The sequence below is a fragment of the Candidatus Hartigia pinicola genome (assembly GCA_020541205.1).
Classification (GTDB): domain Bacteria; phylum Pseudomonadota; class Gammaproteobacteria; order Enterobacterales; family Enterobacteriaceae; genus Hartigia; species Hartigia pinicola.
Genome location: CP048208.1, coordinates 634,385 through 749,727, shown reverse-complemented (window position 1 = coordinate 749,727; position 115,343 = coordinate 634,385). Strand labels below are relative to the sequence as shown.

Genomic DNA, 115,343 nt, shown 5'->3' with positions numbered 1-115,343 from the left:
GAGTGATAATATATATTCAATTAAATTATTTTAGAATGTTCCTTTTAATACTGTATTTCTCAAAAAGTATTTTCATATGATGCTTTAATGAAATCAAATTTTATTTTAAACTGATAATACTTCCATATTTGTTTAGCATATCTTAAGAACTATTAATTTTTTTCTTATAAAAAATAAAAGAACAAAAAACTCAATTGACACTTTGAAAGTGATATTTAAATTTTATTCACTATCCGCCATATTTAGTGAAATTTATCTCAATAAACCTATAAATAATCCAAAGATAAATTAATTTAAAATTCTATAAAAGTATAGAATTATGACTTTTCACTATATTAACTTGTGTACCAAATACATATACATAGTATTCAACATCCAAAAAAATTTATTAATAAAATTCATGAAGACATTTTCCGTCTGTCATGTTTGATTATCTTAATTATAATCGCAGAAAATAAACTTTAACAATTTACTAAAATATATTCTTTGATATTAGATATTTTATCTATATCACAGTTTTTAAGAATAGTATCTATTTTCTAAACTCATTGCACATAAATAATTACAAAAGTGATATCAGGAAATTTAAATAGTTTTTGATGTGAACATTAAAACCATATTGTAATGTCTTTCCCAGTAGATTGATGATATTTTCCACTATTATTTCTTTCTAAATATTGGTATCATAATACATCATTCTCTTTCTATAAATATCAGTGAGAGACATATCTGACTATTTATGATTTTTTTAAATATGTAGATATAACAAAATGCACAAAAACTTAAATATATTTAATAGCAACAGTACATTCATTGCAGTTATTAAAACAAAAATATAACATATAAAAACATTTATACATTAATCTCACGATTGTAATATTTTTATTCTGATAAAATACATAAAATAACAATGTGTAAAAAAAATTATATATAGAATTAAAGCAACGTTCACTTTAAGTAAAAGAAATATAGAGTTATAACAACCCACAATCACACCTTGAAAATTTTTACTTTTTATCTCTTTTTTCAATTGTAAAAGAAAGTAACTTTCGCTTTATTAGATAATGTTATTGTATAGTAAAGAATTCAGGTAATATACAATAATAAAGTATAATTCTATGAATTATCCATAAGTATTTATATAAATAAATAGATAAATAAGAAGTTACATTATTTATTATAATATTATTAAAATCTTTTTACTACTTACCGTCTTAATCAAATGTATATCAGAAACAATAATTTAGAATTTAACTATAATGACTATTGACGTAATATCTAGTATATTTTATTTATTAAAATTTTAACAAATATTACTGTCTCAGTTTACCTTAAAGTATACACTCTATGCAAGATGATCTATTTAAAATGCGCCGAAAAATTCGTCAATCTATTCGTAAAATACGTCAAAAAATGACTACTGATCAACAAAAATTTGCCGCACACAAAATTATACATAATGTATTACTACATCCTAAAATTACCCAAGCACAACATATCTCCTTATTTTTTTCTATTGATGGTGAAATTAATACTCAGCCACTTATAAATACGTTATGGAAAAAGAATATTAACGTTTATCTCCCTGTCTTAGATCCATCAAATCAACATAAGTTACTTTTTGTAAGTTACACTTCTGACACTCAATTAGTGAAAAACCGCTTTGATATTAATGAACCAATCTTAGATATTACTCAAGCTATACCATCTTGTGAACTAGATATTATGATGATTCCACTTGTGGCATTTGATAGTATAGGACAACGGTTAGGAATGGGAGGAGGTTTTTATGATAGAGTATTAGTTAATTGGAAAAAAAAAGATTTTTATCCAATAGGATTAGCTCATGATTGCCAATATTTTAAGTCACTACTACCTGTAGAAAATTGGGATATTTCTTTACCTGAAGTTATTACGCCACAAAAAATATGGCGTTGGTAGTTCTATAGTAATTTCTCATACACTACATACAAATTTTACATCATACTGTATCAAAGATACATCATTGATCTCCTAAGATTTTACATCATAAAATAATAAATATATAACAACATTTATTATATTTTACAGATAAATATCTAACTACATCACTGTTTTGTTTAGTAAAGATTGGATATTATACTATTTTAATACTTAAACAATTTTATGAAGATATTATAAGCAATGAGTATTTATATATACTACTAAAATTTCTTAACAGTTAACAAAAAATAATATTTAACTATCATTAAACATGAATAACTTATCTTACCACTTCTCAGTGTTGATTTTTATGAAAAAAATATCAATGTCACATTCATTGATATAAAATGATTAGAAAATTTTATCATTATATATCTTTTTTTAATTTTATGTGTATAGTATTGTAAGAAAAATGATTTTAGTCAAAATTCAGTTCAGTAATTCACTATTGCGCCTATATCTTTGAAAATATAATTGGATTATTGTTCTTAAATATTAAGTCTTAATATTAGAATAGCTAATGAAATGAAATTTTAGTGATATAAATAATATAGCTTTACAGTAGATGAAGCTTATTTATACTTTTCTATTTCTAAATAAACAATAGTTAAGTTAAAACCTATAACTTTTAAAAAAGAATTGTAATTTTTCCTGAAACTGATTTTAGAATATTAATTACACTTCACTAACTATATGTATCTTAATATAAAAAAGACATAGCTTGTGTTCTGTTTTAGCAAAACATACCAATGGGTAAGAAAAGAATTTTAGAGAAAGAATGATCCATACTTCATGTTTTAAAACATACTATTTTAAAAAACTATAATAAACCCTATTTTTTTTAAAAATGAACGTTGTTGTTTTTATCACGAATAATAGATAGATATTAACTAATATATAATGTTAAACCTAAAAACAGTTACAGTTAACTAACTTTATTAGTATTATTAAAAAATGTACTAAGTACTAATATTATTTATTAGATATCATAATAACTCCGAATAAAAGAAACATCATCCTCATCAGCAACTCAATTATTAAGTGAGATAATTAAGTAATGATATATTGATTTTTAAGTAAATAAACATAAATTCTCAACTAAAAATTATTAAATACAATGAACAGATTAGCTTTACCAATACGAATAAATGACACTAGAATGAAATCAAACTTCCTTAAATGATATTTTATTTACTACACACTATTCCTCAATATAGTTATTAGCTGTACATAAAAATTAGCAAATACATTTGTAAGATTGCGTATGGTATTAGAACGCTTTTAACATAATCTTAACGTAGCGAAACAGCTGTAGTATATTTATACATTACTTGATAACTACCTCTATACTTATAATAACAATAGACGTATTTTAAACTCATAATTTATCATACTCATTGTCTTGATAAATTAATACTTTTCGATAATCTGCATTAGACTAATTTAATTTTCTACCTTACAGTCATGATAATGTATATTAAAATCAATATTTCATTTAAGATTCAAATTACTCAAGAAAAATGTTACAAAATTTTTGTTATGCTAAGCAAAAAATGTTAGATCATCTCTTGGTTTATGCAATTTTATTATAGATGAATTCTAAGAAAAGTACACTTTTCTCAGGGAAACACTGAGTGTCATTAAGCTTATATCCAGAATCTTTTCAAATATTATTATTTATCTCTCTTTGTAAAATTAGAAAATTATAATACTGAATCAATTCAGAAACATCTTAATAAATGAAATTATTATTGAATAATAACGACGAACGAACACATCATTCTTTTATATCTTCCATAATTTTCCAAGAAAGAACATTATGTATAACGCTTTAAAATTTTTCAAAGAAAATGATTATAACAATAGCTAAAATTTTAGGTATATGCTTAAAATAAAGTTATAATGCCCGCCTCAACAGTATTTAAGATACTAATACCACTGCACTGATCATAGATGCGTAAATAATATTCAAGATACTAATCTTTATCGTAAAAATCGTAATATAGATAAAAATTGTGATATTTAACGGATATATTGCACTAGATACTTAATAACTTTTACCTAAGATTATTCTAATAACTAGAATGACAACATAACTTAGACACGTGAAATATATTTAAACGGATAGAAATTATATTGATAAATAATTTCGAATACTAGATATTAGTGTACTAAGAACAATCATTAAGATAGCAGAATAAAATTAACTATATATTTTGATCTATTTTTTAAAAAATATTCTCGATCATAATAATATATTGGTCTAGAAAATATTGCCAAATATGGAATAATAGTCATGAAGATTTCAAGACCACTCGATTTTTATTTTATAATTATTATTTACTTATTATGCAAGAAATTAAATATTTCTCTTAATAATCGAAAAGTAAATACATTCATTAAAAAGTTTGAAATATTTAAAATAAGACCTTTATAATTAAAAACTGCAATAACAAACATAGCTCACATGCTAACAGTGAGAATCCTAATTTATATTTAACCTATCAATCAAAAATTTTTAACGAGCTACCAAAAAATTTTTCAGATTAAGATGTTAACTATTTATGCAATAAGGAAATATATAATGTCAAGTAAAATATTTATAGCATTTGATTTTGGTATGAAAAATATTGGTGTTGCTGTTGGTCAAGAAATTACAGGAACAGCCAGCTCACTTTCTTCACTAAAAGCAAATATTGGATTACCAGACTGGAAAAAAATAGAAAAAATACTCAAAGAATGGCAACCTATATTAGTAATTGTTGGGCTTCCTCTCAACATGAATGGCAGTGAACAACTGGTCACTATCCAAGCGCGTAACTTTTCTAATTGTATTCATCAACGATTTGGTGTAAAAGTCAAACTGCATGATGAACGTCTATCAACTGTGACAGCAAAATCCGAATTATTTAAAATTGGAGGGTATAGAGCCTTACGAAAAGACAAAATTGACTCTACTTCTGCTGTTCTAATTCTTGAAAGTTGGTTTAAAAAAAGCGATTAAATCTCATAGTTTCATTGCTTAATATTATTTTATAAATCTCTACACAGAGAGCACACTCTCATTATACGCTATATTTATACTATGAATGTTATTTCTTGTTAACTTAATATAATAAAATATAATAATTTAACTATTTATGTTAACGCATCCAATGTATATACACATATTGCACAATGTAACTACTTAATATTATCGTTTTTAACAATTTTTAAATCTTTAATATTCTTGAATATAAAAAAATAAGAAAAGTAGTATGAATATTATAAATTATGTTTATTAGTAGTAATAATATAATTTTTCATATAGTATTACAAGGCTGTACCAATCAAATCACTATATGTTTTAATAAAAATTTTCTGATAATCTTCAAGTGTTCTAAAACAACACCATGTAGATAATAGGTTGATTTTTAGCATAATGACATTAACCTAGTTAATGAACCATATTTTGTACGTTACTATTGAAAACATATTAGCATAATCATATACAACTCATCCTTGATTATACAACACCTTATCTTTTTATAATAACATTTGAATTTTTGATTTCATCAAAATAATATTTCTTTAAAATATCAGAACTTTATCAAGTAATGTATTTCAAATATTAAATAGATAATTTACTGTTAAAAGAGCTTAAGATTAAGAGTATTATTTTAATTACGAATATTTTAATCTGTATATTTTATACTATAAATGTAAGGAAAAGTAAAGAAAATAGTTTAACTCTACAAAAAAATAAACTAACATGCAATATCAAAGAAGACACTGGTTTTCATCAAAATTATTAAAAAAATATTTAATGTGTAACAATGAATGCAGCTAAAATTTATAACACATTATATTAGCAGTGATATAATGAAATTTCATGGTTTAATTGTCTTTTTAAAAAAAGCAAGTTCTATACAAAATTACGATTTTTAGAAAACAAAATGAAAACTTTTAATTAACAGCATAAAAAATTCACACCTTATATTTTGGTATTATAATAATTATTCAGTTTCAGTTTTTCATTTTCTGCTATATATGTGAATATAGTATATATAAGAAGATTCTATAACATATTTTACAATTTATAGTGAAGTTAACTAAACGTATTATAGGTATACTGCTTCATATAATTCTTAATATGTACTCTGTAGATACTGTACAATAGCTTGCTATTATTCTTCGTCATTACGAATATTGTTTTTATCCTTTAAGTAAACGAAGTAGATTGCTAATTTTAATCGTAAGCATTGTTCTTATAGAAATGTTTTCTGTTAATTTTATCAGTAATTTTTTAATTACTCTAAAAAAATACTTAATAAAATAAAATTATATTTGTATAACTATCTATATCTATTAAAAAACTATTAATGTCATTCATTCGTCATCTTTAAAATTCATGAATAAATTCAATATATCTACACTAGGTGTGTATAGTGATTGTAATTAATCTATAGACTCATAATTAGGTGTGTTCATAATTAAAAAAATCTTATTATTGCTTTTTCTAAGGAAACTAGTTTAATATCTATTAACAATATCATTGTTAAAACTCAGCAGCTCTCTATTTAAACAAATTAAGCTGATTTTACTGATAATTGTGATATTTTCGTCGATACTTATTCTTCATATTCAAGCAATATGTTCAGTTCACTATGCAGTTTAAAACTCGAAGAATTAGAAAAATATTGATGTACATATCATTTACTATAAAATTTATTTCTCATAGATAAAAATATGATTTAGTTATACTCTAACATGCTAACATCATATGCACTTAGTATATTTCTTTACTTTTCTATAGTCTTTTAGACATCAGTATCTTATTCATTAACCTCCTACACAAAGATAGTTTTAGTTATGCACTGATATTGATTATATGTTTAAACTCATTTAAAGATTACCAAATTTAAAAAAAATTAAAAATAAGCGCTTTGTATTTTAGTAAAAATTTGGTAATGCTATTTATTGGACGTACTCAAGAATGCTGCAAATCCCCCCTTTAAGTCTGTATATTCATATTCCTTGGTGTGAAAAAATGTGTCCATATTGTGATTTTAACTCATATTCTATTCAAGAAGACATACCACAGCATGAATATGTAAAACATCTACTATCTGATTTAGAGAATGACGTGAAATTCATCAATCAGCGTCAAGTTAAAACTATTTTTATTGGTGGTGGTACACCTAGTTTATTCAGTGCTGAGTCTATTCAAGCGCTGATCGGTGGTATTCGTCAACGTGTTAACCTTGATCCTCAGGCTGAGATTACCATAGAAGCTAACCCAGGTACAATAGAAGAAGATCGGTTTTATGGTTACAAAAAAGCAGGTATCAATCGTATTTCTATTGGCGTGCAAAGTTTTGATAGTAATAAACTTATTATTCTTGGCCGAATTCACGGCCCGGAAGCAGTTAAACAGACAGTAAGCTTAACTGCTAATCTTAATCTATATAATTTTAATTTAGATTTAATGCATGGATTACCATTACAAACTTGCGCTGAAAGTTTATCAGATTTAAATCAAGCTATTCAATTAGCACCAAAACACCTTTCTTGGTATCAACTCACAATTGAACCTCATACACAATATGGTACACGCCCACCAATACTTCCTGATGATGATATTTTATGGAAAATTTATTCAGAAGGACACCAGTTGATAACTGAATCAGGTTATCAACAATATGAAACTTCTACTTACGCTAAACCGGGTTATCAGTGTCAACATAATCTTAATTATTGGCGTTTTGGTGATTATCTTGGAATTGGATGTGGTGCTCATGGAAAAGTTTCATTTCTTGATGGACGAATTCTTCGCACAATTAAAACAAAACACCCACGTGGGTATATGTCATGCAATTACTTACAAAAATTGTATGATGTTAATATGCAAGACAGACCTTTTGAATACTTTATGAATCGCTTTCGTTTATTAGAAACTATGCCAAGATATGAATTTAGTCAATACACTGGATTACCCGAATCTGTAATACGAACATCTTTAGATGCAGCACTAGCCAAGGGCTATATCACACAAACTAAACATGAGTGGCAAATTACTGAACAAGGTAAATTATTTTTAAACTTATTATTAGAATTCTTTTTAGTCAAAAAAAACAATTAAAATTATCTTTTATTTGTTAAAAATAAATTACTAATGACGAAAATATACATATATCGTTCTATACATAAATTACAAATAACATCATGATTATTTACTCCTGACTAGTATATAAGGATTAGTTTTATTCTTTTAATAGCTAATTTAAAAAAACCAGCAATTTTAATGAAGGTTTATTACTGCAAAAGAACTTTTCTGTTTATGATGAACACTGCTCAAAATTAGTAGTACTAAAAACCTTTTTCTAACGTTATAGCTTAGCATGGAAGATCTATTGCGATATTTTAAGTTTTTTAGTATATATCTACAATAATAAAAAGTATTCTCAAATTTTTTTCTTAACTAAACTACAGATATTATTTATGAGTAATTTATTTGTATGACATAATTATAATATACTATACTAGTAATGTAGTAATATGAAAGTATGAAGAAAGTGTAGCTATCATTGATAGAGTATACAAAATATAAAAAGAAATGAGAGTTATTTTTAAGAAAAAAATTTAACAGAGATATTGTATTCATTACAGAGTTTTTTATTTGTGAATATGTTCTACTTAACATTTTTTAATCATTCAATAATTGCATTCAGTCTAAAAATTTATTTTTCTATTAATAATATTAAATTATCAAGTTTAATATCATAATGTATTGCGGTATACTGCGCATTATTTTTTCTTTAATCCAGATTATTATTAATAATAATGCATTATCGATTATTATTAATAATAGTACTGTATTTAAACTTAAGCTAGCACTTGCTGGTTTTATTTACACTAATCTCTATTAGATTCTATATTCGTTAAAATCTTTTCAGATTTATTATTATTGAGTTAATAAAGTTTTTATTAATTTATATCAAAAAACATATTTTTTTAGTAAGTTTCAAAACTGTTTTATTTTTTCAATCTCACTGGATTCATATGTTATATTAAAATAAACAAATTTTAGTCAGTAAATTTTAATAATTTTAACAAAAGCTTAATACAGTTAATTAACTAAAAATATGTTTCCTGTATTTTTAGGAATTAAACATTTCTCATATTACGTTATTAAGTTGTTAAATAATATTTAATTTTTACAAAGTTTACTAAGTGTCCTGAAAATTGTTTACCATAAAAACTGCAAACTAGCTAAATCTAACTTTATTATATATTAATAGCTAACTTAACGATTTATTTATTTTAAAATCATGCTGATATACAAAAATTTATTAATTACCTGTCCTTGATTGTTTTACGTCATAATTAATATAGATTGACTTAGTAACACTTCATCTATCTTTTGAAATCAAGGCAGCGATCAAATAAACGTTTTTGTCTTAAACTATTAATAGATTTTAATTATAGTATCATGAATCGAGAGAAAGTAATTTTAGCACCCTGATACTACTAAAACAGGATATTAATATTACTCACTCTTAATCCTATTAGTCATTATTAGATCTCAATATTTATAATCTATCAGCTAATAAACCTTAAAAATCTAAAAATTCATAGTTGATTCTAAGCTATAATTTTAACTTAAATATTTTTTTTATTATATTATCGTCATGATATTAATAAATAACAATATACATTCTTAATAATATTTAATAATTTAAAATAATATTGTTTTAAATTTATTAAGAAAATAGTTTTTATAATAGTAATACAGTATTTCAATACAAAAGATAGCAACATAAAAATTAATATTAAATTATAATTAAAAAATGAATCACAGTAGATGAAATTCTTTTTTAAAAAAATAAACAAATTTCGAAAGACACCTTTAAAAAACCAGAATAAAAATAATCTTTCTAAATTTTCAACTAAAAACAGACAGTACACAATCACTTTTTAATGCCTTTAAAGACCGGTTTCCAACAAAACTTGTTTAAATTTATTGTATCTTTATTCTCTACGTATAAACTATATAAACATACATGAACACTTTACGAAAACTAAAAATAACCTTTAAAAACAAAGTGATACTTTATAAAAGTATATAAAATATATTTATGCTCATTTTGATTATAAATGACTTCATAAAAAATTTTACTATACTCAAACTATAAAATACAATCACTCAACTCTGAGTACTTAACACTCTTGAAAAATTACTCAACACAAAATATCTAGATTTTAGCGTTTCTATCACGAAGCTATATTGTACAACTTATTAATATTTTAGTGTATCACAATACATTAAATAACAGGTAAATATACTTAAGTGAAAGTAGAGATAATTTTATAATACAAAACATGACCTAAAGAGTATAAACTACAGTATTAAACTACATAAAATATATTAAATAACATTTAATAAATCTTATAAATTGATTACATCACTACGATAAATTTTAAATGTATCTTATCTTTTTTTTAATTATTACTAACTCACTCTGTAACTATTTCAGCTACTCATTATAGGTAAAATTGTCATAGTTATTAACTGATTAATAGTTACACCCGTTATAATTTCCTTGTGCAATAATGTGACAAGACATTGATCTATATTTATGTCAGAATTTATTGAATCCCAACAATCTCAGATTAATATAAAATAGAGCGCGAAAAAACAATAAATTATATTAAAATATTGAAAAAAAATTCAAAAAACAGATAGGGATTTTAATGCGAAAGAATCAATAACAATTACGTTAATATAATTTCACCCATGACTCAATAAGTAACATAAATCTTTATTGAAAACTAAATATTATCGGTACTAAAACTATATTAAATAAGATTGTTAGCTCTTCCCTTAATTAATAGTAAAAACTAGTGAGCTATGTTAGTGATCCTTAGCTCAATATCAATAACCATTTCATTGAAAAGAAGTATCAATGTTTACTATAAATTATACACGTTAGATCTATTCTTAATTAATTGGAAAATACATCGCTAGAAACATCTTTAGACTCTCTATAGTGTTCTTTCACATAAATAGTTTTAATTTCTACTATGATTTTATTGTACATTTAAAAAAGAAAAAATAATAAGTAATAATATCAATTCTATGCTTTTAAAATCATAGTATATGATATTATATTAAGTAATACTTTACTGAATAATCAAGTATTTTATTAAAAAATTTTTTTAAATAAAATTTAATGTATTAGTTTTTCTCTCGAAAAGAAGAGTCTTATATTCAATCAAATATATAATGGTTATTCCAAGAGCATTTATTACAAGATACACAATTTTTTTCTTCTACGTAAATTATTACATCCAATTTTATCTGAATACCTGACACTATGGTCCATAATATACATAATTGTGATAAATATTGATGAAGGGAGCTACTTTTAAATATCACAATCATTCATTTGAATAAAATAAAAAACACATTTTAATGCATAAGATAGAATAATTCGCATTGCTTGTATTTTAAACATATCTAATACTTGTCAACCTTACCATTACTTTGGTTAGATAGCTTTTTACTGTATTATGGAAAAGTCATGCTAAGTACATTGTACCATTAAAAAGAAATGTTCTAATAACAGATTTTTACGATGTGAAAATGCCATAACACAGAGTAGAGCTATTGTGCAGCGATTTAAATTGATTTCAGTCATGAGAAATTAAAAACTGTACTAGTAATAAAGTCTTTATATATCACCTAATATAAACATTAACCGTTTGACAAACATAAGAATTGTAAGAGATACACTTAAAATAAATAATACAACAATAAATGCAATAAACAATTCGTTCAAAATTAAGAATGAATTCATTGATAACTTAAGTTTATCAAAAATTATATCGTTCATTACAATAAACCTTGCTTAAACCATATTATATTTAATTGTAATTCCTTTTAGAATAACCTGGCTTAACAAGGTAATTATACGATAGATTCACGCAATAATAATATATCAACTACCAGATTCATCTATTTGATTACCAATCATTAAAGTATGTAATTTGTAATCAGTAATTCTCATTAAAAAACTCATGCAACACCTTGAAGTAATACTAATTATTAGTTAACCAATACTGATCATGTATGACAAAATATTTATGCATAATAAAGCAAAAAATAATCCGTTTATTAAGTTCAGAAAACATACTTTCGTTTCATGATTTACAAGACAAGAATTGAATATATCTCTTAAAAAAAAGTTACGAAGAATAAGCAGCATATATCAGTACTAAAATAGTTACACCATAAAAAAAATCACAAATCAAATCCTTAGTATCAAAAAAAATACTAAGTTCAATTTTTAATTTCATTTTCAGAAAGCTAAGATTAATAGAGATCATGTCACTAAAAATATTTACAAGGTACATGATGTTAAAATGAATCAATAGCAGCATTATAATTCAAATAAACCACGAACTAGTGTTACCTACAATACCCTAAATTTTATAGATGTAAAGAAAACAGACTCCACAACAGTAAATAGGATGGAGAAGATGAAAGACAGTATTAAAATAGAAACAATAATACTAACAGCTCAACTTATAACGATTGTAAAAAAAAGAAAGTCATTCATTAACAATATCAATTGATATTTAAATCATTTTTGTAAGTAACGTTATAAATACCACAAACTTTTATTTTTTAAGTCTGTATTTATTTTATTTAATAACTCTTTAGTATCTTTTCGAACAGTAATATTTAGACAAATACCAAAATACTCTAGATCTGTTATTTTCTCACTTATTTATGATAAATTTTTATTAATTATAATATTAAACCAATTATTAGTAACTGCTATATAAAATATAGCAATATGAGCGCTTTGTAAATCAAGAATTTCTGATTAATAATCTGCATAAAAACAGTTATCATTTTTCTAGTATATATTTCTAATGATTAATATTGTTTTGTACGCGAATCTTTTAGAGTTAATGTCTATACCTGACATCAATGCGTTAAAACGATAAAATTTTAGACTAAGAATGAATATATCAAAAAATTAGTGAGTAAATCTACAAGTTGCATGCATTTTTTATAAACAGCATTGAAAGATGAATATTAAAAACTAACAATTTTATTATTTTATCAAACTATTTGAATAGTGCATAAATTGCTTCTATACAAAAACGAAGGGTTTCTTTTTTCATACAGTGGCAAATAAGGCGCGGTGCTGGGAAATAATAATAAAAATAAGTAACGTAGAGAATATTCTCATTACTAATATCCTATTAATGAAAGACATAGTTTAAAAATTATTTAACTTAAAGTTCTAAAAATAATTTGAATCTGCTCACTAAATAATATAACTATTTTCTACGTATACTATACGGTAATGAAAACTGACACACTACTTCAACTGTTTGAATAATAGTAATTTTTATAGCTTCTTCTCTTGATAATTCAAGAATAACATCAATAACTTGTTCAGTAATTTAAGAGTCAAACACAGGAGTGAGTTTATTATATAATAAAACCTATGGTTTCATCATATAGAAAAACGACCAGAAAACTAAATTAAAAAGTAAAAGTTTTAATAAATTTTACTTTTTAACTTAGTTTTTTTGTACGACAGTTTTAATACATAACCAAACTTTGCAATAAAAGTATTTATAATAGTTAAATAAGACCATAAATTATCCTGTTAAAAACCACGCTAACATTTTAGAGAATGATGTGAATATCTTACTCATTAAAAGAATGAAAGAAATTTAATTCTTAATTTACTATATTAAACTGGACTGAAACGTGGTACTGCTAATAAACTTAATACACATACTCAAAAACTCTTACTTGAATCGCATACCCCAAAATAAGATAATGCTTTCTTTAAGCTCATAATTTAAGTAAATATTAAACAGCGCTTGATTAATTCGATAGAAATAATTTTAACTTTTAATTGAATACTGATACTTACAAATAATATATTGATTTAATCAGTAAAGACATAAATCTTTCAAGAATATTAATTGAATAAATAATTCATAAAATTTATTTCTTTTCAAAATCTTCTATTGTATTTAAAATACATACTTTTATACATTTATTTAGTATGTTTTAAAAATATTACAATACATTCTGACATTCTCGTAATCTAATATAAAAACTGTAGTATTTAGTACTACACACACTTAAAAAATAATAAAACACTGAAAATAACACTATTCATAAATAGTATAAACTAAGTAGCAAAATCTCGTTATGATCTATACAAATAATGCACTTATTTTCCTAGATTAACGCAAATTATGAAAATGCATTTATTTAATACACAAGTATCAACACATAAGCACATAAGTTATCTAATCTAATCATAAATATTTTCTCAGAAAATATAGTTTTGTTACTTAGCAGTAGCATTATAATATTTAATAAAAAACATTAATACTTGACAAAATTTTTCACAACACTCACGGAGCAGATAAACCAGTAGTTATTTAAAATTCATCATCATATTATACTCAGTCATTATGATTAATAATAAAATATTAATAATGCTCCATTACTGAGGAAAATATTTCTTTAGTTACTCTTCGTGATTAAGTATATTATATTTTACTTTGTTTAATATTATATCATTATTGATGATTTATCTCGACCACAAAACTCGTATCAAATATATTATATTCTAATACTTTATTCTATAAATTGCAATATAAACTCCACTTTTATTTCGTTTCAGTACGTAAAATAAACCTTATTTATTTTAAATAACAAATATACCTAGACAACTAGAATGTTAAAACTTCAGTGTAGAAAAATCAATGCATATCTCTATAACATCTTATTCTTGTGAGTAAGTTTTTTGCTAAATTAAAAGTACAAAATAATTTAGCATACTATTCATATAATACTTTATCATCAGAAAAAAGAAGATATTATTATTTTAGATGTTGTATTATTAACATAAAATTCAGGTAATTAAACTAATAAAATTTCTATAATTCTTCTTTTTTCTTCAAAAAAGATTTTCTTATAACATAGAAAAAATAATTACGATATAACAAGATAGCTATCTTGTAGTATAACTAATTGAAGATAAAACAGATTTAACACTAGAGCATCAAGAGCTAATTAAATATAATGTGTAATAATTCTTGTACGTTTTATTAAATTACTCTAAATTTAGCTCTGCTATAAAAAAAGATAAATACATAACCTACAGTTGCCATAGTGACTATTAACTTATCAGTTTTTTATAAAAGCAGTATCAATATATTTTAGTAGTGTTAATCAAAGCTATGACATTGATTAAATTTTAAAATAAATCCAAGAGCTAAATTGATATTGATCTTAATAAAAACCTTTGACATTATTGTTCATACTGTTTTCTGTTTTACAACTACCTATAACTACAGTGACTTATATTCTACTAATATAAATACTCATAAACATTACTATATTAAAAATCCAGCTTGTAAATCATAAACAGTATATTAAAATAAATATTTATTAAATGAAAATATTGTTATGATAAGTTCAATGAAATTTAAAAAATAAACTTATCAATGCTTATGCTAAAAATAAGAGACAACTTACCAATCATTGATTAAATAGTGTAAGTAAAATTTTATAGCTATAAAACCGAAATTAATACAGGCGTTAAATTATAAAAATAATAATTCTTATGATGGTTCTGAAACATTTATCATAATAATACATATTAAAAATTATTAATTTGAATAAAAAAGAATAAATTTCATGTTCACCACTATACTACATAATATTAAACATAGCACTATTTTAATAAAATTTTAATTAAAATACTTCAAACGATAACTGCTTATCAATAATTAAAAATATTTTATTTAAAGTTTATATAACTATAACGTAAAATACTCGACGAATAAAAGAACTGATATTCATGTAATTTAATTACATTTATTTTGTGTATATAACTCAAAAAATCAGATCTCTTAAACAAAAAGTCCAATTAGTAATATATAAAATTATTATGTTAATTAAAATAATTTTGAAAAGTAAAAAATCTTTCTTGATTTATAACAATCCATTTTTTAAATAGCTATACAATGCACCTAAATAAAATATATAATTCATATCTTCAAATTACTTAAAACTGATACTTAAATTTTAAGTAATGCGAACATTATTCAGATTAAAAAATAAAATTTTATATAACATTAAATTTAATTAACTACGTTACTATACTGTAGAAATTTTATTTTTATAAGATATACATAATAAATTTTTTAAAAAATTAATAGTCATAAAACATTATGTATTTTAAAATTATAATATTAATAATGAATTATACAGTATCTGTTATAGCTATCGTATTGTAGCTTAAAATAATTTTCCTTAATCTAAAATTATTTTAATAATATTATTTTATTAGATTACTGCTAATAAATATAATAAATAAAATAAAAATAATTTCAAAAAATTTTATATAACACTATATATATTAATATAATATACTTTATCTTTTTGCAGATATATTTAATATATCTTCATAATATATAATGATTGTACAACTTAATTAAGTTATCTCTATAAATAAATCATTACTAAAAGTAGTAAAATCAATCTTATTTCATCTTGAAATATAAAGTTTTACATACTATTAAAAACTTTCAAACATTATTATTTTCATATATCTTTTCAAGATAACTCAGTCTTACAGTAGTGATATTCGTTAAAAGTATTTTAATAAATTTTAATTTTATTACTCAAGATAAATCAAGCGCACATTGCAAAAATGTAATATATATAAATCGTTGCGTTTACTATCGTATATTCCAAAAATCAATTGATCGTAAAGAATAATTTCCTAGTAATTATCTGAAAAAGTACCTTAAATTAATATTGTACACTTTAAATGAAAAACTGTTAAAAATAAAATCACATCTACTAAAATAATCATCAAATATAGTCGGAAAGACCAGCGTTAATAATACTAAATACTAGAATCGTTGTTATAAGCAGCAAGATAAAATATCAAGAAAACGGATCATAATTTTTAAAAACTATAATAAAAAATTAAAAACAGTTGCTGTAAAATAATATATCGCGATAAAAAGCAAATTATCTTATACAATTACAGTAATCAAAATAATCTTGCACGCAAAAACCACCAGAATGGCTTTTAGAATATATACCACCACATATATGCATGCTAAATATATTCACAAGTAATAATTATAAAATACAACACTTAAATAAAAGTATCCAATATATAATATACTAGAGAGTATTATTAATATAGCACAATACAATACACTATATACTTTTAATATAAAATTTCCAAACGTTAAAACAATTCTTACTTATATTAGATTAACAGCAAGTATCATAAAATAAAAAATCAGTAAATAACATTTACATATTTATTTTCAGATTGTATGTTTAAAATTATTATTTAGCTATTTTATACAAATACTAAATAAATTTTCCCCTGAGCTTTCTTATGTAAAATGAGTAATGACAATGCGTTCCATTAAACTCAATTATCACTGATTAGATTATTTTTCATACTTTCTAATACCTATGCATGTGATAATAATATCGCAATAATTTATTTTCTTAAAATCCTCTAAATCAATATTTATTGATAAAATTAGTATTTTAACATATTAACTATCATTCAAGTTGCATGTATTTTATAAGTAAAATTATGCCAGTAATTAAATGCTATGAAACGTCAAGTATTATAACTGAATTTCTAAATGTTCACCTTTATATCTAAAAATTTCTAAATTCAATAATAGATCGTCTATTAAATTTAGCTCTTTCAGAATAGCATATAATCTTAAAGATGTGATTTATATTTAAGCTTTTCATAAATAACATAAACAGAAACACAAGCATTATCATTACTTTAATGCAGCTTGTATAACTTTTTGAAAATCTTTCCAAGCACAATAGCCATTTGTATTAATTGGACAGTTTTTCATCTCTAATGTAATATGTTTTGGTGGTTTTTGTAAAGATAAATAGCTATTGTTTCTTAACTGATCAGCCGTTTGATAAACATATTCTACTTTTACATATTCTTTTTTATCTTTTTTATTATACCAACGTTGGAAAAGCAATTTTCCACCAATAGGTGTATTCTCATATTGCCCTGGCAGCTTATATGGATTGAAATTCATAGCTGACATAATTGATGCTATATTTGAGTCATGACCCACTAACATAATAAACTTCGCAGTATTACCTATGTTGACAGAGGTGAAATTTTTTTCAAAGTAACTTAATAAAGGATGAGCAACATTCTTTGCAATAATTTTAGGAGAGAATAATATTTTTTGATAACTATTTTTCAATATATTTAATTTTTTCCATTTATTTGCAGTATCAACTCTTCCCCACCCAACATGATCAAGAGGAAATCCTTCATAATATTGCAAGTTAATTGCATCTATAGAAAAATTAGCTATTTGCAATGATCCTAAAATTTTTGGTTCTTGATTCTTTTTAATAATAAAGTTGTTATCTTTTAATGATAGGTTACATAACTGATCAATATGACATTTTTTCGAATTTTTAATATTAAGAATCGGGTTTAGTTCATCATAACTAGACTGCAAATGAAGTGCTTGAAAATGTTTCTTCATCGCTAATAATGCTTTTCTCTTAAATTCTACACTGTCATCTGTAACGATCATATTAAAAAGAGGATCTATTGTATCTATCTTAGACCGATGATGAATTTTTATCGAACATCCTGGAAATGCACCTGCTATAAAAAATTGCGCTGTTGCAATAGTTCTTTGTAAGCTATTAGTATATACAAAAAAATCTTTATTTTTTATTGGGCAGATCTCATCAGAAAATAATTTATTTTGATTAATCCATTCTCTAAAATAGTGCCCCATGTACACTTCAAGCACACCCCCTTTCGTTGTAAGATGACCACATTTAGCATCCCAAACTGGCCATTTCTTATCGGTGATTTCATTATAAACAGACGTACTTACAATAGGAGTACGTAAATTATGACGACTAAAGAGTAAAATTTGTTTAAGTTGCATGTCTTCTACATTATCTGTACTAGCAAGTACTGATGATGTCGGTGTTAACATAAAAATAAACAACCATAAAGCCACGATCTTAGCTTTCATATATATCTTCTTAGTTTTATTGTTAATATAACAAACATCATTTAAGATATCGTATACATTAGATATCATAAACTTATATGAAAAACACAAAAATATAATTCCTACAACCATGAGGAAACTTGAAGTATTACAAATATATTTAAATCATTCATTTTAGGATATATATTGATCTATTCTTATTAAAATACTCTTCATATAACTCAGTCTTTATAAAAAAATCTATATTTTTACAAAAAATATAAATTTTCTGAAACAGTATTTCAAAAATAGATTGTTTTAAAATTTTATTTAATTTCTACATTTCACTCATACTAATCACACAATGCAAGCTCATTAATCATTGACAAAAATTAAATAACTATCTCAAAACAAGTGAGAATTATACATAAATATTAAAAAAATACTTATAATAAACTATAAACCTGAACCATTATTCGTACGCCACTACATCTTGCAACTGATAACAATGTGAAATATCTTATATTATTAAAATAATAATATCCTTTAATCTAGAAAATTTAACTAATTATTTTAGCACGATTAAATGCAATAATTAATTTTTTAGTGTAAAATCTGTTAAACTAACGTGTTGCTTTTTATCTAGAATACACTATAAAAACTTGACAAGTGCATTGTTTGAATGACGTGTTAACAACAATACTTTTACTGTCATATAAATCAATGAATCTATTAATAGTTGTCTAAATATTGATGCAACTAGGCTTTAAGTATCTTATTTTTAGAAGACTTACAGGAAAATTATTATTATGAACAACTTTAATTTTAAAATCAAGCCATCATAGTTTAATAAATTGAATATATATTAAAAATCTATAAGTGTTGACTCGATTAAGACCAAACCCTTGATCATGTACTTTACTGTGCAAGCTTAATTACAATTATCGCTTTTCAAACTTTCTAATATATTACGTCACATAATAGCAGCAATGATACTCCGTACAGTTAAGTTGTTTATGTGTAAACTCACCTAACATAGGCAAGACACTTTCTTTTCATACACAACTTTTTACAAGATATACGATATTAAACATTATTTTTATATCAAACGCATTACGCGATAAAACATGGCAATTATTATAACTCAATTTCTATCCAAATACTTCATTCATTATGATTTACTAATTAAATGTAGTTCAGAAATATAATTTTATTATTCAGATAATATAACAAAATTTCATATTAAAACCAACTTCGAGTTGTGTATTAGTAAATAATACAATAAAAAAATCAATACCATTAAATAAACTTAAAAACTTTCTGAATTTATATAAAACGCACTTTCATTTTTACACTATCAATTTTTACATGTCATTTAATACTCTAGAATAATTTTCTCACGAGAATGCATATCCTACATTAAAAAACTGAGTGAATGCGCTTTAATATTCATTTAAAATTCTTTGAGATGGTATGTCTTTAGTTGTACTTACATAAAATCTCTCAATCAATTTTCATTCATTTTCTTAAATACACTTGAAAGAACTACTTTTAATTAAGCTTAATGTATTTATTACAGTTAGTCTTATAATACAATAAAAACCTCCTTTATAATAATAAAATTATATCTTCACTATTAAGTAAATAAAAATAATTTAACAAACTACAGACATTAAAATTAAAGGATGTATATTATTAAATTTCAAATCTATTTTTGTTATTAGTACTTAAAGTTAAACATAAGCCTTTGTTGGTATTTAAAATATAGTCGTTTTTACTATCTTATATTTTTTGATTTACATAATCTTTTCTTTAGAACGCTGTTATTATAAAACCAATTATAAAAGTAAATGATCATAGATTATCTTAATGACACTAAAAAACTACATATTATATTATGATAATTTAATTAAAATATTGCATTAAAAGACACCGCAAATAGTCAAATAAAAATAATTACACTAAAGTTCATAACAGTGTTTAGTTAGACACTGAAGCTCAGTAAATTAAAAAATTTTTTACACAAAAATCAATCAATCTAAAGCTATATATTTAAACATGTTGAACAATAATATATCTACTCTACATTTTCTAATATAAACGCAAAAAATTTAGACACTTTTTCTTAAGTACTTTTTTTTGAACACACAGTTCAGCGCATAATTGAATTGATTTATACTATTTAGTATAGTCATAATTTCATAAATATCACCAGAAACCCTGAACATGGTTACACATTATCAAAAAATTAGTATAATGTGTCATGAATATATAATATCATACTTGTTATCACTGTAAGTATAGTAAAATTAAAGAAACCCGGTTATAGGAATAGGACAATCTCCAAATCTATTTTTTAGTCAGAAAAATATATAAATATATACTTACCTTCTGCAGAAGAATTTAATACAGTTAAAAGAAAATAATATTGAACTCAGCTATGATATATAGATTAACTTATACATACATCGAAGCAATACATTAGTATTTTTTGAAAACAACAAAATAATATTTAATTTTTAAAACAATGACTTACAAATATAAACAACATTATTAACTCTCAATAAAATAAGTAAAAAAAGGAAAAAAGGTAAGTCTTTATATACTTCTATATTTTATGAATGAGCGTGCAATGCATTGATCATGATTTATGATTATCTAATAGAAATTGTAATGCATTCAATTTATTCATTATTAAAATAATTACAACAACTATTTAGTGAGTAATAGTTAAGCAATGAAGATATTATAACCATAAAATAAGCGTTGAACACATATATACTTAAATTTTCTTAAATCTTAAAAAAATAAAATAAAATATATAAATTTTCAAATTATACAAAATCATATATTTTAAGTAAAATAAATAAAATTTTAAACAGACGTTCAACCACTATTATAATAACAAAAACTTTATCTTGTGCTCATGGGCTAGATAAATATCTATTAAAAAATAAATCGTAGAATTCTACCGACAGTTTTAAAATAAACAAGCAACTATTTTTTTAATCAATACCTGAAATTAATTATTTATATCAGTTATAATCACGAAGTATTATAAACAATTTCGTTGAACAGTAATACATTTCTATTTACAAAAAGTAAAAATCACTGTCTTTCTAGTTTAGTTGAACAGAGAAGCCGTTCAAGTAATCATGTGTATAATTTCTAACCATCTATTGTATAAGTAATAATCATCACTAGTGTCTACTTTTATCTCGTTTAAGAATTGCAAAATTAATATCAATAATCATTTGAATAATCTCTACTCTAAAAGAGTATACACAATGTATGAAAACATAGCATTACTGAATAATTAAGTGCTAACATCTACAGCTTGCAGTTGTTATTAAGTTCAAACTATAGAGACTGTTTTCTAAATTTACGATAATAAAATCAAAACTTATTGGTATTCTAAAAATTTTCATTATGAGGTTTGATTACAGCACAATAAACTTAAGCTTAAACTCAAATAAGTTAATATATTTATGCAAACTAAAATCAATCAATAAAGAGAAATCAATGAATAGTCATCTTGAAAAAATCTAAGGAAAATTTATATCAACGATGTTTAATATTAACATCAGAGCACATACAGTCAGTTTTTAGCAACACAATCTGTAGTCAGCTAAAAAACACTATAAAGATTAATAGAATTTAACATATGCACAATGTAAATATTAAATATCGTTTTAAAAACGAAAAACTTTCTTTATTAAAAATAATTAACATTATTAATATTTTATCAAAAGTAATAAAAAGTTACTAAGTGCAACAGAATTTATAAATAAAATAACTATTATTAAGTAAATTTATTAATTTTACAAAACATACTTCTATATTCATACTTTTTGATGCGAGAGTGTAATAAATAAGTCAAGTTAATATAATATTTATATATATTTTTTACCTCATGATATAAATACTTATTTAAAAGATATAAATACTTATTTAAAAGATATAAATACTTATTTAAAAGATATAAATACTTATAAATTTTTTATATTTCTTTATATACAATACAACATGTTCTAAAAAATATGCTACTAGTAATATTCAAAGTATGAATATAAAATAATATTACTCTTTCAAAACGTAGAATTAAAAATATAGCACAGTACGCTAAAACTAGAATGAAAATATATTTAGCAACGTCCATTATTAACAAGAACTCAAGTGCTCATACAACTTTTTTAATTAATCAGTATATATAACTTTACGAATATAAATGTAGCTCTTAAAAAAATTACAATTACAGTAAAAATTTTCCAATATTAAATGATATAGTGTAGTAAACAACTATAAGTGTAACCAACAAAATATCAGTAGCAATAAATAATCTTACATGTAAAAAGATCTCTAGATAAATATTATTTTATATACAATTATTTATATATATGAAATACGTGAAAAATTATAGTAATACAAGTGCAACTTTATGGATAGTCTATATCTATGTGCTAAACGAAATCGTTGATATCACCAAATATAAAAATTTAGAACAGTACAAAAATACAAACTTTTAGTTTTCAATTTAATATGTATTATTTTACTATTATATAAAAATACTATTTTTACTCTTCACGATCTGTTTTGTCATAAGTTAGCATCTTTAAACTCACTTGCCATAAAAATATATATTTATAATAAAATAAGGAATAAAGATGTATCAAGTTATTTATATCGCAAGCTCTTGGAATTATAAAATCCATGTTTGGTCGATGAATCAATCCGGTGAGCTCACGTTATTACAAACTGTAACAACACCCGATCAAGTACAAACAATGGTATTAAGCCATGATAAAAAATACCTTTATGTTGGTGTTCGATTGAATGTTCGAATTATAACTTATCAAGTTGAAAAAACAGGTATACTCTATTTAAAATCTGAAATACCCATTCCGAGTATACCAGTACATTTATCATTAGATCGTAATGGAAAATATTTATTTATCCCATCTTATCATCAAAATAATTTAACCGTTCTACCGATTAATAGCAATGGTATACCACAAAGTGCAATTCATGTAGTTGAAGGGTTAGGTAACCCACATTCTTCATATATTGATATAGATAACAAACAGTTATGGGTACCATGTTTAGGGGAAGATAATATCCGTTTATTTAAATTAAACAAAGATGGTCGCTTAACTGAATCTTCAGAAGATAAAATTAGCACAGAAAAAGGCTCTGGACCTCGTCACATTGCATTCCATCCAAAAGAAAAAATAATTTATTGTCTTAACGAACTCCATTCAACCATTAATGTATATTACAAATATACATGTTATCGTCAAATACAACATATTAATATATATCCGGAAGAAAAGAAAATTTTTTGCTGGGCTGCAGATATTCATATAACACCCGATGGTAGGCATCTTTATGCTAGTGAACGTTCAGATAGCTATATTAGCCATTTCTTAATTTCTAACAATGGAAAAACATTAACTTTAGAAAATATTTACCCAACAGTAAAGCAACCTCGGAGTTTTAATATTGATACTACAGGACGTTTTTTAATTTCAAGTGGTCAAAAAACAAATAATATTGCAGTATCTGCAATTGATTCTATCACAGGAAAACTGACACAAATTAACTGCTACCCAGTGGGAAACAATCCAATATGGGTTACAGTATTAGCTTTTTAAAATGATTGACTAATAAATGTTAATCTCTAAAAATTTTTTAATATAATTACTTTAACATATTCTATCAGAATAATACAAGAATTAAGAATTAATAATAAGTCAAAAATATTTTAAACAATAAAATCATTATAACTAGCTCAGCAAATTTATATACTATAAAAAAGGAAGATCCTTGGAAATAGAAGTCATTTTAATCTATTGAAGAAAAAATTTTAAGAATATAGTTAGAGATTCTATTTTAGCATTATTCAAGATGGATAAGATAAATTTTATGACAATTTATATCAAAAATTTTAAAAAATAGATATACAGGTCATAAAAATTTTACAATGCAGCTAGAGAAGAAAATATAAAATTAAACAGCCCTTGTAGTCAACGCATAAGTTTTACTCTATATCATAGTAGTCACTACATATCATCTCGTATCATCTCGTATCATCTCGTATCATACAAAGTAATTGAAATATATTTTAGTGCGCATCAGATTATTTATATACGTAAAATATCTAAGATAATATCTGTAATATCATTAAAAACTTACTAACTTGAATAACGAGTATTATAATACTCAGCGCGTTTATTACGATAGAGAAACATAATAAATTATATCTTTTCAATTGTTTAAAATATTAAACAATTGAATTTACATTAAATTATAGAGAAAATGTTATTAAATATAAGAAATCATAAAAAATATTTACACATTCTTTTATTATATTAATTTAGTTTTTATTATCTCTTATTACATAAAAACACTTAATAATTTCTAAAACTACAATAACCAAAATATATTCAATCATACTTAATGGAATAATCGTCTTTATAAGAACTAAATATTGTCGTAATAAAAAACATCATAATAGTATTGCATAACATTATATCATTAGTTCTAACATGTATTTAATAAAAATTGTATATTTTTAATCTAAAATCACTTAAAAAAATAAAAAAATTATTCAGAAAGAAGAATAAGAAATAACATTTATAACTAATTAAGTTAGACAAATTAGAATATGAATTCACTAAAAATATTCTATGATGTACTATTTTAATGTGGCATCCATCTTTTTTTTAAGATGGACATTAAACTTCAATATCAAGATCAGCATAGAAGAGTAAAAACGATACGATATTAATCCTACTATGTAGCGTTAATCATCATACTATTTACAACATTACTCGAGAAGTTTTAAAGATCATGAATCACTGAAGATAATTCTCAATTTTCAGTTCTAACCATATAAAATATATGATAAATTATAAACTTTTCTAAAGCAATATCAAAAACAATATTTTAAAAAAATGATGAGTCTTATTCTACACAAAATACAACAATCAATTCTAAAATAATACACGACGATAAATCTTGAAATATTTCTCACAGCTTTTTGTGATTTAGAAAAATTTTTTTGCTAATTTTATATATTTTAATAGTTACATTTTCAAGATTAGAGTAAATATAGCATTTACCATACTTTTCCTATCTCAACTCCATGCATTTAGTATATAGTACACACTACCTTATGAGTAAATATTGAATAAATATCACAACTAACTACTGAAGTAGTTTTGCAGATGTAAAAAATTTTGTGTAAATTACAAACCATTATAAAATTTTTCTATTTATAATTTTATTCATAACGTTTTATTATAATAGGGAAAATCTTTAGTATTTACCTTAATAGTGTAATATCATGACCATTATTCTAGAATAATATCATTTAACACATTTTATTTAATAAATTTTATCCGTATGCTGAACGTTTTTCATATCAATAATCAGAAAAATTATCTTGATATTCCAAACATTTATAACTAATTTCACTCCCATTACTTTAATAAAAATTTTATCTTTACACCTATCGAAAGAATTTCTTTTTCTACAGTTGAGAATATCAATATATAATATTCTTTCTAAAAAATTATGAGGGAGTACTTGAACCAGAAATTGCTTTTTAGAGAGCGTAATAAAACATTAAATACTTGTATATCTTAATTTTTTATTTGCAATTTAATATTCTCATTTTTGATTTAAAAGCATTTAATTTACTGAACTTTTTCTATTGATATTAATAACATTAATTGTTTATTTTAATAAACTTCACATAATAATTATGTTTAAAACACATAATGAATAAATTTTAAAAAAGTATTATTTTATTACCGTAAAATTTATCTAAATAATGTATTATATTTAAAATATGCATTAAGCTACATAATTAAAACACAAGAATCTAATATCATTCTATCCATTAACTATCTGAGTTATATGGTAAATCTAGACAAATAAAATATTAAAATTTCTTAAATTAATTCAAAAAAAATGTATGATTTAGTGCATAATATTCAGATAAATAATACAAATATTTAAATACACGTATAGAAAAATTTTTATATTTTTAACATATAAAGTGATTTTATATCTTTTTATTATTTAATATTTAATTATTATTTATATGACAATGCTTCATAGAAAAACAATAAGAGAACTAAATAAACAGTCCAAATAATGTAAATGTTCGTCAATGCTCTAGTGATGCAAATAAATTCTCTGACCAGTGTTTAAGTAGCAAGACATGCCCGCGTTACTACTTGTAGTGTTTTACATAAATTTAATTACTATGCTACTAAATTGACTAAAAACTTTCCCGAACTTTGCAATAATTACCAAAATATTTGATGTTACCCTTAAATAAAAAAATAAAAAAATGTTTTAGTAACTTTAATCACCTGTAAATAAATTTTTCCAATAAAAATAGAAAATGAAAAGTTATTATTAAAACAGAAGCTCCAAGTAAAAATATTCAAGACAAAAAATAATATATTACTTCTCTTCGTTTATTAAAATATCAGATTATAGATCAACATATCTATAACAGTATTATTACAAACAACTTTTTTAATAACATTAGATATGAATTGATAAATTAAACTATCCAAAAAAATAACGCAATCAAAATTGAGATAGTAAGGCATCTTTCGATGTTATTATACAAATTTTTATAATTCTTAAATGTCAGTTAAATTATTAAGTCTTAAAGTAAGACTTTTGTATTTTTTAAAAAATACTATCCCGTTTTTCGTTACAGGGTTAACTAATTTACTATCGTGATTTTCGATTATAATATTCCATATTCTTTAAAAATAAATTAAAATAAGATATTCAATTTACTAATAGTCCTTTGTAATCTATAAGATTACCACTACTATGTACAATAGTAGTATCTGATAAGTGATATACAATCGAAAGTACTACAAATATAGCTAAAATAAAAAGACGTTTTACAAATTATAAAATAAAATAGAATAACAGCATTACCACTGACTATCTATGTATCATTATCTTCTGGACGAATATATATAAAATATACGTATTACTTACATAACTAATGATGTTATATCTCAAAAATTAGTATATATATAAAAAAATATACTACAAACTATTAGTTAAAAAGTCTTTTTATTAATTTATTGATGACTCGAGTCGTGCAACTCAGCCTTGTACGAGCCTAATGACTATTATTATAAGTAATAATTATTCACTAACTGATAATAAAAAAACTAGAAATATCAAATATAACAGTAAACTAGTACCAGCATGATTTAAAAACACTCAAAACACATCAATCATCTATAGTTACTAATGACAGCGTAATACGCCCGTTAAAAAAGCTTCAGTAGTGCATTAAAACTATAGTTTATACATAAACAATACTGAACAACCTTAATCATATCTAAAATTCCTTCAAAAACTTAAAATAATATAATACAATAAGATAAGTTGATCAGAATTTACTAAATCAACCTTGAGTGTTATTAGAAACAATAAAATTCACTATTTCCGTCACTTCCGACTGTACTATCTTAATCTTTCTGATAATAAAACTAATATTTCAATTTTAATAAACTAAGTTTTTATCACAAAATTCTACTATAAAAATAGTAAATCTGGAAGTCAAAAATAAATTAAAAAAACATAACAAAGATCTATTTATTACTCATAAATAAATTTAAAATTACTTAATTACATGAGAGGCTATATATTGTTAATAAAATATCTTACTTGCGGAATTTCTTTTCTTCTTACGATCAACGAAACTTAGAATGCATACATAAGATCATCTGCTATTAAAGTAATGATAATAAATACTATAGATCATTAATCTGACATTGCAGCAATAATAATTGAAAACATTCATAGTCATCTAAGAAAGATCAAGCAGATTAAATAACATTTTAGATCTTATAAAATATCTAAAATTACTAGCAATAACCTAAAATCAAGATAGAATTAACAATTGTTTAAGTAACGAAACTTTTTTATCCATGTTATTTGAATTTGATACTTGTAATTAAAACATATAAAATATAGCACTTTATTGATAGTTTTAAAAATAAACTTTTTATTATTTTGTTGAATAATATTAAAGTGAACAACATACTTAAGCTAAATAAAGCTAATGCCAAATAAATAAATATCATTAATTACTAACTTGATTTTTTTAAAAAATATACCTTTATAAAGTATTTATAGCACTACGCATATTATATTTTCTTATAATACTATAAAGCATATGAAATCTTAAGTTCATTAACTAATCATTATTTATTTAATTAATATATTAATGATCTTGTATGCGAGTATCATAGACTTTATATGTGTCCGTTTTCTTCGTTTATTTATGCGTAATATAACATGAATGAGTTGTAATAAGTAGTTGAATATATTTATTACATTAATCGAATCATACTTGCAGTATGCCTTTATAACTCTCTATTAAAGAGAGAAGCAATATTTTTTGATTTGTTAGCAGAGATGTTAGTGTAAAATATTATAAAAATTATATTGTTACACACATTCATTCTAAAAATTAATTTGTATTTTCATAAACATCTTTACATTGACAATAACGGTATTTATTTTCAATTAATAACTTTAAAATACTAGTGAAATATTGTACGATGATTTATAATTATACTAAATTCTAGCTATAGAATGGCAAACAGTTTATGATTAAAAGAGTCAACTACTTTATTTTTACTTGAGTAACACATTACAAAACATATTGTAAATTCTCTTCTATCAAAAATTATGCAAATTTAAAATATTATTTTATTCACTAGTGAATAAAATAATTTATATCGTAATTTCTATAAATTAATGATGCAAGTCATTGACCATTTTATTTTTCACCATATTTTATATATGGTATTTTTTATAAAGAAAATCAATACAATTAATGCATGTACTCACAAAACTGAACAACAATATACTTTTATACAATAATTACTTTAAGTCATCACTCTAATTCTCTTATTAATTATTTCTTGTACATACTTAAAAATATATGATACATTACAAAAGCATATTAATTTATTAAATATTTATTTGTAAATAAAAATAATAATTAATAAAAATGCATTTTATTTAATTTAATCATAAAATAAATTTTATAAATCATAGTACTAGCTAATGCAAATTAGATATTTTACTTAATATAATATATACAATATAAGGCTAAAAATTCCTAGAAGGCATAATATTTATAAAGTAACATATATTATTTGTAAATTTTTAAATTTAATAATTTGGTTACTTAACCTGTTAAGTACTACTTACACTAAATGCTTTATTTGTTTGTAAAAAATAATATAGATTCCTGATGCATTGAAAATATTATCATTACGTTTAAAGTCGTCTTATAATGCATCCCTCGGAACCACTAAACAGTAACTTAAACTAAGTACTGTTTAGTATAATAGAATTGAAAATACAAAGTTAACATTCTAATTTTAAAATAAGAAAATATAGAAACTATATCTATTTATTAAATGGTATAACATTTAAAAAAAGCTACCTTTTGTTCTTAATACAAAATTCTTGATGCTAAAATTGTATTTTCTTCACAAAAAAAGCAAGTGAAACGTATCTTCTTCTATCATTCATTAATAATAAAAAAATGCAAAAAAATGAGTTAGCTCAACAAAAATTTTCTAAAAAAACAGATCGCATCTTAGTTCACAAAAGACTAATTATTCTTAATACTGATCTTAAAAAAGAAAATATAGAAAAAATCATCTTTTATATGCAGTCATAATGATTTGCTTATACCCTGAACAACTAGCCTCTCAGTTGCAAGACTCTCTAAAAAACCGTTATCTAATATGGGGGAATGAGCCGCTTTTAATTCAAGAAAGTGAAGATGCGATCCGTAAAACCGCAAAATCTCAAGGATTTAAAGAACATTTCACTTTTTCTCTTGAGCAACATACTGATTGGAACGAAATCTTTCATCTCTGCAAAACTTTTAGTTTATTTTCTACACGACAATTACTAAAATTAATTTTACCAGAAAATGGCCCAAATATTTCTATGGCGGGAAAACTAACTCAATTATCTCAGTTACTTCACTCCAATTTACTATTATTGCTGTGCGGAAAAAAAATAACAAAAATACAAGAAAAGAGTGATTGGTTTAAAGCTCTTAGTTTCGAAGGTGTATATATCAGTTGTTCAATCCCTGAATATCAACAGCTCCCAAAATGGGTAACCAAACGTGCGCATGGTATGAAGCTTATTTTAGACGCAGAAGCGAATCAATTACTTTGTCACTGCTATGAAGGAAACTTGCTTGCATTATCTCAGGTGTTAACACATCTATCACTACTTTTCCCCGATGGAAAATTAACGCTTTCACGTGTTGAAAGCGTAGTTAATGACTCACCTTATTTCATGCCACATCTATGGATAGATGCAATGTTAGAGGGAAAATTGCAGCGTGCATGGCATATTCTCAAACATCTCGAACAAGAAAACATCGAAACAATTATCTTATTAAGATCTATTCAGCGTACATTGATGCTTTTACTAACGTTAAAGCGTCAATCTAAAACTATATCATTAAAATTATTACTCGATCAATATAAAATCTGGAAAAATCGCCGGTTTTTGCTCATCAGTGCTTTTCAACGTCTTAGTCTATACCAATTACAATCTGCATTTCGTTTATTAATGCAAATAGAGCTAAATCTTAAAAAAGATTTTAGCTATTCTGTATGGCTTAATTTACAATCTTTAACTACGTTAATATGTGCTAATTCTTTACCAAGGAATTTTATTTATACACTTTAAACGTAAAAATATGTAAATTTAGTTTAGTTAAGATATTAAAGACATCTATTCACTATGAATATTTTACTCTGTCTTAGTATTAAAAAAATTAAATTCAGTTATAAAATGATTCTCGATACTAAATTATAGCGTGTAATATTCCTTATAACTAAAATTAATTCTTAAATAACAATTTAATATCTTAAAGCTTAGCTACACAACGTTCTGCTTACTATTAATATTACAGGCATTATGATAGCCCTTTATTTTTAGTACAGCTTATATAGTATCATTTCTATTCAACAATAATAATATTGCTATCAGATGCATAAATTTAAACCTGCACAGAAATGTTTAAATATTTTTATCATTTTTTTAAGTCTTAATTAATATTTTGAGACAAAATACCCTTAAGATTCAATAATCTAAGGCTAAGAATAACGTTACAATATAAAATATATCATTTTTATCTCAACGATTGAAAGTACAATATTACAAACATGTTACATATACTTTTCTATATAAACCTTATCTATTCATGCTGTTTTATGAATTGCATCAATTGTTACATAAGCTAAATCTATCAAAACATTTTCTATCTATAATATTACAAATTATTACCAAATATTTTATAAGAAAACATTGTATTTTAGCATAATATTTTATTTTATGTTAAATGCTTTTATCAGAATCATCACTTTTCAGAAGAATATTTCTATTCTTAACACTTTAAATAAATAAGTGTTCACAAAGCGCAGTTGAGTTTTAAATACTACGAATACTTATTTAACCACCTACGCTTACAGTTTTCTACAGTAAGTTTAGTTTTATGTCTGACGTTTTTTGTTCTCACATTTTTAATAATATAATTACTGGCACTATAAAATATCTCATAAGAAGATTGTATGTATATCTGATTTTTTAGCAGACATTAAAGTACATAAAATACTTGTATAAATTGATTTCTAAAGTTATTGTTCATTATAAAATAATCAGCAATGAGAGTTGAATTATTTTAAATATTTTAACTAATACTTCTACTTTTGAATATTCTCATTATAAAAAATACGTAAAATAAATACGTTTAAAAAATTCTAAATATATTTTTATGTATATCACAATGTTATCATCTTTACGATAACATAATATTAATAAACAAATCATTATTTTGTAACTTTAATCAAAGATTTGTTTTATTAATTAAAGGACACAATCACTTAAATAATTACTTAATGATTTTCACTTACTCATCTATACATACTTAAATGATATTAAACTTTTAGAAAAAATATAAATTTAACTAAAGAAATATACAATAGATAACTAAAATAAATTGAATTTATATCAAATAACTATACTTTATTTCTGATCCTTTAACAATAATCACTCTCTGAAAAATTAAAATCTGTTAACTATTTAAGTTTTATTAACAAATAAGATAGCCTATTCAATAATTACAATAATGTATATTTAATAAAAAGATATATACTAAATCTAAAGAGCTTCTTTATTGTCAGATTTAGGATAAAGGAATCAACAAAATTACTTACTATAAATAATTTTGATGTATTAAAAAATAATATTAAATCTTTAAACAGTTCATTGAAATTATGTATCTACTTTATATAATCATAAGTAAATCACTCCAAACGTATTTTATTTATTACCTCTGAATATCTTAAATATTTTATCTATAATATACAGAAAATAAAATGAATATGTAAATTTTATTTAAAAATTTCGTAAAAATAAATATACCTTTCTTTCTAACCTCACAAACAATGAATTATAAATAAATATTTCTGTCTACTATAAATACAGAACTTTGATAGTTAGTATGTTCTCTTATACAGATCAATCAAAAAAAACGGATACGAAGTTTAACTTCATGCTATACACTTCGCATGAATATTCATTGATTTTAAGTGATTAAACAGATATACACTCTTATAAGCTATCATTACACATACGATTTTATAACATTTACATCTTATCTTGATGTTTGCTCTTTAAGAAAAATAAAATAAGTATAAAAGTGCATGAGTTAAGAGTTATTTTGTCCCTTGCATATATTGTTATATCAATTTACAATATTAAATTATATTTATTTTATTATTAGAAGTTAAAATTATTAAATTACGTTTTAATTAATAAACTAAGATAAACATGCCATTAGTCTCACACAATCATTCTAATTATTAATCTTAAAAATAATTTAAATGCTATATAGGTAAAAATATTTTTATAACATACTTTCAAAATAAGATCATTACATAGTTAAAATAGCATAATCTTCACCTATGTATGCTGTCATTAGCAAGATAGATTATTGCTAATATAAGTAAACAATTATTTCTTAATGTATAGTAAAATTAGTATAAATTACTTACCATAATGAAAATTTTTCATATAAATTACAATCGTTGCAATATACATCATCTAACAGATGATTTTTAAAAATGAAAATAAAATAAATTTTATCTAAATAAATAATATATTATTAACACTATTAAACATCATACCCATTATACCTTATGTTTATATCTGGGTTTACATAACCAATCTAACTGAATAAGATATTATTGATACTACTCATGAATAGATTGAGTAATTATATAGAGATAACTTGAATAATTTTATCTATAACTCTATATCATTTAAAGAAAAGGTGCGCTTCTTGCAAGGAATTCAACTCCAACAATTTATTATCAACCAACTTGATTATGGAAAAGCTAAAGAGATTATTTCTATTAATGTCCATGGAAAATCAAGCATTACCGACAAAATGATTATTTGTACAGGAACATCAAACCGTCACTTAATATCTATAGCAAACCGATTAACTGATGCATGCCGTAAAAATAATTTACAATTTCTTGGTATTGAAGGTCAAGGTGTTTCAGACTGGATCGTTGTCGATCTTGGTGAAGCAATTGTTCATATCATGCAGGATGAAAGCCGTCGCATGTATGAACTAGAAAAACTTTGGAGCTAAATATGAAGTTACAATTACTTTCTGCAGGAACTAAAAGACTACAAGAGATTCTAATCCAGATTTATGAATGATCTTTAACGTTTTCAAAAAAATACTATTTTACTACTTAACATTTCAGAAAAAATAAAAATGTAGATTTTAAAAGTGCTTTAAAATACGAAGATAAAACACAACTAAAATGAGCTATGTTCATTCTGAATATTAAGATGTAGTGCTGAAAAACATATAACGTTTTCTGACACATCTAATAAAACAGATAAATATAGCTTATTTAGTACACACCTAATAAATTTTTATTATCTTAATGTTCTGCAGATATTTAGTTATGAAATCTCTAACATCAAGAATGTTCCTACGTATCAACGACAGTGTCAAATAACACTTATTTACCCGGTTGACAATAAACTCATCATTGTTGTTATCGTAAAAATATGTACACGGGTTCATGTGTTAATATTCTAGTCAGGCATATATTCAATCATAATTTATTAGGTAACAATAAATTAAAACTCAACAAAAAATATACAAGATTATATAAAATATAACAATTATAAAAATAAGAAACATATCACACTCAGTATATCTATATATAAATATGATTATGCTTTAAATATTTCTCTTTTCTGTCTCTACATAGAATAAAATAAGATAAATCACTACAAAATTTATAATTATAATTATGATAATACCAATATCATTTACAATTCTATGAGAACATTACGCTTATACCAGCATTTTCTATGTTATCTTATTAATCGTTATTTATCTTTATAGATAAATAACTAAAATACATAAAACGCTAAATTTAGCGATAATATGATTTACTTTGAATCTACTGGAGTTGGTAAAATAGCAGTACTAATAACAGTTTAATCGATTAACTAATTCTAACAGCTATACCTATTATGCAAATATAATCATTAATCTTATGGTCTTTATTTCTACTTATATTACTTATTGTCTTAGTATTCAACCTTGAAAGTTGCATGTGAGTGGTTACATCTCATTTTTAATCTATTGTTAACTAAAAAGAGTCAGAAACTCAGTACTTTGTTGTTATTGTCATTTATTACATATTTTTTTCTTCTGCTTCTTTCATTTTTTTTCTTAAAATATACTTATCATATAGAGCAGATAATAGTATTACTTAACCAAATAAGAAATTTATTAAAACACTGATTATGTAATTCAATTTATAGTTCCTATTAATTTAAGAAAATTAATAGAAAAAGTGTATTAATGATTCTAAGTATTATCTTTTCTCTTGATCATGCGAGATAATATGTTATAGACAATACGTAAAATACGTTTAGTAATACAATATTTTATTTTTTATGTCTTTATTTTAAAATATAGATATAAACAATAATATATATACTTTTTTGGTATATTTTACTTCTCGTTAATTATAATGATTCAACACTTATTGTTTGATGACTAGATTTAATATTGCAATATTTTTACAGATCCAAAAGATGACTTTTAAAAAATTCATAGAAGCAATGTAGTGATTATACGTTGCAACACAAACTAATGAAAATTTTATTATTGTAATCTTCAGTGTCTTCTTTTCTAAGAAATAATCAATAGCTTATCAATATATTAGCTATATAAACCCCTACGTAGGTATACATTAAGTGCTGAGCATTATTACTTTTATTACCTCAGATTACATAGTAAGTATACTTATTAAAAAAAATAAAAACACTAAATGATGTATGAAACATTACACTCATAACAATTAAATGATGATTCAATCTATAGATTTAAATCCACAGAGAAAATTAACTAATTTTACTACTAACAGTATATCTAAAATTCTTGTAACCGCAATTTATGTTAATATAACTAAAAGTACCACATATTCATCTAATTGTTTCTAGTTAATAATAAAATCCGTATTTATAAGATAGAAATGCACCGAGTTTTACAGGTAGTTAAGAAATAATTAAATATTATTACCAATAATGTAAATTAAAATAGATGCCATGTAAGTATCCTAAAATAATTCAATAATAAACTATGCTAATATTAGATCTACTGATTTATAAATAAAATTATTGACTTCAATATTTTACTTATTAATATTAAGATTCAAGAGAAATATTTACGATAAAACAAGTTACCTATGTTAAAAAAGAGCTTTAAACTAAAAATTTTTAACATGAATAAAACTTAGTTATTGCAATCTAAATGAAAAACACTTCAAATTCATTTAGTTATTAAAAGAAGTAATTTATTATAATTTAATACAGTTAGTTATCACAATAATTCTCAATCTATACACGATTTATACACTACAGTTAACAGTCAAGTACTGTAAATACTTTTTGTTATTTTTCACATTTAGTGATATTTTCCTACACAATTTAATATACATTAAACAATTTAGAGTTATAGAACAAATGAAACTATAGAATGATATTTAGTTTCACTATCTTAAAGATATTCGTAGAATATATTATAAACACCATTTATAAATTTTTATACTTGTTATTTTGATGTATTAACAAATTTTTATTCATGAAAGCACATTTAATACACTAAAAATTTTTAAAATCTCATTTTTTATTCGTGCAATTTTCCATTGTCAGTTGAAGATTATAAAATAAAATAAGAGTGGATACCTTAAAATTTTCTTTAATACCAGAAAAATGTCTCTATGTTACGTTATTTATATAACGCTATATCTATGATCTGAACGTTTTTCGTATTAATAATTATAAAGTTATATTAACATTTCTTAATGACTTCCAATACAAAACTAGTCAAATATATTTTGTTAATACCTCATATAACAGGTTAAGCTTTATTCCTGATAATTTTCAAAGTTTGAATATACGATATTCATACTATGAAATATTTTTAGATCCAGTCCTATTAACAAATGCTTTTAAAGAAAAATAATAATAAAAATACTGTATACACATCAATTATTTAAATTTTAAGTTATTGAAAAACTGAATTTATTGAAATATTTTTTCAACTAATTTTTATTATGTAAGTTATCATTCATCACAATATAATATATAAATATAATTATTTTTGAAATATTTCGAATGAACTCTCTCAGAGTATTAATAAGTAAACAATACTTAAACATATATATATTTTATACTTGTAATAAAATTAGATTTAAAATATATTTTTAAAATTAATCATTACTTAATATTTATTTCTATACCAAGATTATAGTAGAAGATTTTATTTATAGAAAACTATTTAGTACATAAATAAAGATTAATTATTGCCATATATTATAGTCATGTTTTTATAAAAATGACATAATTGCATTGTAGTTTACTATCTATACGAAATCACATAAAACAACTGATTTTCTAGATAAAATCAAATACTAGTTATTTCCCAGTAAAATCAACTACTATAAAATCAACTACTAATAAAGTCAATCTTTTAGCATCATAAGACATACTGTCAACACATACACTGAAACAATAAAATAATACATTATAGACTTTATGCATTCAATTTCACACAGCGCAATCAACATGAAGTGTAGCAAGTTTATACAGAATGTTACTATTTAATAGTATGTTTTCCTGACCACAGAATTTCACAATTTTATACTATCATTAATTGAATTGCAATCTTGCGCGGTCTATGATTATTTAAAATTATACTATACAAAACATAATCAGCATATACATAACGACCTAAGTAATAGCTTGACTACTAGTCACAAGGCTATCTTTTTGAGATAAACCTAAAGTTTTACGTACAGAATTAGCGACATACTGTGTAATAGCTTTAAAATAATGGTTATTATTTATAGCTACTATAATCGCAGAAGTTGTATTTTGTACTGATAATAAACTATTGGTGTTATTTTTAGTAGAATCAATAAATAACATCTTTCTTTTCTAATATTATAACGCGTGCTATTTCACTTATTAAAGGCGTTACGATCGATACCCAATTAATTACATTTTGTTTAGATGTTATCGGAACTTTATCTATTGTCGAAAGCTTTGATAATTTTTTCATTGAATTTGTCGATCAGACAGAAGAATGAGTTTTAATACCTAGAATACCGAAAGAGTAGCATTCTGCTAAAGCTATAGCAAATATCGCTATTAATAGCGATTCACTTTACGATAATTTTCTAAAATTGTTATATTAAAATATAGAAATATAATTATTTCTGTGCTATTGATCACTCATTTTTAATAACATTAATGATGTGAGTGTTACAGTAATTTTTGATCAATTACATACGCTAGAAATTTTTACGTTTTAATTATTATTAATAATTGATCACTTAAAAATTTTTACTTGCAAAAGAAAACGCTATTTGATAATAAAATTTTATTAGACGCAAATTACTTTTGCATCCTTAAAAAAATAACTGCATTGAATTTATGTAAATGTGTTACTAAAAAATATTTACTATGTAACTTTTACTTTGTTAATAATGGTCCGAGAGGACGTCCACCAACAAGATGCATGTGAATATGAAGTATTTCTTGTCCTGCATGCTCATTACAATTCACAATTAAACGGTAACCGCTTTTAGCAATCCCTTCCTGTTGAGCAATTTTTGCTGCTACTATAAATAAGCGACCCAGCATTTTCTCATCATCAGAATTGATATCATTTAATGTTGGTATGAGTTTATTTAAAACAACAAGAACGTGAGATGGGGCTTGAGGAGAAACATCACGAAATGCAGTAACATATTCATCCTGATAAAGTATATCAGAAGGTACTTCACGTCGAATAATCTGACTAAACACAGTTTCTTTTGCCATGTGAACTTCCTTTAATTATACATTTCATTTAAACAAACCAGTCTAATAAGTTAGAAAAAATAAAAACTAAATAATTATATTAGCTAATAAAATTGATTCTATTTATAATATACAACATGAAGATTTGAGTTTTATAAGTTTAGACGATAGAATCTAATAATGATAATTTAGTACTGCCAATATTTAAATGAAATAAATCATTAAAATTTTTAGTTGTAATTTGCGCTACATCTTCCGTGCTCACACCCTTCAAAATACCTATACACTCAACAATATCTCTAGCATAAGCAGGTTGGTTTTCTTTTCCGCGATGTGGGGTTGGAGATAAATAAGGCGAATCAGTTTCAACTAAAATTCTATCAAAAGGAACAAACTTTACCACTTCACGAATTTTTTCTGCATTACGGAATGTTATAATGCCTGAAAAAGAAATATACATTCCTAGATCAAGTAACGTACTTGCTGTCTCTTTGTCTTCTGTAAAACAGTGTAAAACACCACCACAATCATAAACATGCTCTTCACGCAAGATAGATAGAGTATCTTTTTTAGCATGACGGGTATGTACGATAATAGGCTTATTCACCTGACGAGCAATTCGAATATGTTGACGGAAAGCTTCTTTCTGAAACAGAAAATTTTCTTTTTGAGAAAAATAATCTAGCCCTGTTTCACCTAAAGCAATAGATGTTTCACAAACAGCCATCGACTCTAAACGAGAAAAATCATCTAGCTCATTTAAATTTAATGGATGAATGCCACAAGACAATACAATATTATCGAATTTCTTAATTAAGACTTTTAAACTATCAAAACCGTTCAATGTAGTAGAAACAGCTAATATACACTTAACATCTCGTAAGGATGCCTTGTTAATAACATCATCGATGTTAATATGTAATACTTCATAATCAAGACAATCAAGGTGGCAATGTGAATCAACTATAAACATATTTCGCTCTTTTTATCATTTCAAAACGTTAGTAAAGCTTCCCATGGTAATAACTGATTTATTAAAAGTAATTCTTGATTAAGTCCAGGAATCGACATTAATTGTTGACGACAATGCCTCCATGATTTATAAACATAAAATAGTTGTGAAGTTGTCATTTTTGAAGCTAAAACATATAAAAGTGGAAATTGATCTTGATTTACACAAAACTTTACCGCTTCTTGTTTTAATTTTATGCTATCCACAAATAATTCAAGCAACCAATTAATACAAGTAACAGCGTTAGTATTATTCATAATATTCAATAATAATAGCATATCGTTGTTATTTAATGCGTTTAAAAGCCCATGACATAATTCACTTCGTTTTTGCCAATGTTCAGGTTTCAATAACAACATAGCAGTAACAGGAGCACCTTGACACAATTTTAATGCCGTTACTGCATCATCGTCATTTACACTAGGGATTTGTTTTTTTAGCCAGTGCAATGCTATTTGTAATGTAGGTGGGTGTAAAAAACGATAAAGACAACGACTTCGTAATGTAATAAATAAATTATTCCAATTTTCACAACACAGTAAAAAATAGGTTCTCTTTGTCGGTTCCTCTAATATTTTTAATAATGCGTTAGTAGCTGCATTAGTTAACACTTCAGTTTTCCGAATATAAACGACTTTTGCTCCATTTTGTTGAGCATGATTGTTCAAAACTTCTATTAGTTTACGTACTTCATCAACACCAATAGTAATTGTGTTTTTATTTAATTCTAAGATATGATAATCTGGATGAGTCCCTGCTAACATTAGTCGGCAGCTGTGGCACACACCACAACTTTGAAAATCGTTCGTATTTTGACAGATTAACCAACGACTCAAACCATAACATAAAATACTTTTACCATTTCCTGAAGGAGAATGCAATAATAAAGCATGATGTCCAGCATTTTTCTGATAAGACATGATCAATTGACGATAAGTTTGATTTAACCAAGGATACCAGTTCATTTTTTTACTTACCTACCCAACCATTTTTTAAGGATTTTACACATATCCTCTTGTACTTTTTCAATATTTTTAGTAGCATCAATAATAAAAACAGTCTCATCATCAGCAGTCAACTTAAGATAACTATCTCGTATACGTTCAAAAAACTCTAGAGATTCTTGTTCAATTTTATCTAATTTACCCCGAGCACAAACACGCTGTAAACCAAGGTAAGGGGGTAAATCAAGATAAAATGTTAATGCTGGTTTAAACTCACCTAAAACTAAATCACGAAGAAATTTAAGTAATTTACCATCAATACCACGCCCACCCCCTTGATAAGCTTGAGAAGACAAATCATGCCTATCCCCGACTACCCATTTCCCAGCTTCCAACGCTGGTTTAATAATAGTCTCGACTAATTGAACACGCGCAGCATAAAGCATTAATACTTCCGCTTTATGCGTTACTCTTTCACCCAAAACACCCTTCTTGATCAGTTCTCTTAATTTTTCTGCTAAGGGCGTACTACCTGGTTCGCGAGTAAAAATGATATCTTTTATACCTGCCTGAGTTAACATTTCAACAATGACATTAACTGCAGATGTTTTACCAGCTCCCTCCAATCCTTCAATAACTATATATTCGTTTTTCATTTAATTTATCAAATTTATTTTTTCAATTTTCCTATGTACTTTTACAGAACAATTTATAATCATAAAAGCTATAACGAAATATGTGCCATTAGCTCCATTACCAACAAAATATAAATAATCTGTTTTAGCTGGATGCGTTACAGATTATCTCGAAGATAAGGTTGAGGGTAAAAATAGACGTAGGAGGTCATCTGTTAATACAATATTTATTGTATGGAGTATAACTATTTAAATTACTCTGATAAATTTTAACACGATATTATTTTCCTAAAACCATACATCACAGTTAAATTAACTTGCAACCGATTTTTTTCTTTAATTAATTAATAAAAAGAAAAACTATAGTTAATTCACTTTCAACATTAGTTTTTCAATAATTGAGGGAAGATTAGTATTTCATAAATATTTTATATTGAAGCTTTTCACCACCCAAAAGTGTCATCAATATTTTTCATTCGTTGATATGTGATTTTAAAAATACTAATACCACTGATATTTACAGTATATCAGTCAGTATCTTGATACAAATCTTTCAAGTAGATTATAATTGCTAAATCTAATAAATATACAAAGTTCTTTTAAAAGTTTATCTGTTAATTAATCTTTAAACAAATCGTGTTTTGTAAGACACTCATCCAGTTAGATAAACGATTAGCTTAAAAAACGAATTAAAATTGAGCTTTTTTATTACTAAAAATCAACGATAGAATCTGTTCAGACATTTATGTATGATTGTAAAAGATCGTGCTTATTTTGATGTTTCTAAACTAAAATACAAGTGAAATAACTATTGAAATTTATTATTTTTATTAAAAATTTTTATTTCAAACAATATTTTAAGAGTACATTTCAACAGTTACGACTAGAATTTGAAAAATTTTTCTTGTGTTGTATTTAGAATAGCTATCACATAATTTAACACTTTCTAATATATATAATAAAAAAGCGCATAAGAGTTCATTCTACACTATACTTACGATAAAATTTTCGTTACTTATGCCATGCAGCAATTAATAAAATTATTTTTTTAGAAACATAAACGATTTTAAAAATACTTATAACTAATATTATTTAATATGATTCATGTTTTTCATGTGTAATTTTAAATATCGATAACATGCACATTAACCTGTGAGCAAAAAGTATCATATTCTCACATAATAGTAAATTTTTAAAATATTTAGCTTCTGAAAAATTACAGACTCGTTATAGCATGAATGATAATTTTTTTAATTCATTATCTAATAAGATAAAATATTAAATTTATTGCAATTACAATTAAGTTTTTCATTAACAGCATAAAATGCTCATCATAGTATTTAATTAAATTATTTTTAATATAAATTTCCAAAACCTCATTAATTGTTTCTTTATTGATTTCTTAGTAAATAAAATTACTTTATACTGATTAAAATCTATATTATACGCTAAATAAAAACTATTTCTCATTTAAATAGAACTAAAAGAAGAGGCAAGCCTCAAATCTTAAAGACTTGGGAAAATTCAGGTAATAGCACAAATCAATATAACCAATCTAGTATGGCTACAGCTGATGGAACTATAAAAAAATTTTAATTATAGCATATTAGAAAACAATTAACTATATAACATACACATTATTAATATTTCTATGAAGAAATATATTAATTTATTTCTCAATTTCTTCTTAATCAAAGTATGATAAATCGAGTCACATTTTTGTATTATATAAAATATATAATATAAGTAATCAATGGTATTGACATTATTTTATACTGCTCGTAATTTTTACTTCACTCTAGAGAAAACCGTATACACTGGTAGTGTTAGTCCAACAATAGCGACCGCATTATTATTGACAATAACGACGAAAAATCAATGAACCATTCGTACCACCAAAACCAAATGAATTACATAAAGCATACTCTATATTCTCTACTTTTCTAGCTTTATTAGGAACAAAGTCAAGTTTACAGGTTTCGTCTGGATTATCTAGATTAATCGTTGGGGGTACCACTTGATCACATAACGCTAAAATAGTAAAGATAGATTCAATCGCACCCGCCGCCCCTAACAAATGGCCAGTCATCGACTTAGTAGAACTAACTAATACATCTGTATTTTGACCAAAAACAGAAATAACTGCTTCTGCTTCCGCACAATCCCCAGTTAATGTTGATGTTCCATGAGCATTAATATAACCTACATCACTCGCTAAAATACCTGCATCATTTAAAGCATTCATCATAGAAAGTGCTGCACCTTTACCATTTTCAGGCGGAGATGTCATATGATAAGCATCGCTACTCATACCAAAGCCTACAAGTTCCGCATAAATTTTTGCGCCACGTAACTTTGCATGTTCATGTTCTTCAAGAATGATAATACCGGCACCGTCACCTAAAACAAAACCGTCACGATCTTTATCCCAAGGACGACTTGCAGCTTGCGGATTATCATTACGAGTAGAAAGAGCGCGTGCCGCGCAAAAACCTGCCACCCCCAAAGGGGTAGTTGCTTTTTCAGTACCACCTGCAAGCATCACATCTGCATCACCATAAGCGATTATTCGAGCTGCATGACCAATATTATGTACACCTGACGTACACGCTGTAGCAATAGAAATGCAAGGACCACGAAAACCATACATTATACTCAGCTGACCTGCAACCATATTAATAATCGTAGAAGGGACAAAAAATGGACTAATTCTACGAGGACCAAAATATTCTAATATTTTACAGTTTTCTTGTATTAAGACTATACCACCAATACCAGAACCGATAGCTGCACCAATACGAGCCGAATTCAATTCAGTTATTTCCAATTTAGAATCTTTCATGGCTTGTGAGCCAGCAGCAATACCATACTGAATAAATGGATCCATTTTTCGAGCTTTTTTACAAGAAATCCCATAATCTTCATGATTAAACTTCTTAACTAGACCAGCAAACTTTGTTGCGTAATTAGTAGTATCAAAATGTTCTATAAAAATGATACCACTCTCTCCGTTACAAACAGCTTTCCATGATGTTTTCACTGTGTTTCCGACAGGAGATAACATGCCCAGTCCAGTGACTACTATACGACGCTTAGACAAGTCAACCCTCCAAGGAGAGATAAGTTAAAAAAAGAACATAGGCGGTCAAGTGACCGCCTATGTATATTTTAAAACAATTACTTAGATGCGTTTTTGACGTAATCAATTGCAGCCTGCACTGTTGTAATCTTTTCAGCTTCTTCGTCAGGGATTTCGATATCGAACTCTTCTTCCAGAGCCATAACAAGCTCGACTGTGTCAAGAGAATCAGCACCCAAGTCCTCAACAAACGAAGCAGTTGTTACAACTTCTTCTTCTTTAACACCTAGTTGCTCAAAAATGATTTTCTTAACGCGTTTTTCGATAGTGCTCATACTATTAAAATTCCTATCAAAACTCGCTTTCGCGATGGTTTTTGTAGTTTATAAAAAACAGGAAAATACAACCTCATTCCAAATTTTCAAACTATAACTTTGCATTAATTTAAATTAATTAACGCTAATAATGTAAATAATTCCATCATTTATTTAGATCATGTACATACCACCATTGATATGTAATGTTTCGCCTGTAATATAACCAGCTTCACTAGAAGCTAAAAAAGCTACAGCACTGGCAATTTCTTGTGCATTACCAAATCTATCAGCAGGCACTTGGGATAAAATGCCTGCACGTTGTTCATCTGTCAATGCTTTAGTCATATCCGTTTCAATAAAACCTGGTGCAACAACATTAACGGTAATGCCTCGGGAAGCAACTTCACGTGCTAGCGATTTACTAAAACCAATTAGCCCCGCTTTCGCTGCTGCATAGTTCGTTTGACCAGCATTACCCATAACACCTACAACAGATGCAATAGAAATAATACGTCCACAACGTTTTTTTACCATAGCTCGCAATACTGATTTAGATAAACGGTAAACTGATGAAAGGTTAGTGTCAATAATTTCTTGCCACTCATCCTCTTTCATACGCATTAAAAAATTATCACGAGCAATACCTACGTTGTTAACCAGTATATCAATACTGCCAAACTGTTGATGAATATTATTTATAGTTTCATCAACTAATTCCGAATTTCTTACATTTAGCTCAAAACCTTTGACTTTTCGATCTAAATAAGAAGAAATTATTTCTGCACCTATTGCACGTGTTGCTGTCCCAATAACAATAGCACCGCGCTCAGCAAATGTTAAAGCAATTGCTTTACCAATTCCGCGACTTGCGCCAGTTACAAGTGCAATTTTTCCTTCAAAGCTCATTATTATCCTCAGGTTTTTTTAATGCAGCACATAATGCTAAAGGATTGTTAGTTGAAACTGCAGTTAAATTCTTAACAATGCGCCTACTTAGACCAGTTAATACTGTACCTGGACCAATTTCAACAATATATTCTATACCTTGAGATGCTATCAATTTTATTATTTCAGTCCAACGAACAGGATTATATAATTGACGGACTAAAGCATCACGAATATTTTCAGCAGCTTCTTCGATCTGCACATCTACATTGTTAATTACTGGGAAATTTGGCTTATTAAAAGTAATTGCTTTTAAAATAATTGCTAATTTTTCTGCAGCAGGTTTCATTAATGCGCAATGTGATGCTATATTAACGGATAATGGCAATACACGTTTCGCTCCAGCGTTTTTACAAATAATACCAGCTCGTTCAACGGCAGTTTTTTCACCTGTAATCACTATTTGTTCTGGAGCATTAAAGTTTCCAGAAGAAACAACTTCCCCTTGCGAAGCTTCATTACATGCTTGTTCAACAGATTTATTATCTAAACCAATAATCACATACATAGCGCCAGTTCCGTCCGGAATAGCTTCTTGCATTAATTTACCACGCAATTCTACTAATTTAATAGCGGCTTTAAAATCGATAACACCTGCACACACTAATGCAGAGTATTCACCAAGACTATGCCCAGACATCAATCTTGGTGTTGCACCATTTTTTTGGTTCCAAACATGAAAAATAGCCACTGATGCCGCCAACACTGCCGGCTGAGTTTGCCAGGTCTTTATTAATTCTTCTGCTGGTCCACTCTGAACTAACGCCCAGAGGTCATAACCTAATACTTCAGATGCCTCACAAAAAGTTTTTTCTACCAACGAATACTTGATAGCTAATGTAGATAACATTCCAAGAGACTGAGACCCCTGACCGGGAAATACCATAGCAAATTGCTTCATATCTATTTTTTAGTACATTAAAAACGAACAAGTGCAGAACCCCAAGTAAACCCACCGCCAAAAGCCTCTAAGAGTACTAATTGTCCACGTTGAATACGTCCATCAAGTACCGCTTCATCGAATGCTGTCGGAACAGAAGCTGCAGAAGTATTTCCATGGCGATCTAGAGTGACAACCACTTTTTCCATGGTCATATCAAGCTTCTTGGCAGTTGCTGCAATAATTCTAAAGTTCGCTTGATGCGGAACTAACCAATCCAGATCTTCTTTCGCAATACCACTATTTTCGAGTGTTTCATCAACAATATGCGCAAGCTCACGTACCGCAATTTTAAACACTGCATTTCCAGTCATTGTTAAACAGGCCTGATCTTTTGAGTTACGATCACGATTTTTCAGCACTAATAACTCACCATATCGACCATCAGAATGAAGATGCGTTGATAAAATCCCTGGCTCTTCAGAAGTACCAATTACCATTGCCCCTGCAGCATCACCAAAAAGAATAATTGTTCCTCGGTCGTTAGGATCTAAAGTTTTCGATAATGCATCAGCACCAATTACTAATGCTCTTTTTGCCATACCCGTTTTTACAAATTGATCGACAATGCTAATAGCATAAGTAAAACCAGCACAAGCAGCTGCAACATCAAATGCAGCACAATCATTAATACCTAACTTTTGTTGGATTTGACAGGCAGCACTTGGAAATGCGTGGGTTGAGGATGTTGTCGCAACAACGATTAATTCAATCTCACTGCTATCAATTTTCGCCATTTCTAATGCTTTTTGTGCAGCATAAAACCCCATCGTTACTACACACTCATCTTCACTTGCAATTCTTCTTTCATGAATGCCAGTGCGAATCACAATCCATTCGTCAGAAGTATCAACCATTTTTTCCAAATCAGCATTAGTTCTGATTTGTGCTGGCAAATAACTGCCTGTGCCTAATATTTTACTATACATAGGTTATTGATCACTCCCGAGTAATACAATATTCAAGCGAACTGTGATTTTATTAAGAACTTGTTTTTACTACTTATAGCGCATAATCAATAGCAGATTTAGATCCCCACATGCATTTTTATACAATCATTCTTAGTAAAAAACCTTAGTCCTAATAAAATACATCATTATATTGTTCGATGTTTAACTCCCTACAACATTTTATTAAACTTTTTTATATTTTTAGCTATTTAAAAACTTACTTTAGTTTATTCTTTTATTCTTTTATTCATTTTAATAATAAAAAAATCACAACAATTGCTTCTTCTATACTTTTCAATATAATATTGATGTAAAATTTATCACAGAAATACATTTTTTTATCTATTATACAATTATTGCCTATAATATAACCGATATTATTTATTATCACAATTTATTTCAGTGCTACGGTAAATACACTAATTTTATCAAATCCTTCACTTTCTTTTGTGTCAATATTTAAAAAACGATTTTCATTGATTAAATGTTAGCTACCACTTTAGCGATTATCAAACCCCATGGTAGTGAATCTAACTAAAATAATCACATAATTAAAAACATTTATATTTAATATAAATGTTTGAAAATATTATTAATTAATTAATTAATTAATTAATTAATTAATTAGAGTTATTATTAATTCAATATACAATACCTTCAATAAATTTTGAATATAAATTTCTCTTATTAAATAATGTTCACATATTACTTACGATTTGATAGTTCTCCGATCCTAATTCAAAACTTTACTCAGCCTTAAAGTTATTATATTACTACATTATTTACTTTAGTTAATTGCAATGAACAACTTTATATCGTCAACGATTACGTTTCAGAGAAAAATTTAGACATGAAATTAACTTTTATGTTGTAGTATAAAAAAATTACATGACATTAAGTTGACTAACCAACAGTAATGTGAATGATAAATTATATGCGAAAATCTATAATGTAACTCCGCTTTCTTACTCAAAAACAATAGCACAGATTGTACTATCTAAAAAATAGAAAGACCTTACTAAGGCATTAACTGATAAATTAAACTTTCTTGTTAATCACCTTATAACCACGGTAATAACCATCTTCAGTTATATGGTGACGCAAATGAGTTTTACCTGAAGTTTTATCTAAAGACACTAAAGTAGCAGTTAGTGCATCATGTGAACGACGCATACCTCGTTTTGAGCGAGTTGGTTTATTTTTTTGTACAGCCATTATTCTGACTCCTGAAGTGCTAATATTTAAACTAGATAATATAGTAAATAAATTTCATTTTTCATTTGCGCGCATAAATTAATAAAATATGTTTTCTCTAGATATTTTATAATTTTTAAAATCATGAGTTAGTATCACTAATTAAAAAAATAATTACTTTCTCTTGGATTACTTTGAACAAATTTATTTCACTAAATTTATCAATGATAACTAATTTATAGCATTGTAATTACGCTTGAGATTTTCACTGCTTGACAAAAATAAAATTATATAACATTTAACCCTAGGACTGAAAATTTTTTTTGAAATGTTGATACGATAACGTGACATCTAAATGAACACACATTTGTTATTATCATCAAATACTGACTATTACTTTAAATACTATTTTGTGTACACTATTGTAATCTGCACTAACTACTCATTCAGTAATATATATTATCTACGAAGCATTGTAACGCTTAATCATAAGTCAGTGTATGTTTCAATCTCACTTTAGCCATCACACTCATTCAGGATTAATATTTATTTTATATATAAATTTGCATCATTTACTATGCAATGCATGATAATCACATATAAATACGAAGTACACTTACCTTGCCACTAGTAATAACCGATTAAGCAACAGATAATGTAAAATGAATTAATATATTTTCTATCATATAGAGAAAAATATAAAATTAATTATTTGAATATCTGTCTTCAAATATCTAAAAACTATTTAAACACTAAATAGATTTTACTAATTACCTTAGATATCAATAAGAACAATATACAAAATAAATCTCATAAAATTTACTTAAACGTGTAGAACTTGTAAAACTAATTCTATAAGAGAATTCTAAAATCAACATTTAATAATTAACTTCAATAAATTTATCGTTAAAAATAATGATATCATATCTCAATTTCTAACTTTTAAAAAATGCTTTCAAGTAATTACAAGTCTCGTCTATCTATAAAATTATTTTATATTATACTATATAAATTGTACCGATTAATCTATCGACACTAAAAAACACTAATATAATATAATAAACGATTTATAGTCTATTAATCGCTAATTACACAATCAAGAGATATGGAAATATATTTTCATTATTCATTAAAAAACTTAATCAATATCTTCTACATCTTCATCAGAATATGTTTATATATCTTGTTACTTAACATACTTAAAATCTGCAACTCAAAATACGCTCATTATGTTATTTTACCTTACTTAAGTAGAAATACTAATCTAGTATCGTATTATTCTATCACATTAAGTAAATTTATTCTAAATTAGATAACAGGCATACAATTAATGAAAAATAATGAAGAAAGATACTAACTTATAATATTTGAATTTCTTATAGAATAAAATGTGAAATATGTAATACAATTAAATAACAAAATATATTATTGTTGAATTTTATATATACGTAAATATTTTAAACATTGCACAAGTCTATGAGATAACGGCGCTTCTAGTCTAATCTGAGCCCCTGTTTTAGGATGAATAAATTTTAAGACACTTGCGTGCAAGAATAGTCTGTTTAAACCAGTGCGTACTAATTGACTATCAAATTGTTGATCACCATAACGATTATCAAAAGCAATTGGATGACCTATATGAAGCGTATGAACACGAATTTGATGGAGCCGCCCTGTTACAGGACTAGCTTTAACCAATGTTGCGCTATTAAATCTCTCTTCTATTTGAAAACGCGTTTCGGATATTTTACCTTCTGGATTCACACAAACATATCGTTTACCACTTTGTGGAATGTTTTTCAGAAGTGGTGCTTGAACAACTTTAATATATGATGGCCAATCGCCACGAACAAGCGCTATATAATCCTTTTTTATTTTCTTAAGACGCCATTGTTCATGTAATCTTCTAAGTACAACGCGTTTTTTAGCAACTAATAAAATGCCAGAAGTATCTCTATCTAAGCGATGAACCAATTCTAAGAAACTCGCTTCTGGTCGTAAGGAGCGTAATCCTTCAATAACACCAAAACTCAAGCCACTTCCTCCATGTACAGCCATTCCTGATGGTTTATTAATGACCAATATTGAATCGTCTTCATACAAGATGCAGGCATTAAGCACTGACACCTTATTTAATTTAGGCGAAATATGTATAGGTTCACGTGTTGCTACTGTTATAGGTGGTATACGCACCCGATCACCTACTACAAGCTTATATTCTGGCGATATACGCCTTTTATTTATTCTTACTTCACCTTTTCGGATACTTCGGTAAATCCTGCTATTAGGAACACCTTTTAATTTTGCCAGTAAGAAGTTGTCTATACGTTGTCTAGAGTTGTCATCATTAATATCAATAAACTGAATTTGATTTTTTCTTTTCATTCGGGAATATACTAACTCTCTTTAATTAAATTATGAGTATTTTTGCAAGGAATATCATACCGATTCCAAAAATTTTTATCTTTTTTAATTTAATTAAACAATAGCTTATTAGTGATAAATCTAAATAAAATTTTAATATAACTAACGTATCAACATTGCTATAATATTGTCATCAGTAAAATAACAAGGCATACCTTTATGTTTGATAAGTTAATGCTTAGTATTCATACATACCTAAAAGCATTTAAGTTACATATTTCACAATAAAAATTCTTTTTAATACAAGACACACCGTTGAATATAAATAACTATATGATTTTAGTATCTTAAATATAATAAATTCCATACAAAGTCAAATATAAAAAGTATAATAAATTTATTATTCAATTGAAAATTATGAAAATACGTAATATATTTAATTAAATCAAATAATTAGCGAGCAACGGATATTAAATTTTTGGGTTAGGAGTTTCCGTTTATTACATTATAACGGCTTCCTGATTAAGAACACTGCATTTTAAATCTAAAATTAGGTTCACCGAATATGAAGCGTCTCTATACAAACGACTGCCGGTAGGCAAGCGATTTACAATAGGCTCCCTTTTTCGTTGCTCTATTATTTAAAAAATAAATAATAATGAGTAAGTAACAATATGAAAAGAATGCTAATAAACGCAACTCAACAAGAAGAGTTACGTGTTGCCCTTGTTGATGGGCAACGTCTTTATGACTTAGATATTGAAAGTCCAGGTCATGAGCAAAAAAAAGCAAATATCTACAAAGGTAAAATTACTCGGATTGAACCCAGTCTTGAAGCTGCTTTTGTAGATTATGGTGCCGAAAGACATGGTTTCCTGCCTATTAAAGAGATTGCCCGCGAATACTTCCCAAACAATTATCACTCTCAAGGCCGACCAAATATTAAAGATATCCTTAAGGAAGGTCAGAGCATTATCGTTCAAGTTGATAAAGAAGAGCGAAGTAATAAAGGTGCAGCACTTACCACTTTTATTAGTTTAGCCGGAAGCTATTTAGTTTTAATGCCAAATAATCCGCGAGCAGGGGGTATTTCTCGTCGCATCGAAGGTGAAGATCGTACTGAACTAAAAGAGGCTCTCTCTTCACTGGAAATTCCTAATGGTATGGGTCTAATTGTCCGCACAGCTGGAGTGGGTAAATCTGCTGAATCTTTACAACAAGATTTATTATATCGCCTACGCCATTGGGAAGCAATCAAAAAAGCCGCAGAAAATCGCTCTGTACCTTTTTTAATACACCAAGAAAGCAACGTCATTGTTCGAGCATTCCGTGATTATTTACGTCCAGATATTGGTGAAATTCTAGTCGATAATCCTAAGATTGTTGAGATGGCAAGAACTCATATCGAAGCTATTGGTCGTGCTGATTTTTCTAGTAAAATTAAACACTATATTGGTGATGTACCTCTATTTAGTCATTATCAAATCGAATCACAAATCGAATCTGCATTTCAACGTGAAGTTCGACTTCCATCCGGCGGTGTACTTGTTATTGATACCACAGAAGCATTGACTGCTATTGATATTAACTCTTCTCGATCGACTCGTGGAGGCGATATTGAAGAAACAGCATTTAATACAAATCTTGAAGCTACTGAGGAGATTGCACGTCAATTGCGCCTTCGTGATCTAGGTGGTCTGATTGTTATTGACTTTATTGACATGACTCCATTAAAACATCATCGTGAAGTAGAAAATCGTCTACGCGAAGCCGTTCGCGAAGATCGAGCACGTATTCAAATCGCACGTATCTCTCGTTTCGGTTTATTAGAAATGTCACGTCAACGTTTAAGTCCATCTTTAGGTGAATCCAGTCATCATGTATGCCCTCGTTGTTCAGGAACAGGAACTATTCGCGACAATGAATCTTTATCGCTTTCTATTCTTCGTCTTATTGAAGAGGAAGCATTAAAGGAAAATACACATGAAGTACATGCAATAGTACCTGTACAAATCGCTTCTTATCTTCTCAATGAAAAACGTAAAGCTGTAAGTGTAATTGAAACACGTCAACATCATGTCAGTGTTGTAATTGTTCCTAACGAACAAATGCAAACACCTCATTTCCATGTCATTCGTATTCGTAACGGTGAAGAAGTAAACACTCTAAGTTATAACTTAGCGCAATATCACGAAAGTGAAATACTTAACGGTATTGATGAATCTGTATCAGAACGTAAAGCACCTGAGAAGCCAGCACTTTCTGCTTCTGCTCTACAAGAATCCGAAGAAACTATTAATGACACTGCACAACTAAAAGAAAATAAAATTTGTACTAAAACTGCCAAGCTTAACTCTCAAACTACACAATCTGAACTAGATTTATTTGGTAAAATCGCAGTCTTTTTTAAAAAATTATTTAGTGAAGAAGACATTGTTGAAGCAATAGTCGAAAAGAATCATAAAAATAATAGTAATAATAAACGTTGCAGTAATGATCGTCGCAATAATAATAACAACTTTGACTACGATCATCATCACGAAAGTCATGAAAACCATGCTAATGATAATATACAATCTAATGATACAAAGACTTACAAAGTAATCAATAATAACAACAAAAATAAGCGTGATGAGAAAATAATAGATCATTTTCATCAAAATACACAGCAACAAAAACACTGTAATCAACGCTCTGAGTATCGTCAACGTCAAGAAGAAAAACGCCAAAAACATCAGGAAATAGCCCCGCAGTATTCAGCTCAAAATACAAATCATACCCAGCCTGACATAGATAATCTACAAACACGTCCGATTAGACAAGACCGTCAATTAGCACAAAAAGTTCGTGTTACTGCTTCTCTTGAAGCTATAAAAAAAAATACCACTGTTGCTATCTTTAGAGAAAGATTTCAAAAACTAGTGACACCTATTACTACATTACCAGAAGTAACTCAAATCAATTCACAAGAAAATATACTAAAAACTCCTAATATTAATAATTTACAAGATCTATCTACATGTGATAAAAATCAGAAAGAGATAATCACACCACGTCGCTCTCGCCGTTCACCACGTCATTTGCGTGTCAGTGGTCAACGTCGTCGTTATAGCAATGTTCGATCTTTAACTAAATCACCAGTATCTTTATTTTTAGCAGTCGTCTCACCGGAGCTTGCTTTTGGTAAAGTATTAATTAATTATCCAATTATTCAACCAAAAAAAACTACCGTTGTTATTATTACTAATGAAGAAATGCTCGAACAACAAAAAAATTCTAGAATATCTAATACTGAAGTAATGAATATGACAGCATCACAGTATGTTGCATTCACGCCTACAGAAAAAACTACCAAAAACGTTATTATTGAAGACATTGTTATTACTCAAGGAATGGAAGTAGATACACTTTCTGAAACATTTAATAAAAAAGCTATCAATATTGCACAGGGCATTAAACCGCGAGAAAAACGTATTATTACCCCACTACCAAAACAGCATACACAAGAAATAATCGTTCAAAAAGATATTCAATCAGAATACATTATTGACACTTTCCCTATAACTAAAGTTATGTTACAAACTAATACTAGTATTAAACAAACTATTTATAAACATTCTGTTAAAGATATAAAAAAAACACAACATCTTGATTTTAAGGCTAAACCTAAAATAAAAACAGCTATAGTTGTCCCTGTTAAAAACATGATCAAAACAATTCAACCTACAAATTCTACGAGTAAAACTACTTGTCATGCGTACTCTCCAAGGACAAAAGCGCAAGCGTACAACGATATCGAATCAATATTGGACATTAAAGTTTACAAACGTGAAATCTCGAAGTTTGTTGGTAAAGGTGGCGCTGGAGGACACGTTGCCACAAACCGATCAAAATCGAAAATGACAAAACCAACTAATATTGATTACTGAGTGACAGTATAGATTATAGCCCATTCTTAATGTGGGCTAACTGCATCTTATTAGCTAGAATAGCTAATACACATTTTAAATATATAACACAAAAATCTTTAATCTAACTTTAGGAGATAAAAAAGAAATGTTAGTGATAAGTGAATGTTACTTATTTAGTAACTTTTTGAAGGTCTAATGCTACTTTTCTTTAGAGAACTTACATATTAATACAAGCAGTACAAGTCAAAGTCTATTTTTAAACTATTTCAATGACTCTAGTTAAAAAATCACTATATTTTCAGAGAATTACAAAACTCAATAATGCTAAATATTTTCTAAATCAAGTCAAATATCGTTTTATAAACGATATTTGACTTTATATATTGTAGTAGTTTAAATTTAATGTTCGCCTTAACATAAAATCTCCTACTCTTAATCTCCTAAAGATTTACTGTTAAAAAATTAACACTGTTTAGATATACTTTGATATTAGTACACAAGTTAGTGCTTTATCTTATTTTTATTTATATTAAGATATGAAAATTACTTTGTAATGATTGATGATGCAACTGAGATAACTAGTACGCAAATCATTTTTCTAAAATTAGTATTATAATAAAATTACAATCCTGTTTTACAAGATTAACTATAGTCAATTATTATTATGATTAGAAATAAATGACTTATACCAACCTGCAAAAACAGTATTAAGATTATCAAATCTTAACTCTATTTAACCTATTATCAGGATTAAATTTTAACATAACTACACCGATCATACATTAACAATACACATAACATGAACGTCGCATGCCCTTCAAATAATATTCATTGGAAATTTGATGTTAAATAAAATAAATAATAACAGATTTTCATATTATATTAAAAAGTTTTCAGTAATCTTATTAAGATTGCATTAAAAGATTGCCTGCAATAAGATATTTTTACTCTCACAAAATGATAGCGCTAAAGTTAACAGTGATTTAGTGAAAAATATAATTTTAATAAAAATAAATCCTTTCCGTATAAATTTTTTAAATCTTTATAAGACAGCCTTAACAAGTTAGAAGAATAAAATAACTGTTTAAAACTTTTGATTTACTGTAATAATAGTACAACCTTGACAATGTTTTAACATAAAATTTAAATACATATGTTAAGTATACATAACTGTTATTTTTTAATCATAAACCATACTAATATAAAACATGAACCTTTAAAAGTGAAAATCATCTTTCAACAATGCTCATGCAATACTCATGAATATTACAAAATATATTTAGCTATACTTAGCTAAATTTTTTTAGTTTATTGTATTATTTTTATGTCATTAATTAAGCCGTAAAAACGTTATATCTATTAATGGTTTCGTAATTATTACATTTATTTATTTACTGTTATTTAAGTAAATGATAATACCTTAAAATTCATAATACAATCAAAACATAAAAGACATGTAAATCAAAATACATTCAAGCCGAATAAGAAAATATAAAAACGCAGTTAAAGAAAATATCTACGCTATATTCAAAATATTCTGCGGCATAAAGAAAGCCACTGAATATACATGCATGAAATCAAAAATTACTATAAGTACACTAGATAAAAAAGTAATAAACTCTTTTTAAACAATACTTAAAATTAAGAATTGATATTGCTATATTAGTAATACTCTATTACGCATTTACAACAATATCATAAAGCGTAATATTTTTTTATTTACATGTTAAAATTCAATATTTTCATAATTTTTATGTAAACTATTCACAGTATAACTCACGAAACTTTTATAATAAACTAGATCGTAATCATACCCAACTCTACTCTACTAATACCTATCATCTGCTCCACAGATCATCAAAGAAAGTGCTCCATCATGATTTAAACGACTTACTACTATGAAATTATAGTATTAGAGTGATTAAATATAATACTTTATTAGATAATTAAGCGCTTATAAAACTTTTATTATTTAAGCTAATTAAAGAATACTTACAAATATTTAAGATCAATAAGTAAATTTTTCTCTGCAAAAATATAAGATAATAGACTAACAAAAATCTCTTCAGAAAAACGAATCAGAATACATAAAAGTTCTTATATTACAATCCTGATTCTATACAATCGAAAATTATTAATACATCAAAACAATCACTTGAGAAAAATGAAAATTATTATTAATTTTATCTAATTATTAAAAATAAAATAATTTATTAGAGATATTCCAACTATTAATTAACATTGTAAATTTACTGCAGATTAAGCACTATAATTATTAAAATTAACTAAATGCTAATATCATTATTTGACTTCTTGCATATATTAATTACATATCTCTTGAATGAATTAAATATATCACAACGTTTTTGAAACGCTCTAAGGTATTGATGATGTACTTGTAATCAAGTATAAGCATTGTAATCATGAAATATAATCATAAATATTTTCATTTTTAATAATTTTATTATATATTTTATTTTAGAGTTAAACACATAAATCTATTTCAGGAAATTATACACTGAATTTTCTATACTTAAAAACTATCTCTTAAAAATAGATTGATATCATATGTCTTAAAATAATTAAAATACATAAAATATTATACACAGCTATTATTTATAATATCTGATTAGAATAAACAATGATATAATTTAAATAACTACGTACAGCATTTATTTACAACATAATCTACTGAATATTAAAGGATTCAAATGTGATGTAATATATTTTAATATCAATATATTATAAAAAATTTTATATATTTATTGATTGAACAAAAAAGAATTTTATTTAGTATTTTCAATAATCATAATAAAAGATTACTTTCTATTTTCACTTGTCGTTATTTCTAATTTTATATATGATTATATATGATAGATTGTCCTATATTATATTTTTTCCAAGAAAGATTATTTTATTTACTTAAAAAGTAAAATATAAATAATAATATTCATCAAAATTAAAAAAGTTTTATCATAATGAATATTAGAAAACTAGTTTTTATATATCTTATATATTAATAGTTATCAGATACTAGATGATCTTATGTATTTTATGTATCTTATTACTTAATATTTTCTTTTAAAATTAATGACAATATAAAATGTTTTTCTTTATAGAACGAAGTCAATATATTTTTTTAAACTATACACAATTAAATTCTAAAAACGCTTTAATATAAAAAAATTTAATGCATAGCTTAATAATGTTTTCTAAAAAGATATTACGCTCTCACTTGCAACACATATTATTTTAAAGTTTTAGTGATAGTAAAATAAATCAAAGATTATAACCTGTAAAAACTATAATTATTTTATAGTTAAGATTAATATTAATTATTCAGCACTAAAAAGATTTCTATAATTTAACTTAATAAATCCCTATATTATTAATTTATTATACTTAATAATACTATAACCAACTCACATAAAACTAATTATAAAATTAAAGAATTTTATTTTCTAAACAAGTAACAATACAAACACATTTTTCTATACATTTCCCACTAAAACATTTTATTATAATAGTCCACTTCAAAATCTTTAAAATAACTTTGATAATACCAGTAAAATTTTAGAATATAATAATAATCTTTAACAAAAATCTTTAATTATATTCTAAAAAAACTACAATAAAACTGTCTTATAAAAAGTCTCCACAGAGGAAGAACAACATTTTCTATATTCATTTTCTGACTAAACGTATTTTTTGAGTTAAATAGTAACAATGAAAAATTATTGATAATGAATTAAAATTATACACATAGTAATATTCTTAAAGCATACATAATAATTTTATTACTCAACATTTTTTGTTATACACCGAAATATTACTTCACTATTACTCTATTAGTGATTGATATTATTAATATACTAAAGAATATTATCTTTAATATTCTATATAAAAATAATTACAAACATTAATAACTATTTTAACCAATATTAATTTATCAACCTATAATAATTTTCATTATGCCAATCTTCTTGTGATGCTTATACGACATCACGTTAGAGAACACAGAATAACACTCATGCTATATTATTGCATGAAATAAAATCTTTAGCAAAATATGCATTAAACTTTATTAAAATTAATAACACTTAAAATTAACACATCTACAATGGTTATTCCTAATTACTTCAACTTCTTAATCATATTATTATTTCTGTTTTGATTTATATTAACTCAGTATATAGATATGAAAAATTATCTAATATTTTACAGAACAGAAAAATAAAAGGCTAAATAAAAATGAAAAACAAGTATATTTAGGCATATTGCATAACTCTTCCATGCTCAGAGATTTTATTCTGATCAATAAAATAAATATTTAATTATACAATCTTACACAGAGATATTCTAAATATAGAGTTTATAACGTTTTGATCTTTATAACTACATTTAAAACATAATATGTTCTATCTAAAAATTTTTTTCCTAAATAATTGCTATATCTATAGATTGCTAAATTAAGTAAGTATTTCATAGACAAAAAATCATTCAAGAAATTTTTAATTATAATATTCTTTATTATAAGTTCAATTACATAAAGTTAAGTTGTTATATCTAATTGAATCTATTTTATTATGCAAATTTTACCATCACGATAGTTTTTTAAAAAAATATATCTCTACTCTTAATATTTATACGTCAACGATCATAAAATTATATTAGTATTACAATCACTATTAGTATTTTCTCTTTTTAAAAGAATGCCACATTTATATGTGGCACTCTTTTAAAAAATATTTAGTGAATGAGTTTCACTAATCATCGCTTTGAAAAACACAACAGTATTAGAAGACAATCTAATACAGATTGTTTACACAACGTTAGGTAGATATCCGGGTTGGAATAAAAATTTTTATTAATATTTTTATTGACTCATACTGCTACTTAACTTTTGTGCATTATGAAAGAATGCATAAAGAAAATAATCTTTAAAATACAATCTAAGTAGTATTTTAAAAACATATCGGCTTTTAGTAAACATTATCTAATTAGAATAGAACTTTAAATTTTTAACAAGACTTAAGTTACACAACACAAATGCGTCAGTATTTCTGCTATTTGTAACATTACAAATGATTCATGCTGAAAATCAATAATTCTCTAATTTTTTCTACATACTAAAATTCAAATATGATTTTTTTAAAAGTTATACAAAAAAATTTTTTACAAAATAACACAATTAAAAAATTAGTATAAAATTATTTATACATTTTATCATTGAAAAACTTAAATTATCAATCATATTAATAAGAAATTTATTATATTTATCATAAAATTAGTTTTATAAAAACACGTACATATAACACAGTTTACAAAGTCAATCTAAGAAAAAATCAAATAAAAAAATTTAAAAACTTTGAATGTGCTCCTCCAGCTGGACTCGAACCAGCGACATACGGATTAACAGTCCGCCGTTCTACCAACTGAACTATAGAGGAATTGTGATATTTTTATAACAAAATATATTACCTACTTTATTTGTATATGTAAAGTATAAATGTAAAAAACTAAAAATTATCTTAACTATATAAAAATAAATAAAAGAATATTAAATTCATCAACAAAAGCGAGTATTTAAATACTTAAAACAGTTTTTAGATACGGTTCAATTTTTCAATAACCAAGTTAAAAATTTAACAATTCAACATTTAAATATGCCATAATAGTATAAAGTTCATCACATTTACTCTCTAAAAAATTATTTGTAGATCATAGATTCATCTAAAAATTTTACTCACACTGCATCCGGTCTTGCACATATTTTCAAGCATGTAAGTAAGTTTTTTCTAAAAACTACAAGTTATTACAAGATCTTTTTGTGGCTATAATATTGTCTGTTTTAACTAAAATTAATTATTTACACCTTTAGTATATACTAGAATATATTTCATTAAATTAACAAGATTGTGCTCTCATAATCATTTTTTACAAAATGTACTTAGACTTTAAACTTTTTTGTACATCTATGATCATGAGATTAGTGTTAATATCGCAATTTCAGGTGACATAAATTTTGCTAAATATATTTTTTGATTCTTGCTTTAGTGGGCTCTCATCTATTTGAATAATTTTCTTTCTAAAGTTCTAAATAGTTATATACAACACTCTCCTAAAAAATTTCGGGAACGTATGCAGTAAAAAGCACTTTTAAGAATATACAATATTGCATAAATATATTATCTATATTATATTTCTTATAATATACATTATAGGATACTGAAAATTTTTTATTTTTAAAATATTTCTTGATTGATATCACTCCTGAAAGATTGTCCTATTCAGAATGAAATACATGGAAATAATGACGTTTAAAAAAATCAAATATGTTCTATACTTAATTCATATAAAATAGTTGCTATTATCTTCAACTCATGAGTTAATAAGAAGTGGTCTGTATTAAAGTTCTATTTAATATATAATTACTAAGTTAACGTACTCTAAAGAAGAAAGTTATCCCAGATAGTTTTTGACACTGATATTTTATCTTGGTTTTTTAATTAAATAGTTGACTCCAGCCAATATATGCCGAAAAGGCAAGTTTTTTTGATGTTATATAGGAAAAGTTAAATGTCTGACAAAATGAAAGGTCAAGTTAAGTGGTTCAATGAGTCTAAAGGCTTCGGTTTCATCACTCCATCTGATGGTAGCAAAGACGTTTTCGTCCACTTCTCTGCCATTCAAGGCGCTGGTTTCAAAACTCTGGCAGAAGGCCAACAAGTTGAATTTACAATTGAAAACGGTGCAAAAGGCCCAGCAGCTGCTAATGTAACTGCAATTTAAGTTAATTTACTTAACTAATTTTAAAAAGCTCGTTATTTTTCATGACGAGCTTTTTAATTCTAAATACACTGTCTGCAGCTAATAAGATATTATCAGATGAGTAATTGAAAAAACACTTTTGAGATTGCATATACATTTAAAATAACACAAAATAATCTCATAAAAAATAATAATAATTATTAAAATATCCTATTAAATATATCATATATTTAATATTTTTATACCTTTCTACTCTAGCGAATCAGATGTATAATAAAAACATAGAAAAAAATGATTTTTTACTCAAAAACCTATTTTATACAATTATTATATAAATATTTTATTCTGCTTTATACACTCTATATGACTTCTTATATTTTTTTGAACAAATCATAATTTGAATAATTAAAATTATCATAAGCAATTTAATTATTAGCTAATAATTAATTATCTATTTTCTTTAATGAATTTTGGTCATTAATAGTCAGTTCTTGTTGTAATTTATATTAATTTAAAATACAGAAAAATCTTTAATTCTAATCAAACAGTATGTGATAGCGGGTCTTGCTATCAAAATATTTTTTCTACTCACTAAAAACTTAAATTATTTAAAATATATATAAATATTTATAATAAAAAATTTTTATGATTTTAAACTTAATTCTTATTCACACAAGAATTAACTAATAATTTTTCAAAAAGTTACTCACTAAGAATTCAGTGAATGTATATTCTATTATACACATAATCAGTACACTTAAATTATAAAATTGCACACATATTTACTAAGAATTAAAATGATTCTATAAAATATACGAAAAAATAGTATTAATAAACAATAAATTACAAATTAATAAGTTTATGCTAAAAATGCACTACAGTATTTATTTGAATTTTATAATATGTATCATAATTGTCCTAGTCACATTTCTAGATTAATTACATAGATAATCAATTTTACAATCTCATATAATTCATCGTGGTAGTGGTGAAGATCGGAGTCTTAGTTCTTATTTAGCACATCTACATACTAATAATTGTATTTTGAGTAATGTTCATTTTTTTTAAAATTAACGAGATATTATCTAAAATATTAGATATATAACATATATCACAAAATATTTTTCTCTCAGACTATATTACCTATCACAGTCAAACTGTTAAATACCATTTGAACGAATATCAGTATAAAAATTATTTAAAACTTTTTTAATGTTATTATTTCATACATCTTCTCTGAACAAGAAAATTACATGATAATAATGTCAATTAATAAAATATTTTAACACATTAACCCTTGATTATTAAATAACTACACACACAAAAACGTTAGGCTTGGATACGTAGAAAATATTTATGTACTTACTATATATTCTACAAATAATAATTTATCGTACATACTCTTAAGTAATTTTATAGAAAATTTTAGATAAAACTATTGTTAAATTAAATAATCAAGACTATTAGAAATATAAAAACCTAATAAAAATGTTAAATAATTTGATTAGTAAGGCTTTTATTTTAGAGTTGGTAATAACATGAACAATGCATTCGTAAAGATTAGTGAAAATAACATGAATACCTATTGATAGTTAATGCAAAAAAGATAAAAAATTTGCAAAATTAAGTGATATATTAAGATCAATACTTAAAATTGACTTTCATTAATTTATAATGAGGAATATTAATATTACGTAAAAAATAATTTAATAAATTTTAATTTGCAAACAAATCGTTCATATACTAAAAAATATATAAATAGACACCCAGTAGTGCTACAGAAGTAAAATTTTCATGAATGGAATATATCACACATTTTAAATGCAACAGTTAAGACTGCAAAAAGATCGTAGATTCTATACTTTGAAACTAATCTCTGAATATTAGATTATTAAAAAATGTCACTACATATTAACAATTCTAAGAGGTATTTAAGAAATTATTTTCAGTTTATTAAACACATTTTTATTTTCTTTCTAGGATATAAAAAATTTCAATAGAGCATAAGAAAATGTATACACATAAGGGTATAATGAAAATTTAGAAAATGCCTAAATAATGTTTTATAGTCATTTACATAATACAAAAAACATAAATTTATTAGTAATATTAAAAAATAATAAGTCTATTACCTCTAACTCAAATTTTATTATAGAAAATTAGCTAATAGTTTCTTGATTATTAGTAATTATAGTATCTAACGTATTATCTTTAAAAACTAAATATTAAACGATAGACAGTATCTTGATACACATACAAAGTCAGGAGTCTCATGAATCAGCAATATGCCGCAATGCACAGTAATGTTAATATGCTAGGTAAGCTACTTGATGATACAATCAAAGAAGCTTTAGGTAAAAATATTCTCGATAAAGTTGACTCGATTCGTAAGTTATCAAAATCATCTCGGACGGGCAATGAAGTGCAACGTCAAAAATTACTTATGACATTACAAAATCTTTCTAATGATGAATTACTACCTGTTGCAAGAGCATTTAACCAATTTTTAAATCTAACTAACGTCGCGGAACAATATCATAGTATTTCACCACATAGTGAAGAAAAAAGTAATCCTGTTTCATTAAAAAAATTATTTAACCGTTTAAAAGATAAAAATATTACAAAAAGTGATATTGGAAAAGCCGTTAAACAATTATCACTTGAGCTTGTTTTAACTGCTCATCCGACAGAGATTGCACGCCGTACTTTAATCCATAAACTAGTTGAAGTGAATACTTGCTTATCGCAACTCGACTCTCATGATCTTGATAATTATAAACGTAATAATATCATGCGTCGTTTGCGTCAATTAATTGCTCAATCATGGCATACTAATGAAATCCGTAAAATCCGTCCGACTCCTATTGATGAAGCTAAATGGGGCTTTGCTGTAATTGAAAATTCTTTATGGGAAGGAGTTCCTGCTTTCTTTCGTGAATTTAACGAACAGCTAAAAGAGTCTATTGGTACAGTTTTGCCTCTTGAAGCAAATTCAATTCGCTTTACTTCTTGGATGGGTGGAGATCGTGATGGTAATCCAAATGTTACTGCAGAAGTTACACGTCATGTCCTCTTACTAAGTCGCTGGAAAGCAGCGTATCTTTTTTTAAAAGATATTCAGATACTTGTTTCTGAACTTTCCATGACTGAAGCAACACCAGAACTACGTATACTAGCTGGTGAAAATATTGTTGATGAGCCTTACCGAAAAATAGCTAAAACCCTTCGTACTCAGCTATTTTCTACTCTAAAATATTTAGAAGACAGGATTAAAGGAAAACAAATATTACCTCCAACTAATATTCTTACTGAAAATACACAACTCTGGGAACCGCTATATGCATGCTACAAGTCATTGATATCTTGTGGTATGAGCATTATCGCAAATGGCTCATTATTAGATACATTACGTCGTATACGTAGCTTTGGTCTGCAATTGATACGCATTGATATACGGCAAGAAAGTTCTCGTCATACAGAAGCGCTATCTGAATTGACAAAATATCTAAGATTAGGTGATTACTCATCTTGGTCGGAAGAAAAAAAACAAGAATTTTTACTCTCTCAACTTCAATCTCAAGACTCATTAATTCCACATAACTGGCAGCCAAGCCCAGAAACAAAAGAAGTTTTTGAGACATGTCGTGTAATTGCAGACGCAAAAAATGACTCTATTTCAGCATATGTGATTTCAATGACAAAAGTACCATCTGATATTTTAGTAGTTAAATTATTGCTAAAAGAAACAGGTGCTTCTATTTTTTTATCTGTTGTACCTCTATTTGAAACTCTTGAAGATTTAAATAATGCTGAGAGCATAATGATACAGCTATTAAATATGAAATGGTATCGCAAGCTAATAGACTCTCGTCAGATGGTGATGATTGGTTACTCTGATTCTGCAAAAGATGCTGGCGTAATGGCAGCATCATGGGCGCAATATCGCGCTCAAGATGCGTTAATTAAACTATGCGATAAAGAAAAAGTCACATTAACCCTATTTCACGGTCGTGGTGGAACGATTGGCCGTGGTGGTACACCAGCATATTCAGCATTATTATCTCAGCCACCAGGAAGCCTTAAAGGTGGTTTGCGTGTCACGGAACAAGGTGAAATGATTCGTTTTAAGTTTGGGTTACCACAGGTTGCAATTAGTAGTCTTGCTATCTATACTAGTGCTATTTTAGAAGCAAACTTACTACCGCCGCCAGAGCCAAAAAAAGAATGGAAAGTAGTGCTAGATTCACTCTCTAATATTTCCTGTGCAATGTATCGCAATTTTGTTCAAGAACAACCTGATTTTTTAGCTTATTTCCGCTCAGCAACACCAGAGAAAGAATTAGAAAAACTACCATTAGGCTCTCGCCCCACAAAACGTCGACAAACGTGTGAATTTAAAACATTGCGTGCTATTCCATGGATTTTTGCATGGACACAAAACCGATTAATGTTACCAGCATGGTTAGGTGCAGGAGCTGCATTAAAATATGTTATTGAAAAAGAAAATAAACAAGAAATCTTAGATGAAATGTGTTTAAAATGGCCCTTTTTTAATACACGTATCGCGATGTTAGAAATGGTGTATGCGAAAGCAGACTTATGGCTAGCAGAATATTATGACCATCGTTTAGTTGAAAAGCGTCTTTGGCCTCTTGGTTTGAAACTACGTAACCAACTATCAGAAGATATCAAGAGCGTCCTTGCAGTCTCTAAAGATGAGGAATTAATGGCAGATTTGCCTTGGATAGCAGAATCAATTACATTACGTAATATTTATACCGATCCACTAAACTTACTACAAGCTGAATTGCTATATCGTTCACGTCAACAGAAACAACCAGATCCACGTGTTGAGCAAGCGCTGATGGTCACAATTGCTGGTATTGCAGCAGGTATGCGAAATACAGGTTAATAATGTTTAGTTAATCCAGTATATTTTATGGATTAACTAATTTAATTTAAAATTACCATATAGTATATAAACGATATATTAAATACCCTAAATAGGAGATATTTTATGCTGTACTACTGTATAACTGTTAGTTAATCAATTTACCATACTAATTTTAGCACAAATAATTAAAAATTTTTTATCAACCGATTAAACTGACCTGTTACGAAAAACTAAGATCTAACACCCAGTACATGACAAATAGCATAAGTCAACTCAGAGCGATTCAGTGTATAAAAATGAAAATCTTTAATACCTTCTCGGCTTAAAATTTTTACCATCTCTATAGCAATCGATACACCGACTAAATTACGACTTTCAGGATCATCATCTAACCCTTCGTACATTTTTCTCATCCATAAAGGAATACGAACATTAGTGAATTTAGCAAAAATTTCAAGTTGACGAAAATTAGAAACAGGTAAAATACCCGGTACGATTTCAACATTAATACCTATTACTGCACAACGATCACGAAATCGAAGATAATTTTCTATATCAAAGAAGAACTGAGTAATCACACAATCAGCACCTGCATCAATTTTTTGTTTCAAATTTATTAAATCAGCCTGTGCACTTTTAGCATCAGGATGAACTTCAGGATAAGCCGCAACTGCAATATAAAAATTAGCTTCTGATTTAAGTAATCTTACTAAGTCTATAGCATACATTTTAGGTTTCCGGCTTTTATCTGTAAAGTCACCACGTAATGCAACAATATGTCGAATACCGTCATTCCAATAATCACGAGCAATTATCTTTAGCTCATCTTTTGAAGTGTCGATACAAGTTAAATGAGGAGCAGCAGTTAAACCGGTATTTTTTTTGATATCTTTAACAATCTTACATGTTGTATTACGTATACTAGCATTTGCACCATAAGTAACAGAAACAAATTTTGGCTTTAAATGTTTTAACTGATCAATAGATTTCCATAATATTTTTTCCATTTCTTTAGTACGAGGAGGAAAAAACTCAAAGGAGACATTAATTTTCCCATTTAACTCTACTAAATTTTGATTTAATACTTCACTCTGATGTGTATAAAAAAAACTCATAATGCATCCTATATGAACTTTAGATTTTTAATAAAAACATGAATATATTTTAATTTATATTTAATAATCTTTGCAGCATTTATAAAAAGATTACTAAATATACATAACATTTAAAGATTAACTTAAAATTATAAAATGAATTCCATTTTATTATCTTAATGACTTCACATAGTATGTGACATCTAACATTCAAATATAATTTACCATATAACAATGATATATTAACATATACCATATAGATTCAAATAATTATATACAGAATATAAAAACATCAAAACATTTCACTATATCCAGAAGGTGCATGATGAGTGAAATTACATCAAGTAAACTTTACTTTTCACCATAACACGTCATTTCATACTGAAAGATGTTACCCTCATGAGATTTTATGAGTCTTTTCCATGTAACTCCCTATTTTTATATTAATACCATAAAATTAGTATTAGTATCTTTCTGATTACTATAAACACTAGTTTCAAAAATCACTATAGTTTAAAACCTACTTTAGTTCAAGTTTGCTTGATTTTCGTAAGTTCTTTTTCCAAAAAAATATAATAATTCTATTAATGATATTTATACGAAATATCTTAAAAAAATCTCCTTTAGGATAAATGTTTTTGAGTATCTATAAGAAATTCAACAAATGTTTTATATAGATTGTTTTTCTAAACACTCTGCATTTTAACTATTTTAAAAATAAAGCTCTATCTATTAAAATATTTTAATCGCTTTCTTTTCTAGACACTTTCTGTCACAATATAATAAGTAAAATAATTACTTTTAAAAAATAATCACTAATAACCTATAAGACTGACTTTATAGCGTGATCTCGTTCATTGCGTAACTGTATGATAATAGCATTTTCGCAGGTAACGTCTTGTATTAAAAAATAAGATTTTATTTTCTCTATTAGATGCAATATGTTTACTTAAATATACACAAGATAATTTTATATATCACGTTTAGATATAACATCACTATATTTTCGTATATCAACTTGGGAATAAAATAGCAGTATATTCATATATTTTACAGAAACTACAACAGTACACATGGCTAAACAATCTAAAATTTTTATAAATTATAAATGATTCATTTTATGTTATAAAAATTTTCTATCCAATTCTATATTCTCTACAGAGGACAACATACATATTTTATAAACTTATACCATATCATATTATTTTTTAAAAATTATTCTCTCCTCTTCTCACGCTTTTATTTCACAATGATATAGCTTAATGACTAAAATATTTACAGCTATTTTCATTAAAATATATACGTTTATGTTTTATATTCACGACCTTTTAAGAAATGCGTACAGATTTTTTAATACGTTAATTGAAGAAACTTTAAAGTTTATTTATTATTTAACTTAATTTTAAGTACTTCTTTGAGAATTATTTATGTTAACTAAACAGTTTAGTTTTACTAAAATGAAATTAATAAATGAAATTCAATAGTCATTTTTGAAAACTATACTCTCTTCTATATACCTACTACAATTTTCTATAAGATATTTTTTCTTAATAAAATTACTACAGAATAATTTTCAGCATTTTCATATACCCAAAACAATCTATGATTCTCTATTTCTTTTATTAATATTATTGCAAGAATGTAGTAGACAAAGTGTCTTTTAAATTAAAAATGAAGATGAGTATTTACTGTTCACTTTTTCATTTTTAAGAGTTAATAGATTTTTTAAAACTTAATATGGAGTTTTAATAATAATCAAGAAATTAAGTAGTAGTAATATAAAGAACATAATTTCAGTGAATTTAAACTATTCAACTATCCTTTTTAAATTAAAAAACATTGAGAAACAGTGAGTACTCAATTAAATTCATTTCATTACTGAGATACGTAGAGGGTATAGCATTTTATCTAGAATTGTTATTGCGTCTGATTGAAAAATGCAAACACTTATTAAATATCAATAATCATATTGTAATAAGTATTTTTTAGTATTAGTATGAAGATCAATTAATGTTCAATCATTCTATAAATTTCTTACTGTATTTTTACAAAAATCATTTTATTTTTATACAATATACATTGTAATACTAATTTGATCCTTTAAAATATTCATTTATTTGCTTGTAGATTGATAACTCAAATAAATTTAAAATAAACTGAATTCTTTCTTAGAGTAATAAATAACTGCATACTTTATCTTTCACTTCTGTTAGCATACATAAGTATATTATTAAAATTATTTCCTTGAATATTTTGAACCTCATTAAAATTAATTAACTTTAGTCAAGTATCATTTATTCTCAGAAATCAATTTCAAAACACCATTGAAATCCTCACAGATATACTATAAGTACTAATGCCCGGTAAACATATAAAAAATACAAAGACAAATTAATATTTATAAATAATTCCGATGATTAGTGAAAAATATATTTTATTATGATGTACAATAACTAACCAAACATACAAATAATTGCATATATTAAATTGTAAGAAATAATTATAATCATTTACTTATAAATAGTTACGTGAATTTAAGATATTTAAATGTCTGTTAATAACAATATTAAACGCATTAACGTGAAAATGCATTGCGCTTCAATTAATAAAACTGAAAATCACTACACAAATACAAATACAAATACAAATACAAATACAAATACAAATACAAATACAAATACTAAATTATATTAAATAATTTTAAAATATTAAAAAAGCTAGAATGTTAATTTGAAAACTATCAAATAATGACATAAAGAAAAAATTAAGCTATTTTTATAACATTGAATTAATAAATCTCTACAATGGCAGTATTAAGATTACCTATAAGTCTGTTAAATAAATTATCAATTATTTCATTAACGACTAGAATTACTCTGACTGATCTAACATAAAGCTCTAAGTATCAAAATAAATATCACTCAATAGATATTCATCAATTTTAAACGAATGGCAACATTTAATATTACTTCAATATATCTAAATAGACATTACGAAAAACTAAACTGTTCAAATTAATAATAAACTGCTACGCAAAGAGATTGATTTCTACTATTTATTTCTACTATAAAAGCAAGCACTGAGTGATATTTTAAGTAATTACCTTCCCTGAAACATAAAACATGATATTCAACAAAATTAAGAAAAACCTAACTAAATTATTAAATACTCACCTGAAGATTGAGTTTTTTTAATAATAAATATTACTAACGATAGGGTCATTTTTATGTATACATGATTACTATTAATCTAATTTGTATAGTGATATTACTTTAAAAAATAAGAGACTAGTCTGAGTATTTTTATTAGATATTATCATTTTAAAGTAATCAAAACTGTTCTATGCACATAAATGAATAACTCAATGAAATACTCACGCTCTTATATATATAATATTCATAAATATTCCTAAATTATAATGATGTAATGTAAGATTACTATAATTTTACTAACATAGAAGTTACAGTGCATTCTAAAGTTATACACCATAGTTCACAATAGAATAAGCACCATATCTCTTTTTAAAAAATATTAATAGCTATAAATTAAGCTTATGAACAAACGACAATACTATAAAGACTTAAGATCATATCATAAATATAATAATTTCATTATGTAAGTCATTGTTATATGGTTAAGATACGTAAAGTTTTTTAGAACAAACAAACTTTATCTTTACTTTTGCTTTTATCTACAAAACCTTATTAGTTTTGACATAATAAGCATTCTCCAGAAACTCTAATGTTGAAAACCTAATGTCTGATAAAAATAATCATAATACACTGGTTAATCGCTTCAGGGGATATTATCCTGTTGTTATTGATGTTGAAACAGGTGGATTTAACACTAAAACAGATGGCCTACTTGAAATTGCTGCCATCACACTAAAAATGGATAAAGATGGCTGGCTATCTTTAAATGAAACACTCCATTTTCATATTGAACCATTTGAAGGAGCAAACTTAGAACCTTCTTCATTATCTTTCACAGGTATTGATCCAAACAATCCTCTACGTGGTGCTATTAGCGAGAATGAAGCATTACGTACAATTTTTAAAATGGTACAAACAGGTATGAAAAGTGCTGATTGTAACCGAGCAATTATTGTCGCACATAATGCGACTTTCGATCATAGTTTTGTAATGAATGCCGCGAAACGCGCTGATTTAAAACGTAACCCCTTCCATCCATTTGTTACTTTTGATACCGCAGCTTTAAGCGGTCTTGTTTTTGGACAAACAACTTTGGCTAAAGCATGTGTAACAGCAGGCATTTCTTTTGATGGTAAAGAGGCACACAGTGCACTATACGACACAAATCGTACCGCTCTTCTATTTTGTGAATTGGTTAATAAATGGAAAAAATTAGGTGGTTGGCCATTATTCTTCACTAACGAAGAGGAAAGCTCTAAATGAATAGAGCTTCAAAAAATCATATTAGCATTAATATTGAAAGTTAATATGATTTTTTATTTTATAAAAATATCAGGATGTTACTACTTTACACTATCCTCATCTGGTGGGCGACATTTATTAACAGCTTTTGTAAGCAGTGATTTTAGCTCACCACGTTGATGCATTTCCATGATAATATCGCATCCACCTATTAACTCACTATTGACCCATAGTTGTGGAAACGTTGGCCAATTAGCGTACTTTGGTAATTCTGCACGGATATCTGGATGTTGAAGAATGTCAACATAAGCGAAACGTTCACCACAATCAGAAAGTGCTTGCACTGCCTTGGCAGAAAAACCGCAATTTGGAAACGTAGGAGAACCCTTCATATAGAGAAGGATTAAGTTTTTTTTAATTTGATTTTCGATTTTTTCAATTGTCTTCATTATAATTCCTTAAAAAATGCACTAGTGTTTCAGTCAACAGAAACTATAGATTATTATTATATTACCTACTATCAATCAAAAATATTAACTGCTATGATAAAACTTTAATTCTTGTATGCAATATTACAATTTTATAATAGAATTAGTATAACATTTTAAGTTATAAAAAAATAAAATTTAAAATTATACTTTAAATTTTTCTGCTTTAATTTATTAACACTCTTTTACTATTTCCATTAATATAACCATTTAAATAAACTTACAATAGATTAATTGACAAAGGTTGTTAAAATAACTTATATTACAAATAATTATTACAGATAATAACTATATTATAGATATCTCTCTGCTTTATAATTAACGAAATAAAAGACGATAGTCTCTCTTCTGTCTACATTTATCACTAATTATAATAAAACTTAAGCTATTTCTATTTAATTAATTTTATGAGAAAACATCTAAAAATACTCTGTGACTCAATAATAAAATTACATAATTTCTTTTAAATCATTCAGATTGACTTTTCGTAAGATGTACTAAAGACTTATATACAAAACACAAATAATTATCACCATAATAAGCATTAGTATATTTATATAATTTATACATTCTATTATCTTAATGTTACAAGATTCCAAGATATTTCTCTGGAATGCATCACGAAAAACGTAGATACTATGCGATATTTTTACGCATACAATATTTTTTACGCAATATCAAGATAATTATTGTGAAACTGATAAAATGAAGAAAATATTAACATACTTCGCACAGGCTCTGTAAATATCATTGATATTTGTTCAGAAAAAATTATGTACCTTAGGAATCTGTTATTTCTTAAAAATAAAAACTATACTAAAAGTATAGAATGTCTTGCATATTAGTATCTCTCATTATATATAACGTAATGCTTGAAAATTCTACCCATATAACCAGTATTTTCTAATACATTATCCATACACAAAAATGATTATACAATATAAAAATTATGAAATTATTTTTTCTATCTATAAGATCTTGTTGTTACTATATTTGTACAATATAACTCTTGAGTATCTATAAAAGATATTATGTAATATCATAATCCATTTTATTGATTCATCAATTTTCAGAAACCTCATCTACATTTTAACGATTTTCTCATCCATAATAATAATCATTGTATTAAAGTTTGAAACATTAATAATATACACTGAGGTAACTATTTTTTTATATCGCTTCAAGAAGTTTTAGGCTCTTTCTAATTGTTTCGCTCTTTAAATTTTACACTCACAATGTATGAAGATATACTATGATCAGTATTATCATATATATCCCCAATAGCATCTATTTTACAAATAGAAAGCGACGTACAAAATATTTTATACACATATATAAATCAATTTCTTGAATACATAAGTATAATGAGAGACTAAATAATAATAGTTTAATTTATTAAAGCATCGTTCAATTGATATAGACTCTGTAAGTTTTTTTCATTCTGAGAAAATACATACAATAATAGTGTTTAAAAAATGTCAATAAAACTCTCAGCTGTTAATCTTTTTTTAATAAACTATATAAATTTATATGTTTTTATCATCTTAATCATCGTTTTTATAGAGTATAGTTTGTAAAATAATAAAAATTATACGTATCACTAATATAGTGTATGATTTATTTTAAACATGTCAATATTGATTTTAAATATATTATAGGTAAACACTTAGAGATACATTAAAGTTGATTGAATTAAAAAAATGAAAATAAATTATTATTTATAAGTATATTAGAATATAATAATAACTAATAATGAAGATAAACGAGTATTAACCATTAACATATGGTGATATTTTATTTTATTTATGATTATGATACAGATTCTAAATATTTAAAAAATATTTTTAATTAGTTAACTAAGAGTTTTAAAGAAATATCTATTAATCTCAATTCTCTAATACGAAAAATACATCTTTACTTTGACTATTTGACTATTATTCTAATGAAGCATAAAAAATATTTTTTACTCTATAAGAGTAATTCATGTATTATAAATATCATAATCTTTTCACTATTCTTGTTCTTAGAAGATGAATAAACTATCTTATCATCTAATTATAGTAAATTTTTATTTGATCTATCATATAACACATAATAATGCTCTAAATTTTTTTATTCATATATTAAAATCAAAAAACATAAAATTGAGTAGTGTATTTTCTACTTTAAATATTAAAGTTATTACTTTATAACTGACTTATATTTATTCAATACAGTATAATTGTAAATAGAAGCAATATTCTAATATTCTCTAACGTTACCCATTACTCAAAAAAAGAATAAACTTATTTTATACATTAAGATTAAAACATCCTAATAATTTAATGAGTTATTTTGTCGTTATACTCAAAAACTGCTTAACATATTAAAAAATTACCATACAATCTAAATACTTTTATAGATTATAGAATATTAAGTTTTAATTTTAAAACAATATTATTAGTCATGACTTCTATAAATACTATTTTTCAAGACTATATTACATTAATCGTACTCACGAAATGTTCGTATATTGTAGAATCTATGAAAAATAAAATTATTAATAACTCCATTCGCTTTTAAAATTTCAGAAAATATCAAATGTAAATTATATGACGAATAAATTATTTAGATCATTTTTCCACCTAAACCCAAAGACAAAGACAAAGACAAAAACAAAAACAAAAACAAAAACAAAGAAATAATATAAAATTTAATAATTCATTAACACCTACCGCTATATTCTTCAGGCGTAATATTATAACTATAATTATTCTTTATACTGAGCATGCATGACAAAATTTGTATTGTGTCTACTTTACTTCTGCATTTCGAACTCTCTATCAGCTAAAATCTATTAAAATAATAGTTCTTCATTCCTGATAAAGTATGAAGATATATATAACTATTTAACAAGAATTTTCTTTAGAATGGAATCGCTTAGCGACAGATGTTGTTTTTTTGTTATTTATTTTTATAATGCAAATACTTTATCATAGACGCTTATCAATATGTATTAGTATTTTATGACTTTCTAAATATTAATGCTAAATCACTTAATACTAAAAGTCTACAGATATCTTTTCTTTATTAATATCAAATAAAAAATACCAAGAAAAAATTAAGAAAAAATAATTTCACAGACTTTTATTTTTTTACGTTACATTTTTAGAAAAGTCCTTAAGATTATTTATATCAATATTATCTTTAAAAATTCGCTCTTCCTATTTTCTTGAATAAGAAAAGCTAATCTATGTTAACATACTAATATTATAATCTCTCTCACTTAGATAAGTGTTTTGATGCATGCTTAATAAAAAGTTCCGTTACACACGAGTAGATCATGACTAATACTTTTCAAAGAAAAGCTACTACATAATTTTTTTCAAAACATAATAATAAAATATAATTTTATTTCATGAAAACCATAATATTCGTTGATTAATAAAACTATAGTTACATGAATATTATAACAGTCACCTGCTTATCTACAAACTCGTTCCGAAAATAATTTAAAAATTTTTTTGATAAACATAAAACTAATATACAACAAATAAAAATTTATGAATCACTGTTTTGTTTTTATTTTTTAATAATTTAAATAATAAAGTATGCTATTCATTTTAATTTTTAATTATCAAAAACCATATTAATCGCTTAAAAAGTATGAATCCACTTCATAAAGTTACCTTATTAAAAATTTTAACAACACAATTTATATTGTGTTGTATTATAAAGCATCAAAACCTATAAAATCTGATGATATCAACAACTTTATACTTATAGATAAATAAATAAAAATAATATCTACTTTATAAACATCTATAATTTATAAATTATATTGCAGATATAATGATATTAGTTGTTTACCTATTAATATATAAATAATTTAATTTTTAGTATGAGAAAAATTTTCTTTTTTCTCTAATACTCTTTTAAAGAAATTTTTTATTTTTATTTATATTTATGATATATTATTATCTAATAAAGCATCATTTATTATTAATTATGGAACAATCTCTTTTGATGATTAACCAATTATGCAATGATTTAATTAAGCTTAATTTAATGATGCTAGACTTTTTTATAAACTCATATTTTCATTATTGATACATTCAATTATCACCTAGATAACATCAATAAAGTCTCAGACAAATTTAAATTAAAAAATATTAATTTTTAACATATTACAGGTAAAATAATATCAACAACTACCTATTTAAAAATCTATTTCTACCCCTATACTTTGAGGATACAAATACTCTCTCAAAAACATTTAGTTCGAGTTAAAATATATAATATACATTTAGATCAAATTTAAAATTAAATTGTCTATTGAAAATAAATTACAAAAAATTTTATAAATCTTAGTTAAAATATATATAATTCAAAATTATGATCATATAAATATTTGATACAAAGTACTATATACTAAAATTAATACTAAGTTTTACAGAATCTAATTAATATTATAAATATCGTAATGTCTTCAGTTAAACATTTCGTCATATATTACTAAATATAATGCTTTCTTTCTTAGAAAGAAATTATCAATAATATCATTAGATATTCAATTCAGTATTTTTTAGAAGATAGTAGAAACAATAATACAAATTAATATTTTCATATACAATATCATCAAAAAATTATAAATATTAATATTTTTAATAATTCTTAAAATAAATTTGGAAATACTTACGCACTCAAAACAATTGACTAATATTAAAAAATTCAAGATCTTATTCTGTAAAATTCCTGTTAACGTTCGGTCCGCTAATAAAGGAAATGTTAAATATATTTATATAAAATATTTTTAGTAAAACTCACGGAACAATTTTCAATAACTTCTTATCTTGTTGATAGAATAATAAGTAATTTTTATTGCCATTCTAATTTTTAACTGTTTGAAATTAAATTGCAGCTTTTTTTGTTTAAAACCTTATAATATTCTTCATGTCACTGTCTACTTTTTCTTAGAAACATACTCTCTTCTTTAATTTCATTTGTTAAACTAAAATAAATTACTAACTTAAATCTACTAATATCTTACTACTATAATCAATGTCATACTTTCTAAGAGTACGTAATCATTCAGTAGATTCAACATCGCAATAAATAGTAAAAATTAATAGATTTAAAGACATATTTCTCTCTATTGCTAACTGTGCATAACGATAAATAAATTTAAAATTTAAAACTGAGTTTACTTACATACATATGACTTATTTTATATCGTTTACCTTATTGATGGTAAACTTTATTATAGTATTACTTTAATATATCAAACAGTTAATCAGTAGACTATCTTTAATTTTAAACATAGCAATTCCTGATATATTACCTAGTTTACTAACATTATCATTCACATAACGCAAATAAGTTTAATAACATTATTTCTATAGCATAGAAATTACTATTAAAATAGTTATGTATATATATTTTATAAACCACACTATTCTAGGATTGTCCTAGAAAATTAAAATTTTATACATTGATTTTGTTCGTTAAACTGTTTTAAAGATTTTTTGTAAATTTTTTACTATATCACCGTGAAAGGATATATATTTTGCGGACTCATTATATACCATGCTAATTTTTAGATACAGTATTACCTTTTTCTAAATCTTTATAGTACATAGATAAAACTTCATGAGTCTAAAAGACACTACGCAATATATTGAGAATATACGTTTATATTTTATGTTAAAAACTTTAAAGAATCGTTTTAGCGTTGTGTTGCGCTGACTAAATAATGGTAATCTAACTTATTTTGTTGTCTAGACTTTTTAAGACGCAATATCTTATGAAATTTATTTAAATTATACAAAAATACTTGAATGTAACTACAATCTAATCAATTGACTAAAACCTAATATTAATTTTAAGTTAATCATCTTTTTTATTAGAGAATAAAGTAGATGCTTAAATACAAAGATTACCTTGATTAATCTATAATAGCATAAATCTTAGTAATTCGCTATCGTCAGAAAATCTATTATTCTCTGTACCCATTTTAACATACTAATCATAGTATAAAAACATGACAGATAAAAATTATTTTAATTAAAACACGGAATAATATTAATAATCATGATTTTAATTTTTTAAACAAGTACATTAATGTAATTATATTCAATATCGCATGCTAATACTAACTAATAAAATTAAATTTCAATAGCATTCATAATAAAATTATCAGTGATTTTATAGCATTTACACTAATACCTTTCTGGTTAACAACAATTTAGCTAAAACAAATTAGCATTTCAAAAAATCATTGCTATTTTATAGCAAGGTTAGTTATAAAACATTAACTTAGATTTACTGAATAAACAAACTTTTGTTACAATTTCATACAATCAGAAAAAACAAATAAAAAAATATAAGGATTATATTAATACAAAATAAAAGAAATCAAAAAGTGAGATAGCTATCAAGCTAAGAACATATCTAGCTTATTATATAATGTTTCATTATACATATATCGCTCACTCAGTAAACTACATTAGGACATAAATATCATTTAATATTTCTATAATCTGCAAACATATAATTATTTTGTAAAATTACACCCAACCTTTTCTTAAACTATTTCACGTAGTTAAGATTTTTAATAGCATCAACATGCTCACTTCTACAGAATTTCATATACAAAATAACCATTATTAACCCGTAGTCCGGTTAATAATTAGAACATTATCATCAATCATAAAAATGAATTATAAATAAGTACAACAATATTATATATTAATTATAAAAAATCTTTTAAACAAAAACATGTTTGAAATTAAAAATATAATATAAATATCCTAAAAATAATTTTTATGCAATAATATTAATATTTTATTAATACTAACTTGCAAAGTAATTCTGCCATAAAACGATTACCCACACAAATAAAGCTAACCCAATTATAACAAATACAGCAGAAGAAGAAATATCTTTTGCTCGAGCAGATAACTCATTATAATCACTTCCTACACGGTCGACTGCAGTTTCTATTGAGCTATTAATTAACTCAATAATCGCGACCATCACAACAGAAAATATTAATAACAAACGGTCTATATAATTAATATCTAAATAGAAAGATATCAATACAGCAATAATTGAAATAACAAATTCTTGTCTAAATGCTGCTTCATTAATCCAAGCTGCTTTTAACCCTTTAAAAGAATAACAGATCCCTTTAAGTATATGCGTAAATCCATTTAATTGATTTGTCATATTTACTCCATGATATTATAAACAATGATTATTTTTAGGATTAAAATTAATCATTAGTAAAAGATTTTCTAGTTTATTTCTGATATTCTTGAAAATAATTCTCAATAAGAGGCTATAATCATTTATGTCACTATGGCGTAAAATATATTACAATATATTAAATTTACCACTTCAATTTCTAATAAAGAGTAAACTCATTCCCACCAACCCAATTTTAGAACTGAAACTAGATACAAATCGACTCACCCTGTATGTTCTACCTTATTATTCTAAAGCTGACCTAGCAACGTTACGCAATCAATGCTTGTCTATAGGCTTACCTGACCCATTGATTGATAATAATATTAATGGTATTAAACTACCAGCTTATGTCTTTGTTGATGAAAGACCACGTATTTTTCACTATTGTTCTCCAGATCCAAATAAAAATTCTGTAAAAACTTTTCATTCTTATTTAGATTTACACCGTCATAATCCAAATCTAAATATTCAAATGTTACCCGCATCAGTTATGTTTGGTCGTGCACCTGGACGTGCAGGATATAATTCTCCAGCACCATTATACTTTCTTAATGGTGTCCAAAAATTTTTCGCTATTCTTTGGCTTGGTCGAGATAGCTTTGTTCGTTTTTCCCCAACTGTTTCTATGGGATGGATGGCGGAAGAACATGGTACTGATACAATTATTGCGCATAAACTTGCTCGTGTTGCCCGAATTCACTATTCACGTCAACGTCTTGCAGCTGTTGGACCAAGACTAGTTACTCGTCAAGAGCTATTTAATAAATTACTTAATTCAAAAGTTATTAAAAAAGCGATTAAAGATGAAGCTCGGAGTAAAAAAATTTCACTAAAAAAAGCCCAAAAAAATGCTATTACCATAATAAAAGAAATTTCAGCTAACTTCTCTTATGAAGCTGTGCGTCTAACTGACAGAATACTCAGTTGGACATGGAATAGATTGTATCAAGGGATTAATGTTCAGCATGCTGAACGTGTACGACAATTGGCAGAAGATGGTCACGAGATTGTTTATGTTCCATCACACCGAAGCCATATGGACTACCTGTTGCTCTCTTATGTATTGTATCATCAAGGATTAGTACCTCCGCATATTGCTGCAGGTGTTAACTTAAATTTTTGGCCTGCTGGACCCATTTTTCGTCGACTGGGAGCGTTTTTCATTCGGAGAACATTTAAAGGTTATAAACTCTACTCAACAATATTTCGCGAGTATCTTAATGAGCTATTATCTCGTGGTTATTCTATCGAGTATTTTATTGAAGGCGGACGTTCACGTACAGGCCATTTGCTTCAACCAAAAACAGGCACATTGTCGATGACTTTACAGGCAATGCTCCGTGAAGATTCTCGCTCTATAACTATTGTACCGATTTATATTGGTTATGAACATGTGATAGAAGTCAGTACTTATGCTAAAGAACTACGCGGTGCAAAAAAAGAGAAAGATGGCTTCGTCTCAATGATACGTGGACTGCGTAAATTACGAAAATTAGGTCAAGGTTATGTAAATTTTGGTCAACCGATTTTATTAACTCGATACTTAACGAAGCATGTCCCGAATTGGCGTGATTCAATTGATTCTATAGAACCACTCCATCCAAGCTGGTTGACCCCTATTTCTAATTGTCTTGCTGATAATATTATGGTGAATATAAATAATGCAGCAGCAGTAAATGCAATTAATTTATGCTCAACCGCCTTACTGTCATCACACCAGTACTCTTTAACACGTAAACAACTCATTGAACAAATAGACTGCTATTTACAGTTACTACGCAACGTGCCGTATACTAATGATACAACTACACCAGACAAAACAGCAGAGCAATTACTAGAACATGCTTTACAGACAAATAAGTTTACAGTCAAAACATACAGTATTGGGGAGATAATTCTTCTTCCTCAAAATCATGCAGTTTTAATGACTTACTATCGCAATAACATTTATCATCTTCTAGTGCTTCCATCATTAATTACTAGAATTATATTGCATCACAAATTAATTAAACGCCAAGATATTCATTATCAAGTCGGACTAATTTATCCATTTCTCAAAACTGAATTATTTATGCGTTTTGATAAAAAATCGTTATTGGAAATGGTGCATACCTTAATTAACGAGCTCGCTACTCAAAAATTAATATTCTTAAAAAATAATGAAATAGTAACAATCAACCCATATCGTATTCATACGTTACAACTTCTTTCTGCTAGTGTACATGAAACCTTACAACGTTATGCAATTATTTTATTTCTCCTTAATATAAACCCAGAAATTAATCGTCATACATTAAAAAAAGAAAGCCGAATACTTTCTCAGAGAGTGTCTGGATCCCATAGGATTAATTCCTTTGAGTTTTTAGATAAAGCTGTTTTCTCAACATTAATCGAAACGCTTAAAGATGAAGGTTATATTGACAATAATGATATATTCACTGAAAATACGCAAAAATTATATTCTATTATTTCTTATTTGATATCACCTGAAATTCGTTTAATAATTGAAAATGTTCAAAAAAAATAGAAACGATACTGATACTATTTCACGCCTCTAAAGTAAATCATGCATTTTTAAATTAGATAAAAAAATTTAGATAAACCTATAGACAAACAAGATAGAAACATTAAAAAACTAGTTAAATAAGATAAATAAATGCAATATTCCATTTATAGAATATCCTGTTTAACTAAGACTTTAAATAACAAAACGGTTAAATATAGCTCAATAAAATTCCACTAAACAAAATACAACCTATATAATTGTTATTCCTAAAAGCTTTAAAATAAGCTATTTTTTCCTTATTCATCATAAGAGTTTGTTGGTAACCAAATAAAGCTACCAATAAAAATAATGAAATATAATATATTACCCCGAATTTTACCAATAAACCGACTAACGCTAATAGTCCTATCATAATAATTTGAAAAATGCCAATAATTGCTTTGTCATATTCACCAAACAAGATTGCAGTTGATTTTATTCCAATTTTTAAATCATCATTATAATCTACCATCGCATATTGTGTATCATAAATAACTGACCATACAATATTCACTATAAAAAGTAGCCAACACATTAATGGCAATGAGTTATTGACCGCGGAAAAACTCATTGGAATTGACCACCCATATGCCGCACCTAAAACTATTTGTGGTAGATGACTAATACGCTTCACAAATGGATAAATCCATGCTAATAAAATTCCCATAATAGATAGGTAAATAGTCATTAAGTTTAATGTTAATACTAATAAAAAAGAGAGTAACATCAAACTAAAAAATATATATTTTGCTTCTTTTTCTGTAACCTCTCCACTAGGTAAAGGGCGGTTTTTTGTCCGTTCTACATGAATATCAAGATGACGATCTACATAGTCATTAATGATACATCCTACTGATCGCATTAGAAAAACACCAATAGTAAACACAATTAAAATGTGAAAACTTGGTATACCTCTAGAGGAAATCCATAGCGACCAATAAGTTGGCCATAATAATAAAAAAAAACCAATTGGCTTATCAATGCGTGCTAAACGGCTATATGCATGCCATTTTTTTAAAGGCATACTTCCCTCTCTATTTTATTGTGTATTTTACTTTAATATTAATTATTATAAAAATGAAATATTTATTAATTTTCAAGATATTTATCTTAGATATTATTTATACAAAGAAAATCTATCATTAATATTTAATGATTATTTATAATAATAAATCAATATGAATCACTATAAAAACAGTTATAATTATTCATGTAATTTAAAGTCATTATTTCAAATAAAATATCTAACAATCAATATGATTAAGTTGATTTAAAATATCTTTCTTATTTATGTAGCTCTTAAAAAAATTTTTAGGTGATAAATTACTAGACAAAAACAATCTTTTACCGTAATTATTTTTAGCTTCAACATAAAATTTAACTTAAATACAATACTTTATTAAAAATTAATAGTGTTATACGAAAAGCAACTCAGTTATCACTTAGATATAAATCTAAATTCTTTTGGATATATAAACATTTAATAAAAGTAAAATTATTTTTTAAAAAATAAAAGTTTGTAATTAAAAATTTTTTAAAATTTCTTATGCACAACAAAAAGAGAATAAATATTAAATAAAAAATGCTAAAATAGTTATTCAAATATTATTCAAAACTCTTTCAGAGTTAATTATATTTTTATCAATCAACATGCTTGAAATAACTAATGTTATACATTTCATAAAATATAGAGTTCCTGATATTTTCTATTCTAACGATGCAATCCAGAATATAATACAGATAATCTTAAAAATATTTCACTTATATAATCGCTCTTAGCCAAAATCTTCTTCATATAAATCAATTGTTTTAAGCGAAAATACATTTAAAAATTTTTTTATTAATCACATGTTATTTTATTACTATAATTTTATCGAATAAACTGAAATGTCTATTGTGATATATTGTTTATGTTAAAATTGATTATTGATATCATAACAGTTTTTTAAGAACTATATCTGTATTTTTAATCTTACGTACAGATAAATAATAAAATTATATTAACATTCGGACTACTGTTCATGAATACCGCGTGTATTATATTTTATAATATATATTTTAGCAGGCTTATCTGTTGTTACAAATGCTTTTTAACGTTTGAGTATTTATATATAAATACTCTTTCCAGGAAATGGCTATGTAGCATGAATTTAATAAGCACTTATTGTTAAGACCAATAAAAGTGCACCAACACTGTATATACACTAACTTCCATAGTCAGTTTTTTAACGTCTGATCGAGATACATTTAATGTATTATAATCTTTATAAATTATACATTATTACTATAATTTTTTCTAAAAAATAACATAAAGAATTACGTTTTAAAAAATAAAATATAATTTAAGAATTAGTTAATCTGTTAATTGATTTTACATATTAAGATTTAGTTCATAGTTTTAATATTTTTTTAATTAAAGATATAGTTGCATCATAGTCAGTTCGTATTTTAAAAAATATTTAAATTTGACCACGAGGCAATTTCAAAAAATATGCAAGATTTTATTGAATAAATTAATTTTATAAACATTTGAAATAATCAAAGAAAATATCTATATAGTTTTGAATTTTGCTACAATAAAAAACTAAATTAATTACTCATCTGCATATGAATGTACGAATAGATTCAGTGATGTTTTAGTTATTGGAACAAAAATTTAACAAGAGACTATAAAAGACACTTGATAAGCATAGGTTTTATTTAACAATTTTAAAATATAAAGGTAAAATATCATACAAAAACAGGAAACACTTTTTATAGTAATGTACAATATTAAATTATTTTTATTAAGAATAAAAGTTATTTTGACTACAATATGTTTTTTAAATAAAAACAATGATCATTAACTTTGTTTTAATAACATCACTTATAATGCACGCTGGGTATAAGTATATTTTATTAAACACAATAATTCCTCTTAGTTAAAAGGAATCATATCCCAAAAAAAACAAATAACAATTAAATGATATTAATTACGTATTGAAATAAAAACAAACAGTATCTAAATTTAATCTGATCTTTTATAAAGTAATGGATTATTCACAAGCAATAGAATATAAAACTAAAGAAGCGAATGAGATTACTTAAATCAACTGATTTCAGTTTAGTACCATGCTTTAGATATTTCATCTTATTTAACCTTCTTACGCCTAGCCATTTCAATCATTTAAAGTAATATTTATTCAATCAGTTTCTTTAACACATTATACAAATTGTTTAAATGTATCATTCTAATAATATTAACATATATTATAGCTATCATTATAAAACTATGCTTCACTAAAAATAACAGAGATCAGGTTACCGATCCTAATCAAAATTTCAGCATTATTATACCACCACATTATACATCATATATAATATTTAATAATATCTTTATTTATTTTAACTAAATATAATTGCTCTAAAATGTCTTAAAATACTTAGCTTTCATTTTAAAATATATTGAATAATACAAAATAACCATCTAATAGTTCAAAACTGAATACACCTGAAGATAAATATATAGTATATTTTCAAGTTACAGTAAAACTACTATACTATAGTACTATCATTGCAATAAAATATCTAATTCGAGATTTATTTTGAAACAAATTTTACAAATTAATATTTACATTTTAAGTTTAATGCTTTTATCATGAATTACGTCGATGAAATTAAAAAGATCTAACATTCTATTATGATGCAAGAAATGTTAATCAAGATAATTATTATGACATAACGCAATATTATATATTTTATTGTTTATTAACTTTAAAAGATTTCAATAAATCTAAACTCTTTAGTGAAGAATAAGCAATATCCGAGAAAAAGGATGATAAATAACATCGCTACGAAGATCATAACAATTACTAATACAATTATCAAAATATACAAAAAAAGTTAAAATACAATGTATTATACATAATTAAACTATTATCCAGCATTACAATCGCAATTTCTTGGCTATATATAGATTTTTTCTTCACATCTAGTAATAGCGTTTATCACAATGATAATTTCTATTTTTGATACTAAAAATATTGAATCCTACATTCTATCTACATTCATTTAATGATAGTTATCAGATTTTTAATGATAGTTATCAGATTTCTAATTATCTTTTAAGTTATTAAATAAGTGAATTTTTATAAAAATTAATTCAAAAATCTACTATTGATCTATGCAATATTTTAAAAAAATATAGTATAATATATTAAAAAATATGAAATCCAAATGTATCACAAAACTGATGAATGAATACATCTTGTACATTAGATAAAGTTATTTTCGGAATAAAATTACACATCTGTGTCATTTTTAATTTTGCGTATCCACATGGATTAATACGGTCAAAAGGCTCAAGATCCATATTAATATTCAGAGCTAACCCATGAAACGAACACCCTTTTCGAATGCGTAATCCTAATGAGCAAATCTTTTCACCATTGATATATACTCCTGGAGCATTTAAACATACATGAGCTTTGATGTGATAATATGCAAGTGTTTTAATTACAGTACCTTCAAGTGCAGAAACTAAATCACGAACACTAATTTTATTGCGTTTTAAATTCAACATTACATATATTACTTGTTGACCTGGACCATGGTATGTCACTTGACCACCTCGATCACTCTGGATTACAGGTATATCACCAGGTGCGAGAATATTTTCTGCTTTACCCGCTTGTCCTTGAGTAAAGACACGAAAATGTTCAACAAACCATAATTCGTCAATAGTATCTTGAATACGAGTTTCAGTAAATGAATGCATAGCATCAGAAACCTCTCGATAAGGAGCAAGCCCTAATTGACGTAAAATAATAACTCTTTCTAAAAAAGCTTTCATATCTACATTAACGTTCTATAATTCATAAAATAATACTAGCTAAATATCGCTAGTATTATTTGTATTTCGAATACATTCTATATTAATCATAATTAAAGATGAATAGCAAAATAAACATTCTTTAATTCTTATAAAATATCTTAATTATTTTATGATAATAGAGTTTAACAATCTAAAAAAATAAAACTGCTACATAACTTATCACCTGTTAATCATTATTACTTAATCATAAAATATCTTACTAAATATCATTCACGCTAGTAAAATTTATATATATAATGATCTCTTCTAAAAATCATCTTAATATTTGTCAATAAAGTGAAACAATTATTTAATAAATTTAAGTAGATTAAAATACTTACAATTTCCAATTACTTTTAGACAAAAATATTTTCTATTTTCAAGTATTCTAATTCACTCAATGTTTCAAAAAAATAAAAACTTGTTCAATATTATTAATATGAATTATACTTCAGGTAAAGTTGTAGTTAACTATACTCTTCACTTTAGATTTAAAATTGCATTATGAATAACAAAAAACTAATTTAGTGACTTATGCAAATCAAATAGGCTACGCTAATCATATAGCTTGATAAAAGAATTAGCACAGAAAATGTTTTATTGTTTTTATGATGTTACTCATGACATAAATATGATTAATTAGAGTTAATTATCTTATTGCATTTCAAGTCATTATAATATAAATAATACATAACTGCTACAAGTTAATTAAAACAATTATCAATAGTGAGTTATATATTATATAGTGAATGACATAGCTAAAATAATATCTAATTAAATATTTTCAATATTACTAATAGGCTTTAAGTAGTTTTGATCGTTAAATAATAACATTAATTTTTTTCTTTTCTAATGAAGTATAAGTTTGTATTCAAAAATCATCACTCATTTTAAAATCTGTTAAATATCACTAAAACAACTCATAATAAATATTTATTTACACTAAAGTATACAGTCATTGTATCTATAAACTAAATAAATTTAGAAATCAAAACAAGATTTCTTATAGTATTTTTATTTTTATAAAACACAAACCGTCAATTAAAAATGTTAAATTTGTATATTATAACGCTTCTTATATTGTTCCTAATAATTCAAAGGAGACTAGACCTCTTACATCTTTAGTCAGAGAAGTAACTAATGTAATCTATACACAATAAAATGACTATTATACATTTTTAATAGAACAGCTTTTATTCTGAATAAGTCTGTTATTATTCTTACGTATATTATTAATATATAAGTTATTTTTATATATAAATTCTAATGAATAAGTAATTTAAAATTATATCAGAATCTGAACTATACTGAAAATCATGATCGCATTGCAAGTTGATTTTTACTTATAAACTAAAAAGTACTCAGATAATGCTCAGAATTTAAAAACATTAGAGAAAATTTTTACATATTAGATTACTTATTTTTTAAGAATCTGCATTCACTTTTATTATGCCTTAATCACTAATTTTAGTGGATTTCATGGATTACTAAATAATTTAGTCAGTCATTGCTTACGATGTTTACAAGATTTTATTATTTTTTAGCTAAAACTTTGCATGAAATTATAGTTGATCAAAAAAAATAGAGTCTTCTTAAAAATTTCAGAGAAAATAAATATACATTAACCACAAAGTCTACAAATATTTATTCAAAGTATTTTTTAAATATCATGATCTGTGTATACTATTAAAATGATCAAATTTTACAGCCCGGTAACGTAATTATAATATTTAAATAAATTAAATATCTATTTATTCATAAACTGCAAATTGACAAGGTGTTTAAAAATTAATATATAAAATATTTTATTTACTATCGTATATTAAACAAACTGATTTTAATAATTTTTTTCTACTAAGAGTACTTATATCTGACTACTAAATACTTTAGAAATACAAATCGTCAGAAAAGAACTAATATTTATTAAAACAGGTATTAAAAATCCGCTAGACAATATATGTTTATATTTTTTAGTTACTAGAGTATTAAGATAACTTTGATGATTATTAACACATAAAAATTACGCGTAGTATATGTATAGCTCGTAAAACCTATAATCCCGATTGTAGTAGAGACTTATATTTTACTCACTCAAGGTAACGAACTTAATTATCTAATGATTTATTTAAATAAATTGCATTCCATATGATTGAAAATGTATTATTCACATTCTTACCTAGTATTTATCTCTATAATTTCTAAATGATATATTAACACGAATATTAAATGCTGATATTATTCTCATGGTAAATTGTTAGACAATTAAAAAAGATTAGAATTATAGGTTCTTCTTTCTCAATAATTTTAAACAATCTATTTTAAAAATTAGTGCTAAATGTTAAAATACTTTATTCAATAATCTTTCTATCAATAGTAAATAAAATCATCACTAACATAAATTAATGACTGCTAGAATTTATTAAGAAAACAATCAATTACGCAAGTACTAAGTATGTTTAGCAAAGCCGATAACTCAATTTAAAATAATTATTAACACAGGCTGACATGTAGTGATCATTTTTATAATTCTCAATCCTTGTAATTTAAATTAGGATCTTTCATCCAATGTTATGCAATTCCTTAATATCAATTAGATATTTTTCAATGCACTGTATTTTCTTTAGTTAAACATATGACATTATAATAAACTTTTATAATACATTTTATAAATATATAAAAATAAAATGAAATGAAACTTATAGTTACAATTACAATATACCCATAAATAGAGAAATTACTTTATACTTTAATAACCTTCTACATGATTATCTAACTGGGACCTACTGGTGAGAAAATATATAATATAAATAAATTGAATATTGTAAAATTTTAATACATATATTTCCTTACAAAAATATTAGATCTCAATATTTTAAGAATTCTAAAAAAAAATTTTTTCTCATCTCAGATTTTTTAAATATTATTCTCAATCATTAGGTAACGTAAAATTTTTACTGTGAATTTCTATATACTTACGGTGATGACAGCTAGACTTGATACACTTATCAAGTATTATACTATTTTTAAAAAACAATTTTTAAATCTTCCGATTTTTCTCAATATCTTAATAAATTTTATGTTTTAAACAAGCATAATGAGATACATATAAAATATGTATTAAGATCTTATTTAAAAAAATCTAATAACAAAGTGTTTTATTTTTTTCCTTGCTTTGAGTTAACGATTGCAGTAATTATTTGGAGATTTATTAAAGATATCTTTCGAAAACATCATTAATTTCATATAAAATGTTCGCGCTTACTAAGAGCAATGTATATAATTAACAGTGAATATTAATTTTATCGATATTCTCTCTTTCATTTGAGAAACGAATACTTTCTTTAATACAGTATATTTTAATATATATGTAAAAACATTAATTTTCATTCTTTAATATTACTAGACAATCTATTATTATCTATCTTTATTATTAATATAATCACGAGAATTTGATAAGAGGAATATTCTTCTATGAAAAGCATGTATTAATTTATTTATTCCTATATTCTACAATACTTAAAAAGTATTAACAGGAATGATTTATAATCAACATATAATCTTATACATAACTAATAACGCTTTAATTTATAAATATAAATAACGTTATATAGCGGTATAAAACTATTTAATCAATTTATTCTCACTTTTAAAAAGTGAAGTAAATTCATAAAATATCACAAAAAATATTTTATTTTATTGCAATCTTAATTTCAGAAGATAAAATAAAATGTAATGTTTTAAATCTATTCTTAACAATATCTAAAATAATGATTTAAAAAAATAATATACTGTTAGATGTAGATATAAAAGATAAGAAGTTATTACCCTAGAATCATCTCTTAAATATAAAAAACGTAATAGCGCATAGAAATAAATCTTGTATTCTTTAAAACTACTGGAGACAATCTCTTAAATAATCTAACGTCTTTTACTATTTATTATAAATAATAAAAGTTACTCACTGCGAAATAACCTTAACTAAAAAATTACTGTTAATCCACTTTGTTGTATTACGTAACATATACAAAAAGATATCATCTTGTTGAATCTCATACTACCTTTGAAGAAAAAATGTTATACCTGCACACTATTTTATAATTAAAGAGTTTTAATTTGGTACGCAAGAAATAATTTAACTTGATTAAAACAATTCCGGATTTTATCTTACAGATAATCAACAAATTTTAATATTCATAAGAGATGAAATAGTGAAAGAATCTCTAATGTTCCATGAATTATTCATCAACTTAATAAACTATCAGTCATTTAAAACACAAAGTTACGATATGATTTTTCCAAAACAAGAATACAAATAAGACCTCTTAAAATTTATACTAAATTATATGTATAGAATTACCTTTAATATCTAAGCATAATAAACACGTTATAAGGGTTATAATAATAGGAGAAATGAAATAATTCAAGAGATTTTATCTTCTTATATAAGTCGTTTTCAAATAAAGAATTCCTTAATTACGGGCGTATCACAAAACTACAATTACAAGTGATGATTTCTCTAAAATTAATCAATGCTATTGAGAATCTATTTCAAACTAAATAGCACCTAAATCAATATACTCACCAGAAGATATTGTGAAGATATACGATATTATAGATTGAAATAATTAAAAACTTTTTTTTGGAAACACATTAATAATATCCATAACATACACAAAATGTGCACTTCCTGCATGTATTTCCATACCTATACCCAGTATTAATACCGTAACAGATGACAATACAACAATAACAAATTCAGAAAACTCACTAAAAATAAACTTAACAACATCCGGTTAAGTTGTTAATGCTTTAACAACACGAGAGCGCTGAAATAAACCATTGTAACAAGAATGATCCCGAAATAAAAATCACACTAAAAACTAATATCGTAAAAAATAATACGTGACATTATTTTATCCGCACTAAATATTTCTTCAGATAATATACTTCATCTATCAAAACTGAAAAATAAAAAACATAAAATATTTTCTTCTGATAAAAAACGACACAATCTCCGTTGTGTCATCAATAAATGGTCGAAAGTCTATATTTCAGACATGTTTTTACTATCTGTTACACCATAAATAATAAAACACATACATATTAATTATCACCCTTATTTGAAGAATAATAATAATCTTGTTCAGATTAGAAAAAACATTAATTTTACGTAGATTAAAAATTGCAATTAAGATAACTCAGCTCATTAGAAATATTATATTTTCAAATTTGAAAACATATCTTGTAAATAAATTTTCGCTAATAAAATCTTTTTTCATTATTACAAAAAAGATATGATCATAGAAGTATCCATCCTACAAAAAAACTAATATATTAATTTATGAATTTTTGGACTGTATATACACAACCAGCTAATAAGACACGTAACACTAATTTTTGATCACTCAAAACAGTAAATAATATCATGAAAATTTAATAATATAAATAGCTAAAATATGCCAATCAGTGTTTTCATGACACTATTCTGAATATATCGAATATAGTCATTGCCTAAACATCAGATAAACTAATAATAATCACTTATAATACAGTCATTTTTAAGTACTACATAGTAATTAAGATCTATATGATTTATACATATCAATCATGTTTATTATATTCTTTGATATAAAACCTCTTATAACTTTCCATTTAATATCATTGAATAAATTTAATACGTAACCACTAAAAATACGATACTTTTCCGATAAATATTTAAGTAAAAATGAAAGACTAAATAGTCGTTTAGCATGGATACTAACTTCTCTGAAAACAGTAGATACCGAGTCTACAGACAAAAGAGACTTCGCGAATATAAAAAACAAGTTATATAAGCATTACTCCCACTCAGTAAAAGTAAACACTCATTATGAATAAATAATATCATTGATTTATCTAACTTGTAATGTAACCAGTAAAATAAACAAACTTTAAGAAAAAATAACTAATACAGAAAATTAAAGTATCAGTGATTTTTAGTGCGCGCATATTTGCACTGAAAATATTGAAATACTAACACGTAATATGAAAAGTGTTATATTTAATAGGAATTTATAATAAATTGATAATATTCATAATAATAGTGATAATTGATTTATTTCGTATCAATTTTATAAAAAATCACTTTATTATTTTTAATAAAAGTATAGAATGCTCTTTAATTTTAAAGAGAATATTTATAATAAAAATATTAAGAATTATGTATTAAACATTTTTCTGAATATAAATATTATAAAGAAGTTTTTCATTCAACATTATTAATATAATTATAATGTCATTATTTAGATAATAATACATACTAATAATTTTTAGTACTATTAACTTCTTTATAACTTCATTTTAAATACAACAGCATATATAAAATATATGTTTTTATATTATCAGTATTACTTTGATACTAAGAAATCTTACCAAAAAAAATGAATATGAGGATGCATTGATAATATGTTTTTGGTATCTTATGTTAATTTTCTGTGAATTATATATTGTAATTATTTACTTAAAAAGTACTTGATTTATTTAATTATTTTTCTATATCAATAAATATATACTACTGACATTCTGAATTATCTAAAACTTTTAATTAAAAGTTCACTCGATATCACAAAGATTGATTTTATTTATATTATTCCTAACACTGATGAAATTTTATATATTTATCTCATCAGCCTTCACTATGTTATATAGTAATAGAATGGTCACATTAAAATACTTATTTTATAATATATAATTATTATCAATTCATTCTTAAAAGTAAAATTTATAAATAATAATCTATTGATAATTTACTCTTATTAATTTAAAATAACTTATATTTTATAATACTTTGAATTTCAAAATCTATTTTAAATCTTCTGAAAGCTAATGATTTATATGTTTTATTAAATTTATAAAAACTTAGCGTAAAAACCTAATACAATCTCAATCAATTACATATTTATTAAAAGCGCCTAAAAATTAACATATTTTAAGAATTTTCTATTTTAAAGTATTGTATGTAATATCACATATTTTAAAAATTTTTATCTATAGTAGTAGCTAAATAAAATTCTTTTACTGTGATAAAATCACATATTACTAATTAAAAATTAACAATATAAATCATCAAAAAAAATCAAATATACTGAATCTGGTATTTACAATATTAGTTGGAAAAATATATTTTAATAATAGTTAAGAACCCTGATGAAACTTCCTTATTTGTTGATAAAAAATATTAAAATATAAATATTTTTATGAAAAACTATGCAGCAGAAGAAAAAGATCTTTAGTGTTACACGAAAGATAGCTGTACATACTTAAAATTTAATTTATTTAATTAAATTTAAAGCAATCAATGTGATAAATAAAATTTTTTAACAATACTTTATAAACTAAACAAAATTACATATCAACTCGCATCGTGTATTATAGTAATAATTATATAAGATAAATTTTATCTATAGTATCTATCTAGATAGAGAGACATTGCAGAAATAACGAAAAACAATAAACGTCACACTATTACTAGAACTCATAACACTATAGATCATTAAACATTATTATTGAGAAAACTAGTTCAATACTTTTAGAGGCAAAATATACTGAGTAAAATTGAAATAATAGTTTTAGCGTATCAAGCTAGTGTTTATTGTCTTGATCCTGCTTTAAAATATTTAAATAAATTTTATAAACAGTCAATGTAATCGTTGACTTCAAGATGATTTGAAAATAAATTTTAAGTTATTTCCCTGGTTAAGGAATCGAGATATATATAATAATTATTGTATTAACTCAAGTATAATCAATCTATAGCCATACTAAAGAAATCTGTAGAATTTAAAATAACTTTCTTAACAGGTTTATTAGCAATAAACAGCTTAAGTCAATCACTTGAATGAATGACCTCCAAAAAATCATGAATTAAAAACTGAATAAAATAGCTTTCAATATTAATACATGCTTTGTATGTAATAGAATCTCATTAATATTCATGATACATGTATACTTATTGAAGAAATACATCACATCAAGATATTTAGTATTATTCTCATATAGATTTTTAACGGCTCAGTAAATACTGCTATTTCAAATATTGTCATTTTTCCGATATATTAATCAAGTGTATTGATTGAACATTAAAATAATAAAGAAATTAGTTTATTAAACAATACTATCAAGTAACTCTATAAGAGAATTGCATAGTATCCTTCTTAAAATTAGTTCTTCTTTAAGATAGAAATACCATTTTTCAAACTCTTTTTTAAGAGTTATCAAAATGGTATTGTACTTCCTTTAACTACATTCATAATCATAAACATTTTATTTTATAATTAAAATTATTCAGATATATAGTGTAAATTCTTTTCTCTATTGCAAATTTTATACTAAAACAGCAAGGTTAATTAACGCAATGATAATTATATATATTATTTTTATTTTAAAATACGTATATAAAATATTGAATTAATATTATACACTTCACTTAGATTCTAAGATTAAAGTAAAATAAATAAGCTACAATCAATTATTCATAGTCATATAAAGGACCTGTATAGTTGTCAAAACGAGATAATCGTCCATTAAATGTTAATCGAACCGTACCGATTGGGCCATTACGTTGTTTTCCTAAAATGATTTCAGCAACTCCTTTTAAATCACTGTTATCATGATAGACCTCGTCACGATAAATAAACATAATAAGGTCAGCATCTTGTTCGATAGAACCAGATTCACGTAAATCCGAATTAACAGGACGTTTGTCTGCACGCTGCTCAAGACTACGGTTAAGCTGTGATAACGCGACTACTGGTACGTTAAGTTCTTTAGCTAACGATTTTAATGAACGTGAAATTTCTGCAATCTCTAAAGTACGATTATCCGATAGCGCAGGAACACGCATCAACTGCAAATAATCAATCATAATAAAACTTAACCCACTGTGTTCCCGATACAGTCGTCGAGCACGTGAACGAACTTCTGTCGGCGTTAAACCAGAAGAGTCATCAATATACATATTACGTTTTTCTAATAAAATCCCCATTGTACTAGAAATACGCGCCCAGTCTTCATCATTTAACTGACCCGTACGGATTTTTGTTTGATCAACACGAGATAATGATGCCAACATACGCATCATAATTTGATTACTTGGCATTTCTAAACTAAAGATTAAAATAGGTTTCTCTTCCGTCATTGCTGCATTTTCACATAAATTCATCGCAAAAGTCGTCTTCCCCATTGATGGACGCGCTGCAACAATAATTAAGTCAGAACATTGTAAACCTGAAGTTTTTTTATCAAGATCTTGATAACCTGTCGAAATCCCGGTCACGCCATAATGAGGTTTCTGATAGAGTTTTTCTATTTTTTCGATAGTTTCTGATAAGATGACTTCAATCTCTTTTGGTCCTATATTTTTATTAATTCTTGATTCTGCAATTTGAAAAACTTTCGTTACTGCAAAATCTAGTAAATCTTTACTATTATATCCTTGAAACTTATAGCCAGCATCTGCGATATCATTAGCGACTGAGATGACATCTCGGACAATAGCACGTTCACGAACAATATCCGCATAAGCATTAATATTTGCAGTACTTGGAGTATTTTTTGATATCTCAGCAAGATACGCAAAACCACCAACACTTTCTAATTTAGCTTGTAGCTCTAGTGACTCTGATAATGTAATTAAGTCAATTGGTTGATCTTGTTCAAACAGGATCTTCATTTGGGCGAAGATAATACGGTGTGGATAACTATAAAAATCTTCTTGGATAATGCATTCGGAAACCGTGTTCCAGTGTTCATTATCTAGCATCAAACCGCCTAATACTGACTGCTCTGCTTCGATAGAGTGTGGTAGAAACTTTAATTTTTCCATTCGTTGATCGTAAGACATACAACTTCAGTTGTCTAAAAGGTATTTTTTACTTATATTTTATAATTGACATATCTGATATTAGTGTTTATATATTTTTCGTGAATATTACTGAGAAGCGCATTTCTTTTTTCTTTCTAAAGATAAATATTAATTATTATCAACAGCGTTGTTTAAAATAGTTGTTGTAAAATATTAACGACACAATGTCGTGTTTCATTTAATATCAGTGTAATACAATAAAATCGTATGACTAACTTTTATATTATCAAAATTTTTAATTTATTTAATATGCACTACCAAACATAAATACTTTTAACTAAAATAACCAACATTCTATTAATACAATTATTTCATTAATACACACCATTTAAATTTTCTGTTAAAAGTTATATTAGTAATTTTAAATAATTTAAATCAAATTTAAATAAGTAAGTTCCTAAGAATGGATCAAGTGTTTGTCTGCACAACAAGAAGACACGAAATGCTATATGAATACACTAAATGTGAATATTGAAATATTTGCACCACTCTTCTGAATTTAGTAATATTTTATAGATAAACTAACATATCTGTCATATCTTGAAATTTTTACATTTTAACAGTAAAAATGAAATTAAAAGTATACAGTTCATTAAATTTCGCTACCTTGATAATTATACTTAGTATATGACATATACTATCATAAAAATTTTTTTTAGTAGATTTTCAGAAATATAAATAACTTTCTACTAACTACATGTGATAAAAGAAATTTTTATTTGTAAGAGTTTCTGTCACGATATATATCTACATGAGGGAAACTGTAATATATATTATACAATCTACCAGATAAGACTAAAAATCTTTTAAAAGATGTGATCAATTTTGATAAAAAATATGCAACATGTCTGTATTTTAAAATTCTTCGTATTAAAATGATCTTGATTTTTTTAACCTATTTCTAATAGAAATCTCACTAACTATATTATCAACATGTTTTCAAAAAACAAGATGTCTTTTTTTTATGAGTGTCTTATTCTAAAGTTAGAAAAATATGCAGTACTTTTGACGGACAATCACTTGAAAATAAATACATTGATATTCTTTTAAAATATAAAACAGCTCATAAAATCCCTTATAGAAATTGTTTCCCTCGTAACATATCTGTTTCTGACTACTGAAAAACACAGTCTAAAATTATTAAAAATTTTTTTAATATAAGATTATATAATATAAAATTATCTGATGCTAATAAAATATATTAAAATAATTAAATTTGAAAAAAATTTTAGATAGATTATACGTATAATTTTTCTTGCTAAGTAAGAAAAATCATCTCCTAGATTTAATTATAATTATCAAAAAATAATGTAGTTAAGTATTTTATACGTATTTTATATACTCAAAATAATAGAATAATAAATTGTACTGTAATTCATCATTAAACAAATTATTACTCACTTGAAATATCTAAAATATTTTCAGTACAATTAAAAAACAGTTTAAATTCTATTATTACATGCTGGTATCGTTACATTTAAAAAAGTAAGATGTCAACTCATGTTAAAATATTACAAATCTCGACTTCATAAAATATCAAATCTAGAAATAGTAAAATTATTAACTATGTCTAGAAAATATAAGAATCCGTAAGTTTAGAAAAACTCCTAAAATCAGTAATATACTAATTTAGTAAAAAATTTAACTATTTAAAAATATTTTTACTGATACGTGTCTTATAAATCTATAAAATAAATTTAAAAAGCTGTGTGACAATTCTTTATATAAAATAATCAGACGCAAATATTTATCTTTTATCTATTATATTAACAAATGATATTCAAACAATTTTAAGGAAAGTTATTTATCATTTCATGTTTATAAGAAAATTTTTCATTTTAATGTACTGAAATAAACTAAAAAATGAATAATACTATTTTAATCACGACAGTCTTTTAAATAAATATTTAAAAATAACAGTTATCAATAATATACACAATATCTAATGTTAGGTATTGATGAATAAAAGTTAATAATATATGTATATATTATTCTACAAAAGTATTGAATAATTTAGGTTCTTGCGTGAAAATTAAAAAAATAAAAACATCAAATTTAATAACTATTTTACATAATCGCTTGATAAACAGTCTTACTATTTTCAAATGTTCTGCTTCATAAAACATTATAAAGTATCCACATCAGACACCGTCTTTATTACATAATAATCAGACATATTCGTAAAACACTTAAAACATAAATAAAGAATAGACAGCAGAATGATCTAAACATACCATGCATTTTAAATAAGTCTAATATTAATATAGATATTACTACAGTACGACCTTTCAATGTGTTTTAAACACATTTAAAATTTAATATTGAACTTTAGGAAAATAAACGTACGTACCTAAAAATATCTATTAATTTCGATAGATAAACATACAGTTATTTAATACTGAGAAATACAATTATCCTTATACTTATACTTATACTTATACTTATACTTATAAAAATATAATAATATAAGATCTAAACTAAAAAAACTTATAATTATCACTCAGCGATTGACAACACTGTTAAATTTGATATTTGTTAACATGATTAATGTAACACTTCTATTGCATATGCACAGACTAGTATATATTAAAAAAATAAACATCTGTAACGTTTAAATGTTTTCAATAACTAATATTACTATCTTATTAAGATTAAGAATGCACTATTATAGAAAATTATTCAGTACTTTCAATAAGAAGAAACTAGTATTTATCATAATTCTCGACATGAAAAAGTATAACTTTGAATACATCGTTAAAAAATTTAATGTTTAGAAAAGAAATTGTACACTTCTATCGCGGATCGAATAAGGATACAACATCTTATGTCATACAGTTATTAATAATCATATCAACATAACAAATTACTATAGTAAGTCAGTATATAAAATCACTGGAATTCTAACATCATTAAAGATAAATATCTATGATGGTTTTTAAGTAGCCTGAATTAGTTGAAAACGTAATTTTATTAACCAATACACTAGATTTTATGATTACGTCACTATATTGAAATTAAATGAAATTTACGCCTCATAAAAAAAATTATAAAATTAATAAATATCTTTTTATATATTTAAAATTTTATATCCTATTTCATGCATATTCTTGATATATTATAAAATGAGGAGTAGTTACCTCAAAAATGATTGTTATATAAATTCAGATTAACTAAAAATATTAAAAAATTTAATAAAAATTAAAATGTTATTTATAAATTAAATATATTTTACCTAAAAATTACAGCTGAACTCAAGACCAATTATTTATTAATCAATAAAGATCATCAATATAGATTAGATTTATACTTTAACACTGAGTAGTTGATAGTACTATTATATGCAGTATTAATCATTTTTTATAGACATAAGACATTACGCATGACTACATCAAAATAAATATTAAATTATATATATACTACATCAAATGGCAATTACAAGTGATCACTTATTTATACCAGTGTCTGTCACGCTACATCTGAAGCAAAATTTTTTTAATCTAAATGTTATGGTATTCCATTATAAAATTATTATCATAATCTAACTATTTCTTAAGATTTTTTAATATTTCAGGATTTCTATAAATCTTACTTAAAAAATAATTTGATTCAATTTTTATAATGTCGTCTTATAAATACTTTATAATTATTGTTAACTTCCAGAAATATTTCTTTTCTATGGCCTTGATCGTTTTAATTGTAAAATTTATACTAGAGTGAGTTATATTTTAGTATCAATGAATTATTAATACTATAATCGGTAAAAATAATCAAGCATATATCTTTCAGATATTAACATTTTATTTATATAAAAAATCACAGTATATAAATTTAAAATAATTATTAACAAAGATTTTTTAAATAGATATCATTAACTTTTTTAAAAAATTTTTAAAAACTTTTTAAAAATCTAATAATTTTCATATATTTTACAGAAACTGTATATAGTTTAAGATATGAACATCAGTCAAGCAATGTTTTATTGATTTATACAAAATCTTTTATACACTTTTGTCTATCCTTAAACGGCGGTGCCAATTTAATAGTATCATCAGAATTTTTTAAATAAAAAAATTTTATATCACTATCTAAATTTTAAAAAATCATCAGAAAATATAACAGACTACTAATTACTTATTGTATAAAATATCTAACAATATCTTCCAAGAAGCATTACAAAAGTAATGTGAGTAAAAAATTTTAAAATACATACAGTGATATTTTAATAATTAATTTTGTTAAGATAATAAATACAATAAATTTTATTTTAATATCATTCTAATCAAATTACTTTTAATATACATAGAGTTTCTTTAAATAATATTCATAAATTTTAAAAAATTAAAAAATATTTACATATTCGATTTTACGATTTTAATTTGTATATTTAAAATTTATTGCTTTTTTGTTATACCGTAAAACTCAATAAAATTTTTATAAAAAAATACAATTCACTAAATTAGCTAATCATATATTAATTTTATTTTATAAAAGTTTTTTAGGAAAACTGTAATTTAATCATGTCAAATGATCATAAATTTATTTTTATATATTAAATAATTATTTAATGATAATGTTTTACTAAATAATTTTGTGTTTAATTTTAACATTCATATAAATTTAAAAATAAACTTTTCTCTACTTAATTTTTATAAAAATATATTTATATAACTTTTCTAATAATAATAATACGATTATTCTAGTACATATATTTAAATAAAATATTAATATTATCATCATTCAATAATTGAAATTTTATTAAAAATTTACATTACAACAGTTTTCTAGAGATATTTTATTATAAAAATTAAAATAAATCATAATATACATCTGAATTTAATATAACAACATATTTTCAATATAATATTTTACTATAATTTTTATAGTAAGATTAAAAATCAAACATTTAAGTAAGAATATATAAATTATATGATAATAAGTCAGGTTACACATCACGATTCTAATTATTAGAAATGCACAATAGATTTTTTTTAAAAATAAAATTTTATTTTGCCTATTACCTGTATCAATCTAAATAATTTACAATATAAAATAGGTTTTGTGAATTATTTTACTATTTATAGTATCTATTTTATAATACAAAAATTTACTATTGATAATTCATTATATTAATATATATTCATAAATTATTAAGTATTGAAATGTACTTAAGAATCAATGAGAACATAATTACATTTACATATTTTCATTAATTAATATAAAAAATTGAGTAAATTCATGTAAAATTTTGAAAAATTCAGCTGATTTTAAAAGAATAATATTAATACAAAATAAGTATAATAATTTATTTTTCTCTTTAACGAAGCTAATTTTTAAAAGTGATAATCAGGAGAAATTATGTTCAACTTATCAGAAAAAGACATCAATCTTCGTGCTACTGCTGCTAGCAAAGAAGACGCTATCCTACAAATTTCTGCTACTTTAACTAAATCTGGTTATGTAAAAGATGGTTATATAAAGGGAATGCTGAATAGAGAACACCAATCGCCAACATTTCTCGGAAATGGGATTGCTATACCTCATGGTACAATTGATACTCGCGATCAAGTATTAAAGACAGGAATAACAATATATCAATTTCCACAAGGTGTTAGTTGGGGTGAAGAACAAACTGCTTATATTGTCATCGGAATCGCTGCTAAATCAAATGAACATATAACATTACTACGTCAATTAACACATGTTATCAGTGATAAAAAAACTGCTCAAGCTATTCAAAAAGCCGACAATGCAACATTGTTACGCAATTTAATAATAGGTAAAAAAAATATTCAATTATTGAAATTTGATAGTTCGATGATTACGTTAAATGCAGATGTAAAAAGTCTTAATTCATTACAAATTCTAAATCTTGTTCGACTACAAGATGAACAAACGATTAGTCCTGAGTTTATCAGTCATGTTTTAAGTACATCGCCTCACTATCTAGGGCAAGGTGTTTGGCTTAGCGATAGTTATAAGGGAAATCTACATAGTGCTATCACTTTATCAACTCCAAAATCACTAATTACTCATCAAAATCTACCAATTAAAATATTGATTACTTTATCTTATGCTGATGAGCAAGTTGAAGTTTTTCTTTCTAATCTCAGTCAACTATTACAACGTCAGAAGATGAATACATTATTACATAACATGAATGCTGACACAATTATTTCAATATTTCAGAAAAAAGAAAAAACATCATTAGTTTCATCCACAGAACTTACTAAAAAATTTATTATTCGTACCATGCATGGTCTACATACTCGCCCAAGTACTCTGCTAGTTACTACTATTAAACAATTTAGCAGTGTAATTACTATCACCAATCTTGATTGCACATCCATACCGATAAATGGTCGAAGCTTAATGAAAGTTATCAGCTTAGGAGCAAAACAGGGTCATTGTCTACAAATTCATGCTAAAGGCTTAGATGCAATAGAAGCAATGTGTGCTATTAAAGAAACCATTCAAAATGGTCTCGGTGAGGAGATCACATGACTCTAAAAGTAGCTACGATCACACTTAATCCAGCCTATGATTTAATTGGTTACTTACCAGATCTTAATAAAGGTGAAGTTAACTTAGTTAACACAACGGGTCTCTATGCAGCAGGAAAAGGTATTAATGTCGCCAAAGTATTAAAAAACCTTGGAATAAGTGTTACAGTAGGTGGTTTTTTAGGAAAAGATAATCAGGATGGCTTTCAAAAAATGTTTAGCGAAACAGAAATTACAAATCGCTTAACAGTTATTGAAGGATGCACACGCATTAACGTAAAACTGACCGAAAAAAATAGCAATGTAACTGATTTAAATTTTTCTGGTTTGCAAATCACCCAATCCGATTGGAAAAAATTCACCTCCGATTCACTCAGTTGGGCTAATAAATATGATATCATCTGCATAAGCGGAAGTATACCATCAGGAGTGCCATTATCAGAATTTACAAAATGGATGATCAGCTTACGTAATAAATGTTTGTATATTATTTTCGATAGTAGTGATGAAGCATTTAATGCAGGGATAAAAGCATTGCCTTGGTTAGTGAAACCAAATCACCGAGAGCTTGAAATTTGGTCTGGTAAACCTTTACTAACACATAAAGATATTGCAAAAGTAGCTAATCAATTGTGTAATAAAGGAATAGCTCATGTTGTAATTTCTTTAGGTTCTGAAGGAGCTATGTGGGTGAATGAATCTGGTTGTTGGTTTTCACAGCCACCACAATGCACTGTAGTAAGTACGGTAGGTTCTGGGGATTCCATGGTTGCTGGATTAATTTACGGATGTGTAATGAATCAAAGTACTGAAAAAACTCTTCGCTTAGCTACAGCGGTTTCCGCCCTTTCAGTTTCACAACCGAGTGTTGGTATGATTAATCAAGCAGATCTTACGCTTATGATGTCCCGTATCAATTTAAAACTTTGCAATCCTAATTAAAGTAAAACATTATGAAAATTTTTATTATCACACATGAAAAAAAAGGCTTAGCTGCAGCATGGCTTGCTTTAGATGCATTAAAAAATACGGCTTTGACTCATAATTTTACTATTACTAATATTCTTTCAGATGCAGATCTTGTTATTATTGCAGGAAAAGATACTTATACTGATAATGCATTAATTGGTAAAAAAGTCTATTTTAGCGATATAGAGCATGCAATTCAAAACCCTATACAATATCTTAATCAAGCTCAAGCTCAAGCTACAATTTATACACCCAAGGTACAGTTAATCAAAACTTCACCACCCTTATCAGTTTTAGCCGTAACAGCTTGTCCTACTGGAATTGCACATACTTATATGGCGGCCGAAGCACTAGAAACAGAAGGTAAAAAACGTGGCTGGCATATTAAAGTTGAAACTCATGGCTCAGTTGGTATCAAAAATGAAATTACCGCCGATGAAATCATTAAGGCTGACTTAGTTATTATCGCTGCAGATATTAAAGTTAATATTGACAAATTCTCTGGAAAGCAAATGTATCGCACTTCAACTAGCTTAGCTCTTAAAAAAACCGTACAAGAGATGGATAAAGCACAAAAAGAAGCTAGTACTTTTATCCTAAAAAATAATCAATTCAGTTATGAAGAAACTAAAAATGAAACACACAGTATTTATCGTCATTTATTAACAGGCGTCTCTTATATGCTTCCCATGGTAATTGCTGGAGGCTTATGTACAACACTCTCTTACGCATTTAACATACATGCTTCTAAAATAGAATATTCATTATCTTTGGCATTAAATTTAATCGGTAATAGTACAGCACTTTTTTTAATAGTACCAGTGTTATCTAGCTATATCGCTTACTCTATCTCTGATAGAATGGGTCTGACACCTGGTTTAGTAGGTGGTGTACTTGCAACAACACTGGGATCTGGTTTTATAGGTGGCATTGCTTCTGGTTTCATTGCGGGTTACAGTGCTCATTTTATCAATACTCAAATTCAACTACCTAAAATAATCTCAGCTCTTAAACCAATTTTGATTATTCCGTTAATGTCAACACTATTTACTGGCTTGATGATGATCTATCTGATTGGTAATCCTGCATCATGGCTCATGCAATGGTTAACAGACTGGCTTAATATTATAGGCGAAACTAATTCTATTATTCTTGGTGCACTTTTAGGTGCAATGATGTGCACAGATATTGGAGGTCCAGTCAATAAAGCTGCTTATGCTTTTGGTGTCGGTTTATTAAGTACAAAAAACTATATGCCTATAGCAGCAATCATGGGCGCTGGTATGGTGCCACCACTAGCAATGGGAATTTCCACTATCTTAGCAAGATATAAATTTATGCCAGAGGAACATGAAGCAGGTAAAACTTCTTTGCTTCTTGGATTATGTTTTATTTCTGAAGGTGCTATTCCATTTGCAGCTAAAGATCCAATTCGCGTATTACCTGTCTGTATTATTGGTGGATCAATCACGGGAGCATTATCAATGTATTTTAATGCGCAACTTACAGCCCCACATGGTGGACTATTTGTCTTGTTTATTCCTGGTGCTATCAATCATATCTTAATGTATTTGCTAGCAATCGTAACAGGTACAATAATTTCAGGTGTCTTGTATGCTATTTTAAAAAATAAGTGCGTAGAAAAAGAAAAAATAATTAATCTTACTTCATAATAATAATTAATATACTATTTATACTTACTTTTATTTTTAAAAACTTACCGTTATTAATAATAAGAGAGTTAAATTAAAAATTATTTTGATAATATTTTACGTGTCTTCTAAAATAGAAGAAAATAAGTACTTATAAGAATTACCTTACAAATAAAAATATTCATTATTGTGCCTACATAAAATACTAATATAGTATTTAATAATACCGTTATAAAAATAACGATCAGTAAAATAATTCTTAATGTTAATGTTAGTTAAAAATAGTGAACTGCTTTGCCTAACATACCCACTAACACTACTCACTCGGTTTCAAATAACTATTAATGATATAACATTAGGTTCTAGATTATTTTTTAAATACCATGCAGAATCTTGATATAATTTAAAATTATTCTGCAACGTTACTTTTTTTATCAATCATGCATTTAAGAGTTACAAAAGTTCTAATTCACATAAGATGATTATCCTATTTACATAAGTAATATTAAAATATTCTAACTTATGCATCTATTGCTAAATTAAAAACCGTGATAATTATCTAATAATTATAAAAAGACAATTACTTAGTTTTATTGAATAAGCTTAAATGACAAGCGAATAAATATTCACTTGATTACTAAAAGACACACATATGTAAAATATTCTTATTAATATTATTTACTTAATTAATAAAAAATTAAAATTAAAATTTTCACTCTACGATAATCTCTGTTTTATTTTCAAATTGTAAACAAAAATGAACTAATATACTGATATTTAGTTTAATATCATCACACTTTTCTATATATTCTTTCGATGATAAAGTTAAAATGTATGCACACATTTTATAATAATTAGAGAAATAAAGGTTTTTAAACGATTCAACCTTTCATGTATTATTTTGTACAAAATAGATTTCATAATCATTTGCAATAATCGATCTGAAGTCTCACAACGATAATCACGATTAACATAATTTTATTCGCTAATAACGTATCTATTAATTTTAAGAAATATTTTTTAGTTTTTCGAGACCTGACCACGTCATATTAATGTAGTTTTATGATTAAAATAGTCATTGGAAGGTATATTTAGAGTACACGTTTAGACGTTACATTTAGAAAAGGACATAAAACTTTTTATTTTATGCGAAATTAAAATATTAGGCTACGATTGTATTATTGAGCCTCATTACAGGTCTTTTTGAAAGACTATTTAATTTTTCATTGGAAAATATTTAGAAAGTATCAAGAATATTTTGAAACATAATTATTTGATAAATGATACAGATTTTTAAAATCCACACTAGTTATATTAATCGACAAAATATTTCAATCAATTCACCCTATCTTACTCAGACAGAAAACACGAATGCACCTAGATATTTTAATATACATAAAATATGTGTACTCTATATATACCTAAAATATAATTTCTGACAGAAATATACTCATTAATGATTTTACAAGAAAGAGTTTCCTGTATTTTGTCGTACATTCTAAAAAAATTACGCAAAATAAAGCGAAGTTCTTTAGAAATGTTGTTAAAAATAGTTAAACATCCACATCAAGAATCGATAGAGTATTTAAAACGCTATTTTCGTTATTATTAATACGATAAATACTAAAAATCATAATTTAAATAAAAAATTTTAACATATGATTAAAATCCCTATTAAACATTTAAACTGACCTGATAAATATCATCTTGACTAAATATTCGTGTAAAAATAATGTACCTAAATAAATTTTAGGCTATAGACACATAACTCATATATATGAGAACTTTTCTAGCGAATATTAAAGTATTTGAATAAAATTATTTAGATTATATGTATTATATATTAATCTCAGCATTAAGAGACAATAAAATACACTCTATTTTTTAACATTATCATTTAATATCAGGTTATTAAATTACTTCTCATGATTAAAAAATACAGAGACATCTAAAACATAGTAAAAAGTATTTCAATATTCATCTTTAATTAATGCATTTAATATGCACACTTATTTATTGCACAAAAAAACTAAATATATTTTAGATGTTTAAAACATAATGGCTGAATTTAAAATTGATATTAATTTTTAGTAAAATTATTTCATTTTATCTTAAAAGTCTACTTTAAGAAAGTACGTTTATGAATCTAAAATAATATTACTATTAGTTATTGAAAATCGTTAGAAATATTTTTTTCTTATCATGCTTTGTCCTTTACATTAATATTATAGATGTAGTAAAGTCAAAAATACGATTTAGTCTCAAAGTAAATTCTTAATTAACCACTTAGTCATAAAACTCTATTAGATTTAGAACTTTTTACTAAAAGTTATTATTAAAATATCTAATAAAAATGAATGTTTAGCGTATATTTTAAAATCTCAATGATGTTAAATAAATCCAAAGAACTTGGACGCCAGTATTCTAACATAATTAATGATCTTTTACAAAAGTAAGTTTTCATTTAACTGATACTGTAGAAAATTTAGATAGTTGCCTAAAACTTTTTTACTCACATTATGCAAACCTTTTCTAAGAAATCTTATTTTAATCTTTATCTATTGAGTGTTTTTTATTTTATTGCTATTAATATGCACACATTTATTACTAGCTTTTATTCAATTTTATCAAATATTATAAAATATATGCACTTCAATTAAATATGCATTATCTTATATAATAATTAACTATTCGATAAAATAATAACTCTCTTTTAAAAGATTGATAGGTTTTAGTATTACTCTCTTAAAATTAATAAAAACAGTTAAATAATATAAATTTATTAAACATCACTTTACTCATATAACTAAATTGTAACTATATTATCTATAATTAAAACTTAACATTTAGAAAGATAAAATTCACAAAGACTTGTAAGACTAAAAGTATGAGCGTTAATATTAATCTGCTCAAACTATCTATATCATGTTTATCAGAAAAACATATTTATAATAGAGTAATCGTAATAATATTAAATTACAAAATAATATTATTGTATCTTAATCTTAATCAATCTAAAAATTTCATGCACAATAGAAAATATGAACGGTATATTGAAAAATCAAAAACAAAATAATTTATTTAAATCCTTTGTTCAAAGAAACAAAAAGCTAAAAACTTCCTTAACGCTATTTCATCTAAAATTCAAACATACAAATTAAATTTACGTCATTCTGATTGCTTAGGTAATATAATATCTCAATGTAGCGTAACACTCTAAAAAGATTTAAAATTATAAAAATAACGCAATATTATTATAAAAATACTAAATACATTTATTATAACTCTAAGAAAATAAAACTTATAAAACAATACTTATTTTAGACACCTTCTCTAAGCATAGAGTTGAATTAATAGCGTCCAGAAATCTTAAGATTTTTTATTATAAAGCATATGAATACATTGGCAGTCTTTAACTACGTCAATATGATAAAATATTGTGATATTCAACCTCACTGAAGTTGATGTTATTACTAATGGATACAACTAAGGTAATAAAATTGTATTATTCTGAAACAATCAAACACTCTTAACTAATAAAATATTTTATGTGCACGTATCAATTTATAGTACATAATATTAAACAAAATAGATAAAACAGTAAAATTAAATTTTATACATAGGTCAATCATATTGAGAGATGCAATTTTATTTTATTAAAAACTTGTAATCATCAACTAAATAATGTAAATTTTTATATGTATTAATTTTTAATGTGATTATTATAGTCATCATGTACTTATAGGTATAAGGGTTATTCAAGCCTGAAGTTTGATCATGAAAAAAATATACTATGTACAAATATATTAGAAATGTATTTAAACTTAACAAACTACACCTAAAAAAAGAAAACTCATGAAAATACACTTGAGTAATATTAAAATATTATCATACTACTAAACTCAACACTAGAATTTAAATGCAAAAAATTGATCACACTTATAAAATCAAAATTACGCCAAGACTGAATATACTCGATCTATGACTATTCACAACTGAATTGTTAATATTATCAGAAAAAATTATATATCAATCTATTAAATACGTCACTAATTAATAGCTGAAATAAATAATTTATATCAACAATAATTAGCTGAATACTAATAACAATACTAATAAGAGATATTTTCTAATATACCAATATAACGCACTTCACTTTATTACAATATTATAGTTTCATAATAATTTATCATGCGAATTTTATTTACTCATAATATTACTTATTTTATACATTTAGAAACTTACTTCATCTAAATGTTCTTCTACTCTGAGAATTAATCAATAATAATTTATGAAATGACTGAATATTTATATTGCACTATTATTGATGAAATAATAAAACTGATAATCAGGATATTATTGTAAACGTAAAGTAGTTGCAATTATAACTCAATGTATTCATATTGATCAAAAGCATGTGCTAAATATGTATATTTTATTTGATATTCTGCTTCTTCCGAGTACAAGAAATACTATGAACAACATAACATGATAACAAAAATAATTACTTCATCATTTACGATAAAACAATGAAAAAGATAAAGAACACTGTGAATTAATAAATTGAAGATCATCAACAGTCATATATTTAAACGTATATTAGATATACTATATTTCATTATAAAATATATACATTACAATATCATGGTATAGCTATAAAATAATAACTCTATAACTAATTAGCAATAACCATATATAACAGCATCAGAAATTACAATTATTAGTCTGAAGAAAAATAAAAATCAAAATCAAAACCATGAAAACCATAAGTAAAATATAGTAAATCAATCTAGTTCTACTTTACATGTCTTACACATTTTATAAATGTTTCAATTACAGTGTAATTGCTATTCTTTTATTCTAAAAGATGATTTACAAGTCAGAATACAAATACAAATCATATGAAAAACTCAACTACATATTAAACTTATCAAGAATTTAAAATAATGTTAAATATAAATACATGAAAATATTATCGATTAATTTTTGCAAAATAATTTTTTATAAATTTTTTTTATTTAGTTAAGTTTAAAATATAACTTTACATTACATGCTATGTATATTTTAATGTATTACACTTATCGTTAATTTAAATTGTATTAATATTTGAATCTTATATTACAAGAATCAACTTCATTGTTAAGAATTTAGTTGTATTTTTTTAAAAGTGACAGATGATGTAATGGGCTAATTACATAGATATTTATATCATGAATATTACATAGATTTTACGATATATTACATATAAAAATGTTTATTACAATATGACTTAATAATAAAAGTATTTTCAATAATATTACTCAAATCAGTAAAATTAGTTAATAACACACATAAAATATTGTAGAGTTTTTTAAAAATTTTAATATTCACACCTAATTTTTACTATTTTAATTTACTTATTTTAAATAAAAATATAATTTCTTGAAAATTTAAATCAAAATCATGTTATAAAATAAAAGTACAAAATTTATTCAAGCATGCTCAACATAAAGAAGTATTAATATTTTAATGAATGAAAATACTAGGTGAATATTTATTTACGGCGCCACGTTGTACCTTGTAAACTATCTTCAAGAACAATACCCATAGTCGTCAATTCATTGCGAGATTTATCAGCAAGTATCCACTGTTTAGTTTTCCGTGCATCATTACGCTGTTTAATCAGCACTTCAATTTTAGCGATTTCTTTATCACTTTCACTGTGAAGACAACTTTGTAAAAAAGTTTCAGGCTCTCGCTCAAGTAAACCAAGTATACCACCCAACTTACGTAACTCTGCAGCCAACTGACTAGCTGCAACCATATTCTTTAATTTTAAGCAATTAATTTGTCGAACCATATCAAAAAGTACTGAGTAAGCTTTGGGAATATTAAAATCATCATTCATCATATCTTCAAAACGAGATGTAAAAATTTCTCCTCCTGCTGGAAAAACATTTTTATCTGTACCACGTAATGCTGTATAGATCCGTTCCAAGGCAGTATGTGCTTGTTTTAAATTTGTTTCTGTGTATTTTAATTGACTACGATAATGAGAAGATAAGAAAAAATAACGAACCGTTTCAGGATCATAGACTTCAAGAAGGTCACGAATAGTGCAAACATTATACAGTGATTTAGACATTTTTTCATGATTAATCATCACCATGCCAGCATGCATCCAATAGTTAACGAAGTAATCATCATAAGCACAAGATGATTGAGCAATTTCATTGTCATGATGTGGAAAAATTAAATCCGCACCCCCACCATGAATATCAAAATGTCTACCGAGTGCTTGAATATTCATTGCCGAACATTCAATATGCCATCCTGGACGACCTAATCCCCAAGGGGATTTCCAGCTTGGCTCACTTATTTTAGACATTTTCCAAAGAACAAAGTCCATGGGGTTACGTTTAATATCTGCAATTTTAACACGAGCGCCAGCTTGTAATTTTTCTAAATTTTGACCTGACAATTTACCATAATCTTCATCGGTTTTTACTTCAAACATAACATCTCCATTATGAGCAAGGTATGCATGACCACGTTTAATAAGTATCTCTATAATTTCAATAATCTCTTTAATATGAAACGTAGCACGTGGTTCACTGTCTGGAGGCAAAATATTTAAAGCATGACAATCTTTATGCATTTCAGTTAGCATAAAATTCGTTAAAACATCTACAGATTGATTATGTTCTGCAGCACGTTTAATAATTTTATCATCAATGTCGGTCACGTTACGAACATAATGCAAGTTGTAACCTAAATAACGTAAATATCGGCTAATTGCATCAAATACCACAAAAGTACGTCCATGACCAATATGACATAAATCATAGATAGTAATACCACATACATACATTCCTACTTTTCCTGGGCAAATTGGTTTAAATTCTTCTTTTTTTCGACTCAAAGTATTAAAAATCTTTAACATCTATATTATTCCGTTTATCACTATCAGTGATCCTAATCCTTGTTTATGCTGACGTTGTATGGACATTTTGTTATATTCAAATCTGGTAAAAATAAGAAAAGACCGTTTACACTATTTTTATCACAGAATTCTTAGTCATACTATTTGGAATTTCGCAATTTTACTATGACTTCAAATTAAATTGAATTTATAATATAAAGCATGTAACAGTAATATATTTACAAAAGATGAAATACTGACAATAATCCACCGATTGTTAAATATTTATTCAATTACCATCATAAAATTTTATGACTATAATACTCTTTTTCATAATACCATCAAAGATTTAATGTGTTAATGTAGTAGTTTGAAATCTAATACGCAACAAAAAACATAAAATATAGTTCAAAGACATCAACAATAGATTGAGAATATATTTAGAAGTCTTGGCACGCTTTATACCAATAATCTTCATTCAATAATGATATAATTTTATTAATATTAATCATAACAATCTCCTAAAATTCCACTTAGAGTGCTGAAAGTATTTTCATTACTCTATGTTTCTCAAAACAATTCAGAGTATAAGATGTTGTTAATCATATTTAAAAGTGTCTTAACTAGTCATAATAATCGTTATCAATATTTAATCACTCAAAAAAGTTTTGATAAAAACAGTGAGATGTAGCGAATAATTTGACACACCATGTCCACCTATATTATTTCAGATTTACATTTGAGTGAAGATAAACCGGTAACCACTACCGGGTTTATAAATTTTATTTATCAACAAGCTATTAATGCCGATAGTCTTTATATTCTTGGTGATTTTTTTAATTACTGGATTGGCGATGATGATAAAACAGAACTGCATCAAAAGGTTATTGATGCATTACGAATGCTGACCAGGCAAGGTATTTCTTGCTACTTTATTCATGGTAATCGTGATTTTTTAATTGGTAAGCGCTACGCACAACAATGCAGCATGAACATTCTTCCACAACAAACGTTACTTGATCTATACGGACAAAGAATTTTGCTTTTACATGGTGATATTCTTTGCACTGACGATCGCGAGTACCAAAACTATCGTAAAAAAGTTCATACTCAGTGGGTGCAGAGTCTGTTTTTAACACTACCACTTTTTATCCGTCGTCGTTTTGCTAAAAAAATTCGTCAAAATAGTAAATATGCCAATGGTAAGAAAAATAAATGTATTATGGATGTTAACCACCAGGCTGTTATAAAGACTTTATCTCATTATCAGGCTAATTGGATCATTCATGGACATATCCACTGCCATGCTATTCATGAAATTATTATTGAT

35 protein-coding genes and 1 tRNA gene (1 of these 36 cut by a window edge) are annotated in these 115,343 nt (G+C 25.2%); 15 read left to right on the top strand and 21 right to left on the bottom strand.

Annotated features, from left to right (window positions below):
- Nucleotides 1-1,368: 1,368 nt before the first annotated feature.
- The 3 genes from GFV14_RS01495 to hemW all read left to right on the top strand — a co-directional run bounded on the left by GFV14_RS01495 (nt 1,369) and on the right by hemW (nt 8,083).
- Nucleotides 1,369-1,941: a 5-formyltetrahydrofolate cyclo-ligase gene (locus GFV14_RS01495; RefSeq protein WP_457914575.1), complete on the top strand. Its 573-nt coding sequence runs from the start codon at nt 1,369-1,371 to the stop codon at nt 1,939-1,941.
- Nucleotides 1,942-4,546: 2,605 nt separating this feature from the next.
- Entirely contained in the window at nt 4,547-4,966 is a 420-nt protein-coding gene (gene ruvX / locus GFV14_RS01490; protein WP_457914574.1) for a Holliday junction resolvase RuvX, read from the top strand.
- 1,971 nt (nt 4,967-6,937) lie between these two features.
- Nucleotides 6,938-8,083, top strand: a complete 1,146-nt coding sequence (gene hemW, locus GFV14_RS01485; RefSeq protein ID WP_457914573.1) for a radical SAM family heme chaperone HemW — start codon at nt 6,938-6,940, stop codon at nt 8,081-8,083.
- 9,737 nt (nt 8,084-17,820) lie between these two features.
- Here hemW and agp read toward each other — a convergent pair.
- A complete protein-coding gene (gene agp / locus GFV14_RS01480; RefSeq protein ID WP_457914572.1) occupies nt 17,821-19,071 on the bottom strand; it encodes a bifunctional glucose-1-phosphatase/inositol phosphatase in 1,251 nt (416 codons plus the stop codon).
- Between the two features lie 4,622 nt (nt 19,072-23,693).
- Here agp and pgl point away from each other — a divergent pair.
- The 3 genes from pgl to rsfS all read left to right on the top strand — a co-directional run bounded on the left by pgl (nt 23,694) and on the right by rsfS (nt 34,786).
- The gene (gene pgl / locus GFV14_RS01475) at nt 23,694-24,680 is read left to right on the top strand and encodes a 6-phosphogluconolactonase (RefSeq protein WP_457914571.1); all 987 of its coding nucleotides are present in this window, start codon (nt 23,694-23,696) and stop codon (nt 24,678-24,680) included.
- 6,097 nt (nt 24,681-30,777) lie between these two features.
- Nucleotides 30,778-31,812, top strand: a complete 1,035-nt coding sequence (gene holA, locus GFV14_RS01470; RefSeq protein WP_457914570.1) for a DNA polymerase III subunit delta — start codon at nt 30,778-30,780, stop codon at nt 31,810-31,812.
- 2,647 nt (nt 31,813-34,459) lie between these two features.
- Nucleotides 34,460-34,786, top strand: coding sequence for a ribosome silencing factor (rsfS, locus tag GFV14_RS01465; protein ID WP_457914668.1), 327 nt, complete (start codon nt 34,460-34,462; stop codon nt 34,784-34,786).
- Between the two features lie 3,674 nt (nt 34,787-38,460).
- Here the strand turns inward: rsfS and GFV14_RS01460 are convergent.
- The 12 genes from GFV14_RS01460 to rluC form a co-directional block, all read right to left on the bottom strand.
- Nucleotides 38,461-38,658, bottom strand: coding sequence for a hypothetical protein (locus GFV14_RS01460; protein WP_457914569.1), 198 nt, complete (start codon nt 38,656-38,658; stop codon nt 38,461-38,463).
- 546 nt (nt 38,659-39,204) lie between these two features.
- Entirely contained in the window at nt 39,205-39,555 is a 351-nt protein-coding gene (locus GFV14_RS01455) for an HIT domain-containing protein (RefSeq protein WP_457914568.1), read from the bottom strand.
- Nucleotides 39,556-39,694: 139 nt separating this feature from the next.
- The gene (locus GFV14_RS01450) at nt 39,695-40,507 is read right to left on the bottom strand and encodes a YchF/TatD family DNA exonuclease (RefSeq protein ID WP_457914567.1); all 813 of its coding nucleotides are present in this window, start codon (nt 40,505-40,507) and stop codon (nt 39,695-39,697) included.
- A gap of 20 nt (nt 40,508-40,527) precedes the next feature.
- Entirely contained in the window at nt 40,528-41,511 is a 984-nt protein-coding gene (gene holB / locus GFV14_RS01445; RefSeq protein ID WP_457914566.1) for a DNA polymerase III subunit delta', read from the bottom strand.
- 8 nt (nt 41,512-41,519) lie between these two features.
- On the bottom strand, nt 41,520-42,146 hold the full coding sequence (tmk, locus tag GFV14_RS01440) for a dTMP kinase (protein ID WP_457914565.1): 627 nt from the start codon (nt 42,144-42,146) through the stop codon (nt 41,520-41,522).
- A gap of 1,831 nt (nt 42,147-43,977) precedes the next feature.
- Nucleotides 43,978-45,225, bottom strand: a complete 1,248-nt coding sequence (gene fabF / locus GFV14_RS01435; RefSeq protein WP_457914564.1) for a beta-ketoacyl-ACP synthase II — start codon at nt 45,223-45,225, stop codon at nt 43,978-43,980.
- A gap of 77 nt (nt 45,226-45,302) precedes the next feature.
- Nucleotides 45,303-45,539: an acyl carrier protein gene (gene acpP / locus GFV14_RS01430; RefSeq protein ID WP_457914563.1), complete on the bottom strand. Its 237-nt coding sequence runs from the start codon at nt 45,537-45,539 to the stop codon at nt 45,303-45,305.
- A 153-nt stretch (nt 45,540-45,692) separates the two neighbouring features.
- A complete protein-coding gene (fabG, locus tag GFV14_RS01425; RefSeq protein WP_457914562.1) occupies nt 45,693-46,427 on the bottom strand; it encodes a 3-oxoacyl-ACP reductase FabG in 735 nt (244 codons plus the stop codon).
- Complete coding sequence (gene fabD, locus GFV14_RS01420) at nt 46,417-47,367, bottom strand: ACP S-malonyltransferase (RefSeq protein ID WP_457914561.1); 951 nt, start codon at nt 47,365-47,367, stop codon at nt 46,417-46,419. The genes fabG and fabD overlap by 11 nt, the downstream gene beginning before the upstream one ends.
- A gap of 17 nt (nt 47,368-47,384) precedes the next feature.
- Nucleotides 47,385-48,335, bottom strand: a complete 951-nt coding sequence (locus GFV14_RS01415) for a beta-ketoacyl-ACP synthase III (RefSeq protein WP_457914560.1) — start codon at nt 48,333-48,335, stop codon at nt 47,385-47,387.
- Between the two features lie 1,059 nt (nt 48,336-49,394).
- On the bottom strand, nt 49,395-49,571 hold the full coding sequence (rpmF, locus tag GFV14_RS01410) for a 50S ribosomal protein L32 (protein WP_457914559.1): 177 nt from the start codon (nt 49,569-49,571) through the stop codon (nt 49,395-49,397).
- A 1,404-nt stretch (nt 49,572-50,975) separates the two neighbouring features.
- Nucleotides 50,976-51,935, bottom strand: a complete 960-nt coding sequence (rluC, locus tag GFV14_RS01405; RefSeq protein ID WP_457914558.1) for a 23S rRNA pseudouridine(955/2504/2580) synthase RluC — start codon at nt 51,933-51,935, stop codon at nt 50,976-50,978.
- Between the two features lie 653 nt (nt 51,936-52,588).
- Here rluC and rne point away from each other — a divergent pair.
- Complete coding sequence (rne, locus tag GFV14_RS01400; RefSeq protein ID WP_457914557.1) at nt 52,589-55,843, top strand: ribonuclease E; 3,255 nt, start codon at nt 52,589-52,591, stop codon at nt 55,841-55,843.
- A 5,359-nt stretch (nt 55,844-61,202) separates the two neighbouring features.
- Here rne and GFV14_RS01395 read toward each other — a convergent pair.
- Nucleotides 61,203-61,275 (bottom strand) — tRNA-Asn (locus GFV14_RS01395).
- Nucleotides 61,276-62,404: 1,129 nt separating this feature from the next.
- Between GFV14_RS01395 and cspE the strand changes: the two genes are divergently transcribed.
- On the top strand, nt 62,405-62,617 hold the full coding sequence (gene cspE, locus GFV14_RS01390; RefSeq protein ID WP_457914556.1) for a transcription antiterminator/RNA stability regulator CspE: 213 nt from the start codon (nt 62,405-62,407) through the stop codon (nt 62,615-62,617).
- 2,251 nt (nt 62,618-64,868) lie between these two features.
- Nucleotides 64,869-67,508 (top strand): phosphoenolpyruvate carboxylase, encoded by a 2,640-nt coding sequence (ppc, locus tag GFV14_RS01385; protein ID WP_457914555.1) that lies wholly within the window; start codon nt 64,869-64,871, stop codon nt 67,506-67,508.
- 212 nt (nt 67,509-67,720) lie between these two features.
- Here ppc and metF read toward each other — a convergent pair whose 3' ends face one another.
- Entirely contained in the window at nt 67,721-68,605 is an 885-nt protein-coding gene (metF, locus tag GFV14_RS01380) for a methylenetetrahydrofolate reductase (protein ID WP_457914554.1), read from the bottom strand.
- A gap of 3,734 nt (nt 68,606-72,339) precedes the next feature.
- Between metF and rnt the strand changes: the two genes are divergently transcribed.
- A complete protein-coding gene (gene rnt / locus GFV14_RS01375) occupies nt 72,340-72,999 on the top strand; it encodes a ribonuclease T (RefSeq protein ID WP_457914553.1) in 660 nt (219 codons plus the stop codon).
- An 80-nt stretch (nt 73,000-73,079) separates the two neighbouring features.
- Here rnt and grxD read toward each other — a convergent pair whose 3' ends face one another.
- Both grxD and GFV14_RS01365 read right to left on the bottom strand, forming a co-directional pair.
- Entirely contained in the window at nt 73,080-73,427 is a 348-nt protein-coding gene (grxD, locus tag GFV14_RS01370) for a Grx4 family monothiol glutaredoxin (protein WP_457914552.1), read from the bottom strand.
- 6,870 nt (nt 73,428-80,297) lie between these two features.
- Nucleotides 80,298-80,672 (bottom strand): diacylglycerol kinase, encoded by a 375-nt coding sequence (locus tag GFV14_RS01365; protein WP_457914551.1) that lies wholly within the window; start codon nt 80,670-80,672, stop codon nt 80,298-80,300.
- A 124-nt stretch (nt 80,673-80,796) separates the two neighbouring features.
- On the opposite strand from GFV14_RS01365, the gene plsB reads away from it, so the two are divergent.
- Nucleotides 80,797-83,220, top strand: a complete 2,424-nt coding sequence (plsB, locus tag GFV14_RS01360; RefSeq protein WP_457914550.1) for a glycerol-3-phosphate 1-O-acyltransferase PlsB — start codon at nt 80,797-80,799, stop codon at nt 83,218-83,220.
- Nucleotides 83,221-83,407: 187 nt separating this feature from the next.
- Here plsB and ubiA read toward each other — a convergent pair whose 3' ends face one another.
- The 3 genes from ubiA to dnaB form a co-directional block, all read right to left on the bottom strand.
- Nucleotides 83,408-84,262 carry a 4-hydroxybenzoate octaprenyltransferase gene (gene ubiA, locus GFV14_RS01355; RefSeq protein ID WP_457914549.1) on the bottom strand — a complete coding sequence of 285 codons (855 nt, stop codon included), beginning with the start codon at nt 84,260-84,262 and terminating at the stop codon, nt 83,408-83,410.
- 3,171 nt (nt 84,263-87,433) lie between these two features.
- Nucleotides 87,434-88,069 carry a lipoyl(octanoyl) transferase LipB gene (gene lipB, locus GFV14_RS01350; protein ID WP_457914548.1) on the bottom strand — a complete coding sequence of 212 codons (636 nt, stop codon included), beginning with the start codon at nt 88,067-88,069 and terminating at the stop codon, nt 87,434-87,436.
- Between the two features lie 8,527 nt (nt 88,070-96,596).
- A complete protein-coding gene (dnaB, locus tag GFV14_RS01345) occupies nt 96,597-97,970 on the bottom strand; it encodes a replicative DNA helicase (protein ID WP_457914547.1) in 1,374 nt (457 codons plus the stop codon).
- A gap of 5,376 nt (nt 97,971-103,346) precedes the next feature.
- Between dnaB and fruB the strand changes: the two genes are divergently transcribed.
- The 3 genes from fruB to fruA are packed head-to-tail and all read left to right on the top strand — an operon-like array spanning nt 103,347 to nt 107,133.
- On the top strand, nt 103,347-104,492 hold the full coding sequence (gene fruB, locus GFV14_RS01340) for a fused PTS fructose transporter subunit IIA/HPr protein (protein ID WP_457914546.1): 1,146 nt from the start codon (nt 103,347-103,349) through the stop codon (nt 104,490-104,492).
- On the top strand, nt 104,489-105,433 hold the full coding sequence (gene fruK / locus GFV14_RS01335; protein WP_457914545.1) for a 1-phosphofructokinase: 945 nt from the start codon (nt 104,489-104,491) through the stop codon (nt 105,431-105,433). Before fruB ends, fruK begins: the two co-directional genes overlap by 4 nt.
- 11 nt (nt 105,434-105,444) lie before the next feature.
- A complete protein-coding gene (fruA, locus tag GFV14_RS01330) occupies nt 105,445-107,133 on the top strand; it encodes a PTS fructose transporter subunit IIBC (RefSeq protein WP_457914544.1) in 1,689 nt (562 codons plus the stop codon).
- A 5,512-nt stretch (nt 107,134-112,645) separates the two neighbouring features.
- On the opposite strand, the gene cysS is transcribed toward fruA, so the two are convergent.
- The gene (gene cysS / locus GFV14_RS01325) at nt 112,646-114,034 is read right to left on the bottom strand and encodes a cysteine--tRNA ligase (RefSeq protein ID WP_457914543.1); all 1,389 of its coding nucleotides are present in this window, start codon (nt 114,032-114,034) and stop codon (nt 112,646-112,648) included.
- 688 nt (nt 114,035-114,722) lie between these two features.
- On the opposite strand from cysS, the gene lpxH reads away from it, so the two are divergent.
- On the top strand, nt 114,723-115,343 hold the 5' portion of the coding sequence (gene lpxH / locus GFV14_RS01320) for a UDP-2,3-diacylglucosamine diphosphatase (protein ID WP_457914542.1). It continues 102 nt past the right edge of the window; the window shows 621 of its 723 coding nt (coding positions 1-621); it begins with the start codon at nt 114,723-114,725; the stop codon falls past the right edge of the window.

What these genes read in the sequence shown, in the direction of transcription:
- tmk (WP_457914565.1), bottom strand. Translation starts at nt 42,146, where the DNA reads ATGAAAAACGAATATATAGTTATTGAAGGATTGGAGGGAGCTGGTAAA.
- ubiA (WP_457914549.1), bottom strand. Translation starts at nt 84,262, where the DNA reads ATGCCTTTAAAAAAATGGCATGCATATAGCCGTTTAGCACGCATTGAT.
- rnt (WP_457914553.1), top strand. Translation starts at nt 72,340, where the DNA reads ATGTCTGATAAAAATAATCATAATACACTGGTTAATCGCTTCAGGGGA.
- fabD (WP_457914561.1), bottom strand. Translation starts at nt 47,367, where the DNA reads ATGAAGCAATTTGCTATGGTATTTCCCGGTCAGGGGTCTCAGTCTCTT.
- plsB (WP_457914550.1), top strand. Translation starts at nt 80,797, where the DNA reads ATGTCACTATGGCGTAAAATATATTACAATATATTAAATTTACCACTT.
- ruvX (WP_457914574.1), top strand. Translation starts at nt 4,547, where the DNA reads ATGTCAAGTAAAATATTTATAGCATTTGATTTTGGTATGAAAAATATT.
- agp (WP_457914572.1), bottom strand. Translation starts at nt 19,071, where the DNA reads ATGAAAGCTAAGATCGTGGCTTTATGGTTGTTTATTTTTATGTTAACA.
- lipB (WP_457914548.1), bottom strand. Translation starts at nt 88,069, where the DNA reads ATGAAAGCTTTTTTAGAAAGAGTTATTATTTTACGTCAATTAGGGCTT.
- cspE (WP_457914556.1), top strand. Translation starts at nt 62,405, where the DNA reads ATGTCTGACAAAATGAAAGGTCAAGTTAAGTGGTTCAATGAGTCTAAA.
- fabG (WP_457914562.1), bottom strand. Translation starts at nt 46,427, where the DNA reads ATGAGCTTTGAAGGAAAAATTGCACTTGTAACTGGCGCAAGTCGCGGA.
- GFV14_RS01455 (WP_457914568.1), bottom strand. Translation starts at nt 39,555, where the DNA reads ATGGCAAAAGAAACTGTGTTTAGTCAGATTATTCGACGTGAAGTACCT.
- hemW (WP_457914573.1), top strand. Translation starts at nt 6,938, where the DNA reads ATGCTGCAAATCCCCCCTTTAAGTCTGTATATTCATATTCCTTGGTGT.
- holB (WP_457914566.1), bottom strand. Translation starts at nt 41,511, where the DNA reads ATGAACTGGTATCCTTGGTTAAATCAAACTTATCGTCAATTGATCATG.
- GFV14_RS01450 (WP_457914567.1), bottom strand. Translation starts at nt 40,507, where the DNA reads ATGTTTATAGTTGATTCACATTGCCACCTTGATTGTCTTGATTATGAA.
- metF (WP_457914554.1), bottom strand. Translation starts at nt 68,605, where the DNA reads ATGAGTTTTTTTTATACACATCAGAGTGAAGTATTAAATCAAAATTTA.
- fruK (WP_457914545.1), top strand. Translation starts at nt 104,489, where the DNA reads ATGACTCTAAAAGTAGCTACGATCACACTTAATCCAGCCTATGATTTA.
- GFV14_RS01415 (WP_457914560.1), bottom strand. Translation starts at nt 48,335, where the DNA reads ATGTATAGTAAAATATTAGGCACAGGCAGTTATTTGCCAGCACAAATC.
- GFV14_RS01460 (WP_457914569.1), bottom strand. Translation starts at nt 38,658, where the DNA reads ATGTTATTTATTGATTCTACTAAAAATAACACCAATAGTTTATTATCA.
- fruB (WP_457914546.1), top strand. Translation starts at nt 103,347, where the DNA reads ATGTTCAACTTATCAGAAAAAGACATCAATCTTCGTGCTACTGCTGCT.
- rluC (WP_457914558.1), bottom strand. Translation starts at nt 51,935, where the DNA reads ATGAAAAGAAAAAATCAAATTCAGTTTATTGATATTAATGATGACAAC.
- holA (WP_457914570.1), top strand. Translation starts at nt 30,778, where the DNA reads ATGATTTGCTTATACCCTGAACAACTAGCCTCTCAGTTGCAAGACTCT.
- grxD (WP_457914552.1), bottom strand. Translation starts at nt 73,427, where the DNA reads ATGAAGACAATTGAAAAAATCGAAAATCAAATTAAAAAAAACTTAATC.
- rne (WP_457914557.1), top strand. Translation starts at nt 52,589, where the DNA reads ATGAAAAGAATGCTAATAAACGCAACTCAACAAGAAGAGTTACGTGTT.
- GFV14_RS01495 (WP_457914575.1), top strand. Translation starts at nt 1,369, where the DNA reads ATGCGCCGAAAAATTCGTCAATCTATTCGTAAAATACGTCAAAAAATG.
- ppc (WP_457914555.1), top strand. Translation starts at nt 64,869, where the DNA reads ATGAATCAGCAATATGCCGCAATGCACAGTAATGTTAATATGCTAGGT.
- fruA (WP_457914544.1), top strand. Translation starts at nt 105,445, where the DNA reads ATGAAAATTTTTATTATCACACATGAAAAAAAAGGCTTAGCTGCAGCA.
- GFV14_RS01365 (WP_457914551.1), bottom strand. Translation starts at nt 80,672, where the DNA reads ATGACAAATCAATTAAATGGATTTACGCATATACTTAAAGGGATCTGT.
- dnaB (WP_457914547.1), bottom strand. Translation starts at nt 97,970, where the DNA reads ATGTCTTACGATCAACGAATGGAAAAATTAAAGTTTCTACCACACTCT.
- cysS (WP_457914543.1), bottom strand. Translation starts at nt 114,034, where the DNA reads ATGTTAAAGATTTTTAATACTTTGAGTCGAAAAAAAGAAGAATTTAAA.
- pgl (WP_457914571.1), top strand. Translation starts at nt 23,694, where the DNA reads ATGTATCAAGTTATTTATATCGCAAGCTCTTGGAATTATAAAATCCAT.
- acpP (WP_457914563.1), bottom strand. Translation starts at nt 45,539, where the DNA reads ATGAGCACTATCGAAAAACGCGTTAAGAAAATCATTTTTGAGCAACTA.
- rpmF (WP_457914559.1), bottom strand. Translation starts at nt 49,571, where the DNA reads ATGGCTGTACAAAAAAATAAACCAACTCGCTCAAAACGAGGTATGCGT.